The following is a 115,343-nucleotide window of genomic DNA, read 5'->3' on the forward strand; positions in this document are numbered from 1 at the left end:
GGGAAATAGCTAATGAAAAGCAATGACCTGGTCGACCAAATCATGGCGCAGGTGATAGCAAAAGTCAGTGAACACGCTCCGGCGTCTTCTGCACAACCATCTTATAAACAACCATCCTATAAACAACGAGATACGGCTATGGCTGAGAAAACTTGCAGTTTAACGGAATTTGTTGGAACCGCGATCGGTGACACGGTCGGACTTGTGATCGCCAACGTCGACAGCGCCCTGTTGGACGCAATGAAGCTGGAAAAACGCTATCGCTCCATTGGTATTTTGGGCGCTCGCACTGGTGCTGGTCCGCACATTATGGCCGCCGATGAAGCAGTAAAAGCCACCAATACCGAAGTGGTCAGCATTGAATTACCACGCGATACCAAAGGCGGTGCCGGTCATGGCTCGCTCATTATCTTCGGTGGTGATGATGTTTCCGACGTGAAACGTGCAGTTGAAGTGGCGCTGAAAGAGTTAGACCGCACATTTGGTGATGTTTACGCCAATGAAGCGGGTCATATCGAATTGCAATACAGCGCGCGTGCCAGCCATGCACTGGAAAAAGCATTCGGCGCACCGTTGGGCCGTTCTTGCGGCGTGATTGTCGGTGCACCGGCTTCCATTGGTGTTCTGATGGCCGATACCGCAGTGAAATCCGCCAATGTTGATGTGGTGGCTTACAGCTCTCCCGCACAGGGCACCAGCTTTAGTAACGAAGTGATTCTGGTTATCTCCGGCGATTCTGGCGCAGTCCGTCAGGCAGTGATTTCTGCTCGTGAGATCGGCAAAACGGTATTAGCAACTTTAGGTGCTGAACCGAAAAACGACCGCCCTTCTTATATCTGACGCCACAGTGAGGCTGTTTCATGAAATCGAAAAGATTTGAAGCGTTGGCGAAACGCCCGGTTAATCAGGACGGCTTTGTCAAAGAGTGGATCGAGGAAGGCTTTATTGCCATGGAAAGCCCTAACGATCCGAAACCTTCCATCAAGATTGTTAATGGTGTGGTGACTGAACTCGACGGTAAACCACAAAGCAGTTTCGACCTGATCGACCACTTTATCGCCCGCTACGGTATCAATCTGGCCCATGCGGAAGAAGTGATGAAGATGGATTCCATCAAGCTGGCCAATATGTTGTGTGATCCAAATGTGTCGCGCCGCACCATTGTTCCGCTGACGACCGCCATGACACCAGCCAAAATCGTCGAGGTGGTGTCGCACATGAACGTGGTGGAAATGATGATGTCGATGCAGAAAATGCGCGCTCGTCGGACACCATCACAACAAGCTCACGTCACCAACGTGAAAGATAACCCGGTGCAAATTGCCGCCGATGCGGCGGAAGGCGCATTCCGTGGTTTCGATGAGCAAGAAACTACGGTGGCGGTGGCTCGTTATGCGCCATTCAACGCCATTGCACTGTTGGTCGGTTCGCAAGTTGGCCGCCCAGGGGTGCTGACTCAATGTTCTCTGGAAGAAGCTACTGAACTGAAACTGGGGATGCTGGGCCACACCTGTTATGCCGAAACCATCTCGGTTTATGGCACTGAACCGGTGTTTACCGACGGTGATGACACGCCGTGGTCAAAAGGTTTTCTCGCTTCGTCTTATGCTTCACGCGGTTTGAAAATGCGCTTCACCTCCGGTTCTGGCTCCGAAGTGCAAATGGGCTATGCCGAAGGCAAATCCATGCTGTATCTCGAAGCGCGCTGTATTTATATCACCAAAGCCGCCGGGGTTCAGGGGCTGCAAAACGGCTCCGTCAGTTGTGTCGGTGTGCCGTCTGCGGTGCCATCGGGCATTCGCGCCATTTTGGCCGAAAACCTGATTTGCTCAGCGCTGGATTTGGAATGTGCATCCAGTAACGACCAGACCTTTACCCACTCGGATATGCGCCGTACCGCTCGCCTGCTGATGCAGTTCCTGCCGGGCACTGACTTTATCTCCTCGGGTTATTCCGCAGTGCCGAACTACGACAACATGTTCGCTGGCTCCAACGAAGATGCCGAAGACTTTGACGATTACAACGTGTTGCAGCGTGACCTGAAAGTCGATGGCGGCCTGCGTCCGGTGTTGGAAGCCGACGTCGTGGCTATCCGCAATAAAGCTGCGCGCGCTCTGCAAGCGGTATTCGCCGGAATGGGTTTACCGCCAATTACCGACGAAGAAGTGATTGCGGCGACCTACGCCCACGGCTCGAAAGATATGCCGGAACGCAACATCGTCGAAGACATCAAGTTCGCTCAGGAAATCATCAGCAAAAACCGCACCGGTCTGGAAGTGGTGAAAGCCTTGGCGCAAGGCGGCTTTGAAGATGTAGCGCAGGACATGCTCAACATCCAGAAAGCCAAAATTGCCGGCGACTACCTGCATACCTCGGCGATCATCAAAGGTAATAACCAGGTGCTGTCAGCGGTGAATGACGTCAATGACTACGCGGGGCCAGCTACCGGTTACCGGCTGGAAGGTGCACGTTGGGAAGAAATTAAAAATATTCCAAACGCGCTTGATCCGAATGAGCTTGGCTAAGGGGTTCACGAGATGGTGGATATTAACGAAAAACTGTTACGCCAAATTATTGAAGGCGTATTGCAGGAAATGCAGGGAGACAAAAATACCGTCTCCTTTAAGCAAGATACCCAACCTACGGCAACGGCTGCTGTGGCGTCAGGAGATTTTCTCACTGAAGTGGGTGAAGCCCGCCCCGGTACCCATCAAGATGAAGTGATTATTGCTGTCGGCCCGGCATTTGGCTTGTCGCAAACAGCCAATATCGTCGGCATTCCGCACAAGAATATTTTGCGCGAACTGATTGCTGGTATCGAAGAGGAAGGGATAAAAGCGCGGGTTATCCGCTGCTTTAAATCCTCCGATGTGGCTTTTGTTGCCGTCGAGGGCAACCGCCTGAGTGGCTCCGGGATCTCTATTGGCATCCAGTCAAAAGGTACCACGGTCATTCATCAGCAAGGTCTGCCGCCACTTTCTAACCTGGAGCTGTTCCCACAGGCCCCGCTGCTGACGCTGGAAACCTATCGTTTGATTGGTAAAAACGCCGCTCGCTACGCCAAACGGGAATCACCACAACCGGTTCCGACCCTGAATGACCAAATGGCACGGCCAAAATATCAGGCCAAATCCGCGATTCTGCACATTAAAGAAACCAAATATGTGGTGACCGGCAAGAATCCTCAGGAACTCCGGGTGGCGCTTTAACAAAGGAAAACACAATGAATTCCGAAGCTATTGAATCCATGGTTCGCGATGTGCTGAGCAAGATGAACAGCTTGCAAGGCCAAACGCCAACTGCCGCTTGTGCTCCAGCGGCCAGCTCGCGCAGTGATGCCAAAGTCTCTGATTATCCATTGGCGAATAAACACCCTGACTGGGTAAAAACCGCCACTAATAAAACACTGGATGATCTGACGCTGGCGAACGTTTTAAACGGCAGTGTTACTTCACAAGATTTACGTATTACCCCGGAAATCCTGCGTATTCAGGCATCCATTGCCAAAGACGCTGGCCGCCCGCTGCTGGCAATGAACTTCGAACGCGCAGCTGAACTGACCGCAGTGCCGGATGACAAGGTACTGGATATCTATAACGCCTTGCGCCCATTCCGCTCGAGTAAAGAAGAGTTGAATGCCATTGCTGATGATCTGGAACAGACCTACAAAGCGACCATTTGTGCCGCCTTCGTGCGCGAAGCCGCCGTTTTGTATGTCCAGCGCAAAAAGCTAAAAGGCGACGATTAATTTGGCGATATCAAACGAAGGGAAATAGGTCGTTGGGGTCGTAGCAGCGTGAGCCGCCGGAGCGCCCCTAAACATATAGGCCCTTCGCTCACCTCGGCTAAATCAGAGGGGTGTTACTGTCAGCAACTTAAGGTAAGAGATATGGATTACATCGTCGGGGTAGACATCGGCAACTCATCAACAGAAGTCGCATTGGCACAATGCATGACTGATGGTCAGTTGCACTTTGTTACCAGTACCCTAACCGAAACCACTGGTATCAAAGGGACGCAGCGCAACATTTTTGGCATCACTAAGGCGCTGAATATGTTGGTGGAAAAGGCCGGTATCGCACTAAGCGATATCAGTCTTATCCGCATCAACGAGGCGACCCCAGTCATTGGTGATGTGGCGATGGAAACCATAACTGAAACCATCATCACTGAATCCACCATGATCGGTCACAACCCTAAAACTCCCGGCGGACTGGGGTTAGGCGTTGGGCTGACCATCACGATTGATGAGTTGGTCACGCGAGGCCCTAACCAGCCTTACATTCTGGTGGTGCCCTCTGCGGTTGATTTTGCCGATGTGGCGGCCGTGGTCAATGCTGCTAACGGCGCTGGATACCGCATTACCGCGATTATCCTGCAACGGGATGATGGTGTACTGGTCAGCAACCGTCTCACACACACCCTGCCCATCGTGGATGAGGTGCTGCATATTGACCGTATCCCAATGGGGATGTTGGCGGCGGTTGAAGTCGCTATGCCGGGTCAGGTGATTGAAACCCTCTCTAACCCTTATGGCATTGCCACGGTGTTCGGATTGAGTGCTGAAGAAACCAAAAACATCGTTCCGGTGGCGCGGGCTTTGATTGGTACGCGCTCCGCAGTGGTGGTGAAAACCCCGGAGGGTGATGTTAAAGCCCGCGCCATTCCCGCTGGGCATCTGGAGCTATTTGCTAATGGCCGCACAGTACGGGTGGATGTCGCAACCGGTGCTGAAGCCATCATGACCGCCGTCAACAGCTTCCGACATGTGGATAACGTCAGTGGCGAAGCGGGCACTAATATCGGCGGCATGCTCGAACACGTCCGCCAAACTATGGCGGAACTGACCAACAAACCGACCAATGATATCTTTATTCAGGATCTGCTGGCAGTTGATACTGCGGTTCCGGTCAACGTCATTGGTGGTCTGGCGGGTGAATTCTCGCTCGAACAGGCGGTGGGTATTGCCTCTATGGTGAAATCTGACCGCTTACAAATGGCACATATCGCCAGTGAAATCGAAAAGACGCTGAATATTGATGTACAGGTCGGGGGGGCGGAAGCCGAAGCGGCGATACTCGGCGCGCTAACCACACCAGGGACGCGACGGCCACTCGCCATCCTCGATTTAGGGGCCGGATCTACCGATGCCTCAATCATCAATGCGCAAGGTCAAATTGTTGCCACCCATCTGGCGGGTGCTGGCGATATGGTCACGATGATAATCGCCTCTGAGCTGGATCTCCAAGACCGCTATTTGGCCGAAGACATCAAAAAATATCCCTTGGCAAAAGTGGAAAGTCTGTTCCACCTGCGCCACGAAGACGGCAGCGTTCAGTTCTTCCCACAACCGCTACCACCCGAAGTTTTTGCCCGATTAGTGGTGGTTAAACCGGAAGGATTGGTGCCACTGCCGGGAGATTACGCACTGGAAAAAGTACGCAATATCCGCCGCAGCGCTAAAGAGCGGGTGTTTGTCACCAATGCGCTTCGCGCGCTACGTCAAGTCAGTCCGACCGGCAATATCCGCGATATCCCCTTCGTGGTGCTGGTTGGCGGCTCGTCACTGGACTTCGAAATCCCGCAATTGGTCACCGACGCCCTTTCTCACTACAAGCTGGTGGCCGGTCGCGGCAATATCCGCGCCAGCGAAGGCCCGCGTAATGCGGTTGCCACCGGATTGATTCTGTCCTGGCAACGGGAGAATCACGCATGAACTTTACCCAAGATGCACCCGCAATTGTTATCAGCTTGACCTCGCCAACACCCGAGGCGGTCTGGCACCAAGTGTTACTAGGGATTGAGGAAGAAGGCATTCCCTGGCAGTGGCAGCAAGACGATGACACGGATGCCATTCTCCGCGCCTGGCAGGCGGCGACCCGCTCACCACTATTGGTGGGGCTGGCGTGTTCTGCCGACGAAGTTATCGTGCATTTTCGTCATTTACCCCCCGCCAGCCCGCTGTTCCGGCAGCCACTGGCACAAGACGAAGACCCATTACGGCGACTGGGTAACAACGCCGCCCGATTAGTCAAAGGTTTACCGTTTAAGTAATCACACTCAAATTAACAAGGAACTCATATCTATGAACAACGCACTGGGACTCATCGAAACCAAAGGGCTGGTCGCTGCCATCGAAGCGGCTGATGCCATGGTCAAATCTGCCAACGTACAGCTCGTGGGATACGAAAAAATCGGCTCCGGCTTGGTGACTGTCATGGTTCGCGGCGATGTCGGCGCAGTTAAAGCGGCGGTTGATGCCGGTTCTGCGGCGGCCAGCGCAGTGGGTGAAGTGAAATCTTGCCATGTGATCCCACGCCCACACAGCGATGTAGAAGCCATTTTACCGACCTCTGCCTAAGGGTAAGAAGAGGAGCACCGCGTGAAAACGTCACTGGGTTTACTTGAAGTTAGCGGTCTGGCGCTGGCGATTGGTGCAGCGGATGTCATGGCAAAAGCGGCATCCGTCACCCTGATTGGAATAGAAAAAACCAACGGCTCCGGCTGGATGTTAATCCGTCTGACCGGTGATGTGGCTTCCGTTCAGGCGGCAATCAGTACCGGAGCCGCCTTTGCCCAACTGCATCAAGGGCTGGTCTCAAGTGCGGTGCTGGCCCGTCCGGCAGATACCCTAATGGCGTATTGGCAAGCGCCACACATTGAGCCAGTCGCCACTGAAACCACCACCTTAAGCGAACCTACGCAACAGGTTGTCGCCGAAAGAGTTATGACAGAAAGCCCCACCATCGACGAGTGCGATGAAGCAGAAGCCCCACGACCTGCCGCTACCGCCACCGACGATGAACCAGAAATTGCCTTGGGTGTGGCAATAATGGATTTGGATGTAGCAAGACAAAGTGCAGAAAGTGAGGCCCCGCCAGCTCCTCGTGTGAGCTGCAATCTCTGCCTCGACCCGGCTTGCCGACGCCATAAAGGTGAGCCTCGCTTTCGCTGTATTCACTTGGGTAAACGAGGAAAAGTCTGATGGAAAAAGCGTTACTGGAACCCGTTGTCAGTAAGATCCTCGACGAAATGCGTCTTCGTCCGATCCCGCTTGGGGTTTCCAATCGACACCTGCACCTTTCGGTGCAGGATTACCAACAATTGTTCCCCGATCAGCCGCTGATTGAGAAAAAAGCACTGCTCCAGCCAGGCCAGTTCGCCGCTGCTCAGACGGTGACCTTGGTCGGGCCGAAAGGCAGCTTGAAGAATGTCCGTATTCTGGGGCCACTGCGCAGCTACAGTCAGGTTGAGATCTCTCGTACCGACGCCCGCACACTGGGTATCAATGCCCCTCTGCGGATGTCGGGCAATCTGGCTGACACGCCAGCTATCCGGCTGGTCAGCCCCTATGGCGAGCTGGAATTGCCACAGGGTGTGATTGTGGCTTTGCGCCATATCCATATGTCGCCACTGGATGCCCTTATCTATCGGGTCAAACACGGCGACCGGGTGCAAGTGGCCATCCACGGCAGTGGCCGCCGGTTGATTATGGATGATGTTGCTATCCGCGTTTCACCCCAAATGAAACTGGAAATGCACATTGATACCGACGAGGCCAATGCCGCCGGAGCCGATGACCCGGCAGCTTTTGCAACTTTGCTACCCCCAGCACGGACAATGCAACCATGAATCTGACTCAGGCGCAAACCGAACAGCTGGTCAGCCAGATTGTCACGCGGTTGGCTGAGCGCGAACGCCGGGTTCACGCCCTGCTATTGCCTCAGCTACGCGCCGGGCTGGATACATCGGTATTCCTGCACCATGCCACGCTGCATCTAATGTTGCCGGATTTGGCGTTTATCCATCAACTGGCGCAGTTCGATACCCACTGTCCTGCGGTGGTGGCCTTGAACGAGGCCTGGTCGTGGGGCATGAAAGTGCATATCAGCCTGCACCGTCAACTGTTACCCGCCCTGCCCATGACGGCACTGCGCCCGTTGCCGCTAACTTTCAGTGACAACCAAGGTCTGGCGGTACGGCTACATGCAAGCAAGGTATTGAGTTATCGCGATATTGCCACACTTGCCCCCGGCTGGTTGCTGATTGCCAGCTCTACGTTGGTTACACCGCTGGCGCAGGAAACACTGTCAGCCCGTCACATTCAACTGTTAAGGCAGGAGTAAATCATGCAACTGGCCCGAGTGGTAGGTTCGGTGGTTTCAACACAAAAGTCGCCGACGCTGATCGGTAAGAAACTACTGTTGGTGCGCCGTGTCGCCGGTGATGGCTCGCTGCCTCCGGATAGCAACACGCCGGATGAAGTGGCGGTCGACTCTGTTGGCGCAGGTCAAGGTGAACTGGTGCTACTGTCCGGTGGTTCCAGTGCCCGGCGCGTTTTTGCCGAACCGAATGATGCCATCGACCTGGCGATTGTCGCCATCGTCGATGAATGCTCTTACTGATTAAGCGGTGATTTTATGAGCATCTATACCAAAACAGGTGATGCGGGCACTACCGCCCTGTTCACCGGTCAACGCGTCAAAAAAAGTCATCCTCGGGTGGAAACCTACGGCACCTTGGATGAACTGAATGCGGCACTCAGCCTGTGTGCCCGCGTGACACAAGGTGAAGAAAACCTTCAGTTACTCGATGCCGTACAACATCAACTGTTTTATTTCAGCGCTGAACTAGCCAGTGAGGGCATCGAAGCCCCACCCAGCGGGCGAAAAAGTATTAGCGAACCCGATATTCAAGCGCTGGAACACGCGGTGGACCGCTGCATGGCGCAACTGCCACCGGTGCACGGTTTTATCCTGCCCGGTAACACCGAAGCTGGAAGCCGCTTACATTTTGCCCGCACCTTGGCGCGGCGCTGCGAGCGGCGGTTAATCGAACTGGCCGAGAAAGTACCGGTGCGTCCGGTGTTATTGCAGTATCTCAACCGGCTATCGGACTGCTTGTATGCCCTGGCCCGCGATGAAGACCAACGCCAGACATTGCAACAAACAGCACAAACCGTGCTGGCGCGCTATTTAGCCGCAACCACGGAAAAACCCGTTGCGACCACTCAAACCGTGGGCGCTGGACTCGGATTTTCTGATGTTCACCAACTGGTTAAGTTAGCGGTTGCAGCCGCCATGAAATTACAAATTGCCGTAGTTGTGGCACTGGCCGACCGCCACGGCAACATGATTATGACCTACCGCATGCCCGATACCTTGCTGGTCAGCAGCGAGCTGGCACCGAAAAAAGCCTGGACCGCTGTCGCCTTGAAAACCGCTACCCACCAACTCAGTGCTGCCATTCAACCGGGGGCCGATCTGTTCCAACTAGAAGCCAGCACTGGCGGCAAAGTGGTGAGTTTTGGCGGGGGCTACCCACTGTGGCGTGACGGCCAATTGGTGGGAGGTTTAGGGATAAGCGGCGGTAGCGTCGAACAAGATATGCACATAGCAGAAGCGGCCATATCGGCTTTACATCTGAGGAATGAATAATGAATACCAATGACCTTGAATCGCTCATTCGCACTATCCTCACCGAGCAACTGACGCAGGTCACGGCCCCAGCCTCCAGCGCCATTTTTGCCAGCGTGGATGAAGCCATTAATGCTGCTCACAGCGCATTTTTGCGCTATCAGCAAAGCCCGATGAAAACTCGCAGCGCCATTATCCGCGCTATCCGTGAGCAACTAAAGTCACAACTCGTCTCTCTGTCCGAACGCGGCGCCAGTGAAACCGGCATGGGGAATAAAGAAGATAAATTCCTGAAAAATAAAGCTGCACTGGAAAACACTCCGGGTATTGAAGACCTGTCTACCACCGCCCTGACCGGTGATGGCGGCATGGTGTTATTCGAGTATTCACCCTTCGGCGTTATTGGTTCAGTCGCCCCCAGCACTAACCCGACCGAAACCATTATTAATAACAGCATCAGTATGTTGGCAGCGGGTAATGCAGTCTATTTCAGCCCCCACCCTGGTGCTAAAGCCGTGTCATTGGATCTCATCGCCCAAATTGAAGAGATCATTTTCAACAGTTGCGGCATTCGCAATCTGGTGGTGACAGTAAAAGAACCGAGTTTCGAAGCCACCCAACAGATGATGGCACACGACAAAATTGCCTTGCTCGCTATTACTGGTGGCCCGGCCATTGTGGCGATGGGCATGAAAAGCGGCAAGAAAGTGATTGGTGCCGGTGCGGGTAACCCACCTTGTCTGGTGGATGAAACCGCTGAGTTAGTTAAAGCGGCGCAGGATATCGTGGCAGGCGCTTCATTTGACTACAACCTGCCGTGCATTGCAGAGAAAAGCCTGATCGTGGTGGAAAGTGTTGCCGACCGTTTATTGCAACAGATGCAGGCCTTCGATGCATTACTGATAAGCCATCCGCAAGAGGTCGACAGCTTACGCAAAGCCTGCCTGACGCCGCAAGGCCATGCCAATAAAAATCTGGTGGGTAAAAGTCCCATTGAACTGCTGAAAGCCGCCGGCATCACCTGCCCGGCTAAAGCCCCGCGTCTGTTATTGGTCGAAGTGGCTGGTGACGATCCACTGGTCACCACCGAACAATTGATGCCGCTGTTACCGGTGGTGCGGGTAAAGGATTTTGATGCGGCCCTGACATTGGCATTGCACGTCGAGGGCGGCCTGCATCATACCGCAACCATGCACTCGCAAAATGTCTCGCGCTTGAATCTGGCTGCACGTTTGTTGCAAACCTCCATTTTTGTCAAAAATGGCCCGTCCTATGCCGGGATAGGTGTCGGCGGTGAAGGCTTTACCACCTTTACTATTGCCACCCCGACTGGTGAGGGTACTACCTCGGCGCGTACCTTTGCACGTCAACGCCGCTGTGTACTGACTAATGGTTTCTCTATTCGCTGAGCGAGGATGTATGAAAACTTTTTTCCTGCAAACACGCATTTATAGCGGGGAAGGCAGCCTCAAGGTGCTGCAACGCTTTCATCAGCGCAAAATTTGGATAGTTTGCGATGGCTTTTTAGCCACCTCTCCGCTGCTGGATAAACTGAGACAAGCCTTGCCAGCCGACAACCAAATTACCCTGTTCAGCGATATCACGCCGGATCCGAATATCGCCACCGTGGTGAAGGGGATTGAGCAGATGCAAGCACTGCGCCCCGACATAGTGATCGGTTTTGGCGGTGGTTCGGCACTGGATGCCGCCAAAGCCATTGTCTGGTTTAGCCGTAAACAAGGGCTGGAGATAGAAACCTGTATCGCCATCCCGACCACCAGCGGGACAGGCTCTGAGGTCACCAGCGCTTGTGTGATAAGTGATCCGGAGAAAAGCATTAAATATCCCATCTTTGACGATGAAATTTATCCTGATATCGCCATTTTGGATGCCGCACTGGTGGCGAGCGTGCCCCCCGTCATTACTGCCAATACCGGATTGGATGTGTTGACTCATGCGCTGGAGGCCTATGTATCACCGCGCGCCAGTGATTTTACCGATGCACTGGCAGAAAAAGCGGTACAACTGGTATTTCGCCATCTGGCAACCGCCTGCCGTAAAGGTGACTGCCTGATAACCCGCGGCAAAATGCACAATGCCTCGACGCTGGCCGGCATAGCATTCAGTCAGGCGGGACTGGGTATCAATCATGCCATCGCCCACCAATTGGGGGGGCAATTCCACATTGCTCACGGCTTAGCGAATGCCCTGTTGCTGGTGCCGGTGATTCGCTTTAACGCCGCAGATGCGCGAGCGCGTAAGCGTTATGCAAGATTGGCGAAGCTGTGCCATTTCAGCCCGGCCAATGGCGATGATCGCAGTGCAGTCAATCAGCTGGTTCACCAAATTGAGCAGCTAAAACGCCAGTGCGGGCTACCTCAGCCGTTGGCGGCAATGAAAGTTAATGAGCGCCAATTGCAGCAACATCTCCCCGACATGATTGCAGCAGCCCTTGCCGACATCACATTGCGCACCAACCCGCGCCCAGCCAGCGACCAGGATATCCGTGGGATTATCGAGGCGCTTTATGAGTGATATGCAGATGCCTGAGGCCAACGTGCTGCACTCGCCACCCGCTTATGGTGAACTGACACCCTGTGATGCAGCGACTATCCAACAGCGGGTGCGTGACGCCGGTGTGGTCGGAGCCGGTGGTGCCGGGTTCCCCACAGCGGTGAAGTTACAGGCACAGGCCGAGATTTTCCTGGTCAATGCCGCTGAGTGTGAACCGATGTTGAAAGTGGATCAGCAATTGATCCCACGCCAGGCGGCACGGCTGGTGCGCGGCGTGCTGTATGGCATGAAAGCCACCGGCGCAGGCGAAGGCATCATTGCGCTGAAAGCTAAGTATAAGGAGGCCATCGCAGCGCTGACACCGCTGCTGCCACCACAGATTCGGTTGCATATTTTACCCGATGTTTACCCCGCCGGAGATGAAGTGATCACCATCTGGTTGGCAACTGGCCGTCGGGTTCCACCTGCGGCGCTGCCCATCAGCATTGGGGTGGTGGTGAATAACGTGCAAACCCTGCTCAACGTGGCCCGCGCCGTTGAACAGCAGTGGCCGGTCACCCGCCGAACCCTCACAGTGAATGGTGCCGTAGCTCGGCCATTGACCTTGACGGTGCCACTGGGCACGTCACTGCGGGAAGTGTTGGCTTTGGCGGGTGGCGCGACCATTAATAACCCCGCTTATATTAATGGTGGCCCGATGATGGGCCATGCCCTGCATGACCTTGATCAGCCCGTCACCAAAACCACTGGCGGCCTGCTGGTATTGCCTGCTGATCATTTGCTGATTACCCGCCGTGCCCGCAGTGATAAGGATGTGCTTGCCATCGCTCGCACCGTCTGCGAACAGTGCCGTATGTGTACCGAACTCTGCCCGCGCCACCTTATCGGCCATGAATTACCGCCGCACCTGTTGGTACGGGCGATTATCTACCAGCAAGTCGCCACGCCAGATATTTTACTCAGCGCCCTGACCTGCTCGGAATGCAGTCTGTGTGAAAGCTATGCCTGCCCGGTGGATATCTCGCCGATGCGCATTAACCGCCTGCTGAAAACTCAGTTACGTGCGCAGGGTGCCCGCTATCAAGGGGAGCTACGCGAAGCTGACCCGATGGCGAAATACCGCATGGTGCCAACAGCACGGTTGATCGCCCGCCTGGATTTAACCGACTGGTATCAGGCCGCACCGTTTAGTGAGGAGCCCTATCAGCCTCAACAGGTGATATTGCCATTACGCCAGCATATCGGTGCTACCGCAGAGGCCATCGTCGCAGTGGGGGAGCGGATAGAACAGGGCCAATTAATTGGGCAAATCCCGCATAACGCCTTGGGTGCACCACTGCACGCCAGTATCAGCGGCGTGGTTACTGCCATCGATGGCAGTGCCATCACGATAAGTCGCGGCTGATCGTGTTTTTTAAAGAGGAATCGGCATGTCACAAGCCATTGGAATTGTTGAATTAAGCAGTATTGCCAAAGGGATGGAAGTCTGCGACCTGATGCTAAAAAGTGCCAACGTCGACCTGTTGGTCAGCAAAACCCTGTGCCCCGGCAAGTATTTGCTGATGGTGGGAGGTGATATCGGGGCGGTGACTCAGTCGGTACAAAATGGTGAACGGCACAGCGGTCACTTATTGGTCGACAGCATCGTTTTGCCCAATCTTCATCCATCAGTATTACCCGCCATCAGCGGCCTGAACCCGGTGGAAAACCGTCAGGCGGCAGGTGTGGTGGAGACCTGGAGTGTTGTGGCCTGCATTACCGCCGCCGACCGCGCAGTGAAAGCCGCTAATGTCACTCTGGTACGTATTCATATGGCTTTTGGTATCGGTGGCAAATGTTATCAGGTGCTTAGCGGTGACATTGCCGATGTGCAAACCGCCGTCGAGGTCGCCAGCCAATGTGCGGGTGAAAAGGGATTATTGATATACAGCTCAGTTATCCCACGGCCCCATGAGGCGCTGTGGCGTCAGTTAGTTCAGGAGGCATGATGGAAGCAAATAGCACCCCCGAGCGCGTGATCCAGGAATATGTTCCCGGTAAACAGATAACCCTGGCGCACCTGATAGCTAACCCTAACAAGGCGCTTTATAAAAAACTGGGGCTAAACGATGTCAGCAGCGCCATTGGCATTTTGACCATTACCCCCAGTGAAGCCTCGATTATTGCCAGTGATATCGCCACCAAATCCGGCGCAGTCGAGATTGGTTTTATTGACCGATTTACGGGTGCCGTGGTGTTTACCGGTGATGTTTCCGCGGTGGAATACGCATTGAAACAGGTGATTCACACCTTGGGCGACATGATGAAATTCACTGCCTGCCCGATGACCCGGACCTGATGCCATGCAACGCATCATGTTGATTGGCCCCAGTCAGTGCGGCAAAACCTCGCTGATTCAGCGCTTACGCGGCGAGGCACTGAATTACCAGAAAACCCAGTCCATTATCTGGCAGGACAATGCCATAGATACGCCGGGTGAATATCTGGAAAACCGCTGTTTATACAGTGCGTTATTAGCCAGTGCTTGTGAAGCCGATGTGGTGGGGTTGGTACAAAATGCCGATGCCACGCAGAGCTGGTTTGCGCCAATGCTGGCGCAGGTTTTCAACAAACCGGTGATTGGCATCATCAGTAAAGCCGATACCGTCAGCCACACCGACCAACTGGGCTGGGCGGCGGATTGCCTGACCCAAGCGGGCGCACAACATATTTTTATCACCTCGGCGCAAACCGGCGAGGGGTTAACTGACCTTATGACTTATTTGAATCCCTTATGACTTATTTAAAACATTGTGGAGAGTCGCATGTCCGGTAAGATTATGGCGATTAACGCCGGCAGTTCTTCGTTGAAATTTCAGCTGTTTTCCATGCTAAATGAACAGACCGGCCAACATCACGAGCAGGTGTTATGTCAGGGATTAATTGAACGCATTGGGATGGATGATGCGATATTTAACCTGCGAGTCGGTGATGTGCAATGGCGAGAAACCTTACCCATCGCGGATTGCCGTCAAGGCGCTGAACACCTGCTTCGGGCGCTGATTGAGCACAATATTATTGACTCATTAGACGAAATCATTGGCGTCGGTCATCGTGTTGCCCACGGCGGTGAAACCTTTGCCGATTCGGTACTGATTACCCCGCAAATACTGGATAAAATTGAACAGCTTGGCACATTAGCGCCGCTGCATAACCCGGTGAATGCATTAGGTATTCGCGTGTTCCAGCTTGCCCTGCCCCATGCCAGCGCCGTGGCAGTATTTGATACCGCATTCCATCAAACATTGAGTCAGACCTCATACCTATACCCGCTGCCGTGGCGCTATTACGAAGAGTTGGGAATTCGTCGTTACGGCTTTCACGGCACCAGTCATAAATATGTCAGTGCGGTCTGTGCTGAGCGAATGGGCCAGCCATTGGCAGCGCTACGTATTGTCTCCTGCCATCTCGGTAATGGTTCCAGTATTTGCGCTATCGGCCACGGGAAGTCCGTCAATACCTCGATGGGATTTACCCCCCAGGCAGGAGTAATGATGGGCACCCGTAGCGGCGATATTGATCCATCAATCCTGCCTTTTATTCAGCAAACAGAAGGCAAAAGTGCGGTTGAAATTAACCATCTGATCAATAACCAATCCGGTTTGCTGGGTATCTCCGGCATTTCTCATGATTATCGTGATGTGGAACAAGCGGCCGATAACGGCAACCGCCGTGCAGCATTAGCTCTTGAACTGTTCGCTGAGCGGATCCGCGCCGTGATTGGCAGCTATATCGTGCAATTGGGGGGGATTGATGCGCTTATCTTTACCGGCGGCATTGGTGAAAACTCACGTAGCGCCCGCCAGCAGATATGCCGGGAGCTGGCATTCCTGGGGATTGAGTTGGATCAAGAAAAGAACATGAGAAATCAGTTCTTTATTCAGCAAGATGCCGCACCGGTACAAATTGCCATCGTCAATACTAATGAAGAATTAATGATAGCCCGTGATGTCCTGCGCGTGGCACTGAACCTGCCGGTACAACCGGCCCTCGCCACACAATGAGAGGCAATATGAAAAGTGGAAAAGTTTGGCTAGTCGGTGCGGGGCCGGGGGATGCAGCACTGATTACAGTGAAAGGCTTACATGCCATTCGTCGCGCTGAAGCGCTGGTCTATGACCGGTTAGTCTGTGCGGAATTATTAGCTGAAGCACCAGACGGTTGTGAAATGATTAATGTGGGCAAAACACCCAACCATCATTTGGTACCACAACCGCAAATCAATGAAATTCTAGTGGATTGTGCTCAACGCGGCTTGAATGTGGTGCGGCTAAAAGGCGGCGACCCTTATGTCTTCGGCCGTGGCGGAGAAGAAGCCGAAGCACTGGCTCTGGCGGATATTCCGTTTGAAGTGGTGCCGGGGATCAGCTCCGCCATCGGTGGATTGGCCTATGCGGGTATCCCGGTGACCCATCGTGATTATGCCTCAGGTTTTCATGTGGTTACCGGCCATCTACGTCAGGGCAATGAGCCACAGGATTGGGCAACACTGGCAAAACTGGAAGGTACATTGATTATCCTGATGGGCATGACGCAACTGGCCACCATTTGTCAGCAATTGATTGCTGGCGGCAAAGCGCCCACCACACCTGCGGCGGTGGTGATGTATGCCAGCCATCAGCAACAGCAAGTAGCCAGTGGCACTCTGACCACGTTAGCTGATCAAGTTGCGGCGCAAGGATTATCAGCCCCGGCACTGATTGTTATCGGTGATGTGGTGCGCTTGCGCGACCTACTGGCATTCACACCAGAAGTGTTGTCGCTAAACTCAATTCCCTCGCTTATGGTACTCTGAACACACATCCTAAATAGGGGAATAACGCAGCAATGAGCGAACATGGCGGGAATGTGCTGGAAATGGCACTGAAAATCGGGACAAACGCCGAGAACATTATTGATTTCAGTGCCAATATTAATCCGTTGGGAATGCCAGACTCCCTAAAAACCGCCATTGTTAAACAGTTAGCACGCGCGGAACACTACCCTGATGTTGAGTATCGCCAACTGCACAGTGCACTGGCCCGCGCTCACCATTGTTTGCCAGAAAATATCATGGCAGGCAATGGTGCAACCGAACTGATTTATGCAGTAGTGCATTACCTGCAACCTCGCACTGCCCTGCTGCTGACACCGGGTTTTGCTGAATACCGTCGCGCCCTGCAACGGGTCGGTTGCCAGATTGATGATTATCAGATGAGTGACGCTGATGGCTATCAGCCCGATGAACGGCTGCTGGCGGTATTAGAACAGCAGCGCCCTGACTGCCTGTTTCTGGCAACCCCCAATAACCCGACTGGATTAATGCCAGATACTAACCTGCTGCAAGCTATTGTACGCTGCTGCCATCAATACCAAATTGCGTTAATTGTTGATGAAGCCTTTATTGATTTCCTCCCTGATGCGCCGGGACTTATCCCACAATTAGCTGATTTCCCTCACCTTTATGTATTGCGCTCACTGACCAAGTTTTTCGCGATTCCAGGGTTGCGGTTGGGATACTTGCTTAGCGGTGATTTGCAGGGTATCGAGCAGATGAAACAGCAGCGCGAACCCTGGACCATCAATGCCTTCGCCGCATTGGCAGGTGAGATTATTCTCGATGACCAGCCTTATATTCAAGCCACTCATGAATGGTTGGCACAGCAGCAGCACTGGCTATATCAGCAATTGTGCGCTATTCCCGCATTGCAGGTGTGGCAAGGTTGCGCCAACTATCTTTTCCTACGCTGTTTAAGGCCGGAAATAGCGCTACAACCGGCATTATTACAGCACCATATTCTGATTCGCCATTGCGCCAATTACCCCGGATTGACCCGCGACCACTATCGTGTGGCCATCAAAAGTGCAACGGACAATCAACGACTGGTCACCGCGTTACAACAGGTTTTTAGCCATGGCTGAAGCCCGTTGCCCCGCCTCCTGTGGTGAGTTGATTCAGGGCTGGATACTGGGTGGGGAGAAGCTCATTTCTTGCCCGATAAACTGGTTTAGCACGGTATCAGTGACCGACGGTGTGCCGGGCAGCCACGAACGGCCACGGATGCGCCAAATGCTGAAGGCAGTATTGGCTTATTTTGACCAACCAGCAGAGATGGCCCGTGGCCTGCATATCAATTTTGATTCTACCATTCCGGTGGCAAAAGGGTTAGCCAGCAGCACCGCAGATATTGCCGCCACTGCTCTGGCAACCGCACGTCACTTGGGGGAAACTCTGGATGAAGCCGCACTGGCTGCCTTGTGTGTTAGCCTTGAACCCACTGACAGCACCTTGTTTCAACGGCTGACCCTGTTTGATCATCAAACCGCCGCCACACAGATTGCTTATGATTGGCAACCCTGCGTGGATATTTTGCTACTGGAAAGCCCACAATGCCTCAATACCGAGGATTATCATCGTCGACATCGCCAGACAGCCCTACTGGCAAGCGCCCCATCGTTAGAGCAAGCATGGCAATTGTTTACGCAGGCCGCTGAGCGCCATGATTGCGCCCTGCTAGGCCAGTCCACCACACTTAGTGCACAGGCCAGCCAGCACCTACTGGTTAAACCCGATTTCTGCGCTCTGCTGGAATTAGTCGAAGAGCTAGATTTATATGGACTGAATGTGGCACACAGCGGCAGTGTGGTGGGTTTATTATTAGACCGTCAACGCCATGATGTGGAACAGCTTTATTGGCAATTACAACAGCGCAATATCATGCAAAACTACCCGAGCCAGCACTTATTAACTATGGTGCCCGGCGGGGTGCGCTAGCGTAGAGCACGATATATTTTGAATATCTGCAATCGTTGGGCTTAATTCATGCCTCAATCTCTTAGCTGTATAAAATAGATTAATCCTTATAAAATAGTAAAAATAATTATTTTATTTTTAATTAATTTATTTTTTTCATTGCAAAACTATAAATAATGATCTAATTTTCAGTAAATATGACTCATGCAAAAACTTACTCAGGAATATTATTAGTTTAATTACTATTTTCATATGAATTAACAAAAATAAAATAATTTAGTGAAAAACTTAAAAATAGATTGATTTTCTTAAACATCATAACAGCTATAAACTTAATAACGGAGTGTTGGTTATATGAAGAGAAGAAAAAGTCAACTCACGCCGGAACTTAACACTATAAAAATAGTATTTGATTCTATGTTTATAACAAAAATACATAATAGCATATGCACCACGACGTTATTCGAAGACTTCTTAATTGCAATAATTGAAGAGACGTCATTTTCTAAAAACGAAATTTACTTAATAGATAGCTTAATGAATAAATGTAGTTATCTATCATACTTAGAAATATTAGAACTTTATTTTAATGTAGATATATCAAATAAAGATAAAGTGTATATTTTTGACAACGATTTTTTTCAGAATATTGGTGATATAGGTGAACTGGCAAAAAAGAAGAAAATAAACACTTGTATAGTTTTAAGTATTGCCCTAAATGAGAAAATAACTGCTGTTGTATCTCTATTTGGAAAAAAAAGTAATCTGGCAGACATTAATAATAAAAGCGTACAAATTGCATTAAGAGAAACATTGCTTAAATTAATAAATAACATTCTTAATTACATCAAATCCCACAAAAAACCGCACTGCGATGCCGATAATGACATATTACATCTCACTTCCGTAGAAATAGATATTTTAAGGTATTCTGCCGATGGGTTTACTTCCAAAGAAATAGCGCATAAAATATCTCTATCTAAGAGTGGGGTTGACTTTCATCTTGTGAGCCTTAAAAATAAATTGAAATGTAGGAATAAAACGCAAGTCATTGCAAAAGCAATATCACTCTGCTTAATTTGAAAATATAAATAAAAAATAGACTGATATTATTTTTTTGTAATCAATTTATCCGTTCGGGAAGCCTCATTATATTATCGACAGTTTGGTTAGCCAACGCCAACACCACAAAAAAAGCATTTACTATCCATAACCTAGTATGTGCTGGTATTCCAACAAACCAAATACTTTCTATTTCCTTAAAATAGGGATAACTTATCCCTAGCGAAGAGGATATTAGAATAGCGTCCTTCGCGTGTTCACTGTGGATATCAATCACAATATGCCCTTTACTATCAAAAAAGTAGTAGGGTAAACAATAACCAGTTGCGCAAACAATCGCATCAAAATGCTTATCACCCTCTCCCCAATCGATTCGCCACACATCAGGGCTGCGCGCCGAAATTGAGATATCACCGATCTCTCCTTTTTGTACAAAAAGAACACCATTATCTATATATTGCAGAATTTTCCGTGCATTAATTAATGGAATCGATGATAAGTATCGATGAATTATCTTCATAAAATCGGGATGAAAAGAACCCACAAAATAGGATGTGTTAGCTAGATGAATTTCATTCATTACATTCAAAAAGTTGACTGTAATATCTTGCCATTGGCACTTTCCTTTCTCAGCAATAGAGATTTCTTCATAAAGTCGATCGCGATAATTTCTGACAAAAGAGAACTGGTCTCGCCACGATTCATTTGTGTGTTTTTTGAGAAGCCCAACGAAGTATTTAATATAGCTATATTTTAATGAATCTACAGTAGGCATTGTACTTCTACGCTCTCTGAGCATCATTATTATTGACGCCAGACGATCTTGGTCAATAATAGCATCATCAGTACATCTCATCAAATAAGTTCGGACGGCAGGAATACTTCCTGAAGGCGATATCATGGTGACCTGATGACTTTCACGACAAAGTAATATTGCTGTATCTATTGCTGACAGCTTACTACCAATAACAAGTACCCGAGAGTGAGCGGGAATCCGGGCTAACATATGCATTTCTGGATAAGGGCTGCGAATAAAGGTCGGGTGAGATAAGCACAGACTAAACGCATCAGGAATGCGAGAACAGCCATAGCCCGTACAGAAAACGACATCTGTCACCACCAGTGATTGAGGTTTTAGAACATCGCCAAACATAACTGAATAACAACGAGGAGCATTTATCTTCAACGAAATAAATAAGTGAGGGATATGGATAACCACAATACCGTCTCTATGCGCGATAGCAAAATACTCACGAAAACGGTCCGCCAAATAATTGCCTACCCATTTCCTGGGAACAAAAGATTCAGTGGTAACAACGTGACCACTGGCGATTAGATAATCATAAAAATCAAGCGGTTTATCTGCCAATATTGACATGGTATCTACTGAGGTATTACACAGTACATCTTCATCTACATTGGAGAACGCCATGCCAGGGCCAATGGGTGAAGGTTCAATAATATAAATAAGTTGTGTAGCATGACGCAGCACCGCAGCAATAAATGTGGCGACTCCCGCAACACCACCGCCTATAATAGCAATACTTCTTTTTTTAGAGCTCATAATGTTATTCCGAAGATATACTTTAATATTATCACTCGATAGTTTAATTATATAATTACTTAATAATAATCATCGTATCATTTAACATATCTAAAGATAGTAAAAAATAAACATTCCATTTCTTATAAAATATGATACAAGTAAAAATAAAATTTAAAACTATCAAATTTAATAGTTATTAATTATATCTTATATAGTATAAGAAGTTACGCTAATAGTTATGTCAATAAATTATTAATAATAACCATATGAATTATCAGTGTGTTTATTTATATCGTAACCAGCATAATAGGTGTCAAGACTCGCCAAATAGCATCAACTGATAAACCATAATGTCCATGTAAAAAGCACTGTTATTACCCTTCCACCTACCATTTTTATGCAACTCTCTTTGTTCTCCCCCTCAGGATCATGATGCCAGTCACAAACTGGGAAAGCAGCTATTTCATCCATGTAAATAGCATTTATAGATATGGGGAAAATGGCTATCGAGGCAGTAGAGTCCACCTACAGGAAATGTAGTGCAGATGTAAAATCTGCTCCTGATAAATCTTCATTTTTTTAAAAACATAAATAAAACTTTAGTAATACAGAATATTGCGTCAACACCTAACTACGATAGCCTCAACCTACATTAGCTCCGGGAGCCTTAGATGAAAAAACTGAGTGTAAAAACGTTATTGGCGGCCAGTCTGTTTAGCATGATGGTGTGCTCAGGCAGTGCTTTGGCACAAGAAGTCGAAGTCGTCAATATTTCGAAAATCGCCGGAATGCCTTGGTTCAACCGCATGGGCGAAGGGGTGGAACGCGCCGGTAAAGATCTCGGCATCAAAGCCTATCAAGTCGGCCCATCCAGTACTGATGCCCCACAACAAGTGAAGATCATTGAAGATTTAATCGCCAAAAAAGTCAGCGCCATCAGTATCGTGCCAAACGATGCTGATGTGCTGGAACCGGTATTCAAGAAAGCGCGCGATGCTGGCATCGTGGTATTAACCAACGAATCTCCGGGGCAGCCTAGCGCTAACTGGGATATCGAAATCATTGATAACGCCAAATTCGCTGCCGATAACGTGGAAGAAATGGCAAAAGCTATGGGCGGTAAAGGCGGCTATGTGATTTATGTGGGTAGCCTGACCGTACCACAACATAACCTGTGGGCCGATTTGTTTGTTAAATACCAGAAAGAGCATTACCCGGAAATGTTTGAAGTGACCAGCCGTATGCCTGTCGCTGAGAGCATTGATGACTCACGCCGTACCACACTGGATTTGATGAAAGCGCATAGTGATTTGAAAGGTATTGTGGCTTTCGGTTCACAAGGCCCGATTGGTGCAGGCCGTGCAGTGAAAGAAAAACGGGCGAAAAACAATGTCCATGTGTTCGGCATGATGATCCCATCTCAGGCTGCATCGCTGGTTAAAAGTGGCGATATCGCCATGGGCGTGACTTATGACCCAGGTTCTGCTGGTTATGCCATGACAGCGGTAGCGGATAAAGTGCTGAAAGGTGAGAAAATCGAAACAGGCATGGAGATCCCAGGAGTAGGTAAAGCGGAAGTTGATCAAGCTAAACACCTGATTCAGTTCCACAATGTGTTGCGAGTTACCAAAGATAACGTGGATTCGCTGTATTGATTCACTGAGTTATTGCAGAGCCGGATGCCCTGTCCGGCTCTGATATTAATACCCGCTTGGATCAAGAGGATGTAGGATCTATGCAGCCATTTATTACCCTGGAAAATATCAGTAAAACCTTTTATGGCGTCAAAGCGCTGGATAAGGTGGCTATGACCCTGTTACCCGGTGAGGTACATTGCCTTGCAGGGCAAAACGGTTGCGGCAAATCCACACTGATCAAGATTATCTCCGGTGTTTATCAACCCGACACCGACGCCACGATGACTATTGATGGCAAAACCTATTCAACCCTGACTCCCATTGAATCTGTCCGACTGGGGATTCAGGTGATTTATCAAGATTTATCATTATTCCCCAACTTGACCGTGGCTGAGAATATCGCCATGAACCATTATCACCATCATCTGTGGGTGAACAAACGTCAGATGCGGGAAACCGCCGAGCGTGTCATCAAGAGCATTGATGCCCATCTTAATCTGGATGAATTGGTTGAAAACCTCCCCATTGCCCAGAAACAGTTAGTCGCCATCTGCCGTGCGCTGGCGCAGGATGCCCGGCTAATTGTGATGGATGAACCGACCGCATCGCTGACCCGGCAAGAGGTTAACGGCTTGCTGCGGGTGGTGCATGAACTGAAATCACGCAATATCTGCGTGGTATTTGTCAGCCACCGGTTGAGCGAAGTGCTGGAAATTTCAGACCGTATTACCGTGCTCAAAGATGGTAACTGGGTCGGAACCTACCCTGCCGCTGAAGTTGATAATGCACGGCTGGCCTGGCTGATGACCGGTATGAAATTTGATTTTCAGGTGCTGCCACCCTATAGCGCTTCGCTTGCGCCAGTGCTGGCAGTGGAAGAGCTTTCCCGTGGCAACGAATATCACGATATCTCACTGACATTGCATCCAGGTGAAATTGTCTCACTGGTCGGCTTATTGGGTTCTGGCCGCACAGAATTGTGCCTCAGTCTATTTGGTTTAACTGCACCAGAGTCAGGCACCATTCGTATCAATGATAAGCCGATGTATTTTACCAGTAACCGCGATGCTATTGCCGCTGGCGTGGGTTATGTCTCAGAAGATCGCATGAGTACCGGACTGATCATGGAACAATCAATTCGCGACAATATCAGCGCCACCGTTTTACACCGGCTTAAAAACACTTTCCACCTGATGCGTACCGAGCGAGTCGATACATTGGTCGAAGACATGGTTAAGCACCTATCTATCAAAATTGGTAATAGCGATTTACCGGTCAATACCTTATCTGGCGGTAATGCACAGCGTATTGCCATTGCCAAATGGCTGGCAACCGACCCACAAATATTGATTCTCGACTCACCAACCGTTGGGGTAGATATCGCCAATAAAGCCGGTATTTATAATATTATCAATGCACTGGCAGCTCGGGGGATTGCGGTATTAATGGTTTGTGATGAGATTGATGAAGCCTACTTTAATAGCCACCGTATTTTAGTGATGCGGTCTGGGCGGCTGGTGCAGGAGTTCTTGCCAGGTAACAGCAGCGAAGCAGCCATTGCGGAGGTAGTAAATGGCTAATCCCCATGCGCTTAATAAACCTGATGTTGGTAAAACAGGTCTATTTAATAAAGAACATCTGAAACGCCATGAAGTGATGTTGGCTTTCACCATATTGATTATTTCGACTTATCTTGCTTTCACCAGTCCAGATTTTCTGACGCTCGCCAATATTTATGACTTGATAAATAACTATGCCATGTTGACCATCTTGGCCTGTGGCTTATTTATCGTATTGATTTCTGGCGGTATTGATATTTCATTCCCGGCGATGACCATTATCTCGCAATATGTCATGGTGACATTAATTGTGAAGTTTGGTGGCAACTTCCCGGTGGCTTTCGCACTAGCCGGTGGTATCGGCTTATTATTGGGGTTAATTAATGCGCTGTTAGTTAATCGCCTGCGCGTGCCGTCTATCATTATCACCATTTCCACGCTGAATATATTCTACGGATTGCTGCTGTATCTCAGTCGTGGTGTTTGGCTATATACCTATCCGGAATGGTTCGAACATGGGCCAATGCTGTTCTCCTTCACCGCCGCCGATGGCTATGACTATGGTCTTTCGTTACCCATATTGACATTGCTGGCGACTATTATTGTCACAGCTCTGCTGATGACACGCACCAGTATTGGTCGGCAAATTTATGCATTGGGCGGTAATCAGGAAGCAGCCTCCCGCATGGGATTCAGCATCCTCAAGCTGCAACTGTTTGTTTATGGCTATATGGGCTTTCTATCCGGCATCGCCGGTGTAGTGCAGTCCTATACCGTCTTGACGGTAGCGCCCGACTCATTGCTCGGTTATGAACTCACCGTGCTGGCAGCCGTGGTGCTGGGTGGCACCAGTATTGTTGGCGGGCGCGGCACCCTAACCGGCACTCTGCTGGGGGTAATTTTGTTGGCAATATTACAAAATGGTTTGAATTTACTGGGTATTTCGTCGTACTGGCATACCGTGGTTATCGGTTTGGTGATTGTCATCAGTATCAGTGTGACCGCCTGGGGCCAACGTCATAAGGTAGGGATATAACCATGTCGAAAACAACTCAACGTGATCATACCGAGCGCTGGTTACTGGCTTTACTGCTGCTGGTTTCTATCGGGTTTAGCCTGTTTATTCCTTACGTGTTCTGGTCGACGGCTAACTTTCAATCTATCGCTTCACAAATCCCGGTCGCCGGAGTATTAACACTAGCGATGGCGATTACCATGCTGACCGGCGGTATCAACCTGTCAATTATTGCTACTGCGAATGCCAGTGCACTGGTAATGGCCTGGGTGTGTACCCATCTGGAGCCCACATTCAGCTCAATGGTATTGATGTTGCTGGCAGGAGCTTCGGTCGCTTTGGTGGTGGGGCTTATCAATGGGGTGCTTATCTCGGTGGTGCGTGTCTCCCCTATTTTGGCGACACTGGGCATCATGACCTTGCTCAAAGGCGTGAATGTGCTTATCTCTAAAGGATCGGCGATTTCTAATTTTCCTAACTATGTGCTGGCGTTAGATCGCAGCTATTTTCTCGGGGTTCCGGTACCACTTTATCTGTTTGCTGCGGTGGCGTTGGTTATTTGGCTTATTTTGGCCAAGACCCCGCTTGGCCGCCAGATATACCTGTCCGGTTCCAATGAAAAAGCCACTTTCTTCTCCGGAATTAATACTCGCCGCACGTTGATTTGGGTGTACGTGATTTCATCGTTACTGTGTGCCGTCGCGGCCTTGTTGATGATGTCCAAGCTAAACTCGGCCAAAGCCTCCTATGGCGAATCACTGTTACTTATCACTATCCTGGCGACGGTGTTAGGCGGGGTTAATCCTGATGGCGGGTTTGGTAAGATTGTCGGCATTGTGCTAGCACTGTTCCTGCTACAAATGCTGGAGAGCGGGCTGAATATCATGGGCGTGAGTAGTTATATCACCATGGCCCTGTGGGGTTCATTACTGTTGGCATTTATCTTTGTCAAAGGTGCGAAGATCCCAGCGTTTCGTTTCTTACGGCAAAATAAACCGTCAAACTAAACACAATTTAGCCAAAAGAAAAGGCTGGCGATTCATACCAGCCTTTCTATTAATAGCGGTAAAATAAGCTATTTCACGTTACGCTAAAGTTACTTAACTTCGCCCATCGCTTTCAGTTTTTTCGACAATTCACGGCGTTCTTTAGACAGATCTGCGTTTTTGATGATGTATTCATCGACACGATCTTCGTAGTCAACACGCATGTTAGCGATAATGGCTTGGACCTCTTCGATGCTCATCCCTGGCTTGATGTATTCACTCAGGTTATCGAGCAACAGAACGCGTTTTTGGTTATCACGAATTTTCTTTTCGTTATCAACGATTTCACGCTGCAACTTGTTTTTGCGACGGAACATACGCACAAACTCCAAAACGTCCTGGAAAGTTGGCTTACTTGCATTATCCATTTTCACACCTTCACTTAAGTTTTACACAAATTCAATTGCTGGTGACCAGGCTATGTGAACCATACCGCTTTGTTATGCCTGATGACAAGATTCATTGGCTAGACTTATCTTACCCGCTTTACCCGTCAGACAGAAATATCATCTGCCTGAATCCAACAATAGATCACCTGCGTAAAGTCATATTAATCAGATCGTCCAATTCCTCAAGCTGTTTGGTTAACTCCATACTCAGCCAAACATAGCCATAAATCGGTGTTTCTATCTGCTGCTCTTGCGTCACGGCCAACATCAATGATTTCAACTCAGTAGAGATTTCACTCAGCTCACCGGCAACTTCCCGCTCACGAGCAGGAGATCCATCGCGCAGGCTGTCACTTAATGTATTCAAAGTGCGGATTGTCATCAACTGAGTACTGCGCAAGCCTTTGGCATTGAGCATAATAAAATGGCTTTCCCGCGACGACCAATAAGCATCCACCAGCAATTCTAGCGTGCAAATCAGGTTGCGGCTCAGTGTCTGAATAGCCTCAAAAACGTCTTTATTAATATGAGATTCTTTACTGGCAGGCGCAATAAAAGTACGCATTTTAACCGACTGACTGAGTGCAGCTTTTAATTTAGGCTCTAACCGCGGGCGCTCGATAACATTGGGCGATAAATAAGCCGCATAGATTTGGCTGATGGCCCGCAGATTATCACTCATCTGCATACGCCAATGGGTGAAAGCGCGTTGTGGATAGACACTGGTAAAGACCAATGCCAATAATGAACCAAAAATAACATCGCCGCTGCGCCACAGAGCGGTAGTCATATCTCCTGGGGCAGATCCACACACCACCGCCAGAGTGATGCCGATGAGCAAAGCCATGTAGGGGCGCTTGCCCAACGTCAGGTAGCCGCACAAGAACATCACAACCCCACACCAGGTCAGCATAAGTGTTAAGGAATAAGACTCCAGATACAGAGCAATCAAGCCGGATATCGCACCAAAAACAGTCCCGCCAATACGTTGCATCGCTCTGGTCAGCACATTGCCCCAATAGGATATCGGCCCCATCACCACCACTAATGTGATCAGCGGCCAGGTACCTTCCGGAATAGCCAGTAAGCGAATAATCAGAAATGTTAAGATAAACGCTAACGTAATACGTAAAGCGTGCGTAATGCGGTAATGGGTGTAGATCAGGTTATCCAATGGCGATATTTTTTTATTCAGGCGCACACATACCTACTTCTAAGAAGATACCAAAACCTAAGTTTAGCTGAGTTATTACGCGCTGGCATCGGATTAACCGTTACCAAAAGCAGCAGGGATAAATGGGGGGAATAAGTATTCCCCGTCAGGTATTGCCAGCCGGGAAATAAGCTTATTTAAAGTCAACCGCCATTTGTTGCACAATAGACACGCCAACGCTGGACTCGACACAACAAGCAATATAATCAGTGAAGCGTGGCGACCGCGGCATTCCCAAGCTGAGCAAACGTTCATTACTAAACCGCACGTTAAGCAGGGCAAATGCGCCATATAAGCGCATGGCTTTTAGCATTAGGCGCTCATTGCAGGGGCCAAAAATCCCTTTCAGTTGGTTACGCATTTGTACCAATGCACCGTATTCTACCTGGCAATAATCTGCCCCCATAGGTTTCTGTCGGGAAGCGGCTGACATCGCCTGATCAATCTGGGCAAAACTAACGCTATCTTTCTCGCCGGCTGAAATATGATAGATATTATCGGGTAAATTTGGATGCAGTAAAATACACACTAAAGCGTCTGCGCAATAATCGACTGGAATAACATCGATATAGTCATCCAGCGAGCACATGAACTTGCGTAGCATTAATGCCATGCGAAATACCCAAAAGATGCTGCTGGATGGCTGACAGCCCAGCCGGGTATGACCTACCACAATCGATGGTCGGGCAAATACCAAGGGTAGCCCTGGACATTCTTCAGCCAATAAGCACTCAATTGCTGATTTAGATTTAGTGTATTCCACCAAATGCGCGTCATCCTCTGCGGATAAAACCTGCTCGCTCACCACAGTATCGGCGTCGGGTGTGCAAGACATAGCTGTTCCCACATGGATGAATCTTTGTAAACCAGCAACCTGCGACATTCTTTTGCCAAAGGCTAATGTGCCATCGACATTCACTTTCCAGATTAGCGGGTTATTCCCGAATGATGCGACAGCAGCACAATTAATAACATGCGTCACCCCATCAATACGCGGGTCATTAATAAAACTGTCCGGTTCAGCTAAATCCCCTAATAAAATATGGCTAACATCAATTTTATTCAGTTGCCCATTAGGGAGATAAAATTTCGCCATATTCTCGCGAATACGTGTTAATCCCTGTTCCGGTGTATTAGCCCGGACTAATAATAAATAATTAAAATCTGAGTTTTCCAACAATAGCTTTTCGAGCATAGCTCCGCCCAGAAAACCTGTGGCACCGGTTAACAGAAGTGTTTTCACTTTGAGTCCTACTTATTATATTCAGTAGGCGGATTGTATGAATAGCTAAGTAAACGGCAGGTAAATATTAGTTGGATCGACACATTTTGACTGAAACATAATTATTTCAAAATAAATCCTGACGTCCCGACCCGCCTGAAATGATATTCTAGCGCTAATGTCGTGGGGCACTGCGGCTTACTGCGGGCAGTGCCTCATCATAAAGAATGACCATAGTAAAAAGGGTTAAACCGCATAATGTCAGATAAAAACAAGCAACCAACATTCTACATTCATGATTATGAGACTTTCGGTCAGCGCCCCGCGTTAGACAGGCCAGCACAGTTTGCCGGGGTTCGTACCGATTTGGATTTCAATATCATCGAAGAACCGCTGGTGGTTTACTGCGCCCCCGCAGATGACTACCTGCCGCAGCCGGAAGCCGTGATGATAACCGGCATCACCCCGCAACATGCCTTAGCCAATGGGGTGAATGAAGCCGAGTTTGCCCGTCAAATCCATCAAGCTTTCAATGTGCCCGGTACCTGTATTCTTGGTTACAACAATATTCGTTTTGATGATGAAGTTAGTCGCAATATTTTCTATCGTAATTTTTATGACCCTTATGCCTACAGCTGGCAAGGGGGGAACTCTCGCTGGGACTTACTCGATGTGATGCGCGCCTGCTACGCCCTGCGCCCCGAGGGTATTGTCTGGCCGGAAAACGAAGAGGGTTTACCCAGTTTCAAATTGGAGCATTTGACCAAAGCCAACGGCGTTGAACACTTGCATGCCCATGATGCGATGTCTGATGTGTATGCCACTATCGCTATGGCAAAGCTGGTAAAACAAGCACAACCGCGGCTGTTTGATTACCTCTATCAGCACCGTAGTAAACACAAAATCAACGCATTGATTGATATTGCAGATATGACACCGCTGGTTCATGTATCTGGCATGTTTGGTGCGGCACGGGGCAACACCAGTTGGGTTGCCCCGTTGGCATGGCACCCTGAGAATAAAAATGCGGTGATTATGTGCGATCTGGCGGGTGATATGTCACCCCTGTTAGAGTTGGATAGCGATACACTGCGTGAGCGGCTTTATACCCGCCGCGACAAACTCAGTGCCCAAGATGCCGCCGTGCCACTGAAGCTGGTGCATATCAATAAATGCCCGGTACTCGCCCCCGCGAAAACTCTACTACCGGAAAATGCCGATCGTTTGGGCATTGATCGCCAACGCTGCCTGCAGAATTTGCAATTATTGCGGCAAAATTCGCAAGTCCGTGAAAAAGTGGTCGCCCTATTTGCAGAGGCCGAGCCTTTTGCTGTTTCTGATGATGTGGATGCTCAGTTGTATAACGGTTTTTTCAGTGATGCTGACCGCGCTACCATGAAAATCATTTTACAAACTGAACCGCAAAATCTGCCAGCACTCGATCTGACCTTCCAAGACCCACGGTTGGAAGCATTGTTATTCCGTTTCCGCGCACGTAATTATCCAAATACGTTGACTGACAGTGAGCAGCAGCGCTGGTTAGAGCATCGTCGCGAAGCGCTTAATCCAGAAAAAGTGCAAGACTATGTGCTGCAACTGGAGGCGTTATATAACCAGCATGAGGATGATAAAGAGAAGCTGGCACTGCTGAAAGCCCTGTTTGACTATGCCAGAGATCTGGTGAGCTAACCCCACCAGTGATAAATAGCCAATAAAAAATGGAGCCATTTTCAGGCTCCGTTTGAGGTTAATGACAAAGTGCCTGTAGTGGTGAAAACAGGCAGATCGTAAAGACGCCGTAAACCCTTCCGTGGGGGCTCGACCCGCGCCTTCCCTGGCGCGGACGCTTTACTCTTCTACCTGCCTTCACCTTGCAAGATCGAGTCCTCAGGGTTTGTCAGCAGTCTGAACGGAGCTATTTTCAGGCTCCGTTCTAGTCAACTATCACTTAATAGCAACACAGTTACTGTGCCAGTTCACCATTAAACTGTGGCAGTGCCTGACGGAATGCACGGGTTTTCCAGACCATATAAAGCAGGCCAATTGCGCCCCACACCAAGCCCAGCGTCATTGAGCTACTTTCCAGGTTCATCCACAGCACACCAACCGTTCCTGCGCCAATCATTGGCAGAACCAGGTAGCTGAAATGATCCCTGAACGACTTGTTACGGCGTTCACGGATATAGAACTGTGAAATCACCGACAGGTTAACGAAGGTAAAGGCCACCAGCGCGCCGAAGTTAATCAATGCCGTTGCTGTCACCAAGTCAAACGAGATAGCAGACAATGCTACGCCGCCAACCAGCAGTACGTTGATTGCCGGGGTACGCCATTTCGGATGCACGTAACCAAACACTTTCTCCGGGAATACTCCGTCTCGCCCCATCACATACAGTAGACGCGAAACACCGGCGTGTGCGGCCATACCTGATGCCAGTACGGTGACACAGGAGAAGCACAGAATAACTGACTGGAAGAATTTACCCGCAACAAACAACATGATTTCCGGCTGCGACGCATCAGGATCAGTGAAGCGTGAAATGTCTGGGAAATAGAGTTGCAGGAAATAAGACACCACAATAAAGATCACGCCGCCAATCAATGCCGTCAGGAAAATCGCTTTCGGGATCACTTTGCCCGCATTCGGGGTTTCTTCAGACAGCGAACTGATGCCATCGAAACCAAGGAATGAGAAGCACAGTATCGTGGCCCCGGTTATCATCGGTACCAAATGGGCATTTTCAGAATAGAACGGACGTGGGCTCACCAATGTGCCCGCACCTTCCCCCTGATAAACACCATGAATCAGCAGCCCCATGAAGACCACCATGATTGCCACCTGAACCACAACAATAACCGAGTTCAAGTTGGCTACCACGTTGATGCCACGCAGGTTGAACAGCGTCATTAGGCTGACCAGCGCGCCAACAAAAATCCACGATGGCACACCAGGGAAAATCGCTTCGAGATAAATTTTTGCCAACAGAATGTTAATCATCGGCATGAACAGATAGTCCAGCAATGATGACCAACCCACCATAAAGCCAACATTGGGGCTAATGGATTTCTGGGCATAGGTATAGGCCGAACCCGCGGACGGGAAGCGCTTAACCAATTTGCCATAGCTGATGGCAGTGAACAGCACCGCTATCAACGCAATGGCGTAAGAAGTCGCGACGTGACCATCGGTCAAGCCGGAAACAATGCCAAAAGTATCGAAAATGGTCATTGGCTGTAAATAAGCCAACCCCATCATCACAACTTGTACCAACGTCAGTGTTTTTCTAAGTTGAACGCGGTTATTGGTGCCAGTTTGATTGGTACCGACTGCAACAGTAGCGTTATGCGTCATGATTCAGCCTCCCCATACCTTTAACCCAATTTGCAAGTGTAGCTCGCAGGTCAGAGGTGACGGGGAAACTTCGTATCTGCCTGGGATACGTAAGTGGGGAAACGAGAGCGGTGAAACGGGTATGTGCCATACCTGTTGCGCCATAATCGCTGCATGTGCAGCGCATACCGGTGGGCACCGGTGCCAGTGTGAATAATTGCCCCATCTTTCTTTCCTCATAACGGCGATTTTCGTATGTGAATAATCGCTCGCGGACCTGTTTATCTATCCGGATCGTTGTCCGGCCTCTTGATTTGTGAAAACACGAATGCAAAAAAATAACCGACGCGTTTAAACGTCGGTTATTGCATGGCGCGTATTTTGCCCTAACTTGGGAGCAAAAAACAAGATGTTAAACCGCTTGAAACAATATTCTTATGGCGGTTTGATCTAAACGGCTATTCCCGCATGCTATCAGCGTGAGCGGCAGTTTCTACCCGCTCAATCGCTGCCCACATTTTGTCTGAATTCAGCTCAACAGGCAGATAATGAATTGACTCACTCGGCTTCAGAATTCGGTTAATCACCAGCTCAATGGCAGCGCGGTCATTGATATCAACATCTAGTGCCGCCAGATGTGTCGGTAAGCCCAATTGATTAAATGCCACAATCAGTGATTGTAAGGCTTCATCCTGTTCCAACAAGGCGGTCTGAACCAATATTCCATAGGCGACTTTAGTGCCATGCAGGAAATGTTCAGTTTGTGGCAATAGTGTCAAACCGTTATGTACCGCATGCGCAGCCGCCACTCGGGTATAGCGCTCACCCAGCCCACCGACCATACCACCACCGGCAATAATGGCATCGACCACATCCAGGAAATCTTGTGTCAACTCACCCTGTTTCACCGCTTGCAATGCGGCTTCACTCTGTTTGAGCAACACATTGCGAATCTCCAAGGCAGCCTGTAGCCCCAAACGAACCGTCAAAGATAAAGTTTCTGGTTGTGGGCTAAGAACCACCGCCTCGTACCATTTCGCCAGGGTATCGCCAATCCCAGCCAGCAGATATTCCACTGGCGCTTGCAAAATAATGCGCGGCTCGACTAATACTAAGTGATTGGCATCTTTGAAAATTTCGAAATTCAGTGCTTGTCCGGCATCGTTATACCAAACTGAAAGCGGTGTCCAGGCCGCACAGGTCGCGGCAATAGTGGGGATTGCCACCAATGGCAAGCCAAGTTTACGTGCCACCACTTTTGCCGTATCTAATACCGCCCCGCCCCCAATGCCTATCACGACTTGGCGATCACTGCCCGCCGCACTCACCAAATCAGCCACAGTAGATTCACTGCAATGGGTCGAAAATGAAGCGCGCACCGCCTGAGGGCTGTTAAATTCTGCTGGCAGATAATCAATGGCCGCGGCTAAAGCGCGCGCTCCATAGATCCACAGCGCATTTTCCAGTGCCACCTGAGGATAAAACTCACTCAGTTTGCCGATAGCGCCTGGAAAAGAAAAATAGTTGGCAGGCCCCACCTGCACTCGGATTGCGTTCGTGCTCATGCCCCTGTTCCTTTTAAATCATTATTTATTTTAAGTTGTGATGTCATCTGCGTTTTCCCATCTTAAGGGCATACTTATCATTGTTTAATAATTTTTTGATATACCTTAACTATTTTAGTTTGTTGCGAATAATAGAAACTGTGTTAAAAAAGAATGATATCAGCAGCATTATTGACTGCCTGTTTCGTTACAATCTTTTATAGGGCAGTCATTGAAATTATGTCTACCATCACTCCCGCCCGCCTTGAGATGCGAAATATCTCTATCTCGTTTTCTGGATTTCATGCCCTGCAACAAGTTGATTTCACACTGGAAGGTGGTTCGACTCATGCATTAGTCGGTGCTAATGGTGCGGGTAAATCGACCTTGATGGCGATCCTTTCCGGGGCTCACAATCACTATCGCGGTGAGATCTTCATTGATGGTCAGCAGGTAGATATTCACTCACCACGTCAGGCAAAACAGCATGGTATTCATGTGGTTCAGCAAGAAGTTGATGTTGCGCTGGTGCCAACTCTGTCGGTAGCAGAAAATATTATGCTGGATACGCTGGCTGAACAGGGTCACCTGTTTAACTGGCCGCAACTGTACCGTCAGGCAGAAGCACTACTCGAGCAACTCGATCTCAAATTGAATGTGCGCCAGCGCCTGGAATCCTGCACATTAGCCGAAAAGCAGCAGGTGCTGTTGGCCCGTGCCCTTTCCCATCAATGCCGTTTTCTGATTCTGGATGAGCCCACTGCGCCACTGGATCAAGAAGAGAGTGCGCGTTTGTTTAGAGTGGTTCGCCGCCTGCAATCCGAAGGGATAGCCATCGTTTTCATTTCGCACCGCATTCATGAATTACGGGAAGTTTGTGATCAATTGACCGTATTACGCGATGGCCGCAAGGTCAGCCATGATGCAATGGGTGACCTGAGTGGTGAACAAATTGTCGAAAAAATGCTCGGCCATACCTTGGATGATATTTACCCCCCTCGACGAACCGCTTTCAGTGACAAAACCTTATTGTCCGTTAAGGGGTTACATGACCAACACAAGTTACGCGATATCTCCCTGACATTGCGTGAAGGGGAAATATTGGGGATTGCCGGGTTAGCTGGCGCGGGTAAAACCGAATTATGCAAAGCCTTGTTTGGCGCCACGCCGAGCCGGGTTGATCAGGGTGAATTACAGGGTAGACCGTGGAAACCACGTTCGCCAGACCGCTCTGTCGCGCAGGGGTTGGCTTTGGTGCCAGAAGAGCGACGTAAAGAAGGCATTTTTATCCACGAAGGTATCCCGATGAACCTGAGTGTGGCCGCTGATGACAGCTTTTCGCGCTGGAGTATTTTTAGCCGTCGCCAGGAGTTGAATTGGGCCAAAGAGCTCATTCAGAGACTGGGAGTCCGCACCTCATCGCCGCAACAAAAACTGGCCCGTTTATCGGGGGGAAATCAGCAAAAAGTGGCGATAGGTAAGTGGCTGCGCGGGAATGCCCAAGTGCTGATTTTTGATGAGCCAACCAAAGGGGTGGATATCAAAGCCAAACAGGATCTATTCAATCTGATTGATGGGTTAGCGCAGCAGGGAAAAGGTATTATTTATGCTTCCGGTGAATTCTCTGAATTAGTCGGTTTATGTGATCGTATCTGTGTGTTGTGGGATGGGCGTATTGTGGCGGAACTGAATGCCGCCGATGTCGATGAAGAAACATTATTACTATTTTCAACCGGAGGAACCCCTCAGTGAGTAAAGAAATACCCCTGCCAGACGCGCAGCCGTGGCGTCACCAGTTGTTTGATTTTCTCTACAAATGGGGGATGTTACTCACCGTTGTGGCGCTAATCGCGTTATTTGGGCTAGCCTCAGACAATTTTCTTGATCCCAACAATATTATCAACATATTACGCTCCATTGCCATTGTGACGGTGATTGCCATCGGCGTGTCGATTTCCCTGTCGATTGGCGGCTTTGACTTATCGGTCGGTTCCACCGCGTCGCTGGCGAATGCCATCGTCGTATCACTGTTTGTCTGGTACGGGTTTGGCACTACCGGAGCCATCATCCTGACCTTGCTTATTTGTACTCTGGTGGGGCTGTTTAATGCCTTTCTGATTGTGGTGCTGAAAATCCCCGATATGCTGGCAACCCTGGCCAGCCTGTTTGTGATTCAGGGCGTGGCCATGACGTACAGCTATGGCGGCTCTATCACGCAGAATATGCTGCTACCCAGCGGCGATATGGCGGAAGGCGTCATTCCTGAGATGTTTTCAGCGCTGGGTCAAGTGCCGGTGATAGTGCTTATTATGTTGGCGGTAACGATTGTAGTGCAGTTGTATTTGTCGCTGACCAAACATGGCCGACGGATGTATGCCATCGGTGGGAATCCGGAAGCGGCACGTTTGGCAGGCATTCGAACCGTGCGTTATCGGGTGCTGGCTTATGTATTGTCATCTCTGCTAGCGGCACTGGGTGGAATTTTGCTGGCATCCAGGATTGGCTCATCACAAGTCAATGCCGGCGGCGGCTATCTGATGGATGCCGTAGCAGCAGCCTATATTGGTTTTTCACTCGCAGGTTCCGGTAAACCCAATGCCTTCGGCACCTTAATTGGTGCGGTTATCCTTGGTGTGCTGCAAAACGGGCTGGTGATGCTGTCAGTGCCTTACTACGCGATGGATATTATCAAAGGATTGGTTCTCGCGATGGCGCTGGCACTGACCTATATTCATCAGAAGCGGTGATATACAGATAAGTGAAAGGCTGTACGTAGTATGCAGCCCTTTCATTTGATTAATTCAAAGGCATCCGGTTGGGGTCGGGATACTGATATTCAAACCCCAACTCACTGCAAATCTTACTGCCATCAATCTCGCGTGGTGCTTCCTCTGCCTCTTCTGGTGCAAACTCAGGTGGTGTCAGTTGTAACCCACGTGCGCACTCAGGGTAAAAATCGCGTTTGCGCGGATGGGCTGGCGCGCACAGGTTGTAAATATGGCCGCCTCTAGGCAGATTGAGCAGTAATTCGATGGCGGAGATGACATCTTCCTGATGTACCAAATTAACGCCCTGCGAACCGCCTTTCACATTGGTTTTACCCGCAAGGAAACGGCCCGGATGGCGATCTGTCCCCACCAGCCCCGCCAGGCGTAAAATATCCACCGAGGTATTGGGTAATTTGTGCAACCAGAGTTCGAGCTCTGCCAGAGTTTTACCTGCAGTAGTCACCGGTTGTAGAGGGGAGTTTTCTTTTATTCGGCCACGGGTTTCGCCATAAACCGAAGTAGAGCTGGTAAAAATAATGCGTGGTACACCGAACGCTAACGCACTGTCGACCACCATCTGCACCGCTTGAAAATACTGTTCGCCCCCATCAGCTGTACGGCTAGCTGGCAAAGTGATAACCAGTGCATCTACCGTCATTAACTGTTCTAAATCATCTGGGTCGCAAATCAGCTCCGGCGTCAGTTGCAGTTGATAGCAATTAATTCCGCTCATTCTGGCAGCTTCAACACCATCTGGCGTGGTTTTACTTCCGACAACCTGCACGCCACGACGGACCAGTGATTGCGCCAGTGGCATGCCCAGCCAGCCCAAACCAATAATGGCTACTTTTTTCATCTCAATTACCCTCGACCGGTTCATACCGACAACCCACTCCATACTAATAACCTACGCCAACCAATGTCACCTAACAATTACTCGATATTATGCGCGTGTTTTTATTTGTCGGCGTAATGACTATACGTAACAATTTCCTGCTTAAACTGACAGAAAAATGAGAGATAACCGCTAAAAAGAAAACGATTACTGGCCGATAAACCGCAACTTACCATTATGAAATAAAGCCGTCAGGTGAAAAAAAGGTTGCGCGCTACCCGCAGGATGGTTTACGTTGATTGACAGAAATTATGGCACGTCGCAAATATGGCTATTCTGATTATGTCAGGAAGCCCACACAGAGAAGCTACTATGAATCGCGTTCAATTTAATCACCATCATCACCATCATCCTGACTAGTCTTGCAGGCCGATGTGTGCTGGAAGACGGTTAACGAATCTTCCAGGTGGCGGTAGAACGCAATAGAGAAAGCCCTCGGAAGATTATCTTCCGAGGGCTTTTTTGTTGCTCACCATTTTATAAAGTTAAAAGAGAAGAGGATTTACCATGCTGGATAAAACACGTTTACGCATTGCGATGCAGAAATCAGGTCGCCTCAGTGACGATTGCCATGAGCTGTTGTCGCGCTGCGGGATTAAAATCAATTTACAACAACAACGCCTGATCGCCTTTGCTGAAAATATGCCAATCGATATCCTGCGTGTACGTGATGACGATATCCCAGGGCTGGTGATGGATGGAGTAGTTGATTTAGGGATCATTGGCGAAAACGTACTGGAAGAAGAGTTGCTGAGCCGCCGTGCTCAAGGCGAAGATCCGCGTTACTTCACCTTACGCCGTCTGGATTTTGGTGGTTGTCGCCTGTCACTGGCTGCATCGCTGGATACCGAATATACCGGCCCACAATGTTTACAAAATAAGCGTATCGCCACCTCTTACCCACACATTTTAAAGCAATACCTTGATAAACAAGGTGTGACTTTTAAATCCTGTTTGCTGAACGGTTCAGTTGAAGTGGCACCACGTGCCGGTTTGGCCGACGTCATCTGTGATCTGGTATCAACCGGTGCCACCCTCGAAGCTAACGGCCTGCGCGAAGTCGAAGTGATTTACCGCTCTAAAGCTTGCCTGATTCAGCGCGATGGCGAAATGCCAGCGGACAAACAACAGCTGATTGACCGCCTGATGACCCGAATTCAGGGTGTGATTCAAGCACGCGAATCCAAATACATCATGATGCACGCGCCAAGTGAACGTCTGGACGAAATCATCACGCTGCTGCCGGGTGCCGAGCGCCCTACCATTCTGCCATTGGCCGGTGACAAGAGCCGCGTAGCGATGCACATGGTGAGTAGCGAAACCCTGTTCTGGGAAACCATGGAAAAACTGAAGGCGCTGGGTGCCAGCTCTATTCTGGTATTACCGATTGAAAAGATGATGGAGTAAAGAATGCAGCCGACGAATTTCAATACCCTAATCGACTGGCAGCAATGCAGCGAAGAGCAGCAAAAAGCGCTGTTGAGCCGCCCGGCTATTAATGCTTCTGAGCGAATCACCGCAACAGTCAGTGAAATCCTTGACCGGGTGAAAGCCGAGGGCGACAGCGCCTTGCGTGATTTTAGCCAACGCTTTGATACCGTGCAGGTGGCTGATATTCGCATCAGTAGCGATGAAATAGCCGCTGCTGCCGGGCGCTTAAATGACGACATCAAGCAAGCTATGGCGCAAGCGGTACGTAATATTGAAATCTTCCATAACGCGCAAAAAATGCCAGTGGTGGATGTTGAAACTCAACCGGGCGTGCGTTGCCAGCAAATCACCCGCCCGATTGCTTCCGTCGGCCTGTATATTCCCGGCGGTTCTGCTCCGCTACTGTCTACCGTGTTGATGCTTGGCACCCCAGCGCGCATTGCCGGTTGCCAGCGCGTTATTTTATGTTCTCCTCCGCCTATTGCTGATGAAATTCTGTATGCCGCGCAATTGTGCGGTATTCAGGAAGTGTTCCAAATTGGCGGAGCGCAGGCGATTGCTGCCATGGCATTTGGCAGCGAATCAGTGCCGAAAGTGAATAAAATCTTTGGGCCGGGCAATGCTTACGTCACAGAAGCAAAACGTCAGGTCAGCCAGCGTTTGGACGGTGCCGCAATAGATATGCCAGCGGGCCCATCTGAAGTATTGGTTATCGCTGACAGCGGTGCGACACCGGCGTTTATCGCCTCAGACTTGCTGTCTCAGGCCGAGCACGGCCCAGACTCACAAGTGGTGTTACTGACACCAGATGCCGCGATTGCTCAGGCCGTTGCGGTCGAAGTTGAACAACAACTTCAGCAGTTGTCGCGCGCCGACATTGCCCGTCAGGCACTGGAAAGTAGCCGTTTGATCATCACCAAAGACTTGCAGCAATGTATTGATATCAGTAATCAATACGGGCCAGAGCACTTGATTCTGCAAATACGCCAGCCGGAAGATATTATCGATAAGATTGATAATGCCGGCTCAGTGTTTATGGGTGACTGGTCGCCAGAATCCGCGGGTGACTATGCCTCTGGCACCAATCACGTATTACCGACTTATGGTTACACCTCAACCTATTCCAGCCTGGGACTGGCTGATTTTGTTAAGCGCATGACCGTGCAGCAATTAACCCCGCAAGGCTTGCTGGGTCTGGCATCAACCATTGAAACGCTGGCTCAGGCTGAACAACTGACCGCCCATAAAAACGCCGTTACCCTACGCGTCGCTGCCCTGACAGCCGCCCAAAAGGAGCAAGCATGAGCCAATCTTACAATGTCACTGAGCTGGCCCGCGCCAACGTCCGTGCCCTGACCCCTTATATGTCTGCCCGCCGCCTGGGCGGTAATGGCGATGTATGGCTCAATGCCAATGAATACCCATTAGCGACGGAATATCAACTAACGGCGCAGACCTTCAACCGCTACCCTGAATGCCAACCTAAACTGGTTATCGAGCGTTACTCTGCTTATGCCGGTTTAGCAACGGAGCAAGTCTTGGTCAGCCGAGGGGCTGATGAAGGGATTGAGCTGCTAATCCGCGCCTTCTGCGAGCCGGGTCAGGATGCCATTCTGTTCTGCCCACCGACCTATGGTATGTATGCCGTCAGCGCCGAAACTTTTGGTGTTGAATTGCGCACCGTACAAACGAAAGCGGATTGGCAGTTAGATTTACCGGCGATTAAAGCCAGTCTGGATCGGGTGAAACTTATCTATATTTGCAGCCCGAATAACCCAACCGGTAATTTGATCAACCCGGCTGATTTGCGCGAAGTGCTGGAGTTGGCACAAGGCCGCGCTATTGTGGCTATTGACGAAGCCTATATTGAATTTTGTCCACAAGCTTCGGTGAGCGGTTGGCTAAAAGATTATCCGAATTTAGTCATTTTGCGCACCTTATCGAAAGCCTTTGCATTAGCTGGGTTACGTTGTGGCTTTACCCTGGCGAACAGCGATATCATCCAATTGCTGCTTAAAGTGATTGCGCCATACCCACTATCCACACCGGTGGCGGATATCGCCGCGCAGGCACTCAGCCCGCAGGGCCTGGAGCAAATGCGCCAAAGAGTCAGCGAAGTAACAGCCAATCGTGCATGGCTGCAAAATGCGCTGCAAGAGTGCGCCTGTGTTGAGCAAGTATTTACCAGTGAGAGTAACTATTTACTAGCGCGCTTCACCGCCTCCAGCAGCGTATTCAAAACACTGTGGGATCAGGGCATTATTTTGCGCGATCAGAACAAGCAACCCAGTTTGTCCAATTGCCTGCGTATCACAATAGGTACCCGTCAGGAATGTGAGCGTGTGATTGCCGCCCTTGCTCCTCTGCCTGGCGTTGATAGCCCGAATAACACCAATACCGCCAGCCTCCGTAAGGAAACGATATGAGCCAGAAATTTCTTTTTATTGACAGAGACGGTACCCTGATTGCCGAGCCACCGGAAGACTATCAGGTTGACCGGCTGGATAAACTGGCACTGGAGCCAGATGTAATCCCGGCATTATTAGCGCTGCAAAAAGCGGATTACCGTTTGGTCATGATCACTAATCAGGATGGCTTGGGTACCGCCAGTTTCCCGCAAGAAACCTTTGATCCACCACACAACCTGATGATGCAGATTTTTAGCTCTCAGGGGATCAATTTTGAGCAGGTTTTGATTTGCCCACACTTACCGGCGGACAACTGCGCTTGCCGTAAACCCAAAACCGCCTTAGTTGAAAGCTATTTGGCCGAAGGCGTAATGAATAGTGCCAACAGCTATGTTATCGGCGACCGCGAGACTGACCTACAACTGGCGCAAAATATGGGCATCAGTGGCTTGCGTTATCAGCGCGATGGCTTGAATTGGTCACAAATTGCCAAGCAACTGACCCAGCGTGATCGCCATGCTCACGTTAACCGCGTCACGAAAGAAACTGCCATTGATGTCGATGTCTGGCTGGATCGCGAAGGCGGTAGCAAAATAAAAACCGGCGTCGGTTTCTTCGACCATATGTTGGACCAAATCGCGACTCACGGTGGCTTCCGCATGGATATCCAGGTCAGTGGCGACCTCTATATCGATGATCACCACACCGTAGAAGATACCGCACTGGCCCTAGGCGAGGCGATTAACAATGCCTTGGGTGACAAACGCGGTATTGGCCGTTTTGGTTTTGTACTGCCAATGGATGAATGCCTGGCTCGCTGCGCACTGGATATTTCCGGTCGACCACATTTGGAATACAAAGCGGAGTTTAACTATCAGCGCGTCGGCGACCTGAGCACTGAGATGGTCGAGCATTTCTTCCGCTCCCTCTCCTATGCTATGGCCTGCACCCTGCACCTGAAAACCAAAGGCCGCAACGATCACCACCGGGTAGAAAGTCTGTTTAAAGTGTTTGGCCGTACCTTACGCCAGGCAATCCGTGTTGAGGGTAATACCCTGCCAAGTTCCAAAGGGGTGCTTTGATGAATGTGGTGATTCTGGATACGGGTTGCGCCAACCTCTCCTCTGTCACCTACGCGGTGCAGCGTTTAGGTTATGCACCGGTTATCAGCCGTGACCCGGAAATCGTTCTGCGCGCCGATAAGCTGTTTTTACCCGGTGTGGGCACAGCTCACGCGGCGATGGATCAGTTGAAGCAACGCGATCTTATTGAGCTTATCAAGAGCTGCACTCAACCGGTGCTAGGTATCTGCCTCGGAATGCAATTACTGGCAACCAGCAGTGAAGAGAGCGGCGGTATTGAAACGCTTGGTATTATTGATACGCCGGTAAAACAGATGATGGACTTTGGTTTGCCACTGCCGCATATGGGTTGGAATCAGATTACGCCTCAGGCGGGCAATCATCTGTTCCGTGGTATCCCAGACGGAACTTATTTCTACTTTGTGCACGGATATGCAATGCCAATATGCCCAAATACCATCGCCCAAGCCAATTACGGCGAGCCGTTTACCGCCGCAGTCGAAAAAGACAACTTCTTTGGCGTGCAGTTTCATCCGGAACGCTCCGGAGCGGCTGGAGCCCAATTGCTGAAAAACTTTCTGGAGATGTAAGCACCATGATTATTCCCGCTTTGGATTTGATCGAAGGCAAGGTGGTGCGTTTGCATCAGGGCGATTACGGCCAACAGCGCGATTATGGCAATCACCCTTTGCCGCGCTTGCAGGATTATCAGCAGCAAGGTGCTCAAGTATTACATCTGGTCGATTTGACCGGCGCTAAAGATCCCGCCGCCCGCCAGATCCCGCTATTGCGTGAGCTACTGGCCGGTGTTGATGTCCCGGTGCAAGTTGGCGGTGGCATCCGTAATGAGCAAGATGTTGTCGCACTGCTGGAAGCTGGCGCAACACGTGTTGTCGTTGGCTCAACCGCCGTTAAACAGCCGGAAATGGTGCAACAATGGTTTGAGCGCTACGGTGCTGAAGCCATTGTATTGGCACTGGATGTGCGCATTAATGATGCGGGCCGCAAAGAAGTGGCGATCAGTGGCTGGCAGGAAAACTCCGATACCACACTGGAACAAATTGTCGAACAATATCTGCCTTTCGGCCTAAAGCATGTGCTATGCACGGATATCTCCCGCGATGGCACCTTGAGTGGCTCGAATGTCGAGCTGTATCAGGAAGTGTGCCAGCGCTACCCACAAGTGGCATTCCAGGCCTCTGGCGGCATTGGTTGTCTGGATGATATTGCCCGTTTACGCAGCAGCGGTGTGCAAGGTGTGATTGTCGGCCGTGCACTCTTGGACGGCAAATTTAACGTGAAGGAGGCGATTGCATGCTGGCAAAACGTATAATTCCTTGTCTGGATGTAAAAGACGGCCAAGTGGTTAAAGGCGTCCAGTTCCGCAATCATGAAATAATTGGTGATATCGTGCCGTTGGCACAGCGCTACGCACAGGAAGGTGCTGATGAGCTGGTATTTTACGATATCACTGCCTCCTCTGATGGGCGGGTTGTTGATAAAAGTTGGGTATCACGAGTTGCGGAAGTGATTGATATTCCGTTCTGCGTCGCAGGTGGCATTAAGAGTGTGGAAGATGCCGGTCAAATCCTGACTTTTGGTGCAGACAAAATCTCTATCAACTCACCCGCACTGGCTGATCCTACGTTAATTACCCGCCTGGCCGATCGCTATGGCGTACAATGCATCGTGGTGGGTATTGATACCTGGTATGACGAGGAAAGTGACAGTTATCAAGTTTATCAATTTACCGGCGATGAAAAACGGACCAAAGCCACCACCTGGCAGACTGAAGATTGGATAAAAGAAGTCCAGTTACGCGGAGCCGGTGAGATTGTGCTAAATATGATGAACCAAGATGGCGTGCGTAACGGCTATGATTTGCGCCAATTGAAACAGATGCGCGCCATCTGCCATGTTCCGCTTATCGCCTCTGGCGGTGCCGGAACACCAGAGCACTTCCTGGAAGCATTCCGTGATGCGGATGTCGATGGCGCGCTAGCCGCTTCTGTATTCCATAAGCAAATCATTAATATCGGCGAATTGAAAAAGTATTTGTCTGAACAAGGCGTGGAGATAAGAGTGTGTTAAGCGAACAACAAATTAACCAACTGGATTGGGAAAAAGTCGACAATTTGATGCCAGCCATCGTTCAGCATGCCGTATCTGGCGAAGTTCTGATGATGGGGTACATGAACAAAGAAGCGCTGGCAGTGACAGAAGAAACCGGCAAAGTCACTTTTTTCTCTCGCACTAAACAGCGTTTATGGACCAAAGGCGAAAGCTCTGGCCATTTCCTCAATGTCGTTAATATCTACCCAGACTGCGACAATGATACCCTGCTGATTCTGGTCAATCCTATCGGCCCAACCTGTCATTTAGGCAATAATAGTTGCTTTGCACCGGCTGCCAGCGACTGGGGCTTCTTGTATCAACTAGAACAGTTGTTAGCCTCACGTAAATCAGTAGATCCAGCCAGTTCCTACACCGCAAAACTGTATGCCAGCGGAACTAAACGTATCGCGCAGAAAGTGGGCGAAGAAGGGGTAGAAACTGCCCTCGCCGCGACAGTGAATGACCGCGAAGAGCTAACAAATGAAGCATCAGATCTGATGTATCACTTGCTGGTGTTATTGCAGGATCAGGACTTGGATCTGAGTAAAGTGATAGGTCGCCTGCGCGAACGTCACGAGAAGTAATTACCTGATTACCTTTCTTATCAGCAAAAAAACGCCCTCGACTCAGCATCGAGGGCGTTTTTATTAAGGCAAACTTTTAAAATCAGCGACTGTCTGTTCTTTCTAAGTTTGTCTTAATAGCAAACCTATTCAAGGCGTAGCGAGTAAAGGCAGTCTGGGGACGCCCAGCGCGGAGTGACCCGGAGCGTACACGAAGTACGTGAGGAGTCCGAGCACTGCGCAATCCCAGAATGGCAAAGCGCAGTAGCCGTTAAATGGATTATTCCATCCACTCGGTATGGAACACACCGTCTTTATCAGTACGTTTGTAAGTATGCGCACCAAAATAATCGCGCTGTGCCTGAATCAGGTTGGCTGGCAGCACGGCTGAACGGTAGCTGTCGTAGTAGTTAATCGCCGCAGAGAACGTCGGTGTTGGGATACCGTTTTGAACAGCGTAAGACACCACATCACGTAATGCTTGTTGGTATTCATCAGCGATTTGCTTGAAGTAAGGTGCTAACAGCAGGTTCGCAATATCAGCATTTTCGGCATACGCATCTGTGATTTTTTGCAGGAACTGAGCGCGGATAATGCAACCAGCACGGAAAATCTTAGCGATTTCACCGTAATGCAGATCCCAGTTATTTTCTTCAGAAGCGGCTTTCAACTGAGAGAAACCTTGCGCATAGGACACGATTTTACCCAAGTACAATGCACGACGGATTTTCTCGATAAATTCAGCTTTATCACCCTCGAAAGGTTTCACTGTAGGGCCAGTCAACACTTTAGAGGCCGCAACGCGTTGATCTTTCAGGGAGGACAAGTAACGGGCAAACACAGATTCAGTGATCAGTGTTAATGGCTCGCCTAAGTCCAGAGAACTTTGGCTAGTCCATTTACCGGTACCTTTGTTCGCGGCTTCATCCAAAATAACGTCAACCAGATATTTACCGGCTTCGTCTTTTTTGGTGAAGATATCTTTAGTGATATCAATTAGGTAGCTATTCAGCTCGCCTTTATTCCACTCAGCAAAGGTGCTTGCCAGCTCTTCGTTGCTCAAGCCCAAAGACTGTTTCAACAGAGAATACGCTTCTGCGATCAACTGCATGTCGCCGTATTCGATGCCGTTGTGAACCATTTTAACGTAATGGCCAGCACCATCTGCACCGATATAAGCAACACAAGCATCGCCATCATCAGCGCGGGCAGCAATTTTTTCAAGAATGGGGGCAACCAGCTCGTAGGCTTCTTTCTGCCCACCAGGCATGATGGATGGGCCTTTCAATGCACCCTCTTCGCCACCGGAAACACCAGTACCGATAAAGTTGAAGCCTTGCGCAGAAAGTTCGCGGTTGCGGCGAATGGTGTCTTTGTAATAAGTATTACCACCATCAATCAGAATGTCACCTTTATCAAGGTGTGGCGTTAGTGAAGCGATGGTCTTATCAGTAGCTTCACCCGCTTTCACCATCAGCAGGATACGACGCGGCTTTTCCAGTGAATCAACAAATTCTTCCACGGTATAGCTCGGCACCAGATTTTTACCTGGATTTTCGGCAACGACTTCGTCAGTTTTGTCTGATGAACGGTTAAAAATAGAAACGGAATAACCACGGCTTTCGATGTTGAGCGCCAGGTTACGGCCCATCACCGCCATACCGACAACGCCAATCTGTTGTTTGGACATTAAAAAACTCCTGTCTGAGAGATGACACCTGTTACCGGCCTTGAGGCCAACAGGTTTTTGATGTGGGAAACATGTTAACTCAGGATTATGTCAGCTGGGTAGTGATTGGTGCGATAGATAGCACAACTGACCAGTTGCTGTTCGCACACGTTTGCTTTATCAGAGATAACAGCCGACCTGATTTATTTATCGTGTCAATTTATACAAAAAAAAAGCAACCACATGGATTGCTTTTCATTTATCTAACCATTGGTTACGACATAAATTCTTTCAGCCAGGTTTTAAACTCTGCACCTTGCTGCGGATGGCGCAGGCCATAAGCGACATATGCCTGCATATAACCGAGTTTCTCACCACAGTTATAGGATTGCCCGGTCAAGGCTACAGCTTCCACTGGCGCTTTCTCCGTCAATGCATCAATGGCGTCAGTCAATTGAATTCGGCCCCAGGCACCTGGCTTGGTTTGTTCCAACAGTGGCCAAATATCAGCAGACAGAACATAGCGCCCAACGGCAGACAGGTTTGACTGTAGGTCAACTGGGCTTTGTGGTTTCTCGACCATGGCTTTGATACGGCTACTTTCACCCGGTGCCAAATCGGATTTTTCGCAGGAAATCACTGAGTAGTTAGATAATGCCTCTGGCTCAACCGAGTGAACTAATACCTGACTGATACCGGTTTCATCAAAGCGTTTAACCAATTGAGCCAAATTATCTTTAGTCAGATCTGATTTGGCATCATCAATCAATACATCCGGCAACAACACCGCAAATGGCTCATTACCCACCAGCGGTTTGGCGCATAGCACAGCATGGCCCAATCCTTCAGCATGGCCCTGGCGAATATGCATAATAGTCACACCCGGAGGGCAGATAGATTGCACTTCATCCAATAGCTGGCGCTTAACTCGCGCCTCCAACATGGCTTCCAGTTCATAAGAAGTGTCGAAATGGTTTTCTACCGCATTCTTGGATGAGTGGGTTATCAAAATGATTTCTTTGATGCCAGCAGCAACACATTCGTTAACCACATATTGGATTAATGGTTTATCAACAATTGGCAGCATTTCTTTCGGAATGGCTTTCGTCGCTGGCAGCATTCTCATGCCTAAACCTGCCACTGGAATGACTGCTTTCAATTTGGTCATAATTAACCTACTGATTATATAAAGCGAAATAAAAATCTATTCATATCCCGTCGATGACAACAGAATTAGTCAATTTGCTGTTTCAGCCAAGCTGTAAAATTTTCACCTTCAGTATTATGACGAACACCATAAGTCACAAAGGCTTTCATATAGCCTAATTTATCGCCGCAATCATGAGATTTACCCGTCATATGGAAAGCTTCAACCGGCTCTTGCTCCATTAACATCGCGATAGCATCAGTTAGTTGAATTTCATCACCAGCACCGCGCGGAGTTTTCTTCAGCAACGGCCAAATATCTTTAGACAAAACGTAGCGCCCAACCACAGCAAGATTAGACGGCGCGTCCGCCACAGAAGGCTTCTCTACCACCGCAGTCATAAGAGTACTTTCACCCGGCGCTAAATCGACATGGCCGCAATCAGCAATACCGTATTTAGAAACATCTGCTTGAGGTACCGGTTCCACCATGATCTGGCTACGCCCGGTTTCCTCAAAACGTTTGATCATGCTGGCAAGGTTCTCTTTCGACAAATCAGCCGTTGAATCATCGAGTAACACATCTGGCAGCAATACAATAAAAGGATTATCACCCACCATCGGTTGAGCACACAGTACCGCATGCCCTAGCCCTTTGGCATGACCTTGACGCACTTGCATGATAGTGACATCTGGTGGGCAAATACTCTTAATCTCTTTTAATAACTGCCGCTTAACCCGAGATTCCAAGGCCGCTTCAAGTTCAAATGAAGTATCAAAATGGTTTTCTATTGCGTTCTTCGAAGAGTGGCTCACCAGTACGATCTCTTTGACCCCGGCAGCAACACATTCATTAACAATATATTGAATCAGGGGCTTATCGACTACTGGCAGCATTTCTTTCGGAATCGCCTTGGTCGCTGGCAACATGCGGGTGCCAAGCCCGGCAACAGGAATGACTGCTTTCAATTTCTTATCCATCTACCATACCTTTTCTGGGGTAGTCACTGAGCAGGGCTTCAAATATCTACAAATACCAACTCACAGTACCAATAGTGTAGACTGTAATTCAAATCACAGAATCCCTATATTTATATATTATTTCAATGTATTACGTTGATTGAAGTTCAATAGTCTGACTCCGAAACATTGACGTTCTCGTCATTTATTATATTCCACCTTAACACTTTGTTAAATTAACCTTACGCAATTTGCTTACTAATAAAACTTTTTTAAGAATAAACTGAATCAATGCATTAAACAGAAATACCCTCCTACATAATTGATTACTTTTCATCCCACTCTGATGAGAATTGCACTTCATTTCATTGCCAGTTGTCTAACGAAAGTTCATCGTTTTTAGTTATTGCAGGGCTGGATATTGAATTTTACGCTCTCAGCGCCCATTATTCGCTTTAGTGGCATAAGCCGTAGAAATAAAAGGTGAAGTTAGATATATGGAATGGATCGCAGATCCTACTATTTGGGCGGGGCTGGCAACGCTGGTTGTGCTCGAAATTGTGTTAGGTATTGATAACCTAATATTTATTGCCATTTTGGCGGAGAAGCTGCCACGTCATCTACGAGATAAGGCCAGAGTTACGGGGTTGCTATGCGCACTCGTGATGCGTCTGGTGTTATTGGCAAGTATCTCATGGTTGGCAACACTCACCGCGCCATTAGTCACGATCTCTAACCATCCGTTCAGTGCGCGTGACTTAATCATGTTGATCGGCGGGGTATTCCTGCTCTTCAAAGCCACTATGGAGCTTAATGAGCGACTTGAAGGCAAGGATCACCAACAAAATCAGCAACGTAAAGGCGCGCGATTCTGGCCGGTTGTCGCACAGATTGTGGTGTTGGATGCTATTTTCTCTCTCGACTCGGTGATTACCGCCGTTGGCATGGTCGATCACCTCGCTGTAATGATGGCGGCTGTTTGTATTGCTATCGGTCTGATGCTGTTAGCCAGTAAATCATTAACTCGCTTTGTAAACGCACACCCCACGATTGTCATTCTGTGCTTGAGTTTCTTACTGATGATCGGCTTTAGTTTAGTGGCTGAAGGCTTTGGCTACCGTATTCCGAAAGGTTATCTATATGCTGCGATTGGTTTCTCAGTAATTATTGAGTCGCTGAATCAGTTTGCACAATTCAACCGCCGCCGCTTCTTGTCGACCGTCCGCCCATTACGGGAGAGGACAGCAGAAGCAGTGCTGCGCATGCTCAGTGGCAAACACGAAGAAGCTGAATTGGATAACCATACCGCCAGTTTAATTGCTGATAATACCAGTGTGGGCCAAGAGGTCTTCAACGAGCAAGAGCGCCGGATGATTGAGCGAGTATTGGGGCTGGCGCAACGGACAGTCAGCAGCATCATGACTTCTCGCCATGATGTAGAGTATCTCGATTTGAATGATCCGCCCGAGAAACTGACTCAGTTACTGACGAAAAATCTGCATACCCGAATTGTGGTTACTGAAGATAGTTCAACAGATGAGCCTCTGGGTGTCATTCACGTCATTGATTTATTGAAGCAGCAATTAGCGAACGAAAAACTCGATTTGCGGGCCCTGATTCGTCAGCCATTAATCTTCCCAGAACAGGTTTCACTGTTGATGGCCTTGGAGCAATTCCGTCAGGCGCAAACCCATTTTGCCTTTGTGGTGGATGAATTTGGTTCTATTGAAGGAGTCGTGACCCTGACTGATGTGATGGAAACTATCGCAGGTAACCTGCCTGTAGCAGGTGAAGAACTAGATGCCCGTCATGACATTCAGCAAACTGATGATGGCTGTTGGGTAGCGAATGGCTATATGCCGTTGGAAGATTTGGTGCTCTATCTGCCACTGCCGATTGATGATAAACGTGAATATCATACATTAGCCGGATTGTTGATGGAGTATACCCAGCGGATACCTAAAGTCGGTGAACAGCTGAAAATTGGTGACTATCTGTTTGAGCCAATTGAAGTGAGCAGCCACCGTATCTTAAAAGTTAAGATAACGCCGCTGAAGGTGCCAGACCCTGATTATGAGGTGTAATGCACTGACAGTATAAAATATCAAGCGGAGTGAATGATGAAGAGTAGAGCCGGGTCGCTTATTGAATTGCCACCCGGCTTTTTTATTGCTGTCAGAGATTATAAATGCACAGGAACCAGGATTTCCGTGGCAACAATGACCACTACCAACCCAACCAGCACCGGTACTGAGGTTCGTTTTACCACTTCAAAAGGTGAAATTTTTGCCATGCCTGCCACAGCAACCACCACGCCCGACACCGGGGATAGTGTGCGGCCCAGATTTGAAGCTTGTAGCATTGGGATCACCAGATAGGCTGGATTAATCCCCATTTGCGCAGCAAGTTTCGGAATCAATTCAACAAACGCATAGAATGGGGCGTTACCTGAGCCCGTCGTCATGGCTGCCAGCATGGTGATAGTGACTAATACCAACATCATAATAATGCCGCCGGTACCAAATGATTGCGCTAATCCAATCAAGCCGCTGATAAAACCAACAGTACTCAATCCCTGCGCAAATACCCCAGCGGCAACTAACAGCATCACCACAGTGGCAAATGCATCTGCCATCCCTCGGTAAGCCACTTCGAGCCCGGTAAATACCGTCTTCGCATTGAAGCTACGCAAGAACTCAATCACTGCGGCAATAAGCATACAGATAACCAATACCGTGATGATGTGTAGTTCTGGTCCCCATTTACCGTCAAAGATCAGCACACCGATAATGGGTGTAAAGGGCAAAATAGCGTAAAAACTCGGGGCATTAGTTGTAATGTCATTAACATCCATCATTTCATGCTTTTCCTGGCTTTTATTATCCAGATAGCGCTGCCAGAAAAAGTGTGCGATGGCCATGCAGACAATCGCAGCAATGGAGATCGGTAATGTGGTTTTAAAGGCAAAATCGACCAGTGGCATTTCAGAGGCTTTTGCTGCTAACACGACATCGCCAGAAGTTGGTGCCAGAATGATAGCCGCAGGTGATGCACAGATTGCAGCCGCAGCCCCCCGACTGATGCCAACGTTAACCATCACTGGGAACAATGTCGCCATCAACAATACGCCTAACCCAGTTGCCGATGACACAGCCAAAGACATCAAACAAGCCACAATATAAGCGGCAACCATCAATAAATAGGGTGAGTTGATCATTTGCAGTGGTTTGGATGCAATCTTGACCACCACATCATTCGCGCCAATGTGGGTCATATAGGCAGCAAAACCACATAACATCATGATCATCATGCCAAGATCGCCACCACGGCTCATCAGCAAGATTTTGACGTACTCGACAATATCCGTCGCCCGCCAACCTGTTGATGTTGCACTGGCAGGTAAGACGTTTTTGCCCATCAGGGCGCTGATAATTAATAGCAGTAAACCGCCGACCATCAGTACGCCGGTGGCTGAGTAGCCTTTAATAATATAACGGCCGACACCGATGGCCACTACAACCCCAATCAAAAGATCTAACATATACCCTCTCTCGCCGAATACCATTTGTCGCTAAATACCCTTTGCTTTCGGCACAACATCGCAAGCAGCGGCATGCCGATGACTTTAGGTATCAGTCATTATTATTGTTAAAACGCAGAAATCGCTCTGCACTCTGCCCAAAGTCCACCGGCGAGTTTATGACATCTATCAATAATTCACAGAGATTTTAGAAACAAATATTAGTTTGTGAGCAGGAGAGAGGATTTTATATTTAGACAGGCGATATTGGCGAACAATTCAACAACAGGAAAATAACAAAGAGAAACTATCACCCCCTATAGCCTTATTACTATCGGGGGTGATGCGGAATTAAAGCTTATCAATAAGCTTTTTAAGATCCTGACGAGCCCGATTATCCTCATTACGTAAGGACCAGTCGCGCAGTGCTTCTTTAGCGCGCTGTTGTAATTCATTCCGCAACAGCTGCTCAACATTCAATTGATAGCTCAGTTGAGTCCAGGAGCCATAGATACGTAATGGAATATTGGTGTTTTGTAAAAACTTAACCAAGCGATCTTCCCCACTCCAGCCCTGCATCACTCGCACCGACAAATTCATATCACATTGCTGTGCCGGTAAGTTGAGCTCTCCTTTACCATTAATCGCAATTAATTCAGAATCGGCACTGAGGTTACTGATATTCATCTTCCCTCTGTTCAGGGCCAGATTCGCTTGCAGTTGTTTAACCGCTGTATAACGTTCATAGCGGTCTTGGCCTTTAACATCGTTGGAACTACGCGTGACTGCTTGCTGAATAAGTTGCTGAATGTTCAGCCCCTCTAACCTCGCATTATTCATACTGAACTGCGCGTTACCTTTCCAGCGATGGTTGAATGCATCCACATCAAGGCCATCACCCGACAGTTGTGCTTTCATGGAGAATTTACCGGTCATCGTCTGTGGTAAACCCACAGCTACCAATACCGGGCCTAATTCCATATGATTTATCACTGGGTTAATAGCGGCAAGCACCTTCTTACCGGTCACATCCAGCGAACCCGGTAGCGAAAAATCACCGCCCAATGCATTGCCAGTCAAACGGCTAATCTGGACATCACCTTGCTGGTTTGATGCCTGTAGATTGAGGTGTGAGACTTTTATTGCGCGATAAACCAAATTATTCGCGGTGAGTGTAACTTGCGCGGTAAAATCACGTAATGCTTGTAAGTCCTGCCCGACATCATCATCAGCTTGAATAGCAATTACCGGTGCGGTCACCGTCGCCGCTTTGGCGGTGTCTTCAGTGCTGACGGTATTTTGGGGTTTCCAACCGAAGATAGCATCCAGGTTGAGATTATCAGCCGCCAGATTAATAACATATTCAGGAATTGGGCCAAAAGTCGCTTTGGCACTCCCGGTCAACTGGTTATTATTTGCCGTGAAACTGAGTTCATTGAGCAGCAATTGCTGGATATCGTGTTGATAACTGGCTTGTAATAACCCCTCTCCGCTCACGCCACCAACAGGAATATCCGCCCCTTCCAATTTATAGCTGAACTGGCTGATATTCGCGCCGAACTGCTGCGGATAATGACTCATATCTACATCAGCAACCATAGAGAAAGTGACATCTCGCTGATTACGATTAATACGGCTGGCAAGCGTGACATGTATTTGGCGCTGAGCATCTTGCTGAAGTTCAAGATTAATATCGCGAACATTCACTTGATCATTATCTGTCCGTTGCCAAATAAGCAGACTGTCGGCAACCTGAACTTTATTGATATCAAGCTTCCAGGCGCGTTGCTCATCAACCGGCGCATTACCCGTCGGCGCAACCGGCGCTCCAGGTTGCTGTTGTGCTTCGCTGTCAGGGGTTAAGCGAATAACAGCGCCTTTTAGCATCACCTGTTTAACATCCAGTTGATGCGACAACAGTGGCCAAAGCTTAACATCAAGGCGCATATTTTCGGCACTAACTACAGGTGTAGCAGCACCGGGAGCGGTTAAGGCCATTCGGCCGGCGATAATGCTCAGTTGCGGCCAAACATGCCAACGCAAATCACCTTCCAGTTGCAGGTGATAACCACTTTTTCTTTCGACCTGTTTGACCATGTAAGCACGGAAGTCATTAGGATTTACTAGCAATACCAATGCGCTCATCCCAGCTATCAATACCACCAGCAGGATAATTAACGTCGTTAGTAATCGTCTCATGACATCCTCTTGTCTAATCAGGCTAAAACGTCCAAACAGGCTAAAGTATCAGCAAGAAAAATGGCTAGTCTTTATCAATACGACTGGCTACAGCACCTTGTTGACCACGATACTTGGCATCCTGACGACTATTATAAGGGCGAGCTGCCGGGCCAGAAAGTGGCTCAAAACTCAGCGCGCCAATCAGCATGCCTGGGCGCAGTGCCAACGGCAACTTACCTGAATTATAGAACTCCAGTACAATTCTGCCTTGCCAACCGGGATCGATTCGGTGGGCAGTCACATGCACCATCAAACCAAGACGGGCCAATGAAGAACGGCCATCAAGCCAGCCAACCAAATCATCGGGGATAGTCACCGACTCAAGGGTTACTGCCAGCGCCAACTCACCGGGATGCAGGAAGAACGCCTCCCCTTCCGGTAAATTGATCTCTTCACTCATCACCCGCTCCAGCGCTGCGCTGACTTCATCTTTCGGGCCACTTAAATCGATAAATGCAGCCGTGTGACCATTGAAGACACGGAATTGATTCCCTAAGCGGACATCGACTGTGGCACCATTAATACGTTCTACTGGCGGGCGAGGATCTATCCCCAGTTTACCGCTATCCAGCCAGGCTTCTATGTCACGATCGCACAGTCTCATTGCTAAAATCTCCATCAAAATTCGTATGTTACAGCTCACATTTTATGAAAGCTGCCATATTAAGAAGCAAAGGTCCAGACGAACATCACTCAAAGAACTGGCTAATTTTTGCTTTAAGGATATCGATCGCAATGCGGTTCTTACCGCCGCGTGGGACGATAATGTCAGCATATTGCTTAGAAGGCTCGATAAATTGCAGGAACATTGGGCGCACAGTTTTCTGGTATTGAGCCATCACCGAATCCATTGAACGGCCACGCTCATTGACATCACGCTTCATTCGGCGCATCAAACAGATGTCCAGCGGTGTATCGACAAAGATCGAGAAGTTCATCTCCTGACGCAGACGAATATCAGTCAACAATAAGATCCCTTCCAAAATAATCACTTTTTTCGGTTCTAAATGGACGGTTTCTTTTTTACGTGTGTGCTCGGTGTAACTGTATAGCGGCAATTCAATCGGCTTGCCCGCTTTCAGCGATTGCAGATGTTCGAGCAATAAATTGTGATCCATGGCGCTGGGATGGTCATAGTTAGTTTTGACCCGCTCTTCCATTGATAGGTGACTCTGGTCTTTGTAATAACCATCCTCAGGGATGACGCCAATATGTTGGTCACCTACCTGTTCACGCAATTCACGATACAGCGTACTAGCGATAAGACTTTTCCCGGAGGCTGAGGCACCCGCTATCCCGATAATGACGCACTGGTGTGCTTTGTCAGTCATAAAATTAAAGACCTGATTACGAAGTGTGAAGGGAGACAAAGCACACAAGGTGCTTTGAGCGCGCCAATTATAAGGAGTTAACGGGTTTGATGCCAGTATAATACCCTGCGTCTTTGACGCCGCAGGGGTGTTAGCGGCACTCACTCACCCGAATCACTGACCTGTGTCAGCTCATCGGGACTCATTCGTTTGCTGCCTACCTGCAACGCCAATGACTTTGGGTTATATCCTCTGCGTTTGACGCCGCAGAGTGGTATAGGGTTTATTACACCGCGCGGAATGATATTTCCGTCGGAATTGCTTCACCCTGCCAATACATCTCTGCCGCAACGTTGGAGGCTAGTTGACGATAGATATCAGCAAATTCACTGTCAGGATGGCTAACTACCGTTGGCTCGCCGCGATCGAGGTCTTCGCGTAGTGAAATATGCAACGGAATTTGCCCCAGCAGTTTGCAATGATATTTCTGAGCCAGTTTTTCTGCCCCGCCGGTACCAAAAATAGGCTCCAGATGGCCGCAATTACTGCAAATATGCATGCTCATATTTTCAATAATGCCCAATACTGGCACGTGCACCTTCTCAAACATCACGATGCCTTTCATGGCATCAATCAAGGCAATATCCTGTGGCGTGGTCACCACCAACGCACCAGTGACCGGAATATTCTGTGACAGTGTCAATTGGATATCACCGGTACCCGGCGGCATATCGATGACCAGATAATCCAAATCCGGCCATAAGGTGTCTTGCAACATCTGCATTAAGGCCTTGCTGGCCATCGGGCCGCGCCACACCATGGCATTCTCGTCGGTGACCAAATAGCCAATCGAGTTGGTGGCGATACCGTGGGCCATGATCGGTGCCATATGCTTACCATCAGGGGAGGTTGGCCGCTGATTTGTGGTGCCCAGCATGTTTGGAATGGAAGGACCATAGATATCAGCATCCAGAATACCAACTTTTGCGCCTTCTTCAGCCAAGGCCAGTGCCAGGTTCACGGCGGTGCTGGATTTCCCCCCCCCCCCTTTACCGGAGCTGACCGCCACAATATTACGCACCCCTTTGACTCCGGGTTGATCATTGGCGCGTTTCAATGTGGTGATATTATGAGACAGCTTCCAGTCAATGGCCTTGGCACCCGTCACTGCCAGCAATTCTCCGCTGACGGATTCTTTTAATAGGTCAAAACCGAACTGCCAGGCAAAAGGCATCACCAGCTCGATATGTAGCACATTGTCCAATAAGGCACAGTGATGAATAGCTCGCAGCTCAGTCAGGCTTTTTTGCAAAGTTGGGTGTGTAAAGGCAGCAAGAACCTTTGAAATTTGTGATTGCAGCAGGTCAGGGGTGGTCTGCTCGGGGGATTTTGGGCTCATCCCGGCTCCTTGAATTTATCGTTATTAACCAACAGAACTTATCGTTATTAGACAATAATAGTGTACCAGAACTCCGTCACACCTGTGTGAGCCTAATAAAGAGAAAACGGGCTCAGCCCACATAACCGAATTGTTAATAACCAAATATGCTGAAAACAGTCTAAAACAACATTGTTATGACTTAAGGCCATTCGCAGGCCGCCTTACCCTAGCGACAAGCCAGTATATCGGTTAACATCAAAGACCCTTTAATCGACATAAAGAAAGCAATTTCCCACTATGGCTCAAGTCGCGAAAAAAATATTGGTGACGTGCGCGCTACCATACGCTAACGGTTCTATTCATCTCGGTCACATGCTCGAGCACATCCAGGCAGACATCTGGGTCCGTTTCCAGCGAATGCGCGGCAACCAGGTTCATTTTATCTGTGCAGATGATGCCCACGGCACCCCAATAATGCTGAAAGCTCAGCAACTGGGTATCGAACCGGAGCAGATGATTGCCGAGATGAGCCAGGAGCACCAACAAGATTTCGCCGGTTTTGCTATCAGTTATGATAACTATCACTCTACCCACAGTGATGAAAACCGTGAACTGTCGAGCCTGATATACAGCCGCCTAAAAGCGAATGGCTATATCAAGAATCGGACTATTTCTCAGCTCTATGATCCTGAGAAAGGGATGTTCCTGCCCGATCGTTTTGTCAAAGGCACTTGTCCCAAATGTAAATCACCGGATCAATATGGCGATAACTGTGAAGTTTGTGGCGCTACCTACAGCCCGACTGAACTTATCGATCCAAAATCTGCGGTTTCTGGCGCGACGCCGGTCATGCGCGAATCTGAGCACTTCTTCTTCGATTTACCTGCGTTTAGCGATATGTTGCAAGCCTGGACACGTTCCGGCGCACTGCAAGAGCAAGTTGCGAATAAAATGCAGGAATGGTTTGAATCGGGCCTGCAACAGTGGGATATCTCCCGTGATGCCCCTTACTTTGGTTTCGAAATACCGGATGCGCCAGGTAAATATTTCTACGTCTGGCTTGATGCCCCTATCGGCTATATGGGCGCATTCAAAAACCTGTGCGATAAGCGTGGCGATTTAGATTTTGATGAGTTCTGGCGTAAAGATTCTGAAGCCGATCTGTATCATTTCATTGGTAAGGACATTGTTTACTTCCATAGTCTGTTCTGGCCAGCGATGTTGGAAGGCAGTAACTTCCGTAAGCCAACCAACCTATTCGTTCATGGTTATGTCACGGTAAACGGCGCAAAAATGTCGAAATCTCGAGGCACATTCATTAAAGCGGGCACTTACCTGAAACATCTGGATGCCGATTGTCTGCGTTATTACTACGCCGCCAAGCTGTCCTCTCGCATCGATGATATTGATTTGAATCTGGAAGATTTCGTCCAGCGCGTCAATGCCGATATCGTCAACAAAGTGGTTAATCTGGCCTCGCGTAATGCAGGTTTTATCAATAAGCGTTTTGCTGGCAAGTTAGCCGATCACCTTGCTGACCCTGCGTTATATAAAACCTTCACCGATGCAGCAACCAGTATTGCCGATGCGTATAGCAGCCGTGAATCAAGCAAAGCAATTCGTGAAATTATGGCTCTGGCCGATATCGCTAACCGCTATGTTGATGAACAGGCACCTTGGGTAGTGGCAAAAGAAGAAGGCCGTGATGCCGACTTGCAAGCTATTTGCTCTATGGGTATCAACCTGTTCCGAGTGCTGATGACTTATCTCAAGCCGGTACTGCCCGCACTGACTGAACGCACTGAAGCTTTCCTCAATACTGAATTAACTTGGGATAGCATCGAACAACCCCTGTTAGGTCATCAGATTAATACCTTTAAAGCACTGTTTAACCGCATTGATGTGGATAAGGTGAACGAAATGGTTGCTTCTTCTAAAGAAGATATGGCGGCAACTGTCGCGGTAACCGGCCCATTAGCCGATGACCCAATTCAGGAAACCATCAGTTTTGATGACTTTGCTAAAGTTGATATGCGCATCGCGCTGATTCAACAAGCAGATTTTGTCGAAGGCTCAGATAAACTATTAAAACTGAAATTGGATCTCGGCGGTGAAACCCGTCAGGTCTTCTCTGGTATCCGCTCAGCTTACCCTGATCCTAAAGTATTGGAAGGTCGACTCACTGTCATGGTGGCAAATCTGGCTCCGCGCAAAATGCGCTTCGGTATTTCTGAAGGCATGGTGATGGCTGCTGGCCCTGGCGGTAAGGACATCTTCCTGCTCAGCCCTGACAATGGTGCTCAGCCAGGTATGCAAGTGAAGTAATCATGCTCTAACACGTAAAAAGCCGGTCATAAGGTAATCTGACCGGCTTTTTATTACCTATTAATGAACTAAAAAAGATTTTTACTCACTTTTAGCTATAGGTTGCCTCTCTCGTTGCCAAGTCTCCAACCAAAACAGCATATTAATAAATAAACTTAATGAGAAGATCAGGAATAAAATATTATCCAGCAAGGAAATTTTAATGAGGGCATTAATAATAATATTCTTATGATGCTTTACTTCCACGAAACCTGACGAAAAAAACCAGAACACACCGACAGAACCCACTATATTTAATACCACAACCGGCCAATGCCATTTAGCCAGTAGAAAGAAAATCCACGACAGCATCATCAGAGAGATAATGGCATCATCAAATTCGAAAAACAGAAAGAAGCTTATGTATAATAAGCCAAAAAAAACCAGCGTCAACCCAAATGGGTACTCATTAGGTAAGGCTGAAGCCAGTTGTTTTCTACGTTCACATGTCGGTGGTTTTATGTCATAAATATTCATAGCAATAAAATAGAGCAAAAATAAACCCGATAAACATAATGCTAATAAGCTGTGCGAAAAATAAAAAACGAATGGAAGAAGGTGAAACATTAATAAATATGGGCTTAACCTTTGGCTAGCCAAGCGGTATGAACAAGGTAGCAACAGCACCAATGAAAGTACCGCTAGAAAAGATGAAACAGAAAAATCCAGAATCTCATCAATCAAGTCTGGAAATAAAATAGTGACAAGAAAGATAATTGTTATTAGTACCAGCACGTAGCGGAAAAATAAAAACAGACATTCACTACGAGACATATAACGACATATGAGATTATTAATGCAATAACTCAAATTCAGCTGTGCTATATCAGCGCTATCCTTTCTTGATTTATATAGGCTGCTAATTTTAACCATGGTGACTTTAATCCTTTAAATATCATTAAACTTAAAATGGTGATAATTCATTTTTGTTATGGTAGTTAACCTCTATTATTTTATTCTTATGACTCAACCCTATTTAGAATATCAGGACTGAGTAAGCAGCGGAATAAAATATTATCGCTAATATTTGTCTCAGAAAATATAAGGTTATAAAGTTCCTCCGAAACAAAACCACTAAGAGCAAAAGGTTATTAGCTTTATTTGCACTCATTATACTCACCTTCCCCCGGCACTTTGCTGCTTATTTAAGCTGTCCAAACTAAAAGATATAACGCGATCCAAAAATTCATAACAAAGTTAATTCCTTATCAAAATAGTTATGGTTATGATGCTACACAGAGACAGATAGACGTCTAGACACAAAGATAGCCATAACAATGAATGATAGCACCGTACACATTGCATAACTTATCAACACCATGACGGAGTTCCGGATGAAAAAAATTGCTTCCCCATTACTGGCCCTAAGCCTGTTGACGGCACTGCCAGTATTCGCTGCGGACACCGCCACGGTAGCCCCTATTCCTGATGCCATTGCCAAGCATCAAGGGCAAATTAAAATTGCGGTGATCCGTAATTTAGGTTCCGATGACAACACCACTCAATTCCTATCAGGTGTATTGAAAGAAGGCAAAAAACTGGGTTTCAAAGTCGATACTTTCTTAAGTAATGGCGATGATGCGCGTTTTCAGGACTTTGTTAATCAGGCTATCAGCCAGAAATACGACGGGATTATTCTTTCCCAGGGCCGAGACCCCTACTCGACTGAACTGGTAAAACGCATTGCAGCGAACGGCATTGCCGTGTCTGTATTTGATACTGCCATTCAGGGTGATATCCCCGGTCTGACTGTCACTCAGCAAGATGATGCTTCACTGACTAATGAATCCTTCGGTCAGTTGGTCAAAGACTTCAACGGCAAAGCGAATATTATCAAACTCTGGGTAGCCGGATTCCCACCGATGGAGCGTCGCCAGGCCGCTTATCAAGCACTGCTGAAACAAAATCCGGGCATTACCGAACTCGAATCTATTGGTGCTGTTTCATCCGATGTTCAAGGCGATACCGCGAATAAAGTGGGGGCCGTCTTGGCGAAATACCCGAAAGGGAAAATAGATGCAATTTGGGGAACCTGGGATGCCTTTACTCAAGGTGCTTATAAAGCCTTGCAAGAAAACGGCCGTACCGAGATCAAATTGTACAGCATTGATATCTCGAATCAGGATTTGCAGTTGATGCGCGAAGCGAATAGCCCTTGGAAAGTCAGCGTTGCCGTCGATCCTAAACTTATTGGTGCCGTTAACTTACGCCTGGTCGCTAAGAAAATTGCCGGTGAAGAGACCCCTGCCAGTTATGAATTCCGCGCAGCCTCTATTCCACAAGCACTGCTGGCGAGCCAACCTGGCCCAGTTAACGTTTCCGGTTTGAGTAAAATCATCCCAGGCTGGGGTCAGTCAGATGATTTCAACTCACCTTGGTTTGCTACCCTTGCAGCCAAAAATGGTCAGTAATGTGTCATTAAAGACCCATGTGAAAAATTGATTTGGAGTGAAATAAATGGCAGCGCAAGGAGTCTTGCCAACACCTGAATACAGCCGCAATATGCGGCTGATTGGTCATAGTGATCAGGGTGGAAAACCCGATGGCGTGCAGGTGATGGTGCATCGTGGTTTCGCTTATGTCGGCCATATGGTGTCCCAGGGCGTTTCGATTATTGATGTACGAGACGCAAAAAACCCACGTCCGGCTGGTTTTATCGCCGCGCCACCCAATACGTGGAATGTACACTTACAAGCTCATGATGACCTGCTACTGGTCATTAATGCCCGTGACTTGTTTGCTGACGCTAGTTTTGCCGAAGAGAAAGTGTATTACACCCGCTCGGTAGCCCAAACGGTCAGTACCCGGCAAGAAGGCCGTAGTTGGAGTGCCGGTTTACGTATTTTTGATATTTCGATACCGGACAAGCCCCGCGAGATAAGTTTCCTGCCACTTGATGGCATAGGTATCCACCGTATCTGGTATGTCGGTGGGCGCTGGGCCTATGTTTCTGCACTGCTCGACGGCTACAGTGATTATATTTTTCTAATCATTGATTTGGCTGATCCGCAAAAACCACAGGTTGCCGGGCGTTATGCGTTACCCGGTATGCATACCGCTGCGGGTGAACAAGCCAGCTGGCCTGAAGGTAAGCGCTATGCATTGCACCATGCCATTATCAGCGGTGATACAGCTTACGGCAGTTGGCGTGATGGTGGCCTGACACTATTAGATGTTAGCGACCGCACTGAGCCAAAACTGATCAGCCACCGTAACTGGAGCCCACCGTTTGGTGGCGGGACTCATACTGCGCTTCCCCTGCCAGATCGCGACTTACTGGTGGTGCTGGATGAAGCAGTACTGGATAACCAAGAGGATGGCGAGAAACATATTTGGGTATTTGATATTCGTGAGCCGAGCAATCCAGTGAGTATCTCAACCTTCCCCGTGCCTGATGAGCGAGATTATGTAAAAAAAGGCGCACATTTTGGCCCACATAATCTGCATGAAAACCGGCCTGGCAGTTTTATCAGTTCATCGCTGATTTTTGCCACTTATCAGAATGCGGGGGTTCGGGCCTATGACATCAGCAATCCCTATCAGCCGAAAGAAACTGGTGCTCTGGTGCCCGCTGCACCGGAAAAAATGATGGATAGACGACCTGGCCGCCCACAAGTGATTCAATCATGTGATGTGTTTGTTGATGCTCAAGGGATTATCTACAGCACTGATTATAATGGCGGGCTATCTATCATCGAATATTTAGGTTAATAGTCTATAAATGGCAGGTCGATTCAGGTCGATCTGCTATTTGCAAAAAAATTTCCTCCCTCCCCTCTCTTTCGTTCCTGCAATAGTCTACTGTAATTGGCTGAGTCGCGTCGTAATGCTGTGCGTGTCATTCTTTTTATTGGCAATAATCCGCATAGAAACAACTTATTACCCATAATTAAAAATAAGAAAATACCATGAAAGGATTTCCATCGCGTGTCACTAACCTGCTGATTGCCTCGTTGGTGTTGACCATTGGCCGAGCGGTAACGCTGCCGTTTATCACTATCTATTTGGCCGAACATTTTCAGCTAGCGCCAGACAAGGTTGGGCTGGTCTTGGGAGCAAGTTTGACCTTGGGGATTTTCACCAGTCTATATGGCGGTTATCTGGTGGATAAATTCAATAAAAAGCGCTTGATTTTGCTGGCAATCACCCTGTTCTCTGCCACTTTTTTCACCTTGCCGTGGATTGAACATCCGGCGTGGATTATCCTGATTTTGGCATTGCTGCATTCGGCATACTCAGTTTATAGCATCGCTATTAAAGCCTGTTTTGCCGACTGGTTGCCCGTCAATGAGCGCATCAAAGCCTTCTCGGCCAACTACACACTGGTCAATGTTGGCTGGGCGGTTGGGCCAGGATTGGGTGTTTTGGTCGTCAGTATGGGGCCGCAAGTCCCCTTTATCATTTCGGGCATACTGGCGTTGTTGGTTGCCATCACACTGAAATTTAGAATCGACAGTACAGATATGTCGGTCACGGAGCATACGCAGACTGAATCTGTACCAGATTTCCGCCAAACGTTTCGTATTTTGCGCCATGACAAACGGCTGATCTATTTCACCGTCGGCAGCATGCTCAGTGCCATTGTCTTTGGTCAGTTCTCCGGCTATTTATCTCAATACCTGATTACTGTTTCTGATGCCAAATTTGCCTATCAGGTGATTGGCGCGGTGATGACGGTCAATGCGGCCATTGTCATTACCTTGCAATACCTATTAAGTCGCCGTATGAATCAACAGAACTTAATGCGCTGGCTAATGCTAGGGACGCTGTTCTTTATTATTGGTTTGTTCGGATTTATGGCCGCGCAACAGTCAATCCCCGTGTGGATGCTAGCGATGGCGATTTTCTCATTGGGTGAGATTATTGTTATCCCGGTCGAATATCTGTTTATCGATTTTATTGCACCCGCGAATCTCAAAGGCAGTTACTATGGCGTACAGAACCTCGGTCAATTAGGTGGCGCTGCGAATCCGGTACTCTGCGGTTTTCTGTTAGCCTATGCCGCACCGGAGATGATGTTCTACATGTTGATTGTGGCGGCTATTTTGGGGCTGGTATTTTTCTATCGTGGCTACCAATTAGCCAAATCGCCAGCCCAGCAACCCTCTCAGTTGCAAGACGAGTCGTAATTGGCATAATTCCATAAAAATTATTCATAGTGTGATACCTGGCACAGTGTTAACGTTAATTGTATGATGAATGCATTCCGTCACTCAGGACTCTTTTTATGCGCAATGTGACTTCACTTGGCTGGCAGTATCTGCGGGCTTTCGCCATTATTTATCTGTGTTTGTGGGCGGGTAAAGCGGTGGCCTTGCTGCTGCCCATCAGCATCCCCGGCAGCATCCTCGGGATGCTGATTCTGTTTGCCCTGCTTTCCTCACAGATTTTGCCTTCGACATGGGTAAAACCCGGTTGTCACCTGCTAATTCGTTACATGGCGCTGCTGTTTGTGCCGATCGGTGTTGGCGTTATGCAATATTATGACCAGCTCACCAAGCAGTTCGGCCCGATCGTGGTTTCCTGCTTTGTCAGTACCTTGATTGTGATGTTGGTCGTCGGTTACAGCTCGCATTATGTCCATCGTGAGCGCAAGGTGATTGGTTCTCCCACTCACACCGAGGAGGACAAATGATCAGTAACTTATGGTGGTCGCTGCCACTCACGTTAATGGTGTTCTTCAGTGCACGCCGTTTGGCGCGCTGGTTGAAAATGCCTTTACTGAACCCTTTGCTGATATCAATGGTTGTTATCATTCCATTGTTGTTGGTGACACATATGCCTTATGCCAATTATTTTGCAGGCAGCAAAGTACTAAACGACCTGTTGCAGCCGGCGGTGGTGGCGTTGGCTTTCCCGCTGTATGAGCAATTGCATCAAATTCGCGCGCGCTGGAAATCAATCATAAGCATCTGTTTTATCGGTAGTATAACCGCTATGGTCAGTGGCACTGCTGTGGCCCTGTGGATGGGTGCAACCCCTGAGATTGCCGCCTCGGTACTGCCTAAATCTGTCACCACACCTATTGCTATGGCGGTGGCCGAATCTATTCATGGTTTACCTGCTATCAGCGCAGTGTGCGTTATTTTTGTCGGGATTCTGGGAGCGGTGTTTGGTCACAGCTTGTTGAATTTGTTGAAAATCACCACTAAAGCTTCACGCGGTCTGGCAATGGGGACTGCATCACACGCCTTGGGTACCGCCCGTTGTGCTGAGTTGGATTTTCAGGAAGGGGCATTCAGCTCACTGGCCTTGGTAATCTGTGGGATTATCACCTCACTGCTAGCGCCCTTTTTGTTTCCGGTACTGCTACATTTATTTGGCTAACATCGCAGTATAAATTTGAGATACATCTCTCATTTGAGATTTTACTTGCATGAATTTCATATATAACGGGATCTATATCACACCAAGAAAGCCCCAAGCTGCCTAAAATAGTTTCCCGTAACTATTGGAGAGAACCTTATGCAAGCACGTTTTCATGACGCTTGGGCTAAGTTGCCCGCCTCGCTGCAATCCGCACTTGAACCTATCATGAGCGCAAACGATTTCCCTGCAATGCTGACAGCAGATCAAGTGAAAGTGGTGAAGACTATCAGCGGGTTAGATGATGATGCGCTAGCATTTGCGTTGCTACCCCTGGCCGCCGCTTGTGCATTGACACCCGTCTCTAATTTCAAGGTCGGGGCTATTGCTCGCTGTATCAGCGGTAATCTCTATTTCGGTGCCAATATGGAGTTTAGTGGTGCCCCATTGCAACAAACCATCCACGCCGAACAGTGTGCCGTAACACACGCCTGGTTGCGCAATGAGGCCAGTCTGGTCTCTATTACCGTCAATTACACGCCGTGTGGCCATTGTCGCCAGTTTATGAATGAACTAAATAGCGGAACCGGTCTGCATATTCATTTGCCAAACCGCCCAACATCGACTCTGGGGCAATATTTGCCCGACTCTTTCGGCCCGAAAGATTTGAATATCACCACTCTGCTGATGGACCCTGTCGATCACGGCTATAAAATTGCTGAAACTGATGTCCTGACTCAGGCAGCACTTGATGGCGCAAATCACAGCCATGCACCTTACAGCAACTCCCATAGTGGTGTGGCATTGGAAGCCGCTGACGGTACTATTTATACTGGGCGCTATGCTGAAAACGCAGCTTTTAATCCAAGCCTGCCACCGCTGCAAGCCGCGTTGATTCTGACCAACCTTGCTGGCAAAGATTGTGGTGCTATCCGCCGCGCAGTGCTGGTTGAAGGCAGTAAACCGGTGCTGACTCAGTGGAATGCCACCCAAGCAACGCTGGCCGCATTAGGCTGTAGCGATGTAAAACGTGTGACATTTTAAACAGATAAAACCGCAACGGGGTTACCTGCTAACCCCGATAAACACCAACTGTGCAACGCCATTTGTTGGTTAACTATTCCCCATTACGTAATAAAAGCGCATCTCTCAGTTGAGGGGTAATACATTGGGGATCCAGTCCACAGTATGAAGTGGGTGGTTGATAAGGTGTGACTTTGAACTCTTGTTTACTTTTTTGTATGGCCATTGAAGAGGCGATATAACATCGCTCTTGATTAATTACACCCCCTCTACTATCAATCTCTTTTGTGATGCGAATAACCATCGGCCCATTGTCATTGCGCTCACCCAAAGCGATGCACAAATCATCATTCGAAAGACCAGATAAATCGTCTACTGGTATTGTATAGCTTGAGCAACCTGATAGCAGAAGCATCAGAGTAATAACACTGCATTTATCCATTTTTATTTCCATCGATTATTTTAACACTACAGGGTGCGTATTTAGCCCGACAGAAATTTAATTTATATAAATCATCTAACATAGTCTTACTTTGGTAATACTCGATTGTTATTTAATAAAATTTTTTAATTTAATTAATTCTTACAGTAGTTATCCGGGGGTAAAAATCGCATTTCTCCCTTCAAATTAAAAGAGCTATTGAATAACTGTTATAGTTTCATTTATATAAACAGTGTCGGCTTATCGCCAATAATCAGGTGGGAACACGCTCCAACACTACGATTTAAATCATTTCGATACGTAAAAAATTTTTTAGCCAAAATACAGCTTTACGGACTTACTCCATGAATGTGATACAGCCCACATTTACTGATAGCCGACATATTTAACTAACAAAAGCTGTACATTTTTTTCTTATCTTTTAGGATCAGGGTAACGACTTGATAACGTTTAAGAGTGAAACTCATGGAACTGGAATACGAAAGTAAACGCCCCCTGTACATCCCCTACGCTGGCCCGATCCTATTAGAATTCCCTTTATTGAACAAAGGTAGCGCCTTCACCAATGATGAGCGCAGCCACTTCAATTTACACGGCTTATTGCCAGAAGCGGTTGAAACCATCGAAGAACAGGCTGAACGTGCTTATCGTCAGTATCAGGATTTCAAAAACGACGACGATAAACATATTTATCTGCGTAATATTCAAGATACTAATGAGACCCTGTTTTACCGCCTGCTGGAAGCGCATCTTAGCGAGATGATGCCCATTATTTACACCCCAACGGTCGGCGAAGCTTGTGAACACTTCTCCGACATCTATCGCCGCGCGCGCGGGTTATTTATCTCTTACCCAAATCGCGAACATATTGATGACATGCTGCAAAATGCCACCAAGCAAAATGTGAAAGTTATCGTGGTTACTGACGGCGAACGCATTCTCGGCCTTGGCGACCAAGGTATCGGCGGCATGGGTATTCCTATTGGCAAACTGTCACTGTATACCGCCTGCGGTGGTATTAGTCCGGCTTATACCTTGCCAGTGGTATTAGATGTGGGCACCAACAACCCGCAACGTCTGAACGACCCGCTGTATATGGGCTGGCGTCATCCACGTATTTCCGGCGACGAATATTATGCCTTTGTTGATGAATTCATTCAGGCCGTCAAACGCCGCTGGCCGAATGTATTGTTGCAGTTTGAAGATTTTGCGCAGAACAATGCGACGCCGCTGCTCAACCGCTACCGTGATGAGCTGTGCTGTTTCAATGATGATATTCAGGGCACAGCAGCGGTCACATTGGGCAGCCTTATTGCAGCAAGTCATGCCGCTGGCAGCCAGTTGCGCGACCAAACTGTGACCTTCCTCGGCGCAGGTTCAGCCGGTTGTGGCATTGCTGAGCAGATCATTGCGCAGATGATTTCGGAAGGTCTGAGTGAAGAACAAGCTCGGGCGCGTGTCTTTATGGTCGATCGTTTCGGACTGTTGACTGACAAACTGCCTAATTTGTTGGATTTCCAAAGTAAGTTGGTACAAAAAAGTGATGCATTGCAAAGCTGGAATCTGACCAGTGACTCAATCTCATTGCAGGATGTGGTTCGTAATGCCAAACCTACCGTACTGATTGGGGTTTCTGGCCAGCCGGGGTTATTTACCGAAGAGTTGATCCGCGAGATGCACAAGCACTGTGCGCGCCCGATAGTGATGCCACTGTCGAACCCAACTTCACGGGTAGAAGCACGGCCAGAAGATATTATTAACTGGACAGATGGCGCAGCACTGGTCGCAACAGGTAGCCCCTTCTCACCGGTCAGCTATAAAGAGAAACTGTATCCAATTGCACAATGCAATAACTCTTATATCTTCCCCGGCATTGGTTTGGGGGTGCTGGCATCCGGTGCCAAGCGTGTCACCGACGGCATGCTGATGGCCGCCAGCCGTGCATTGGCGGAGTGTTCACCGCTGGCGCAAAACGGCGAAGGAGCATTACTGCCCAATATCGATGATATTCAGGCAGTGTCAAAAACCATCGCTATGCAAGTAGGGAAAGCTGCGCAGTTGCAAGGGGTCGCTATTGTCACTTCTGAGGAAGCATTAGCTAAAGCCATTGAGCACAACTATTGGCAGCCTCAGTATCGGACTTACAAACGAACCTCGTTCTAGTCATTATCCGGCCTGCGCTGCTGCTCAGGCCGGTTATAGACTCACTCTTCTGTTATCAGTTCCCCCTCAATCATTAATATAATAAGAAGAAACTATTGGCATGATATCGGTGGGTACAGTAGCCTTGCAGTATCACCAGTGAATTGAATGCATCAAAGGCCAGAGAATGTGGAAACGCCTGATTATTAGCTTAATTATCATCGCAGGGTTGCTGATGGTGACAGCTATTGCGCTCGATCGCTGGATCAGCTGGAAAACAGCCCCTTTTATCTACGATGAACTGCAAGACTTACCGCACCGGCAGGTTGGTGTGGTATTAGGCACGGCTAAGTATTATAAAACCGGTGGTATAAATCAGTTTTATCAATACCGCATCCAAGGGGCGCTAAACGCCTATAACAGTGGCAAAGTCAGTTACTTACTGCTGAGTGGTGACAATGCGCTACACAGTTATAATGAGCCGATGACCATGCGCCGCGATTTGATGGCCGCTGGTGTACCCGCCTCTGACATTGTGTTGGATTATGCCGGTTTCCGCACACTAGATTCTATTGTGCGTACTCGAAAAGTATTTGATACCAATGATTTTATTATTATTACTCAGCGTTTCCATTGCGAGCGGGCGTTGTTTATCGCGATGCATATGGGGATTCAAGCGCAGTGTTTTGCTGTGCCGTCACCCAAAGATATGCTCAATGTTCGAGTACGTGAGATCTTTGCCCGCCTCGGCGCGCTGTCAGATCTCTATATTATGAAACGCGAGCCACGCTTCCTGGGGCCATTAATCCCTATTCCAGCAGTACACGTGATACCGGATGATGCGCAAGGTTACCCCGCTGTATCCCCTGAGCAACTGGTTGAACTGGAACACCGGCTAGCAGAAGAAAAAGCGAAAAAACCAGCTCCAGCTCCATGATTTTGAATGCGCTTTTGTTTTGACGTCAATAACGATCAAAAGCGCTTACCATTATCCTCTTTGCCCTAAAAACGCCCCGACATCACTTTCAACCTCCCCCATCTCTTGCAATAACTGTAAGGTTTCCAGCGCTTCATCCTCATCCAGTCGACTCATGGCGAATCCCACATGCACCAAAACCCAATGACCGATTAATGCTGTACTAGCCTGCTCGTCCGCCGCCACCAGCATAATATTGACCGAGCGGCGCACGCCACAGACATCCACCCATGCCGTGCCTGGTTGAGTGTCATCCAACGCGACAATTTGCCCAGGGATCCCTATACACATAATCCGGCTCCCGCAGTGCCACGGCATAAAAAAAGTAACTTCATTCCACCTCCAACCGCTTAATTATCACGCCATCATCAGCCGCCCCAATACGTAAGTGGCTGCCCGCACATAACGGGCAACGAGTCACTTTGCTGCTAAGCAAATTAACCGCTTGCTGGCAGTCATGGCACCACACCTGTGATTGCTGCTGGCTAAGATGCAAAACACAGCCTTCCGCCAAAGTGCCACGACACACTAATTCAAAACAGAACTCCAGTGCCTGCGGCTCGACACAGGAAAAGGCACCGGTTTCCAGCCACACGCCGGTAATTCTCTGCGCGCCGTGCAATCGTGCCTGCTGTTCCATCATGGCAATAGCATTTTGGCATAAGGTAATCTCATGCATGACTGTCTCCCAGTATGGATTTCTCTGGCAAAATCAATGCAAAGACGATGCCAGTAATACCGGCCATATCATGGAATCGAAAACAAACATAACCAATTGATAAGTAATATTATTTTATAATATTGTCTGGGTATAAATTCACGATATGAATAATCACTGTCGAAGTGTCATCCGACAGTGAGGATTTCGTCACTATTGTCGACACTTCGCAGCGGCAATCCCTCTGTTTTTACTACCTTTTAAATTCCTGCCCTTTGTCTGCAATCAGCTTAATGCCCTGCTGGCGCGGCTTCACCACTCTTTTGCATTGGCGGTCACCGTGCTGGCACAGAATATGCTTTGGAGCTGGGAAATGATTGCTATCAGCCTGACTGTCACCAGATTTTTGTCCCGGAGGGTATGGCCATGAACCGCTTTGTGATTGCGGAACCGAGGCTTTGTATTGGATGCAATACCTGCATGGCTGCTTGCAGCCAGGTGCATAAAGCCAAGGGTTTACAACAGCATCCCAGATTGACTGTTATGCGTAACGCCACGGTTACGGCACCGATTCTCTGTCGTCACTGTGAAGATGCATGGTGCGCGCGGGTTTGCCCGGTCAATGCCATCACCCTGACAAATAACGCCGTCGAATTGGATGAAACCACCTGTATCGGCTGCAAGCTCTGCGGTATCGCCTGCCCGTTTGGCGCAATCACACCGGCTGGCAGTAAGCCCTTGGCAGTGCCAGAAAATTTCCCTGAATACATTCCGATGACCCTGCTATCTGATGTGCCATTCAGCCCAACCAACATGAATCCGTTCCTTGCCTGGAATGCCGGAGTACGCACTGTTGCCGTGAAATGCGACTTATGCAGCTTCCAATCTCAGGGGCCGGAATGTGTGCGGGTCTGCCCGACTAACGCCTTAATGCTAGTGGATGAGCACAGCATTGAACAAGCAAATCACGCCAAGCGCCTGGCCGCCGCCAGTGGGTTTGCCAACGAGCTGCCCTTTATGGTCGTGGACACCTCGTCAGCTATCTCTCACGAGGAGCAGAAAAGATGATGAATTCGCTTGAGCTATTGTGGCTCTCCTTACTGCTTTATCTGGCTGGCGCACTGCTTTCTCTGCTGCTGGCACGACGAGAAACACTGGCGATTTATGCCTCCGGATTGGCGTCATTGTTAGGTGGCCTTGCGGGCTTGTTTGCTGCGGCCCCCACTCTACTTGGCGGCGGGATTATCACCTTCACCACCGCTGGGCCATTCCCGTTTGTGGCATTTAGTTTGCGTCTTGATCCATTAGCCGCATTTATGCTGATGGTCATCTCACTATTAGTGGTGATAACCGCGCTCTATTCACTGGCCTATGTGCAGGAATACAAAGGGCGCGGGGCGTGGGGAATGGGGGTCTTTATGAACCTGTTCATCGCCTCAATGGTGGCGTTGGTGGTAGTGGATAATGCTTTCTACTTTATTATTTTCTTCGAAATGATGTCGCTGGCGTCTTACTTCCTGGTGATTTCCGATCAGGATGACGATGCCATCAGCGCGGGTTTACTCTATTTTCTGATTGCCCACGCCGGTTCCGTGCTGATTATGATTGCGTTCTTCCTGCTGTACCGCCTGAGCGGCAGCCTGGAGTTTGCCGCCTTCCGGCAGGCTAATCCGCAACCTATTATGGCCTCGGTTATCTTCTTATTGGCTTTCTTCGGTTTTGGTGCCAAAGCAGGGATGCTGCCACTGCATGGCTGGTTACCCCGTGCGCACCCTGCGGCCCCTTCCCATGCTTCTGCCCTGATGTCCGGCGTCATGGTGAAAATAGGCATCTTCGGCATCATCAAAGTCGGCATTGATTTGCTCGGTGCCAGCCAACTGTGGTGGGGCGTGGTGGTGTTGGGCTTTGGTGCAGTATCCTCAGTGCTGGGCGTGCTGTATGCATTGGCCGAACACGACATCAAACGGCTACTGGCGTATCACACGGTTGAGAATATCGGCATCATCCTGATGGGGGTCGGTGTCGGTATGATTGGTATTGCCAGCCATCAGCCGGTACTCGCCGCGCTGGGTTTACTGGGTGCGCTCTACCACCTGCTTAACCACGCCGTCTTCAAAGGGCTGCTGTTCCTCGGGGCCGGTGCGGTCATTTATCGCTTACACACCAAAGACATGGAAAAGATGGGCGGGCTGGCCCGAATGATGCCTTATACCGCACTGGCCTTTCTGGTGGGATGTATGGCGATTTCAGCCCTGCCGCCATTCAATGGTTTTGTCAGTGAATGGTTCACCTACCAATCACTGTTTACCATGACCAAAGACGGCGGTTTTATTATTCGCCTCGCCGGGCCAATCGCCATTGTGATGCTGGCAATCACTGGTGCATTGGCGGCTATGTGTTTTGTGAAAGTTTATGGCATCAGCTTCTGCGGTCTGCCGCGTACAGAAAAAGCCGCCCTTGCGCGCGAAGTCCCCTGGCCGATGACCACCGCCATGCTGTTGTTGGCGCTGCTTTGCCTGGCTTTGGGAATAGGTGCCACCCATGTCGCTCCGGTGATTGGCCGCATTGCCTCCAGCTTGATAACTGCGCCTCCGGTGCCTTCTTTACAGGTAGCGCAAGGCGCGGTGTTATTCCCACAACACAGCTCTCAGGCCATGCTGTCCACCTTATATATCTTCTTTGGTTTATTGATTTTGCCGCTGGTGATTTTACTGGTCGCCAGTTTCTACAGAGGCAGTCGTCTGGCATTTCGTCATGGTGGCGACCCGTGGGCTTGCGGTTATGCCTATGAGCAGGCCATGACTGTCTCGGCCGGTGGCTTTACTCAACCCCTGCGAGCCATGTTTGCTCCGCTCTATCGATTGCGTAAAACACTCGATCCCGCCCCGATGATGCAGCGTGCGCTGGAATATTCCGTCAGTGGTGCGGGCCGGGTGGAACCGGTCTGGGATGAGAAAATAGTGGCCCCGCTTATCCGTTCTATCCAATGGCTCAGCCAACGAATTCAATGGCTGCAACAGGGTGATTTCCGCCTCTACTGTCTGTATGTGGTCGCCGCGCTGGTAACCCTGCTGATTATTGCGGCTATTTAAGGAGACGAGCAATGCCAACTACTGATATGCCTGCGCTCTCTATGATTGCTTTCGCCATCGGGCAGGCGCTGGTGATGCTGGCGCTGGCACCGCTGATGGCGGGGATTTCGCGCATGGTAAGAGCCAGAATGCACTCGCGCCGTGGGCCGGGCATCCTGCAAGAGTATCGAGATTTAGCCAAGCTACTGAAACGTCAGGATGTGGCACCGGCCAATGCCGGGATTATTTTCCGGCTGATGCCCTATGTACTGCTGGGCAGCATGTTATTGATTGCCATGACGTTACCCATTTTCACGCTGGCCTCCCCCTTTGGCGTGGCAGGCGACCTGATAGCTCTGCTGTATCTGTTCGCGCTGTTCCGCTTCTTCTTCTCACTGGCAGGTCTGGATAGCGGCAGTATCTTCGCCGGTATCGGTGCCAGCCGCGAGTTGACGCTGGGGGTGTTGGTTGAACCGACATTAATCCTGTCACTGCTAGTGGTTGGGCTGATTGCTGGCTCAACCAATATCGGCACCATCAGTACTACCTTATCTCAAGGGCACTGGCAGTCACCAACCGCAACGGCTCTGGCGCTGTTGGCCTGCGGTTTTGCCGTGTTTATCGAAATGGGCAAAATTCCGTTTGATGTCGCTGAAGCGGAACAAGAGCTACAGGAAGGGCCACTGACCGAATACTCCGGTGCCTCACTGGGCTTGGTCAAATGGGGCATAAGCCTGAAACAGGTAGTGGTGGCGCAGCTTTTCCTCGGCGTGTTTATCCCTTTTGGCAAGCTGGCGGTACTGAGTGGGCCGGGCTTGCTGTGGGCGCTGGTGGCCTGCGTTATCAAATTGGTGGTGGTGTTTGTACTGGCCTCCATCGTGGAAAACAGTATTGCCCGTGGGCGCTTCCTGTTGACCTCCCGTGTTACCTGGCTGGGGTTTGGCGTCGCTGCCTTGTCTCTGGTTTTCTATCTCACCGGCCTTTAAGGAGCTAATAAACCCATCATGGATAACCTGGCTCTTATAAATTCAGTCCTTATAAACATAGCCCTTGCGACCATTCTGGTTCCGTTTGCCGGAGCCATTCTCACTGCCTGTTTACCACAGCAATGGGCGAAATGGTCTTGTACCTTCTTCTCACTGCTGGCCACCCTCGGCACCGTTCTGCTGGCTTATGCCTACCTGAGTGGCGGCAAGGTGGATGTCACTTTTGATCTAATTCATTACGGTGATATGGCACTGTTCGGTCTGACCATCGACCGCATCAGCACCTTAATTGCTTTCGCCGTGGTATTCCTCGGCTTGCTGGTCAGTATCTATTCCACCGGCTATCTGACATTAGGTAATCGCGAGCACCCTCACGAAGGCACCAACCGCTACTATGCGCTGCTATTGGTATTCATTGGCGCTATGGCAGGGCTGGTCTTATCATCCACCCTGCTAGGACAGCTGTTCTTCTTTGAAATTACCGGCGGCTGTTCGTGGGGTTTGATTGGTTACTACCAGAGCCAGAAGTCACTACGCTCGGCGCTAAAAGCCTTGCTGGTCACCCATGTGGCGGCCATCGGCCTGTATTTGGCGGCGGCAGTGCTACTGGTCAATACCGGTACCTTTGCTTTAACGGCACTGGCGCAACTGGACCACACCACCAAAGTCATGGTATTCGGAGGCATCCTGTTTGCCGCCTGGGGGAAATCGGCCCAGTTACCACTGCATATTTGGTTGCCGGATGCGATGGAGGCCCCGACCCCAGTCAGTTCCTATCTGCACGCCGCGTCAATGGTCAAAGTCGGCGTCTATATCTTCGCTCGCGCCATCTACTCTGCCGGTGATGTGCCGCAGATTATCGGTACTGTTGGTATGGTGATGGCGGTTATTACCTTGATTTACGGCTTCTTTATGTATCTGCCGCAAAAAGATATGAAGCGGCTACTGGCCTACTCCACCATCACCCAGCTGTCTTATATTTTCTTCGCTCTGTCTTTGGCTATCTACGGATCGAAACTGGCCTTTGATGGCGGCATTGCCTACATCTTCAACCACGCATTTGCCAAGAGCCTGTTCTTCCTGGTCGCCGGGGCGCTGAGTTACAGCTGCGGCACCCGTATGTTGCCCAAACTTAAGGGCATCATGGGAAAAATGCCACTGCTGGGCGTCGGATTCTGTGTGGCGGCACTGGCTATCACCGGGGTACCGCCATTTAACGGTTTCTTCAGTAAATTCCCCATTTTCGCTGCTGGTTTCTCACTTTCTCATGAACATTGGCTGCTGATACCGCTGCTGGTACTGGCGTTGATTGAATCGGTTGCCAGCTTTGGCTGGTTCCTCTACTGGTTCGGACAAACTGTACCCGGCAAGCCATCAGAAGAAGTCGCCAGTGCCAAGCCGCTGCCATTAGCCATGCAGGGTGTGCTGGTCGTGCTAGTGGTGATGTCGGTGTGTTCAAGTTTTATTGCCGTCGCCTGGCTCGGATAAGGGAGTAAAAAATGACCGGAACACTTCTTGTCAACAATTTGGCTGGCCTGCTGATCATTACCTCGCTGCTGGTGATTATCGTGAAAAAACCCGCCACATCAGCGCTGTTTTATGCTTTGCAGTCACTGGTCTTGGTGCTGATTTTCCTGGTATTAGCCGAAACCTTGCACGCCCACGAGCTGTATATGTGGTCGCTGACCGCCTTTATCACCAAAGTGATATTGGTGCCGTGGATTATGTATCGCGCATTTCGCCAGATGGAAGACCCTAAAGCCAACGGCGGCGTGGTAGGTACCGCTGGCCTGATATTTATCGCCGCCATCATCATTTTATTGAGCTACTTCGTGGTCGAGCCGGTGCAATTGCCGATGGTCAGTGCGCTGAAACCGGCATTGGCAGTGTCACTTGGGCACTTCCTGATTGGTCTGCTGTGTATCGTCACCCAACGCAATATCCTGAAAAACATCTTCGGTTACTGCCTGATGGAAAACGGCGCGCACCTAATGTTGGCATTGTTGGCTTTCCGCGCGCCGGAGTTGGTCGAGGTAGGTATTGCCACTGATGCCATCTTTGCCGTGATTGTGATGACGCTAATGGCGCGCAAAATTTACCGCACGCTGCATACGCTGGATGTTAAACAACTGACAGCGCTAAAGGGGTAATAAAATGAGCAATACTGACCTGCTGCTGTTACTGCTGGCGATACCTCTGATAGCCTCACTGCTGGCATTTGCTTGCCGTGCCCTGGGGAGTGCCGCCCGCATGGCAACCACTTGGGTACATTTTGCAGGCATCAGTTTACTGCTGATAGTGGCATTGACGGTAGTGTGCCGAGTGGCAGTGGGCGGGGAAATTCTGGCGGTTCACCATTGGCTGCATATCGACAGCCTCAGTGCGCTGTTCCTCGCTATTTTAGGTGTTATCGGCTTTATCACTGGCCTTTACTCCCTTGGCTATATGCGCCATGAAGTGAATAACGGTGAAATTACTGTCAGCACCTTGTGTAATTACTACGGCTTTTTCCATCTGTTCCTATTCACCATGCTGTTGGTGGTGACCAGTAATAACCTGATTCTGATGTGGGTTGGCATTGAAGCCACCACCCTCAGTTCGGCCTTTTTGGTGGGATTATACGGCCAGCGCTCCTCACTGGAGGCGGCGTGGAAGTACATTATCATCTGTACCGTTGGTGTGGCGTTCGGGCTATATGGCACAGTGTTGGTATATGCCAATGCTGCCAATGTGCTGGCCGACCCCGGCAGCGCTATCTTCTGGACGGTGGTCGCCGAGCATGCCAAAGAGCTGGATCCTAGCCTGATGCATCTGGCATTTGTCTTTATCCTGATTGGCTTTGGTACCAAAACCGGCCTGTTCCCAATGCACTCCTGGCTGCCGGATGCTCACAGCGAAGCCCCCAGCCCCACCAGCGCCTTGTTATCCGCGGTCTTACTCAACTGCGCCCTGCTAGTGATCATTCGCTATTACATTATTATCAGTGCCGCCATCGGGCCACATTTCCCACAAATGTTGCTGTTGGTCTTCGGCATGATGTCGGTTGCCGTCTCTGCATTCTTCATTCTGGCACAGCGCGATATGAAACGTTTGTTGGCTTACTCCAGTGTAGAGAACATGGGTTTAATCGCCGTGGCCTTAGGCATTGGTGGCCCACTGGGGGTATTAGCCGCACTGTTTCACACCATGAATCACAGCCTGGCAAAAACCTTACTATTCTGCGGTTCTGGCAATGTGCTGCTGAAATATGGCACGCGGGATATGGGGGCTATCAAAGGCATTATCCGTGTGGCTCCGCTCACTGCGGTGATGCTGGCCGGTGGCGCATTGGCGCTGGCGGGAATGCCGCCATTTAACGTGTTTATCAGTGAATTTATGGTGGTCGCCGCAGCGATCAAAGCCGGCCATATTACCTTAGTTATTGTGTTGCTATTGCTACTCACTTTGGTACTGGCGGGGTTGGTACGTATGATAGCCAGCACGGTGCTGGGTACCCCACCGACGGCGGTGAGCAAAGGTGAACTGGGTATTCTGACTACCGCACCGATGGCGATTCTATTACTGCTGATGCTATTGCTCGGAGTGCATATTCCCACGCCAGTGACCCGCTTGCTGACTGATGCGGCGCAAATTGTCCTCAATAACGATAGCCGTGACCCTATCCAACAACCCTTTATGTTGCCGTGGCAATTGCCCAGCCCAATACCAGACATTTCTCCGGCCCTATTGACCCCATCCATCGCAGATACGCACGCCGCTCTGCCATTCACCCCGACTCGTCAGGAGATGTAACGTGACTCACGAAACGCCTTTTTCAGCTCATTTGGTTTCAGGGCAGCCACACAGCGGTGAAAAACTGGGAGCCGCCTATGTGGCCCGGCTGCGGGAACAATTTCCAACAGCAATTCTTGATGAAGAGTGGCAAACCCCTGATCAACTGACGATAACCATCAAACTGAACAGTCTGCCGGATGTGGTTGAACACCTTTATTATCAGCAAGGCGGTTGGTTATCAGTGCTATTTGGTAATGACGAACGCAGTTTGAATGGCTATTTTGCCATCTACTATGTGCTGTCAATGGAAGGCCGCGAACAATACGGCATTGATACGGGTAAAAAGTATGGCGATAAGTGCTGGGTGATTGTCAAAGCGCTGGTTAGCCCCGAACGACCCGAGTTCCCTTCCGTGACACCACGAGTTCCGGCAGCCGTCTGGGGTGAGCGCGAAGTGCGCGATATGTATGGTCTGCAACCTGTTGGCTTGCCTGATGAGCGCCGTTTAGTATTGCCCGATGATTGGCCAGACGACCTCTATCCGCTGCGCAAAGACACCATGGATTACCGCCAGCGCCCGACCCCCACCAGCAACACTGAAACCTATCAGTTTGAAAATGAAGCGGGCAGTAGCAGCCGAGTGGTACCCATCGGCCCGATGCATATCACTTCTGATGAGCCAGGTCACTTTCGGCTGTTCGTCGACGGCGAAGACATTATCGACGCCGATTACCGCCTGTTTTATGTCCATCGCGGCATGGAAAAACTGGCTGAAACCCGCATGGGCTATAACGACGTCACTTTCCTCTCAGATCGCATCTGTGGCATTTGCGGCTTCACCCACAGCGTGGCTTACACCTCGTCAATTGAGAATGCGCTCGGCATTATTGTGCCACCGCGAGCGCAGATGATCCGCACCATTTTGCTGGAAGTGGAACGGCTACACAGCCATCTACTCAATATCGGTTTGTCCTGCCACTTTGTCGGGTTTGATACCGGTTTTATGCAGTTCTTCCGAGTACGCGAAAAAGCCATGACTATCGCCGAGATGCTCACCGGCGCGCGAAAAACCTACGGCCTGAATCTCACTGGTGGGGTGCGGCGCGATATTCTGAAAGCCGACCGTATTAAAACGCTGCAATTAGTCTCAGAGATGCACGCTGATATCAGCGAGCTGGTGGATATGCTGATGAGTACCGCCAATATCGAGCAGCGCACAGTGGGCGTTGGCATGTTGGATCGCAAAATAGCTCGTGATTTCAGCCCCGTTGGCCCGATGATCCGCGCCAGTGGCTATGCACGCGATATGCGCCACGACCACCCTTACGCCAACTACGCCAATATCCCGAAAGAGCTGTTTAGCCTTGATGGCTGTGACGTGCATTCGCGCCTGTTGGTGCGGGTACGAGAGTTCTTCGACTCGCTGGTAATGATTGAGTACGGGCTAAACCATATGCCGGGCGGGCCGTTGCTGGAGGAGAAAGTCCACTATCAGCCGTATAAGTTTGCCCTTGGCTTCTCGGAAGCACCGCGTGGCGAAGATGTCCACTGGAGCATGACCGGCGACAATCAGAAGCTGTTCCGCTGGCGCTGCCGCGCCGCCACTTACGCCAATTGGCCGGTGCTGCGCTACATGCTGCGCGGCAATACGGTTTCTGATGCGCCATTGATTATCGGCAGCCTCGATCCCTGCTATTCCTGCACCGACCGGGTGACATTGGTGGATGTACGCAAGCAGAAATCCGTCACCGTGCCGTACAAAGAGATCGAACGCTATGGCATTGAGCGCACCCATTCGCCGCTCAAATAGAGGGATGAATAATGTTAAAACTGTTTAAAACCATCCTGAAAGTCGGCGATACCACGGTGAAATATCCGTTTAAGCCACTTGAGGTCAGTCACGGATTCCGTGGCAAACCACAATATGATGCCGATCAATGCATTGCCTGCGGCGCCTGCACTATGGCCTGCCCCGCCAATGCGCTGACGATGGAAACCGACCTTGCTAAGGGCACTCGCCAGTGGCAGCTGTTCCTGGGACGTTGCATTTTTTGTGGCCGCTGTGAAGAAGTTTGCCCGACCCGCGCCATTGTGTTGTCACAAGAGTTTGAATTGGCGGTATTCAATAAAGCCGATTTATACCAGCGCGCCACCTTTACTCTCGCCCATTGCCAGCAGTGCCAGCAGCCTTTTGCGCCGAAAAAAGAGGTGGATTACGTTATGGCACTGTTGATTCATTCCGGGATGAGTATTGATGATGTCGAGCAACAACGGCCTCATTTTGAAACCTGCCCGGAGTGCAAGCGGAAACAGAATATTGTTAGTCATCACAATGTGATGCTCAATCAGCACCGCAATGAGGGGAGCAACTCATGAGCCAACCACATTCATTGAAACCAACTTGGGGCCATCACGTTAGCCAACCCATAGCACTTGATCCTGCTATCGCCCAGTTAAAAAGCAAATTACTGAAAGATATCAAACGCTCGGCCTATGTGTATCGAGTAGACTGCGGCGGCTGTAATGGCTGTGAAATCGAGATTTTCTCGTCAATTACACCGCTGTTCGACACCGAGCGATTTGGCATCAAAGTGGTGGCCTCACCACGCCATGCGGATATTTTACTGTTCACCGGTGCCGTCACTCGCGCCATGCGCACACCGGCCTTACGTGCTTATAAATCTGCTCCTGACCCCAAAATTTGTGTCTCTTATGGCGCTTGTGGTTGCGGCGGCGGCATCTTCCACGACCTGTATTGTGTCTGGGGCGGCAGCGATACCATTGTGCCCATTGATGTTTATATCCCCGGTTGCCCTCCCACTCCGGCAGCGACCATTTATGGCTTTGCGGTCGCTTTGGGCTTGTTGGAACAGAAGCTAAAAGGTGAGGATCACCAGGAAGCCGCCGATGAACGCGTGGCGCTTATTCACCCTGATGCACCGCTAACTCTGCGGGTATTACTAGAACGTGAGGCCCGCCGTATGGCTGGGTATCGTCACGGGCGTGAAATCACTGACCGCTTTTTGTCATTACTGGTCAATCAACCGTTGCAAGGGCTGGAACAGCGCTGCCAGAGCTACCTCCAACAACAAGATGATCCGCGTTTAAGTGAGATATTTGCCAACCTGCAACAGATAACCCTGATGCAACTGGCGGGAGGGCATGTTGATGCCTAAAGTGATCTTTTATGCCCTGAACCAGAAGTTCCTCGACAGTGATGAAGACATGCCCGAGCAGGCGCAGCAAGTGATGTATTACTCACTGGCTATCGGCCACCATGTCGGCGTCATTGATTGTTTAAAAGCCATTATGGAATGTCCACTGGCTGAGTATGAGCAGTGGTTCAGTCAATTACCCGAAGGTGAAGCTCGTCGCAAAATGGCGGGTTTGCTGAAATTTGGCGAAATCACCATCGACAGCACCCATACCCAATTGCTGGCCCAAGCCTTTGCACCACTGGCACAGAATGCAGATTCATTGCATCAGCCCTGGAGCCAACAACTGCTGCAAACCCTGTACGATATTGAGCAGGAACCGGCAATTTATTTAATGGTGAAGCGCCGCCCATGAAACATCAATATCCAGTCACAAATGTCGTGTTAACCGTCGGCAATAGCATGATGGGCGATGATGGCGCTGGCCCGTTACTGGCTGAGCGCATGACAGAGCAACCCTTAGCTGACTGGCAAGTTATCGACGGCGGCTCGGCACCGGAAAATGTGGTGCATCGCATTCGTGCTTTGCAGCCCACCCGCCTGATTATTGTTGATGCCGCCGATATGGAACTGTCTCCGGGAGAGATTCGTATTATTGATCCGGAGAAAATTGCCGAGATGTTCATCATGAGCACGCATAATTTACCGCTCAATTTTCTGATTGATCAGTTAAAGGAAGATATCAGCGAAGTTATCTTCGTTGGCATTCAACCTACCCTGGTGGCGTTCTACTTCCCGATGACCGATGTTGTCAAACAGGCCGTCGAAACACTGTATCAGCAATTACCGCACTGGCACGGTGACGGTGGGTTTAGCCACCTCTAATTGAGTGACGGTGTGGCGTCGTCAAATTTGCCGACGTCACACCTGACGACAGTTTCCCTTCAGCCAGATTTCTCAGAACAACTCATTATTCCCTTATAAAACAATCATATTAATCAACTTTAGTCTAGCTACTTCAACTTGGCATAAACCATGCAATATGTAAGGTAATGAGCCAGATTGACTGATCAAAACGTGAATCTGCCAGAACCACTCAATTTATGCCCAATAGCTTTCAAGTTGCAGGAAGGCGGCAAGGGAGTGAATCCCGATGAGCTGACTCAAGTCAGTGATTCGGGTGATTGAGCATAGCCAACACATCTGCAACTTGAAAGATGAAGGGGAAGGAGAGGAAACAATGAACCGGTTCATAATCGCAGACCCAAAAAAGTGTATTGGCTGCCGTACCTGTGAGGTTGCCTGCGTGCTGGCACACAACGGCGGCAAGCTGGATACCATGACCAAAGCCAATTTCGCCCCGCGCTTGAAAGTGGTCAAAGGAATGAATGTCAGTACCACCATTATGTGCCGTCACTGTGAGGATGCGCCTTGTGCCAATGTTTGCCCGAACGGCGCGATTGTGCGGGCGGCAGATAGTATTCAGGTGTTGCAGGAAAAATGCATTGGCTGCAAAACCTGCGTCGTTGCCTGCCCCTACGGTGCCATGAACGTGGTGACCAAACAGGTTGAAGTGATGTTCAACGGCCTCTCGCAGGGCTTTTGCCTGAAAGCTGAAGCGCAAAAGTGTGATTTATGTGAAGGGCGTGCCGCCGGGCCAGCCTGCATCTCAGTTTGCCCCACTCAGGCACTACACCTGATTGGTCGTGACACCATGCAAGCCATGCTACGCAAGAAACAGCTGCGCGCCGCACTGGACGAAGCCAACGAGATGAACTTTTGAACAAAGGATAATTAATATGCACAAGGCACTCACTGTCTGTCCTTACTGCGGCTCCGGCTGCAAAATCAATTTACTGGTCGAAAACGGCAAAGTTGTTGGCGCTGAAGGGGCAAATGGCGTCACCAATCAGGGTGAACTTTGTCTGAAAGGCTATTATGGCTGGGATTTTCTCAATGATACCAAGCTGCTGACGCCACGCTTAAAACAGCCGATGATCCGTCGCCAAAAAGGCGGCAAGCTGGAAGCGGTTTCCTGGGACGAAGCTATCGAGTTCGCCAGCAGTAAATTACGCGCAATTAAAGAAAAATATGGCCCGGAAGCCATTATGCATACTGGTTCGTCCCGTGGGCCGGGCAATGAAACCAACTATGTGATGCAAAAATTTGCCCGTGCAGTCACTGGCAGCAACAACATTGACTGCTGTGCTCGCGTGTGTCACGGCCCGTCAGTCGCGGGTTTGCAGGTGACCCTGGGCAACGGCGCGATGAGTAACTCTATCTGCGAAATTGAAGATACCAAGTGTATTTTGGTGTTTGGTTATAACGCAGCTGATTCACACCCAATCGTGGCCCGCCGCATTCTCAAAGCCAAAGAAAAAGGCGCTAAAGTTATTGTTTGCGATCCACGCCATATCGAAACCGCGCGTATTGCCGATCTGTGGTTACCATTGAAAAATGGCTCCAATATGGCGCTGGTGAATGCATTCGCCAACGTGCTTATTACTGAAGAACTCTACGATAAAGACTATGTTTCGCGTTATACCGAAGGTTTTGACGAATATCGCGCAATGGTTGCCAAATACACGCCGGAGTATGTCGAAAGCATCACCGGCCTGCCAGCACACACTATTCGTGAAGCGATGCGCATCTATGCTGCCGCACCTTCTGCCACCATTTTGTGGGGCATGGGTGTTACCCAGTGGGGTCAGGGCGTGGATGTGGTTAAAGGATTGTCAGGGTTGGCACTACTGACCGGCAATTTAGGCCGCCCAAATGTCGGCGTCGGCCCAGTTCGTGGGCAGAATAACGTACAAGGTGCCTGCGACATGGGGGCATTACCTAATATGTACCCTGGCTATCAAGCCGTGACTGACCCCGCGACACTGGAGAAGTTCGCCAAAGCCTGGGGGGTTCCTTCTCTCTCTGGCAAAATTGGTTACTCGCTGACCGACGTTCCGCACAAGGTCAAAGAAGGCAAAATCAAAGCCAACTATGTGATGGGCGAGGACCCGCTGCAAACCGAACCGGACCTTTCGATGATGCGCGAAGCATTCAGCGAATTGGAATTGCTGATTGTACAAGACATCTTTATGACCAAAACCGCTGCCGAAGCCGACGTTATTTTCCCAGCAACGTCGTGGGGCGAACATGAAGGCGTTTATTCTGCCGCCGACCGGGGTTTCCAACGGTTTGAGAAAGCAGTAGAACCCCAAGGTGACGTCAAACCGGATTGGGAAATTATCAGCCTAATGGCGACAGCCCTCGGCTATCCGATGAAATACCACAATACTAAAGAGATTTGGGACGAACTACGCGAGCTATGTCCGCTGTATTACGGCGCAACTTACGAAAAAATGGCCGGTTTGGGCTATGTTCCGTGGCCTTGTACTACTGAAGACAGCCCCGGCACACCGTGGTTATATGCGGGTAATAAGTTTGACCGCCCCGGCGGCAAAGGGCTGTTGTTTGCCAGCGAATGGCGTGCGCCAATGGAACAGGTGGATGAAGAATACCCGCTGGTGCTGTGTACCGTGCGTGAAGTCGGCCACTATTCCTGCCGCTCCATGACCGGCAACTGCTCAGCATTACAAACACTCGCCGATGAACCGGGTTACGTGCAAATCAGCCCGCAGGATGCAGATAAAATGCGCTTGCAGGACCAACAATTGGTATGGGTTGCATCGCGGCGCGGTAAGGTTATTACTCGGGTGTCAGTCAGTGAACGCATCAATGTCGGCGCGGTATATATGACTTATCAGTGGTGGATCGGCGCGTGTAATGAGCTGACACTGGACCATCTGGACCCTATCTCCAAGACGCCAGAATATAAGTATTGTGCGGTGAAATTGGAGGCCATTGCCGATCAAACTTGGGCAGAAAATTACGTGCAGCAAGAGTATAGCCAGCTGAAGGCGCGGTTACGTAGGGAAGCCGAAGTGAGTTGATCGGTTAACGGCTACTGCGCTTTGCCATTCTGGGTTTACGCAGTGCTCGCCATCGTCATGTACTTATGTACACTCCGGTGGCTGTGCGCTGGGCGCGCCCAGACTGGCTTTGCTCGCGACGCCTCGTCCGAGTAGAAAGATTTATCACGCCTTGGTTCAACTTTGCTGCTTACGAATATAGAATCTAAATCAGAACAAAAAAGACAATTACGTAAGTTATTCCATCCCATCTTCGTCTTCGATACTTTTTACTGAGATTCCTAACCGCTGCATGCGAGATAACAGTGTGGTGCGTTTCAACCCTAACTTAATTGCGGCTCCTTTCGGCCCGGCGACTACACCATTGGTTTCTCGTAATACCCGAATAATTCGCGCACGTTCAGATTCTGAAAACTCTGGCTCTTCACTCTCAGGTAATAATGGTTTGTGAACCGCTCGCTCCAATACAGGTTTCGCCACTTCTAATGGCGATAAATGATATTCCAGTTCTTGTAACTGTAAATTTAGCGTGGTGCCACGGCTGAGGATCACCGCCCGCTCAATAACATTTTCCAGTTCGCGAATATTACCCGGCCAAGGTAGGCGGCTGAGTAAACGCAATGTCTCACCCGGAATGGTATCAATAGTGCGGTTCATGCGTTTGGCTATTTTCTGAGTGAAAAATTTCACTAACAAAGGGATATCTTCAGGACGTTCACGCAACGGTGGGATCACAATTGGAAAAACATTAAGCCGATAATAGAGATCACTGCGATATTCCCGATTTACCATCATCAGTTTTAAATCTCGGTTAGTCGCGGCAATCAACCTAACATCAACTGGGATAATTTTACTGCCCCCCAGCCGCTCTATTTCTCGCTCTTGTAGAACCCGCAGGAGCTTAGGTTGCAATTCAAGAGGGATATCCCCAACTTCATCGAGAAATAACGTACCGCCATCCGCCATTTCAAAACGACCAATACGCTGTGAGGCGGCACCGGTATAAGCCCCCTTTTCATGACCAAACAGATCACTCTCCATTAAACCGGAGGGAATGGCCGCACAGTTCATTTTCACCATACGTTTATTCTTACGGGTACTTAAATTATGGATGGCACGGGCAATTAACTCTTTACCGGTGCCAGTTTCCCCCAGAATCAATACTGTACAGTCACTGGATGCCACCATTTCAACCTGTTCCAGCACTGCTTTAATAGCTGCGCTGTGACCCACTATCTCACCAAACTCTTCATTATGAATAATCTGGTCAGTCAAATAGAGATTTTCATTAACCAATGAATCTTTCAAGCGGGTAATTTCGTTGTAAGCCAAGGCATTATCGACTGCAATAGCAATTCGCGCGGCTATTTGTCGTAACAGTTTAAGGTTACTGTCAGTGAAAATATCACTCTGACATTGTGCTAATTTCAATACGCCCAGCATCTTATGACCGAAAAATAGTGGCAATAGGCAAACTGCTTGTAAGCCAGCATCCAGCATATTTGCCAGTTGTTTATCATCCGGAGCCAAAAGAGCAATATCAGCCAGATTGACGAGTAATAATTCCCGGCTGCGTAAAACCTGCCCGGCTAATGTGCCCGTCATATCTACCCAGGCTTGTTGATGCTGTACCGCTTTACCAGACTGATAGCGAGTAGAAAAAACATTCAGTTTATTTTTGTCATTGTGCGTACCGCATATTGCCAAACTGATGTAATCAATATTGAAAAAGCGGTGTATCTCTTTTGAGACCTCCGCAGCTAATACATCCAACTCCAGTTTAGAAATAACCGTATTGGTGACATCCACTAATATACGGAAATGATCCCGTTCAAAGCGCAACCGTTCGCGCTCGGAGAATGCCCGGTTTATCTCCGTAATATTGTCGACAGCGATGGCCACTACTTCTGCCAATAACCCCAGAAAGGTAATAGCTTGCTCATCAAACTGGCTATTATCGGTTTTAATAAACTCAACACAGCCTGACCAATGGTTATCATGGCCCAAAGGGAAATGGCAGCCAGCATGTAATTTCTGATACGGTGCTAAATCACCAACAGCAGAAAACTCCCTTTGCATACGGTGACTATCAGTTTGCAAAGGCGTCTGTTGCTGCCAGGCCAGTCCACCGGGGCCTTCGGCAAATAAAATATTCTGCGACGCCACAACAGTGTCAGACACATCGTCATGGGTATAGAGCGTCATTTGGTTATACAGGGGGTTAAGCAGTAATAAATTGACCCGCTGGAAACGAACGACAGAAAAAGAGAGTTTCCTGAGTTCGTTAACTAAATCGGTTATATCCCGCAGCAATAATAACTTTTTCGATACCGTGAACAATGTGTCTTGCCAGACTTGAGCCAATGTGGGGCGGAGTAGTTTTTTTGCGCTATCCATATATACCCAAAGTAATTAAGCTCAAAAAGTGGATGATAGCTACTTTAAGGTATTGAAATGAACAAATATATATTAACCCGCGGTAAGCTTGATCTGGATTAACAAACTATTTTAGCACATTTACCTGTAAAGACTTATTATTGAAATTACGTCTCATTTACATAAAAAGAGTAATAAAACAGATAGTTATATACCCTGTACCTTTTTATTTGGTATTCACTATAAGCACATCGATGTATAAATAAATACATAGCGAAATGGTTATATATTCACTGAAAACCACGCATAAAATACCTAATTTCGCTCATCACCTCACCGACACATTGTAAAGATGCCGTCAACTTCATGGTATGAAAAATGCATGAAATCCCTGTCATTAAAATAAATATTTAATTATTCCTTACCCTTCTCTTAACAAAAAAATATGCAACAAGGAGTTATCAATGAGTATTGAAAATCCCTTTGATCTGCGACTTCCGGTTGATATGGCAAAGCTTGCAGAGCAAGTTGGTATATATAAAGCCACTAAAAATCCAGCAACAACTTTTTATTTAGCGATGACCGCTGGTGTGTTTATCTCCATTGCTTTTGTCTTCTACATAACAGCAACCACCGGTACCGCAGGTGTAGCATACGGGTTGGCAAAATTAGTCGGCGGTTTATGTTTCTCCCTTGGCCTGATTCTGGTGATTATCTGTGGTGCTGATTTGTTCACCTCCACGGTGTTGATTGTGGTAGCTAAAGCCAGTGGCAAGATCAGTTGGCGACAATTAATTATTAATTGGATCAATGTCTATTTCGGTAATCTGATTGGTGCATTGTTTTTTGTTGCCCTGATTTGGTATGCCGGTCAGCATACTGCGGCGAATGGTTTATGGGGACTAAATGTGCTGCAAACAGCGGACCATAAATTACACCATACCTTTATAGAAGCGGTGTGTTTGGGAATACTGGCTAACTTGATGGTCTGTCTGGCTGTATGGATGAGTTATTCTGGCCATACTTTGACAGACAAAATTGTGGTGATGCTACTCCCCATTGGTATGTTTGTTGCCAGTGGATTTGAGCACAGCATTGCCAATATGTTTTTGATCCCATTAGCTATTGTGATCCGTGATTTTGCATCACCTGAATTCTGGCATTCGATTAATTCAGGACCAGAGCAATTCCCTTCCCTCACCATGTCCAATTTTATTATTGATAATCTTATTCCGGTGACGATCGGTAATATTATTGGTGGAGGATTATTAGTAGGGCTGACCTATTGGATTATTTATCTGCGTAATCCGGCCCATTGAACTGTGCTGGATATGATGATGTCTTTCGACAATTTTGACGAAGAATATGACAGGTAAAAAAGCCAGCCGAGTTTGACTCTGGCTGGCTTTCTTGTCTTGCTAATAGCTGATTATTTTTTCTTGGCGTATTTCAGTGAATCCAGCGCTACCGCAAAGATAATGATCGCACCTTTAATAATGTACTGCCAGTACGGGTTCACGCCGATATAAGTCAACCCGTAGTTAATCACGGTAAAGATGATAACCCCGGTCACAACACCGATAACAGTACCAACACCACCACTGAAGGATACCCCGCCCACTACGCAAGCAGCGATCGCATCTAACTCATACATAAAGCCCAGGTTATTGGTTGCACTACCGATACGACCGGCTTCTAACATCCCGCCAAATGCGTAGAACACACCAGACAGCGCATAAATCATGATTAAGTTTAGTGGCACATTAACACCAGAAACTTTTGCGGCCTCTGGGTTGCCGCCGATGGCGAAAATATTTTTACCAAAGCGCGTTTTGTTCCACAGAACCCAAACAAAACCGATAGCAATCAATGCATAGAAAGTAATGTAAGAGAGTTTGAAATCACCAAATCGCAAGAACCCTTGTGCAAAGGTTGAGAATGCAGGGTCAAAACCAGCAATCGGTGAAGCACCCACGAAGTCGTAATACAGGGAGTTAATCCCGTAAACAATAATCATGGTGCCCAATGTGGTAATAAATGGTGTCACATTCAGATAAGCAATGATAATACCGTTGACCAAACCGATAATCGCGCCAATCAAACACACGGTTAAAATAACGATTGGGATAGGTACAGTCTGCAAATCTGGGAAAACTTTATTAACGTTATCCATGGCTTGCAGCATCGTTGCCGCAACCACCGCCGCTAACCCCACCTGACGACCCGCTGACAGGTCGGTACCTTGAGTCACAATCAGCCCCGCAACACCGAGCGCGATAATAATACGCACAGAAGATTGGGTCAGAATATTACTTAAGTTCATCAGGCTTAAAAATGTCGGGTCCTTGACAATAATTATTGCCAGTAATACGAATAATACGACGTAAATCCCGCTCTCTTTAAGGTAAGTGAGCATGCTTTTCTTATTTAACGCATTCATAATAAGAACCTTCGACTAGATTAGAGATGCAAGGATGCAAGACGTAATATTTCATTTTGCGTGGTTTGTTTGGTTTCAACAATTCCCGCAACTTGACCATTACTCATTACCAAAATTCTGTCAGTGATCCCTAATAGCTCAGGCATTTCAGAGGAAATAATAATAATTCCTTTGTCTTTCTTCGCTAGTTCAGTCATTAACTGATAGATTTCAAACTTAGCACCGACATCAATTCCTCGAGTCGGTTCATCCAACATTAATATTTCTGGTTGAGTTAATAGCCAGCGGCCAATAATGACTTTCTGCTGATTCCCACCAGATAAAGAACCAATACTGGTGCGATGACCCGGCGTTTTGACTCGCATAGCATCGATAACCCATTGGGTATCGCTCTTCATGCGGGTATTATCCAGCAACCCAAATTTGTTTTTATAGTTACGAATATTAGAAATCAGGGAATTAAAACCTACATCGAGATAAGCATAAATCCCGGTTGAGCGGCGCTCTTCCGTTACTAATGCAAAACCGTGATTAATGGCTTCATTGGCGCTGTGGTTATTAATACTCTTACCATGCAATTTAATCGTACCAGCTACTTTTTCGCGGATACCAAATAATGTTTCAACAATATCGGTGCGCTTAGCTCCGACCAATCCAGCAATTCCCAGAATCTCGCCTTTATGTAGATCAAAGGAGATATCACGGATTGAAGGCTGACGTAGTGAGGTCAAATTTTTTACTTCCAGAATCACTTCACCCGGCTTGTTGAGGCGATCAGGAAAACGCTGACTCAGTGAGCGCCCAACCATCATCGAGATTATTTGATCCATGGTCAGCCCTTCCAGCGGCTGGGTGGCAATCCACTGACCATCACGCAAAATAGTGATTTCATCACACAGCTGGAATATCTCTTCCATCTTGTGGGAGATATAAACAATTCCACAACCGCGTTCTTTCAATTTGCGGATAATAGTAAATAGATGATTAACTTCTTTCTCTGTTAATGAAGAAGTTGGCTCATCCATAATAACGATTTTTGCATTGTAAGAAAAAGCTTTAGCAATCTCGATCATTTGCATTTGGGATACCGATAAAGTGGCAACTTTATCGCGTGGATCAATATCAATATCCAATTCATCGAAGATAGCTTTGGTGTCTTTGTACATTTTATCTTGATCGACAAAGAAACCTTTGGTTGGGTAACGCCCCAGCCACATGTTATCCATTACGGTGCGTTGTAATACCAGGTTTAACTCCTGATGTACCATCGACACACCATGTTCTAATGCTTCTTTAGAACTTTTAAATTCTATTTCTTGCCCCTGGAAGATAATACTCCCGGAGTCTTTTTTATAGATACCAAACAGACATTTTAATAGCGTTGACTTACCTGCACCATTCTCTCCCATTAACGCATGGATAGAATTTGGCCGCACTTTAAGATTTACGTTATCTAACGCCTTTACGCCCGGAAATGATTTATTAATATTACTCATTTCCAGCAACCACTCGCGAGGTTGTGCTGTATTAATATCGGCCATAGTTATACCTGGCTAAGAATCGCCACTGAATTGTTGGGTGTTAAACTCCCGCCAGTCAGCGCGCACTCTAAAATAAGGATCAATGCAACAGAAAACCTTCAGCCCCGACACTCGACGCCCGCTAAAGTACCGGGGCCAGAAGGTTAATATTTCTTTCCTACCCGTTGTTATTGGGTCTCTAACAAATATCGACTGTTATTTAGTAAATTCAGCCAGGTTATCTTTATCAACACCTACATACGGAATACGTACAATTTTGTTGTCAATTTTCCATTTAGTGCCTTCAGCGGCAGGTTTGCCATCGGCCAGATTTTTAGCCAGATCGAAGGTCGCTTTAGCCTGATTATTCGCATCATTCAGAACAGTACCGGCCATTTGACCTGATTTAACCAAAGCTAACGCTTCAGGTAAGGCATCAACACCAAAGACTGGAATGCTGGTTTTGTTATGCGCTTTCAATGCTTCTACTGCACCCATAGCCATCGCATCGTTATTAGCGATAACCACTTCAATTTTGTTGGCGTTAGGGCCAGATAACCAGGCATCCATCTTATCTTTAGCCTGTGCGGTATCCCACATTGCAGTATCTAGCTGCAACTGCTGCGTTGGAATGCCTTTCTCATTAAGGGTTTTAATGACATAAGTGGTACGGGCTTCAGCATCTGGATGGCCCGGCTCGCCTTTCAACAGTACAAACTGAATTTTGCCATCTTTGTTCAAATCCCAATTTGGATTAGCTTTCCAATGTTTGGCGATCAACTCACCCTGGATAACACCAGATTCTTTGGAGTCAGTACCGACATAGTAAGCTTTGTCGTAACTATCAAGCGCTTTGCGTGAAGGTTCTTTGTTATAGAACACGATTGGAACATCGTTTGCGCGAGCTTTATCAATAACCACTGGCGCTGCTGCTGGGTCAACCAGGTTGATTGCCAACGCTTTTACGCCTTTAGCCAGCAACACGTCAATTTGATCGTTTTGCTTGGATTGGTCATTCTGCGAGTCATTCATCAGTAAGGTAACGTCAGGAGATGCTTTAGCATCTTTCTCGATAGCTTTACGGACCACGGACATAAAGTTGTCATCATATTTATAAATAGTGACACCAATACGGGTATCAGCTTGAGCCGCCGCGCCGAACATCATGCTGGCAACCAGAGTCGCTAATGTGAAAACCTTCTTATTCATTTGTATCTCCGGGTTTATGTAGGGTAGTACAGGGTGATAACACCATCGCCTTAACGTGAGAAAGACCCATCGTTCAAAGCAGCTGACACAAATATCTTTCGTCCTTGAGCGCACTCCACTCCGAAAAGCTGCCTGAGTCGTCAAAAACCATGTCATTTACAAACTCGTTGTTTGCGGAACTTGTGTTTGTAAATCGCTATTCTAAAACCCGCTACCGTGTGTTTTTTTATCCGGTAACCGATGACATATTGATACATTCAGGTAGAAAACAACTAGAGCATAGACGGGCCGTTGTTAAGAATCTGTGAATTTTCTCACAGATTGAAAACGGTTACACAAGAATAAATACCGAACTAGTGAGCGACACCACAAATTGCGACCGAGTGCCGAGGCACCAGTGTCGGATTAAAACAATAGGTCGCATGGGGGTCTGGCGCACGAGTCGCGCCTTCAAGTGCCAGTTCAGTGGCTAAAGTTGCCATATAAACAATAGGATAACGGATTGTGGTTAATTTAGGGCTGGTGTAACGCGCGATCGGGATATCATCAAAGCCCACCAGTGAAAACTGCTCAGGAACATTGATACCGTTTTCTTTTAGCACCGCCAGTGCTCCAGCAGCCATTGAGTCGTTATAAGCAAATACTGCACTAAGTTGCAAATTGCGCCCCAGCAGGTCAATCATGGCGCGCTCTCCCCCAGCCAAGTCCGGGGTGCCATAGGCGCGCCAGGTATCAGGTACAGTGATACCCGCCCCCTCAAGTGCATTGAGGTAGCCAGTCTGGCGCTGCATTACATCATCTATAGGATGATTGGAACCGAGGAAACCAATGCGCTGATGGCCTTGTTTGAGCAACAGGCGGCATGCCATTTGCGCACCGCTAACATTGTCTAATCCAACACAACGATGCTCAAATCCGGGAATAATCCGATTAATCAGAACCATACCCGGAACTTGCTCTAAAAAGGCGATTAACTCACCGTCACTCAAGGCTTTAGCATGAACGACCAAAGCATTACATCGCTGACGCAGCAACACTTCAATAGCGTGCCGCTCTTTATCTGCCTGATGATAGCTATTGCCAATTAACAAATATTTTTGATGTCGTTGAGCAACAGTGTCGACCGCTTTCACCAATGCACCAAAAAAGGGATCTGACACATCCATCACCACCACACCGACCGTATCACTACTTTGAGTTGCCAGCGCCTGCGCATTGGCATTTGGGCGGTAGCCCAGCTCTGACACAGCCTTCAGCACCGCAGCTCGAGTTTCTGGTCGGATAGAGGCACTGTTATTAAGCACTCTTGATACTGTGGCCAGCGAAACGCCCGCCCGTGAGGCCACATCGCGAATAGTTATACTGTTTCCAGCTGAATGCAAAGCGGCCATGACCTTATCCTGTGTCTTATTTTGTCAATAAGTCGCCATGCATACGTTGAGCACAACCTGTCATGGCAGGTGGCCTATCCTACCCAGTTTGTTGAGATTGCCACGTGAAATACGTCACAAGAAAGAAAACGTTTACATACAAATTTGCAACTGCTCAATCATTATTCTGTTTTAGATATATTCAGGATCGGGTGTTGCGAGGTTGTAACGATTGTCCACAAGCATAAGCAGTCAACTTGCGCCACAGCCATTCAACCGGCCCTTGGGCAAAATAATGCAGCCATAACAAGGAGAAAAGAATATTACACAGCCAGACGAATGGAACGACAGCTAACAATTGCAGACGATCTAGTTGCTGATATAGGCCAAAGTGATAGAAGATCAGAGTACATAGCAATGTCTGTAATAAATAATTGCTCAATGCCATGCGGCCAACCTGTGCCAGCCAATGGCTGACTCGCCAGCTCGATAATGTTGGCCAGAAACCATACAGTAAGGCGAGATAGCCTACCGCCTGCAAGGGCGCGCCAAGCTCACGCGGCACTTGTAGCAAAAAACCGGTCCAACGGAAATCCCATCCGACCATCCATTGCAGTGCCACTCCCGGTATTTGAATAACTAATGAAAGCGGTATCAAACAGGCGGCCAGCAAACGGTAATGACGCAGACTGAATTCGCCACGTAACCAACCACAACGCATCAGCCCGGCACCAAATAGCATAGAACCCGCCAATTCCCAACCATATTGCGCGCCGATAGCAATCAAATTGGATGACAACAGATCGAGCCGGTTTTTCCAGGCTTCAATCCCGCCCTGTAATTTCCAGAATTGCTCATATTGCAAATCTGCCGGCCCCGGTTGCCAGAAACGGCCCGGTTCCCCGCTGGTGACAAACCCTAGCAGTAATAATACCGCCACGCCGAGTAAATAAAGCACGCCACCGGTGCGTAATAAGCTGGCGGCATCTTTAGCATCACCAATCATTCGCCAGCACACCAGGCCAATCAAACCATAGGCAAAAAGAATATCGCCATCCCAGAAGAAAATGCCATGAATCAATCCCAGTAATAATAAGAGGGAAAGCCGTGCCCGTATCCAGCCTTTACCGCGTTTAAGCAACAGTTCCAGACCCGCACCAAATAAGATAGCAAAAATAGACAGAAACTTGGCTTGCGCGACAATATCAAGCATGGCCCATGTCCAGCTATCAGACACAGAGGGAAGACCAAGATAAGCGGGATTAAGATAAGCAGCCTTAGGAAGGCCGAAAGCACTAATATTGAGCAGAAGAATGCCAAGAATGGCCAGACCTCGCGCGCTGTCTAACGTTGCGATGCGTTGACGCATACCCGACATCCTGTATAGGGGCACCCATTGGTGCCCGCTCTGGCAAAAGGCTAATTAGCCGTTGTGACGAACAGCACGCAGAAATTCCTGGCGAGTATTCTGGCTGGATTTGAACAACCCGCCCAATGATGTCGTGGTGGTCGCACTGGTCGCATCGCGGATCCCGCGTGCTTTCACACAATAATGTACTGCATCGATGGAGACCGCGACATTATTTGTCCCTAACAAGGTCTGCAGCGCCAACAGGATTTGCTGTGTGAGTCGCTCTTGTACTTGTGGGCGTTGGGCGAAAAACTGCACGATACGGTTAATTTTGGATAAACCAATCACACTGTCTTTCGGAATATAGGCCACCGTCGCTTTGCCATCAATCGTCACAAAATGATGTTCGCAGGTACTGGTCAGGGTGATATCTCGCACCGTTACCATTTCATCGACCTTCATTTTATTTTCGATCAGGGTAATCTTGGGGAAATTCTCATAATCCAATCCAGAGAAAATCTCATCAACATACATCTTGGCAATGCGTCTTGGTGTATCAGCCAGGCTATCGTCAGATAAATCAAGATTCAACAATTGCATGACTTGCGTCATATGTTCCTGAATCCGGGTCTTGCGCGTTTCGGCATCTAATTCTTGTTTGCGCAATGGGGTTTCAAGGCCACGGGCCAGCAGTGCTTCATGAACCAGCTCAGCTTCTTTACTCAGCGATGACATTCTTTTCTCCAACAGGCGTGCGTATCTGAGCGGAATAAACATGATGCAGATCACGTTCAGATTTTGCTCCCCACTTTAGTTGAGAGCAAAATGATTATCCAGTGATTGTTCTTAATCTTCGATGATTGTTTTTATATTCAATAGTGTTATTCATTTCCCGTGGTTCTTTTTATCATCATGAAACAGTTGCATCTGGCTCGACGACAGCTTCCCGCGCCCGGGCTGGCGTTTTAATCACCAAAGCGCCGGCAATAATCAGCGCCACTATTGCAACATATAACGCCGGCTCCAACCGGTGAGTTAATGCGGTCGAAATTGCGGATAATATCGGGCCAACCAACTGCCCAATGGCATAACCCGTAGTCAATAGACCGGCCATGTAACGGGTGTGTTCTGGTGCCAACTCACGGCCATGTTGCAAAGAAAGCTGGACGACACTCAGGAACCCGCCGCCGGTGAGTAAAGCACCTAATACCAGCCCGCTGACTCCCGGCACCACCTCGGCACACAATACTCCCAAGGCCTGCACCCATAGGGTTAATGCCAGTCGAGTTTGTGATGTCAGACAATGGCGCGTCAGAATACCAAGGGTAATCCCTATCACCGCAGCGCCGCCAAAAACAGGCCAGACAAACTGGGCAAACAAGCTTTCAGGGAAGCGAGCGGTTGCCATCTGCGATAAAAATGTGGCGGGTAAAATATAGCCAAATCCCGCGAGGCTATAGCTCCACACCAACCGTTTGAGTGCTGGCGTTAAAGTCAATGGTAGCGCTGCAACATGGGGGCGGTGCAACTCGCCACTGCGCGGTAAATTGATACTAATGGCAGCAATAATAACCAACGCCAATACCCCATACACCAGCCAGGCCTCACTTGCCGATAAGCCATAACTATGGATAAGTACAGCCAACATACCGCTGATGAATATGCCAGCCCCCGGCCCGGCAAAAACCGCCGCGCTCAGTGCAGGGCGGCCAAAATGAGCTAATCGTTCATTGGTCCAGGCCGCAACCAGTACCATCGACCAGCCGCTAGCCCAACCAATAGCAAAACGCACCACACCATGCCACCACGGCCCGTCGATAACAGCAGATAGCAAAGTTAACGCCACCGCCCCCCAAACCCCTAACCACAAACGGCGTTCGACATGGCGACTGGCCCGCATGGCATCAAAAGCACCAAACAGATATCCCAGATAATTAAACGCCGCAACCAGCCCTGCCCCGGTCAGGCTGAATTGATGCTCTGCAATCATCAGTGGCACTTGGGGGGTGAAAGCAAAGCGACCAATCCCCATCGCCACCACTAATGCCAGAAAACCACTTAATGCAATTCTTAATGCCATCTGCCCAATCCATCTATTGCTGCCAGCTCATTACGCGGACAGTCGGTTAAAAGAAAGTTGCGAATATCATGCCTGAGCATTAGAATCACAAAAAATGAATAATACACACTAAGTTCATCACAAAAAGAGAACACCTATGGATCTGACCCAGTTGCGCATGTTTTGTTGCGTAGCGGAAACCGGCTCCGTTGCCCGAGCAGCGGAGCAGATGCACCGCGTCCCCTCAAATTTAACGACACGCCTGCGCCAACTTGAAATCGAGTTGGGGGCAGACCTGTTTATTCGTGAAAAGCAGCGCCTACGCCTGTCACCCATGGGTCATAATTTTCTTTGCTATGCCAACCGTATTTTGGCGCTGAGCGAAGAGGCCATGAGCATTACTCATGCGGGTGAACCTGCTGGTAATTTCCCACTCGGTTCAATGGAAAGCACTGCTGCCACTCGCCTGCCTAACCTGCTCGCGGCTTATCACCAGCGCTATCCCAAAGTCTCTTTGTCACTGACTACAGGAACGTCGGGCGAAATTATTGAACAAGTTCGAGCCGGAACACTGGCGACGGCATTGGTCGATGGCCCGGTACAGCATGATGAACTGCACGGCTGCCGCTCTTTTGAGGAGCGGTTAGTTATCATTTCCTGTCTGGATCACCTACCGATTAATCAAGCTCGTGATGCCGTGGATGAAACTCTGTTTGCCTTCCGCCCCAGTTGTTCATACCGATTACGACTGGAAAGCTGGTTCCGGCAGGCAGGCTGTTTACCTGGGCATATCATGGAAATCCAGTCTTACCACGCCATGCTAGCTTGTGTGGCAAGTGGCGCGGGGTTGGCGCTGATCCCGCATTCGGTATTGGCTCTACTCCCTGGTCACGAGCGGGTAAAAGTGCATCACCTGCCACCCGATATTGCCGAGACGGCAACCTGGCTCATTTGGCGCAAAGATGCCTTTAGCCCCAACGTACGCGCCCTCAAAGAGTTGATCATTGAACAAATTGAAACTCAGTAACTGAGCGGGCAGATCCACGGTTTCCGACCATAATTCATACAAGTATCATTTACTGGTACCGAGAACGACCAGCAGCAACATATATGATACATAAAGAATATATTTATATAACACTCATTACGCAGAAGCTATAGGAGCAACACCATGGAGATGATTAAAACCCGCGCAGCAGTCGCATGGGGGCCAAACCAGCCATTATCCGTTGAAGAAGTTGATTTGATGCCACCACAAAAAGGTGAAGTACTGGTACGGATCGTCGCCAGTGGGGTTTGCCACACCGACGCCTACACCTTATCGGGCAAAGATCCTGAAGGTGTATTCCCGGCAATTCTTGGCCACGAAGGTGGCGGGATTGTTGAAGCGATTGGCGAAGGCGTGACCAGTGTCGCGGTGGGTGATCACGTGATTCCACTGTACACACCTGAATGCGGTGAATGTAAATTCTGTCGCTCCGGCAAAACTAACCTGTGTCAGGCAATTCGCAGTACTCAAGGTAAAGGCTTGATGCCCGATGGCACCACTCGCTTCTCGAAGAATGGCCAGCCTATTTTCCATTACATGGGCACTTCAACTTTTTCTGAATTGACCGTCGTACCAGAAATATCACTGGCAAAAATCAATAAAGAAGCACCATTAGAAGAAGTTTGTTTGTTAGGTTGTGGTGTGACCACTGGCATGGGGGCAGTTATCAATACTGCCAAAGTGAAACCGGGCGACACAGTGGCTATCTTCGGCTTGGGTGGCATTGGTTTATCTGCGGTTATTGGCGCACAAATGGCCGGTGCCAGCCGGATTATCGGGATCGATCTCAATACCAGCAAATTCGAGCTGGCCCGCAAACTGGGTGCGACTGACCTGATTAACCCGAAAGATTATGATAAACCTATTCAGGATGTGATTGTCGAGCTGACTGATGGCGGCGTTGATTTCTCATTTGAATGTATTGGTAACGTCAATGTCATGCGTTCAGCTTTAGAGTGCTGCCATAAAGGTTGGGGCGAATCAGTTATTATTGGTGTCGCTGGTGCAGGTGAAGAAATTTCAACTCGCCCATTCCAACTAGTGACAGGCCGAGTCTGGCGTGGTTCTGCTTTTGGCGGAGTCAAAGGTCGCTCAGAATTACCGGGTATTGTGCAGCAATATCTGGATGGAAAATTTGCCCTAAATGATTTCATCACTCATACCATGGGTTTGGATCAAATCAATGAAGCCTTTGATTTAATGCATGAAGGCAAATCTATCCGTACCGTGATTCATTTTGATCAGTCAGCAAAAAAACCTACTTTACAAAATAAATAGCGCAGGGAGGCAGACAACGCATGAACACGTCACTTGAACTTCTCGAAGAGCACCGGATGTTTGGTGGATGGCAGCAACGCTATCGCCACGCCGCCAGCAGCCTGAATTGCAATATGACCTTCAGCATCTATCTGCCACCACCGCGGGATGATAACCCGCCGCCGGTACTTTACTGGCTATCAGGGCTCACCTGTAATGATGAAAACTTCACGTTGAAAGCAGGCGCACAGCGGATCGCGGCTGAGCTCGGGTTGGTACTGGTGATGCCAGATACCAGCCCGCGTGGCGATGACGTGCCGAATGATGACGGCTATGATTTAGGCCAAGGGGCTGGGTTCTACCTGAATGCGACACAAGCGCCCTGGTCCAAGCATTTTCATATGTACGACTATGTCAGCAAAGAGTTACCTGCGTTGATCCGCCAGCATTTCAGTGTGAGTGATCGTCAATCTATCTGTGGTCACTCAATGGGCGGCCACGGTGCGTTGATGTTGGCATTGCGTAATCCTCGGCAATATCAATCCGCGTCTGCTTTTGCACCGATAGTCAATCCGTGTCAGGTTCCGTGGGGACGCAAGGCTTTTAGTGCTTATCTGGGTGCTGATGAAAGTCAATGGTTGCAATATGATAGCTGCCATTTACTCACGCATGCACAAACCCAGTTGCCAATATTGGTCGATCAGGGAGATGGAGATCAATTCCTTGCCGATCAATTACAGCCGGCAAAATTAGCTGAATTGGCACGTCAGCGTGATTGGCCTCTGACCTTGCGTATTCAGCCGGGCTATGATCACAGCTATTTCACCATAGCGACATTTATTGAAGATCATCTGCGTTTCCATGCGGAATACTTACATCGCTAACGGATATAACTCAGCCGGTCAACAATAATAGAAACCTTAAAGCCCCTTCGGGGGCTTTTTATTTTATAGTAAATATAGAGCTTACTCTCGTTACGCTAATAACTAATAATCCTTTAGTTTAATAACATAATTAATGAATTATTATAAAAAGCATGATGAAAAAAACATTGATAAAATCGGAGAAAAGAATTACAAATAAATGGCTCAATACTCACCGAGGCTGAGCAACACAAAAAAGGAATAAACTTAAAAGGAGATTTATATGTTTACTTCGAATCAATCAAATGAAAGAATGAATAACGCTCATTTAATGGCGTTAAAAACTAAGTTAGAGTCGTTAGAACAATCATTTAAAAATAATTTATTTTCTATAAATGATCATGAAATAGAAAATTTAAGACGCAGCAACTCTAACAACCAAATAACCGCATGGAATTGGTCAAAAAGCTTTACACAACAATAGACTAAATAATGATAGTTTTAATTAGACAGATTAAGATGCCATTACTGGCATCTTAATTATAATAATTAGTATCATTTGATAGATTGCAGAAATAAAATAATACTATCACTCTATTTTATTAAAATCAGTGAGATATTCCCCATGCTAACAAGTGAATTTTTCAATTATCTGAAGCTAAGTCCAGTATCAAGCCTGTTAGCAATACTAATAACAGCCATAGGATTGATCTCACTATTTTTTGTATTAGTTCTTTATTTAACAGACTCTCGTATTGAGAAACATAATAATAACTATAAAGATATATATCGGATAGAAACATCATTTAATCTGCCTAACGGCGATGAAGTGAAATCAGCACAAATCCCCTTCCCACTTATTTCCGTATTAAAAAATGATAAAGATATCAAGAGTATTGATTATATCGTGCGTATTTTCACCAACCTACATGTCAATGATAAGACGTATTCAAATATTGATATCTATGCAATTAGCACCGATTTTTTTAATACATTAAATCCCTATCAACAAAAAAATCTCTATCTGACGCAGAATGAAATTATCATTACCCCAGAGTTTAACCAACAATATCTTCATCTGGATAACCCTCAAGGGCATGTCATAACATTAGGTGATAAAGGCCAATTTCTCATTAAAGATGTTGTTGAATTTAATCCATCCAGCCGTTTTAAAACGGCTGCAGTTATCGCATTCGCTCCTGAAATATTAGATGGTTACCACGATAAAAGACATGATTGGTATGATACCCATGCCTACGCTTTTATCACGATGAAATCTGGGATGAGCCCCACCCCAGAGCAACTAAATTCTCACGTTATTCAACACGCACCACAACTTGCAGGAGCCCCTTTTAGTCCAGAAGAATTCATTCAGCTTTCAGCACGTAATATTGCTGATATCCATTACGACAATGCATTGCCTGATGAAATTAGCACTGTAGTTTCAAGCTCATACTTAAATATTTTATACGCATCGGGTATATTTATTTTTTTTGCTACAACAATGAATTTTTTTAATATTAACAATGTGATAAACACAAAGAAGAGAAACAGTTTCTATATAAAAAAAGCCGTTGGCGCGTCCAATTTCCAGCTAATCACAGAAGAATTTTTTATTGCTACATTCCAAACTGGATTTGTGCTGTTAGTTGCTCTTTTTATTTTGATGTCACTCGTGCAATTTTCCGATAGCGCCAGAGAGCTTATCTTTACTCATGGCAGTTATGACTTCTCAACCGCGTTGTCTATTACTACGGTGCTAACTTACGCAGCTATTTTACTCGCCCACTACCTCTTTTTGCTGACGCTTACTTTGCCTAATAATACCTATAGCCACAACATTGCTATTGCTGCACAATCATCTCAGTCACTCTATATGACTCGCATTATGTTCTGCATGCAGATCATTATTGCAGGTATCATCATATACCTGTGGGCGGGTATAATGACACAGATGCATTTTATGAAAAATTACAATTTTGGTTATGAAAAAGAAAATATAATAACATTTATACTAAGTGATAAGTTAAAATCAAAAACTGCAATAAACAATTTACAAGATGAATTGAGAAATGCAGTTGGCATTAATAACATCTCTTTGAGTAGTTGGCGGCCATTTGATATGTCACGACATAATATTTCCGTATTCCATAACGATCAGCAAGAAAAAGACAAACTACTCACAGTTAATATCCTTAAAGTAAACAAAAACTTTATTAACACTTGGGGGGTGAATATTCTGGCGGGAGAAAAAAACCTATTATTACCCAGCGATAACAGTAATGTTTACCATGCTGTTGCCACAAAATCGTTTATGACATTAATGGGACAACAGTCCTATGACCATATACTGAATACTGTTTTTTATATTAATGAGAATAACTCGCAGCAATCAGTTAGGGTACTGAATGTGATCGATGATTTTTATCTGGCAGATAGAGAGGACACACCACCTCCCTTGCTTATTCTCATTCAAAACAGCCCTCAACGCTATGGCGCAGTCAAACTTGAAAACATTCAAGATTTCGGGAAAGTAGAGAAAATATTAAAACACCATCACGTTAATACTGAACACATAAAATCGATCAACAAATTACATAAAGAATATTTCAGCAATAATATACTTATGTATAATACGATTAACACGGTAACATTATTTACCGTCATATTGGTCTTAATAAGCACGATAATAATCAGCACCTCAGAGACCAAACGGCTCGAAAAAACACTAGCAATAATGGAGTCTATTGGCGGATCAATTTATACACATATTATTTTCTTTATACAGCAGAGCATTATACCTATCGTCATAGCAGTAATAATATCATTACCTGTCAGTTTTCTGTTATTGCATAATTGGCTGTCACAATACAGTGTGATTAAAGGGTTATCTTATGTCTATGCGGCAGGTTCATTTATTAGTTTTATTTTATGCGTAATTATCGTTATGACTATTACACTTATTTTCAATAGTCATATCCTAAATAGCCAGAAGAAGAAATAACACCATGGATATAAATATTGAGCAGAGAAAAAATAAAAATACAACTGCGAAGATAATTATTTTTTTCGTATTATTGATTGTTATTGCTTGTTTTTATTATATTTATTATTTATCTACCGCTCAGCATTCTTTACTCATATCACGAGAGAATGCAGTTTTCCATACTATGGAATCAGAAGTGTATCAGGAAGTGCTGACGACCCGAGCTATCGCGGTACCTAAAGAAAGCATAATTGTATCAAGTGAACGAGGAGGAAAAGTCACTGAAGTCACCAAACAGGCTTTCGACACTGTCGCGAAAGGCGATGTTATTATTCGTTTATCTAACTACGATTTTATGCTGGAAGCGACATCCAGAATAGCAAATATTACCGAGCAAATAAACAATCTGCGCAATATGAAAATACAGTTAGAACAAGATAATCGAGAGACAAAACTTAATTTACAAGAGGCTCAGCATCAGATAACGACTATTTCGAAAGATTTGGCAAGGCATCAAGTTCTCGACATGAAATCAATGATTGCAAAATCCGAACTGGAAAACCAAGTTGGCATGTTAAAAAACTGGCAAATAAAAAGTGAAATTTTAAAAGATCATGATAATAAAAATAAAGAGTCATTACCCTTACAATTCAAAAGTATAGATGATTCTATATTATTACTGGAGAGAATGATGGATATTATAGAAAACGGAATGGAACAATTAGTTATAACAGCACCCATTGATGGAACTTTATCTATCCTTGATGTAGAACTGGGTCAGCAAATAAAACCCGGCGAAAAAATTGCAATTATCGATAACCTTCAATCATATTATTTTAATGTTTATTTCAGTGAATATTATCTCGATAAAATTAAGCCGCAAAGACAAATATCGGCAACAATAAATGGTCAAGAAACACCACTGCTTATTGAGTCAGTATCAACTATTGTTGAAAATGGTAAATTCAAAGCAAAACTGATCCCACTGCATGGCTCTACCTCCCTACTTAAAAGAGGACAATCTATTGAAATACAAATTCCATTACAAGAAGAAAGTAACACTGTGCTGATGGCACCTACTGATAGCATCATTTTCGATGATAATGGAAGTAATTTTATCTATATTTATCAGCCAGAAAACGATCTTGCCATTAAATCTAAAATAGACATAAAGCGTCGAAATCCGATGAAAACAGAAATAACATCAGGAATAAAGGTAGGGGAAATCATTGTCATCCCCCCAGAGACTAATAATAGTGAATACGATATCATTGGGTTCAAATAACATGCTAAACATACAAAATGCTGAAAAATGTTATACCACTAAAATAATTAAAACTAAGGTTCTTAATCATCTAAGCTTCAGCGTTGAAAAAGGTGATTTTGTTTCTATTATGGGGCCATCGGGTTCAGGCAAATCTACATTACTTAATATCATCGGTCTGTTTGACTCTCTTGATAATGGTTCATTCACACTGGCGGAAAAAAACATTATTGGTATGAGCTACTCACAAAAAATAATATTAAGACGATTATTAATAGGTTATATATTTCAATCATTCAATCTCATTTCACACTTATCTATTTTTGATAATGTTGCTTTACCACTTAAGTATCGGGGCATTGGCAAAAAGGAACGTACCGAACAAGTTAACCAAGTTTTAAACCTGTTCGATATTGATAACCGGAAGCATCATAAACCAATGCAACTATCAGGAGGTCAACAACAACGAGTCGCCATCGCCAGAGCGATGGTATCTAACCCTGCATTGCTCTTGGCTGATGAGCCTACTGGTAATTTAGACAGTAAAAATTCCCGTTCTGTATTACAGCAATTAAAATATATAAACCAAAAAGGTACAACAATTATTATGGTTACACATTCAGATGAAGCCTCTGCATATGGCAACAGAATAATAAACATGAGAGATGGAAAACTAACATGAATAAATAGGAATATACCATGGATAATATGATTCCGGTAAAATACATTGATTGTATTAAGATAAGTAAAATAGATCTCAAAGAACTGGAAAAACTCGAGACATGTGAATACAGAATACTATCATCTTATCTTATTGGTAAGATACCAGCAAAAAAATTACTCGATAGTGATGAGTTAGATATATTCAACGAAGAGATAAAAAAAAGTATTTCAGTGAAAACGATTAAAGCAAAAAAACTAGTTGTTGTATTAAAGGCAACCCGTTTATGTAATCTTCGTTGTACCTACTGCCACTCATGGGCAGAAGGCCCCAATCAGACGGTATCATTTCATACCCTAGTCCGAACAGTACGGCAGATCCTTGCCATTCCTAATGTAAATAGATTTGAGTTTGTCTGGCATGGCGGTGAAATCACACTGCTAAAGCCAGCATTTTTTAAAAAACTTATTTGGTTGCAGCAACAATTTAAGCGGCCAGAGCAATATATAACCAACACCATGCAATCAAATGTCGTCAATATTTCAGATGAGTGGTTAATATTTATTAAAGGTATTGGCATGAATGTCGGAATTAGTCTTGATGGTGTACCAGCGGTAAATGATAAACGGCGGGTAGACTATCGAGGCAGAAAGACATCTGATCGCATAGCCAAAGGAATAAAAAAACTTCGCGAGTATAACATTCCATATGGTGCTCTTATTGTTGTTGACCGAGAAGTTTATCAAACTGACATGAAAGAAATGTTGGACTATTTTATCTCAATAGAATTAACCCACATTGAGTTTCTTAATATCGTTCCTGATAATAGACTCGTTAAAGGGCAGTATGTTGGCGAAGGATTTATCAGTTATGCTGAATTTATCCATTTTCTATCAATGCTGTTTACTATTTGGGTAAACGGTTATCAGGGAAAAATACATATTGCTGTTTTTGATGATTTTATTCGTGTATTGAAAGATGCTAAAAATAAACCTGCCGCCTGTTATTGGTCTGGCAATTGCTCGCAAGAAATTATCACCTTAGAACCCAATGGCGATATTTCTCCCTGCGACAAATATGTGGGTGATAAAGATAGCATCTATGGTTCTTTGTTAAATACTGACCTGGCGGATCTTTTAGCTCATTCATCGCATAATCAACAAGCCATCAATGAGGAAAAAACCGCGACTAAAAAAATGCAACATTGCGAGTGGTTTTCTATTTGCCATGGCGGCTGCCCCCATGACCGGGTTATTAACCGTCGACATACCGAAGGATATAATGATGCATGTTGTGGAACAGGGAAATTACTGGCGACCATTCAACGTTATTTAGCCAATACTTACTGAAACGACATTATAATGGTTTGAATTGTAACATGATAACTCAGTATTCTGCCCTTCAATAAGCAGACAGAATACTGACAATGTGGGGTTTATTAGGAAGGAGTTTTAGACTAAAAAGCAGATCCGGGTTGTAACAGAAAAGCCTGCTCCTCAGCACTGGATACTCGCCCAAGGATATGATTGCGGTGTGGGTAGCGACCGAAGCGATCAATAATTGCTTTATGGCGCAATTCATAATCTAGCTGAGTCTCATTACCTAGTTCGGTATATAGCTTCAATGCTTGCTGATGGATTAATGCGGATTCAGAATGCATAAAAGGTAAATAGAGGAACCCCCGCTGTGTATCTGATAACAGCCCAGCTTTGCCACTGCTGACCGCCTCCTGTGCCAACACCAAGGCCATGCCATCACAGGAAAATGAAGTCGGTAAATCGCGGAATAGATTTCGGCTGAATTGATCTAATATCAGAATTTCTGCCAGGCGCCCCTCAATATTCAGCCGCCAGTGAGCCAGTTCTCCCTTAGAGGCAGCCTGCCAAATGGCACCAAAATGCTGACGTAAATGGGCGTCAAAATCCTCATCTTTTTTGAACCACAATGCAGGGTCCATCTCACTAAACCAGAATTTCAGAATTTTTTGATAATCCATATTACCTCCAGTTTCACCCGACAAAGAAAATGCCAATAAAAAAGAATGATACAACTCAAGACAATATCAGACTGTGACCTCTTTGCCCCCCATCAATTCACCCGCATAGTAATCTCTGCCATAATGGCGCTCTCAATTGATTATTGCCGCGCACCCGTTATAGCTTCTGGCGACGGTGCCATCAGACCACGGAGTCCCGCATGGATCACTGTAATACCTCGGATTTACTCTCTCTGGAACAAGCTCTGGCCAAAATGCTGTCACAGGTCACGCCATTACAGGCCACCGAAACCATTGCACTCACTGATGCGGCGGGGCGTATCACAGCCAGCGCAATCACATCCCCGATTGCCGTCCCCCCTTTCGCTAACTCCGCTATGGACGGTTATGCGGTGCGCTGTAATGAGCTTAGCAGCACGATACCGTTACCGGTGGCGGGTAAAGCTTTTGCTGGTGCACCGTTTAAAGAAGAATGGCCGGCAAATAGTTGTATTCGAATTATGACGGGCGCACCCATCCCCGAAGGTGCCGATGCAGTCATCATGCAAGAACAAGCCGTGGTGAGTGAACAAGGTGTCACCTTCAGTGGCAATGCGCGGATTGGGCAGAACATTCGACTGGCAGGCGAAGATATCCAGCAAGGGGCGGCTGTTTTTCCCGCTGGCGTCAAACTCGGTGCGGCGCAACTTCCCCTCTTGGCATCATTAGGAATTGCCGAACTGACTGTTTTCCGCACATTGAAAGTGGCTATTTTCTCTACCGGCGATGAGTTGCAGCCAGTTGGGCAACCCTTGGGAGAAGGGCAAATTTACGATACCAACCGCTTTGCGGTTCGTTTGATGTTGCAACAGTTAGGTTGCCAAATTATTGATCTGGGTGTTATCCGTGATGACCAACAGGCATTACGCAAAGCATTTGAGCAAGCTGATGCCGTCGCCGATTTGGTTATTAGTAGTGGTGGCGTTTCTGTCGGTGAAGCCGATTACACCAAACAGATGCTGGAGGAACTGGGTGATATTGGTTTCTGGAAGTTAGCCATAAAACCCGGCAAACCTTTTGCTTTCGGTAAATTGGATCATGCCTGGTTCTGCGGCCTACCTGGTAATCCCGTCTCTGCTGCACTGACATTTTATCAATTGGTACAACCTCTTATTGCTAAAATCTCCGGCCACTCGACATGGCATCCACCATTACGTCTGAAAGCAAAAACGATCACAAAGCTGAAAAAATCGCCGGGTCGTTTGGATTTCCAGCGTGGGATTTTCTCAACTAATTCTCGTGGCGAACTGGAAGTAAGTACTACTGGTCATCAAGGTTCACATGTATTCAGCTCATTCAGCCAAGGTAACTGTTTTATCGTGCTTGAGCGGGAACGTGGTTCGGTAGAAGTCGGTGAAGTTGTTGAAATAGAGTTGTTTAATGAACTATTACGCTAGTTGATTATTGGCGTAATAAATTACTGAGAGCCTGATATGTTGCCTGAACTTTCCGATGCACAAGCCCTGCGTTATAACCGGCAGATTGTCTTACGTGGTTTTGATTTTGACGGTCAGGAAAAACTGAATACCGCTAAGGTATTAATTGTTGGATTAGGTGGCCTCGGGTGTGCCGCTGCACAGTATCTTGCAGTGGCAGGTATAGGTCATCTCACACTGCTGGATTTTGACAAGGTGTCTCTTTCCAATCTACAAAGGCAGGTTCTGCACCGCGATGACCGTATCGGTGTATCTAAGGTGGTGTCTGCGGCACTAACTTTGTCTGAGATGAATCCCAACCTGATAATCAAAACCATTGATGCCCAGTTAGATGATGAACAACTTGCCGTTGCCATAGCTGAACATCAATTGGTGTTAGATTGTACCGATAATGTCGCCAGCCGTGAGCAACTTAACCGCCTATGCCATGCACAGCGTAAACCACTGGTTTCAGGTGCGGCAATCCGCATGGAGGGGCAAGTCAGTGTCTTTACCTATCAAGAGGCTCAGCCGTGCTATCGCTGTCTGAGCCGGTTATTTGGCGATAACGCCCTAACCTGCGTTGAAGCCGGAGTCATGGCTCCATTAGTGGGTATTATTGGCAATCTACAAGCGATGGAAGCGATAAAACTACTGACTCAGTATGGGCAGGTGATATCAGGCCGCATATTAATGTATGACGCCATGACGGCGGAGTTTCGGAGTTTAAAACTGGCAAAAGACGCTAACTGCGAGGTTTGCGGTAAGGATTAGCGGAATATCGGGCAAAAAAAAAGCTGATGCATGGCATCAGCTCTTATTAACACGCGGTCAAATAATCAGGACTGAATACCCTGACTACGCAGATAATCTTCGTAGTTACCGGTAAAGTCGATCAGTTTTTTCGGTGTCATTTCAATCACTCGGGTCGCCAGTGAACTGACGAACTCACGGTCATGGGAAACGAAGATTAGCGTACCTTCGTACATTTCCAACGCCATGTTAAGAGCTTCAATCGATTCCATATCCAAATGGTTGGTTGGCTCATCCATTACCAGAATGTTAGGCCGCTGCATCATCAGCTTGCCAAACAGCATGCGCCCTTTCTCACCACCAGATAGAACTTTAACTTTCTTCTTGATATCGTCCTGGCTAAACAGCAAACGACCCAACACACTGCGAACAGCCTGCTCATCGTCCTTTTCCTGTTTCCACTGACTCATCCAGTCAAATACCGTGAGATCAATTTCAAAATCACTGGCGTGATCCTGCGCGTAATAGCCAATTCTACTGTTTTCAGACCATTTCACGGAACCAGCGTCCGCTTCATAATCCCCGACCAGGGTTTTCAGTAAAGTTGATTTACCAATACCGTTCGGCCCAAGAATAGCGACTTTTTCACCCACTTCCAGGCGCAGATTGAGGTTTTTAAACAGTGGGCCGTTATCAAAACCTTTAGTCAGCATTTCAACTTCCAGCCCATTTCTGAACAACTTTTTATCCTGATCAAAGCGGATAAATGGGTTCTGGCGGCTTGAAGCTTTCACTTCATCAAGCTGAATTTTATCAATTTGACGGGCACGTGAAGTGGCCTGTTTAGATTTAGAGGCGTTGGCACTAAAGCGGCTGACGAAAGATTGCAGCTCAGAGATCTGGGCCTTTTTCTTAGCGTTATCAGAGAGCAAACGATCGCGAGCTTGAGTCGCCGCAGTCATATATTCGTCATAGTTACCCGGATAAACACGCAGTTCGCCGTAATCCAAATCCGCCATGTGGGTACAGACCATATTCAGGAAGTGACGGTCATGGGAAATAATGATCATGGTACTGCTACGTTCGTTCAGAACTTGTTCCAACCAGCGGATAGTATCGATATCCAGGTTGTTGGTCGGTTCGTCGAGTAACAAAATTTCTGGATCTGAGAACAGAGCCTGGGCCAACAATACACGCAATTTAAAGCCGGGCGCGATTTCACTCATCAAACCATAATGCTGTTCAACTGGAATACCAACACCCAGCAGCAATTCACCGGCACGGGCTTCTGCGCTATAACCATCCATTTCACCGTAGGCAACTTCCAGATCAGCCACTTTATAGCCGTCTGCTTCGCTCATTTCAGCCATAGCGTAAATGCGGTCGCGCTCTTCTTTCACTTCCCACAACTCGCCGTGACCCATAATAACGGTGTCCAGCACTGTGTTGTTTTCAAAGGCGAATTGATCCTGACGCAACTTGCCCAGACGCTCATTAGGGTCAAGGAATACGTTACCGCCACTCGGCACCAGATCACCACCAAGGATTTTCATGAATGTGGATTTACCACAACCATTAGCACCGATCAGGCCATAGCGATTACCGCCACCGAATTTTACTGAAATGTTCTCAAACAGCGGCTTGCTGCCGAATTGCATGGTGATATTGTTAGTACTTAGCACAGAGCTCGCTCTCGATTGGATTACTGAATAGGGGTATTCAAGAATACTAGAAAATGTGATTCGGCGCGCATTATGCCACAAGATGGCAAGAGTATCGCCTCCAGTTTGCATGAAATCTCAGCAGGGGTGGAAAGTGAGCAAGATTTGGGGCCGAACAGCCCCATTAAATAAATGAGATATTAGCCTTGAGCTTCATTGGTACATTGCAGTGCGCTGTATTTATCCAACAAGAAAGGTCGCAGATACCCCACGGTGTTAGACATCGGTAACACCTCTTCGCTGAGATGAATATTCAGTATATTACTCAGGTAATCACGCCGTTTTTGTATTCTTTGCCAAACATCGGGGTAATGGGCGGCCAGTTCATCACGTAAATGTTGATCAGCTAATGCAATACCGTCTTCCGCACTGACTCCTGCATAGCCTTTCACTACGGGGATGATATCGATTTGGAATAACATTCCACTACGAATTTTTTCTTCCGAGTCCTTATAAATAGGTGAACACAACCATTCTTCATCCGCGACCAAATGCCCAGGATTTAACGACCAATGGTATTGCGACTTCGGTAAAACAGCTTCAATTGCCGCATACATCTCTTTGCCGGACATACCAATACGGATATTTTCCAGCCAGGTTACGACCGCGGCGTAATAAGGAATAGCAACTCTCTCGAGATAATCCCTTTGTGCCAAAGGCAGCTCATCGCTGTGATGTACGGCATAACCCGTTCTACTGCTTAAGCCACCTTTATACCCGGTGGTTAAAGATATTTTATCGCCAAGTTGCACAATTTTATCACCAGGATACAAATTAGCGTTCTCAAAACGATCACCAGTTGCAGCAATCATCACAACAGTATTCGGCTGCCCTTCATCTGCCAGATAAGAACCAAGTTGCTTTTCGGTTACACCGATATCTACCGCAGTCAATGCATTAAGAATACAATTAGAGGCCAAATTTGCACCGTATTCATAATGAGCTAATTCGTTGGCATTGTTAGTCACTCTGGCTGCTGTATCACTACCAATAAATAGGTTTGTCGCATTAACCACCGGTGTTGACGATGAAACGGTCTGTTTTATTGCAGATAAAATAAAATGTGGGATATCAAACAATTGACTATTATCATCCAACTTGCTGGTAAATAATTTCCACCCGGCAATGCCGACTTTTTTAGCCTGCTGAATGCCAGTGTCCGCCAATAAATCAGCTAGCGTTTTGCTGTTATTCATGGGTTGATTCGGTAGCGAAAAATAGGGAATATGGATCGCTGTATTGCTCACCCGCGCATATTGAGACAGTTTTAAATTCTCGTTGCCTAGCAATAAAAAAATTTTCCCGGAGGCATGTAATACCAAAGCCGCTTCTTCAAATCGGGGGATAAAGCCAGTCAGATACTCAAAATTACCCCCATGTTCTTTATCGGCATAAACCAGCAAATAATCAATATTAGCCCGAGCCATATTGGCGATAACTTTAGCTTTTCGAGCAGTGATTGTACTATCGCTAATTGCTACCTTAGTAACAGCATTGCATCTTGGTGGAGCATCGATAGGGCTAAGTTTAATATGGCGTTGAACACTCATCATCTTTATTACCCCAGAGTTAGTTAATATAAACCACCTGACTCATGACTGTTTACGCTACAACCATTTAGGATTGCGCGTGAACGAAATAGTTAACCAGCGATGTGGGCCTGACTCACCAATCGCGTGAGAAATTTCATCGCGTATCTTATCAAAATAAGACACGCCGCTGTTTTCCATTTCTGGTGGAATAACCACATGAATCTCAACAAATAAGCCACGGCCAATGCGGGTAGCGTAATGCGAATAATCGATAAATTGATATTTCGCCATCAGTTTATCCATCAAACTTTCCATCGAGGCGTCTAGTGTATCCGGTGTCATTTGTAATACTTCACGGACAGCCGCGATGACGGTCTTTATCGGAACAGATATCAATATCAGCGTTAACAGCGCCAGTACCGCAGGGTCAGTATAAACAATCAAATGTTCATAACGCGTGCCTTCCATACTCCAGGAAAGTAAAAAAGCCACTAATAAAGCAGAGCTGATACACGCCGACATCAGCCAACTTTTGGTATCCAATGCGATTAGTTCGGACTTAACACGTTTATTCAAACGGCGTTGCTTTAAAAAGATAGTAAAACAGAAAATGCTCACAACCAATGCATACACAATAGCCCAACCTAGTTCTAATTCACGTCCGCCATCAATAATACCTTTAATCGCGTTAACAAAAGCATACAGACAAAGGAAGGCCAGTAGACTGCCATTGAAAGCTAATACCAGAGGTTCTACATGCCAGAAACCATATTGAAAACGGCGGCTATTGGGTTGGCCAAGCAATCGGGAAACTAATAGAGATAAACTGCACATACCTGCATCTAAAGCAGAGAACATTCCATCGAAAATTATCGACATCGACCCGCATACAATACCGAAAATAA

106 protein-coding genes and 1 other annotated feature (2 of these 107 cut by a window edge) are annotated in these 115,343 nt (G+C 47.8%); of the genes, 75 read left to right on the top strand and 31 right to left on the bottom strand.

Annotated elements, in window-relative coordinates; translation table 11 throughout:
* The 24 genes from pduA to QSV56_RS08910 all read left to right on the top strand — a co-directional run.
* Positions 1 to 13 carry the end of a propanediol utilization microcompartment protein PduA gene (gene pduA / locus QSV56_RS08795; RefSeq protein ID WP_005157689.1) on the top strand. It extends 284 nt beyond the left edge of the window, so only the last 13 of its 297 coding nucleotides appear in the window; its start codon lies off the left edge, out of view; its stop codon occupies positions 11 to 13.
* Positions 13 to 840 (top strand): propanediol utilization microcompartment protein PduB, encoded by an 828-nt coding sequence (pduB, locus tag QSV56_RS08800; protein ID WP_019080985.1) that lies wholly within the window; start codon positions 13 to 15, stop codon positions 838 to 840. The genes pduA and pduB overlap by 1 nt, the downstream gene beginning before the upstream one ends.
* 20 nt (positions 841 to 860) lie before the next feature.
* The gene (gene pduC / locus QSV56_RS08805; RefSeq protein WP_050131434.1) at positions 861 to 2,525 is read left to right on the top strand and encodes a propanediol dehydratase large subunit PduC; all 1,665 of its coding nucleotides are present in this window, start codon (positions 861 to 863) and stop codon (positions 2,523 to 2,525) included.
* Between the two features lie 15 nt (positions 2,526 to 2,540).
* Positions 2,541 to 3,209 carry a propanediol/glycerol family dehydratase medium subunit gene (locus QSV56_RS08810; protein WP_161803521.1) on the top strand — a complete coding sequence of 223 codons (669 nt, stop codon included), beginning with the start codon at positions 2,541 to 2,543 and terminating at the stop codon, positions 3,207 to 3,209.
* A 14-nt stretch (positions 3,210 to 3,223) separates the two neighbouring features.
* Positions 3,224 to 3,748: a propanediol dehydratase small subunit PduE gene (gene pduE / locus QSV56_RS08815; protein ID WP_005157693.1), complete on the top strand. Its 525-nt coding sequence runs from the start codon at positions 3,224 to 3,226 to the stop codon at positions 3,746 to 3,748.
* Positions 3,749 to 3,889: 141 nt separating this feature from the next.
* Positions 3,890 to 5,716 (top strand): diol dehydratase reactivase subunit alpha, encoded by a 1,827-nt coding sequence (locus tag QSV56_RS08820; protein ID WP_301212004.1) that lies wholly within the window; start codon positions 3,890 to 3,892, stop codon positions 5,714 to 5,716.
* Positions 5,713 to 6,054, top strand: a complete 342-nt coding sequence (locus tag QSV56_RS08825) for a glycerol dehydratase reactivase beta/small subunit family protein (RefSeq protein WP_019080989.1) — start codon at positions 5,713 to 5,715, stop codon at positions 6,052 to 6,054. The genes QSV56_RS08820 and QSV56_RS08825 overlap by 4 nt, the downstream gene beginning before the upstream one ends.
* 31 nt (positions 6,055 to 6,085) lie before the next feature.
* On the top strand, positions 6,086 to 6,361 hold the full coding sequence (gene pduJ, locus QSV56_RS08830; protein WP_004388818.1) for a propanediol utilization microcompartment protein PduJ: 276 nt from the start codon (positions 6,086 to 6,088) through the stop codon (positions 6,359 to 6,361).
* A gap of 21 nt (positions 6,362 to 6,382) precedes the next feature.
* Entirely contained in the window at positions 6,383 to 6,985 is a 603-nt protein-coding gene (locus QSV56_RS08835) for a BMC domain-containing protein (RefSeq protein WP_019080990.1), read from the top strand.
* Positions 6,985 to 7,632 carry a phosphate propanoyltransferase gene (locus QSV56_RS08840; protein WP_019080991.1) on the top strand — a complete coding sequence of 216 codons (648 nt, stop codon included), beginning with the start codon at positions 6,985 to 6,987 and terminating at the stop codon, positions 7,630 to 7,632. The genes QSV56_RS08835 and QSV56_RS08840 overlap by 1 nt, the downstream gene beginning before the upstream one ends.
* A complete protein-coding gene (gene pduM / locus QSV56_RS08845; RefSeq protein ID WP_301212009.1) occupies positions 7,629 to 8,126 on the top strand; it encodes a microcompartment protein PduM in 498 nt (165 codons plus the stop codon). Before QSV56_RS08840 ends, pduM begins: the two co-directional genes overlap by 4 nt.
* 3 nt (positions 8,127 to 8,129) lie before the next feature.
* Complete coding sequence (locus tag QSV56_RS08850; protein WP_004699362.1) at positions 8,130 to 8,405, top strand: EutN/CcmL family microcompartment protein; 276 nt, start codon at positions 8,130 to 8,132, stop codon at positions 8,403 to 8,405.
* A 15-nt stretch (positions 8,406 to 8,420) separates the two neighbouring features.
* Entirely contained in the window at positions 8,421 to 9,437 is a 1,017-nt protein-coding gene (locus QSV56_RS08855) for a cob(I)yrinic acid a,c-diamide adenosyltransferase (RefSeq protein WP_301212011.1), read from the top strand.
* Entirely contained in the window at positions 9,437 to 10,825 is a 1,389-nt protein-coding gene (locus tag QSV56_RS08860; RefSeq protein ID WP_301212013.1) for an aldehyde dehydrogenase family protein, read from the top strand. Before QSV56_RS08855 ends, QSV56_RS08860 begins: the two co-directional genes overlap by 1 nt.
* A gap of 10 nt (positions 10,826 to 10,835) precedes the next feature.
* Positions 10,836 to 11,951, top strand: coding sequence for a 1-propanol dehydrogenase PduQ (locus QSV56_RS08865; protein WP_004699365.1), 1,116 nt, complete (start codon positions 10,836 to 10,838; stop codon positions 11,949 to 11,951).
* On the top strand, positions 11,944 to 13,335 hold the full coding sequence (locus QSV56_RS08870) for a 4Fe-4S dicluster domain-containing protein (protein ID WP_301212016.1): 1,392 nt from the start codon (positions 11,944 to 11,946) through the stop codon (positions 13,333 to 13,335). Before QSV56_RS08865 ends, QSV56_RS08870 begins: the two co-directional genes overlap by 8 nt.
* A gap of 25 nt (positions 13,336 to 13,360) precedes the next feature.
* Positions 13,361 to 13,918, top strand: a complete 558-nt coding sequence (locus tag QSV56_RS08875) for a BMC domain-containing protein (RefSeq protein ID WP_004699367.1) — start codon at positions 13,361 to 13,363, stop codon at positions 13,916 to 13,918.
* Positions 13,918 to 14,268 (top strand): propanediol utilization microcompartment protein PduU, encoded by a 351-nt coding sequence (gene pduU, locus QSV56_RS08880; protein ID WP_005157716.1) that lies wholly within the window; start codon positions 13,918 to 13,920, stop codon positions 14,266 to 14,268. Before QSV56_RS08875 ends, pduU begins: the two co-directional genes overlap by 1 nt.
* Before the next feature lie 4 nt (positions 14,269 to 14,272).
* Positions 14,273 to 14,707 carry a EutP/PduV family microcompartment system protein gene (locus QSV56_RS08885; RefSeq protein ID WP_004699368.1) on the top strand — a complete coding sequence of 145 codons (435 nt, stop codon included), beginning with the start codon at positions 14,273 to 14,275 and terminating at the stop codon, positions 14,705 to 14,707.
* Positions 14,708 to 14,734: 27 nt separating this feature from the next.
* The gene (locus QSV56_RS08890) at positions 14,735 to 15,973 is read left to right on the top strand and encodes an acetate/propionate family kinase (RefSeq protein WP_046051247.1); all 1,239 of its coding nucleotides are present in this window, start codon (positions 14,735 to 14,737) and stop codon (positions 15,971 to 15,973) included.
* A gap of 8 nt (positions 15,974 to 15,981) precedes the next feature.
* Positions 15,982 to 16,764 carry a uroporphyrinogen-III C-methyltransferase gene (gene cobA, locus QSV56_RS08895; RefSeq protein WP_301212020.1) on the top strand — a complete coding sequence of 261 codons (783 nt, stop codon included), beginning with the start codon at positions 15,982 to 15,984 and terminating at the stop codon, positions 16,762 to 16,764.
* A gap of 32 nt (positions 16,765 to 16,796) precedes the next feature.
* Positions 16,797 to 17,870 carry a threonine-phosphate decarboxylase CobD gene (gene cobD, locus QSV56_RS08900; protein ID WP_046695244.1) on the top strand — a complete coding sequence of 358 codons (1,074 nt, stop codon included), beginning with the start codon at positions 16,797 to 16,799 and terminating at the stop codon, positions 17,868 to 17,870.
* Complete coding sequence (locus tag QSV56_RS08905) at positions 17,863 to 18,723, top strand: GHMP kinase (RefSeq protein WP_019080999.1); 861 nt, start codon at positions 17,863 to 17,865, stop codon at positions 18,721 to 18,723. Before cobD ends, QSV56_RS08905 begins: the two co-directional genes overlap by 8 nt.
* A 333-nt stretch (positions 18,724 to 19,056) precedes the next feature.
* Positions 19,057 to 19,785, top strand: coding sequence for a LuxR C-terminal-related transcriptional regulator (locus QSV56_RS08910; RefSeq protein WP_050131451.1), 729 nt, complete (start codon positions 19,057 to 19,059; stop codon positions 19,783 to 19,785).
* A gap of 40 nt (positions 19,786 to 19,825) precedes the next feature.
* Here QSV56_RS08910 and QSV56_RS08915 read toward each other — a convergent pair whose 3' ends face one another.
* The gene (locus tag QSV56_RS08915) at positions 19,826 to 21,328 is read right to left on the bottom strand and encodes an FAD/NAD(P)-binding protein (protein WP_050122634.1); all 1,503 of its coding nucleotides are present in this window, start codon (positions 21,326 to 21,328) and stop codon (positions 19,826 to 19,828) included.
* A gap of 701 nt (positions 21,329 to 22,029) precedes the next feature.
* On the opposite strand from QSV56_RS08915, the gene QSV56_RS08920 reads away from it, so the two are divergent.
* The 4 genes from QSV56_RS08920 (at position 22,030) to QSV56_RS08935 (ending at position 26,528) form a co-directional block, all read left to right on the top strand.
* Positions 22,030 to 22,965: an autoinducer 2 ABC transporter substrate-binding protein gene (locus QSV56_RS08920; protein WP_223300574.1), complete on the top strand. Its 936-nt coding sequence runs from the start codon at positions 22,030 to 22,032 to the stop codon at positions 22,963 to 22,965.
* 80 nt (positions 22,966 to 23,045) lie between these two features.
* Complete coding sequence (locus tag QSV56_RS08925) at positions 23,046 to 24,527, top strand: sugar ABC transporter ATP-binding protein (protein WP_046695246.1); 1,482 nt, start codon at positions 23,046 to 23,048, stop codon at positions 24,525 to 24,527.
* A 76-nt stretch (positions 24,528 to 24,603) separates the two neighbouring features.
* Complete coding sequence (locus QSV56_RS08930) at positions 24,604 to 25,542, top strand: ABC transporter permease (RefSeq protein WP_026018016.1); 939 nt, start codon at positions 24,604 to 24,606, stop codon at positions 25,540 to 25,542.
* Positions 25,543 to 25,544: 2 nt separating this feature from the next.
* Positions 25,545 to 26,528, top strand: a complete 984-nt coding sequence (locus QSV56_RS08935; protein ID WP_005157737.1) for an ABC transporter permease — start codon at positions 25,545 to 25,547, stop codon at positions 26,526 to 26,528.
* Between the two features lie 89 nt (positions 26,529 to 26,617).
* On the opposite strand, the gene tmaR is transcribed toward QSV56_RS08935, so the two are convergent.
* The 3 genes from tmaR to QSV56_RS08950 form a co-directional block, all read right to left on the bottom strand.
* Positions 26,618 to 26,935 (bottom strand): PTS system regulator TmaR, encoded by a 318-nt coding sequence (gene tmaR / locus QSV56_RS08940; protein WP_005157740.1) that lies wholly within the window; start codon positions 26,933 to 26,935, stop codon positions 26,618 to 26,620.
* Between the two features lie 163 nt (positions 26,936 to 27,098).
* Positions 27,099 to 28,157 (bottom strand): FUSC family protein, encoded by a 1,059-nt coding sequence (locus QSV56_RS08945; protein ID WP_050122631.1) that lies wholly within the window; start codon positions 28,155 to 28,157, stop codon positions 27,099 to 27,101.
* Positions 28,158 to 28,302: 145 nt separating this feature from the next.
* A complete protein-coding gene (locus QSV56_RS08950) occupies positions 28,303 to 29,412 on the bottom strand; it encodes an SDR family oxidoreductase (RefSeq protein WP_050122628.1) in 1,110 nt (369 codons plus the stop codon).
* 237 nt (positions 29,413 to 29,649) lie between these two features.
* Between QSV56_RS08950 and sbcB the strand changes: the two genes are divergently transcribed.
* Complete coding sequence (gene sbcB, locus QSV56_RS08955; protein ID WP_050122624.1) at positions 29,650 to 31,080, top strand: exodeoxyribonuclease I; 1,431 nt, start codon at positions 29,650 to 29,652, stop codon at positions 31,078 to 31,080.
* A gap of 274 nt (positions 31,081 to 31,354) precedes the next feature.
* Here the strand turns inward: sbcB and QSV56_RS08960 are convergent, their stop codons facing one another.
* Positions 31,355 to 32,743, bottom strand: a complete 1,389-nt coding sequence (locus QSV56_RS08960; RefSeq protein ID WP_019081005.1) for an APC family permease — start codon at positions 32,741 to 32,743, stop codon at positions 31,355 to 31,357.
* Positions 32,744 to 33,180: 437 nt separating this feature from the next.
* The gene (locus tag QSV56_RS08965; protein WP_050162627.1) at positions 33,181 to 34,287 is read right to left on the bottom strand and encodes an oxidoreductase; all 1,107 of its coding nucleotides are present in this window, start codon (positions 34,285 to 34,287) and stop codon (positions 33,181 to 33,183) included.
* 219 nt (positions 34,288 to 34,506) lie between these two features.
* On the opposite strand from QSV56_RS08965, the gene QSV56_RS08970 reads away from it, so the two are divergent.
* The gene (locus QSV56_RS08970; protein ID WP_026018017.1) at positions 34,507 to 36,018 is read left to right on the top strand and encodes a sugar ABC transporter ATP-binding protein; all 1,512 of its coding nucleotides are present in this window, start codon (positions 34,507 to 34,509) and stop codon (positions 36,016 to 36,018) included.
* On the top strand, positions 36,015 to 37,013 hold the full coding sequence (locus QSV56_RS08975; protein ID WP_019081008.1) for an ABC transporter permease: 999 nt from the start codon (positions 36,015 to 36,017) through the stop codon (positions 37,011 to 37,013). Before QSV56_RS08970 ends, QSV56_RS08975 begins: the two co-directional genes overlap by 4 nt.
* Positions 37,014 to 37,062: 49 nt before the next feature.
* On the opposite strand, the gene QSV56_RS08980 is transcribed toward QSV56_RS08975, so the two are convergent.
* Complete coding sequence (locus QSV56_RS08980; protein ID WP_050122620.1) at positions 37,063 to 37,890, bottom strand: SDR family oxidoreductase; 828 nt, start codon at positions 37,888 to 37,890, stop codon at positions 37,063 to 37,065.
* 351 nt (positions 37,891 to 38,241) lie between these two features.
* Between QSV56_RS08980 and hisL the strand changes: the two genes are divergently transcribed.
* The 9 genes from hisL (at position 38,242) to hisIE (ending at position 45,549) form a co-directional block, all read left to right on the top strand.
* The gene (gene hisL / locus QSV56_RS08985; RefSeq protein ID WP_002231208.1) at positions 38,242 to 38,289 is read left to right on the top strand and encodes a his operon leader peptide; all 48 of its coding nucleotides are present in this window, start codon (positions 38,242 to 38,244) and stop codon (positions 38,287 to 38,289) included.
* Positions 38,265 to 38,395 (top strand) — a sequence feature (His leader region). (Overlaps the previous gene by 25 nt.)
* Positions 38,396 to 38,436: 41 nt before the next feature.
* The gene (hisG, locus tag QSV56_RS08990; RefSeq protein WP_004388789.1) at positions 38,437 to 39,336 is read left to right on the top strand and encodes an ATP phosphoribosyltransferase; all 900 of its coding nucleotides are present in this window, start codon (positions 38,437 to 38,439) and stop codon (positions 39,334 to 39,336) included.
* Between the two features lie 3 nt (positions 39,337 to 39,339).
* Entirely contained in the window at positions 39,340 to 40,665 is a 1,326-nt protein-coding gene (gene hisD, locus QSV56_RS08995; protein ID WP_019082771.1) for a histidinol dehydrogenase, read from the top strand.
* A complete protein-coding gene (gene hisC / locus QSV56_RS09000) occupies positions 40,662 to 41,786 on the top strand; it encodes a histidinol-phosphate transaminase (protein WP_221876675.1) in 1,125 nt (374 codons plus the stop codon). Before hisD ends, hisC begins: the two co-directional genes overlap by 4 nt.
* On the top strand, positions 41,783 to 42,850 hold the full coding sequence (gene hisB / locus QSV56_RS09005; protein ID WP_019081011.1) for a bifunctional histidinol-phosphatase/imidazoleglycerol-phosphate dehydratase HisB: 1,068 nt from the start codon (positions 41,783 to 41,785) through the stop codon (positions 42,848 to 42,850). Before hisC ends, hisB begins: the two co-directional genes overlap by 4 nt.
* Positions 42,850 to 43,440: an imidazole glycerol phosphate synthase subunit HisH gene (gene hisH / locus QSV56_RS09010; protein WP_005157770.1), complete on the top strand. Its 591-nt coding sequence runs from the start codon at positions 42,850 to 42,852 to the stop codon at positions 43,438 to 43,440. The genes hisB and hisH overlap by 1 nt, the downstream gene beginning before the upstream one ends.
* A 5-nt stretch (positions 43,441 to 43,445) precedes the next feature.
* Entirely contained in the window at positions 43,446 to 44,183 is a 738-nt protein-coding gene (gene hisA, locus QSV56_RS09015) for a 1-(5-phosphoribosyl)-5-[(5-phosphoribosylamino)methylideneamino]imidazole-4-carboxamide isomerase (RefSeq protein WP_050122611.1), read from the top strand.
* Positions 44,165 to 44,941 (top strand): imidazole glycerol phosphate synthase subunit HisF, encoded by a 777-nt coding sequence (hisF, locus tag QSV56_RS09020; protein ID WP_046051258.1) that lies wholly within the window; start codon positions 44,165 to 44,167, stop codon positions 44,939 to 44,941. The genes hisA and hisF overlap by 19 nt, the downstream gene beginning before the upstream one ends.
* Positions 44,935 to 45,549, top strand: coding sequence for a bifunctional phosphoribosyl-AMP cyclohydrolase/phosphoribosyl-ATP diphosphatase HisIE (gene hisIE / locus QSV56_RS09025; RefSeq protein ID WP_301212037.1), 615 nt, complete (start codon positions 44,935 to 44,937; stop codon positions 45,547 to 45,549). Before hisF ends, hisIE begins: the two co-directional genes overlap by 7 nt.
* 259 nt (positions 45,550 to 45,808) lie before the next feature.
* On the opposite strand, the gene gndA is transcribed toward hisIE, so the two are convergent.
* From gndA to galU (QSV56_RS09040), 3 genes are all read right to left on the bottom strand, one after another.
* On the bottom strand, positions 45,809 to 47,218 hold the full coding sequence (gene gndA, locus QSV56_RS09030; RefSeq protein ID WP_019081015.1) for an NADP-dependent phosphogluconate dehydrogenase: 1,410 nt from the start codon (positions 47,216 to 47,218) through the stop codon (positions 45,809 to 45,811).
* Positions 47,219 to 47,471: 253 nt separating this feature from the next.
* Positions 47,472 to 48,365 (bottom strand): UTP--glucose-1-phosphate uridylyltransferase GalU, encoded by an 894-nt coding sequence (gene galU, locus QSV56_RS09035; protein ID WP_050131461.1) that lies wholly within the window; start codon positions 48,363 to 48,365, stop codon positions 47,472 to 47,474.
* A gap of 65 nt (positions 48,366 to 48,430) precedes the next feature.
* The gene (galU, locus tag QSV56_RS09040) at positions 48,431 to 49,324 is read right to left on the bottom strand and encodes a UTP--glucose-1-phosphate uridylyltransferase GalU (RefSeq protein ID WP_005168324.1); all 894 of its coding nucleotides are present in this window, start codon (positions 49,322 to 49,324) and stop codon (positions 48,431 to 48,433) included.
* Positions 49,325 to 49,800: 476 nt separating this feature from the next.
* Here galU (QSV56_RS09040) and QSV56_RS09045 point away from each other — a divergent pair, with 476 nt between their 5' ends.
* On the top strand, positions 49,801 to 51,387 hold the full coding sequence (locus QSV56_RS09045; protein ID WP_046695253.1) for a TerC family protein: 1,587 nt from the start codon (positions 49,801 to 49,803) through the stop codon (positions 51,385 to 51,387).
* 98 nt (positions 51,388 to 51,485) lie between these two features.
* Here the strand turns inward: QSV56_RS09045 and dcuC are convergent, their stop codons facing one another.
* From dcuC to apbC, 5 genes are all read right to left on the bottom strand, one after another.
* Positions 51,486 to 52,844, bottom strand: a complete 1,359-nt coding sequence (gene dcuC / locus QSV56_RS09050; RefSeq protein ID WP_005162366.1) for an anaerobic C4-dicarboxylate transporter DcuC — start codon at positions 52,842 to 52,844, stop codon at positions 51,486 to 51,488.
* Between the two features lie 330 nt (positions 52,845 to 53,174).
* Positions 53,175 to 55,022, bottom strand: coding sequence for an outer membrane assembly protein AsmA (gene asmA / locus QSV56_RS09055; protein ID WP_050870237.1), 1,848 nt, complete (start codon positions 55,020 to 55,022; stop codon positions 53,175 to 53,177).
* 64 nt (positions 55,023 to 55,086) lie between these two features.
* Positions 55,087 to 55,668 carry a dCTP deaminase gene (dcd, locus tag QSV56_RS09060; RefSeq protein ID WP_005162354.1) on the bottom strand — a complete coding sequence of 194 codons (582 nt, stop codon included), beginning with the start codon at positions 55,666 to 55,668 and terminating at the stop codon, positions 55,087 to 55,089.
* An 85-nt stretch (positions 55,669 to 55,753) separates the two neighbouring features.
* Positions 55,754 to 56,395, bottom strand: coding sequence for a uridine kinase (gene udk / locus QSV56_RS09065; protein ID WP_005162352.1), 642 nt, complete (start codon positions 56,393 to 56,395; stop codon positions 55,754 to 55,756).
* 265 nt (positions 56,396 to 56,660) lie between these two features.
* Positions 56,661 to 57,773: an iron-sulfur cluster carrier protein ApbC gene (apbC, locus tag QSV56_RS09070; protein ID WP_301212042.1), complete on the bottom strand. Its 1,113-nt coding sequence runs from the start codon at positions 57,771 to 57,773 to the stop codon at positions 56,661 to 56,663.
* A gap of 279 nt (positions 57,774 to 58,052) precedes the next feature.
* Here apbC and metG point away from each other — a divergent pair, with 279 nt between their 5' ends.
* Positions 58,053 to 60,080 carry a methionine--tRNA ligase gene (gene metG, locus QSV56_RS09075; protein ID WP_019081021.1) on the top strand — a complete coding sequence of 676 codons (2,028 nt, stop codon included), beginning with the start codon at positions 58,053 to 58,055 and terminating at the stop codon, positions 60,078 to 60,080.
* Positions 60,081 to 60,161: 81 nt separating this feature from the next.
* Here the strand turns inward: metG and QSV56_RS09080 are convergent, their stop codons facing one another.
* Entirely contained in the window at positions 60,162 to 60,992 is an 831-nt protein-coding gene (locus tag QSV56_RS09080; RefSeq protein ID WP_072082923.1) for a hypothetical protein, read from the bottom strand.
* 461 nt (positions 60,993 to 61,453) lie between these two features.
* Here QSV56_RS09080 and QSV56_RS09085 point away from each other — a divergent pair, with 461 nt between their 5' ends.
* From QSV56_RS09085 to cdd, 6 genes are all read left to right on the top strand, one after another.
* The gene (locus QSV56_RS09085) at positions 61,454 to 62,530 is read left to right on the top strand and encodes a sugar ABC transporter substrate-binding protein (protein WP_019082760.1); all 1,077 of its coding nucleotides are present in this window, start codon (positions 61,454 to 61,456) and stop codon (positions 62,528 to 62,530) included.
* A gap of 46 nt (positions 62,531 to 62,576) precedes the next feature.
* Positions 62,577 to 63,830 carry an LVIVD repeat-containing protein gene (locus QSV56_RS09090; protein ID WP_046695256.1) on the top strand — a complete coding sequence of 418 codons (1,254 nt, stop codon included), beginning with the start codon at positions 62,577 to 62,579 and terminating at the stop codon, positions 63,828 to 63,830.
* Positions 63,831 to 64,027: 197 nt separating this feature from the next.
* Positions 64,028 to 65,248: an MFS transporter gene (locus tag QSV56_RS09095; protein WP_046051263.1), complete on the top strand. Its 1,221-nt coding sequence runs from the start codon at positions 64,028 to 64,030 to the stop codon at positions 65,246 to 65,248.
* 98 nt (positions 65,249 to 65,346) lie between these two features.
* Complete coding sequence (locus tag QSV56_RS09100) at positions 65,347 to 65,754, top strand: CidA/LrgA family protein (protein WP_019081026.1); 408 nt, start codon at positions 65,347 to 65,349, stop codon at positions 65,752 to 65,754.
* Positions 65,751 to 66,446, top strand: coding sequence for a CidB/LrgB family autolysis modulator (locus QSV56_RS09105; protein ID WP_046051264.1), 696 nt, complete (start codon positions 65,751 to 65,753; stop codon positions 66,444 to 66,446). Before QSV56_RS09100 ends, QSV56_RS09105 begins: the two co-directional genes overlap by 4 nt.
* Before the next feature lie 138 nt (positions 66,447 to 66,584).
* Positions 66,585 to 67,469 (top strand): cytidine deaminase, encoded by an 885-nt coding sequence (gene cdd / locus QSV56_RS09110; protein ID WP_301212049.1) that lies wholly within the window; start codon positions 66,585 to 66,587, stop codon positions 67,467 to 67,469.
* 73 nt (positions 67,470 to 67,542) lie between these two features.
* Here the strand turns inward: cdd and QSV56_RS09115 are convergent, their stop codons facing one another.
* Positions 67,543 to 67,890: a hypothetical protein gene (locus QSV56_RS09115; RefSeq protein ID WP_046051266.1), complete on the bottom strand. Its 348-nt coding sequence runs from the start codon at positions 67,888 to 67,890 to the stop codon at positions 67,543 to 67,545.
* Between the two features lie 465 nt (positions 67,891 to 68,355).
* Here QSV56_RS09115 and QSV56_RS09120 point away from each other — a divergent pair, with 465 nt between their 5' ends.
* Together QSV56_RS09120 and sanA are read left to right on the top strand one after the other, a co-directional pair.
* Complete coding sequence (locus tag QSV56_RS09120; protein ID WP_019082756.1) at positions 68,356 to 70,053, top strand: NAD-dependent malic enzyme; 1,698 nt, start codon at positions 68,356 to 68,358, stop codon at positions 70,051 to 70,053.
* 166 nt (positions 70,054 to 70,219) lie between these two features.
* Positions 70,220 to 70,969 carry an outer membrane permeability protein SanA gene (sanA, locus tag QSV56_RS09125; protein ID WP_050333676.1) on the top strand — a complete coding sequence of 250 codons (750 nt, stop codon included), beginning with the start codon at positions 70,220 to 70,222 and terminating at the stop codon, positions 70,967 to 70,969.
* A 51-nt stretch (positions 70,970 to 71,020) separates the two neighbouring features.
* Here the strand turns inward: sanA and QSV56_RS09130 are convergent, their stop codons facing one another.
* Both QSV56_RS09130 and hypA read right to left on the bottom strand, forming a co-directional pair.
* Entirely contained in the window at positions 71,021 to 71,299 is a 279-nt protein-coding gene (locus tag QSV56_RS09130; RefSeq protein ID WP_019082755.1) for a HypC/HybG/HupF family hydrogenase formation chaperone, read from the bottom strand.
* 40 nt (positions 71,300 to 71,339) lie between these two features.
* Positions 71,340 to 71,687, bottom strand: a complete 348-nt coding sequence (gene hypA / locus QSV56_RS09135; protein ID WP_004699418.1) for a hydrogenase maturation nickel metallochaperone HypA — start codon at positions 71,685 to 71,687, stop codon at positions 71,340 to 71,342.
* A 405-nt stretch (positions 71,688 to 72,092) separates the two neighbouring features.
* Here hypA and QSV56_RS09140 point away from each other — a divergent pair, with 405 nt between their 5' ends.
* From QSV56_RS09140 to fdhF, 14 genes are all read left to right on the top strand, one after another.
* A complete protein-coding gene (locus QSV56_RS09140; RefSeq protein ID WP_026018022.1) occupies positions 72,093 to 72,734 on the top strand; it encodes a 4Fe-4S dicluster domain-containing protein in 642 nt (213 codons plus the stop codon).
* Positions 72,731 to 74,758 carry a hydrogenase 4 subunit B gene (hyfB, locus tag QSV56_RS09145; protein WP_050327469.1) on the top strand — a complete coding sequence of 676 codons (2,028 nt, stop codon included), beginning with the start codon at positions 72,731 to 72,733 and terminating at the stop codon, positions 74,756 to 74,758. The genes QSV56_RS09140 and hyfB overlap by 4 nt, the downstream gene beginning before the upstream one ends.
* 11 nt (positions 74,759 to 74,769) lie before the next feature.
* Positions 74,770 to 75,723: a respiratory chain complex I subunit 1 family protein gene (locus QSV56_RS09150; protein ID WP_005168282.1), complete on the top strand. Its 954-nt coding sequence runs from the start codon at positions 74,770 to 74,772 to the stop codon at positions 75,721 to 75,723.
* An 18-nt stretch (positions 75,724 to 75,741) separates the two neighbouring features.
* Positions 75,742 to 77,211: a hydrogenase 4 subunit D gene (locus tag QSV56_RS09155; protein ID WP_019082752.1), complete on the top strand. Its 1,470-nt coding sequence runs from the start codon at positions 75,742 to 75,744 to the stop codon at positions 77,209 to 77,211.
* Between the two features lie 11 nt (positions 77,212 to 77,222).
* A complete protein-coding gene (gene hyfE / locus QSV56_RS09160; protein ID WP_019081033.1) occupies positions 77,223 to 77,873 on the top strand; it encodes a hydrogenase 4 membrane subunit in 651 nt (216 codons plus the stop codon).
* Positions 77,874 to 77,877: 4 nt separating this feature from the next.
* A complete protein-coding gene (locus tag QSV56_RS09165) occupies positions 77,878 to 79,515 on the top strand; it encodes a hydrogenase 4 subunit F (protein ID WP_046051271.1) in 1,638 nt (545 codons plus the stop codon).
* A 1-nt stretch (position 79,516) separates the two neighbouring features.
* Positions 79,517 to 81,307: an NADH-quinone oxidoreductase subunit C gene (locus tag QSV56_RS09170; RefSeq protein WP_301212059.1), complete on the top strand. Its 1,791-nt coding sequence runs from the start codon at positions 79,517 to 79,519 to the stop codon at positions 81,305 to 81,307.
* A gap of 11 nt (positions 81,308 to 81,318) precedes the next feature.
* Entirely contained in the window at positions 81,319 to 81,873 is a 555-nt protein-coding gene (hyfH, locus tag QSV56_RS09175; RefSeq protein WP_046695262.1) for a hydrogenase 4 subunit H, read from the top strand.
* On the top strand, positions 81,870 to 82,673 hold the full coding sequence (gene nuoB, locus QSV56_RS09180; RefSeq protein ID WP_050162620.1) for an NADH-quinone oxidoreductase subunit B family protein: 804 nt from the start codon (positions 81,870 to 81,872) through the stop codon (positions 82,671 to 82,673). Before hyfH ends, nuoB begins: the two co-directional genes overlap by 4 nt.
* On the top strand, positions 82,666 to 83,067 hold the full coding sequence (locus QSV56_RS09185) for a formate hydrogenlyase maturation HycH family protein (protein WP_026018023.1): 402 nt from the start codon (positions 82,666 to 82,668) through the stop codon (positions 83,065 to 83,067). The genes nuoB and QSV56_RS09185 overlap by 8 nt, the downstream gene beginning before the upstream one ends.
* Complete coding sequence (gene hycI, locus QSV56_RS09190; RefSeq protein ID WP_050298700.1) at positions 83,064 to 83,537, top strand: hydrogenase maturation peptidase HycI; 474 nt, start codon at positions 83,064 to 83,066, stop codon at positions 83,535 to 83,537. The genes QSV56_RS09185 and hycI overlap by 4 nt, the downstream gene beginning before the upstream one ends.
* 177 nt (positions 83,538 to 83,714) lie before the next feature.
* Positions 83,715 to 83,840 carry a hypothetical protein gene (locus QSV56_RS09195; RefSeq protein ID WP_004388737.1) on the top strand — a complete coding sequence of 42 codons (126 nt, stop codon included), beginning with the start codon at positions 83,715 to 83,717 and terminating at the stop codon, positions 83,838 to 83,840.
* 52 nt (positions 83,841 to 83,892) lie between these two features.
* Positions 83,893 to 84,435 carry a 4Fe-4S binding protein gene (locus QSV56_RS09200; protein ID WP_019081040.1) on the top strand — a complete coding sequence of 181 codons (543 nt, stop codon included), beginning with the start codon at positions 83,893 to 83,895 and terminating at the stop codon, positions 84,433 to 84,435.
* Positions 84,436 to 84,451: 16 nt separating this feature from the next.
* The gene (gene fdhF, locus QSV56_RS09205; protein ID WP_019081041.1) at positions 84,452 to 86,599 is read left to right on the top strand and encodes a formate dehydrogenase subunit alpha; all 2,148 of its coding nucleotides are present in this window, start codon (positions 84,452 to 84,454) and stop codon (positions 86,597 to 86,599) included.
* A 216-nt stretch (positions 86,600 to 86,815) separates the two neighbouring features.
* Here the strand turns inward: fdhF and flhA are convergent, their stop codons facing one another.
* The gene (gene flhA, locus QSV56_RS09210; RefSeq protein ID WP_050157711.1) at positions 86,816 to 88,975 is read right to left on the bottom strand and encodes a formate hydrogenlyase transcriptional activator FlhA; all 2,160 of its coding nucleotides are present in this window, start codon (positions 88,973 to 88,975) and stop codon (positions 86,816 to 86,818) included.
* A gap of 443 nt (positions 88,976 to 89,418) precedes the next feature.
* Between flhA and focA the strand changes: the two genes are divergently transcribed.
* Complete coding sequence (gene focA, locus QSV56_RS09215) at positions 89,419 to 90,273, top strand: formate transporter FocA (RefSeq protein WP_046051278.1); 855 nt, start codon at positions 89,419 to 89,421, stop codon at positions 90,271 to 90,273.
* Positions 90,274 to 90,383: 110 nt separating this feature from the next.
* Here focA and mglC read toward each other — a convergent pair whose 3' ends face one another.
* The 7 genes from mglC to QSV56_RS09250 form a co-directional block, all read right to left on the bottom strand.
* Positions 90,384 to 91,394: a galactose/methyl galactoside ABC transporter permease MglC gene (mglC, locus tag QSV56_RS09220; RefSeq protein WP_004388732.1), complete on the bottom strand. Its 1,011-nt coding sequence runs from the start codon at positions 91,392 to 91,394 to the stop codon at positions 90,384 to 90,386.
* Positions 91,395 to 91,414: 20 nt separating this feature from the next.
* Complete coding sequence (gene mglA, locus QSV56_RS09225) at positions 91,415 to 92,935, bottom strand: galactose/methyl galactoside ABC transporter ATP-binding protein MglA (protein ID WP_005162291.1); 1,521 nt, start codon at positions 92,933 to 92,935, stop codon at positions 91,415 to 91,417.
* A gap of 195 nt (positions 92,936 to 93,130) precedes the next feature.
* Positions 93,131 to 94,123, bottom strand: a complete 993-nt coding sequence (mglB, locus tag QSV56_RS09230; protein ID WP_019081044.1) for a galactose/glucose ABC transporter substrate-binding protein MglB — start codon at positions 94,121 to 94,123, stop codon at positions 93,131 to 93,133.
* 353 nt (positions 94,124 to 94,476) lie between these two features.
* Positions 94,477 to 95,514, bottom strand: a complete 1,038-nt coding sequence (gene galS, locus QSV56_RS09235) for an HTH-type transcriptional regulator GalS (RefSeq protein ID WP_301212070.1) — start codon at positions 95,512 to 95,514, stop codon at positions 94,477 to 94,479.
* Between the two features lie 181 nt (positions 95,515 to 95,695).
* Positions 95,696 to 96,862, bottom strand: coding sequence for a DUF418 domain-containing protein YeiB (yeiB, locus tag QSV56_RS09240; RefSeq protein ID WP_019082744.1), 1,167 nt, complete (start codon positions 96,860 to 96,862; stop codon positions 95,696 to 95,698).
* 54 nt (positions 96,863 to 96,916) lie between these two features.
* Positions 96,917 to 97,579 carry a GTP cyclohydrolase I FolE gene (gene folE, locus QSV56_RS09245; protein ID WP_004709152.1) on the bottom strand — a complete coding sequence of 221 codons (663 nt, stop codon included), beginning with the start codon at positions 97,577 to 97,579 and terminating at the stop codon, positions 96,917 to 96,919.
* A gap of 175 nt (positions 97,580 to 97,754) precedes the next feature.
* Positions 97,755 to 98,924 carry a YbfB/YjiJ family MFS transporter gene (locus QSV56_RS09250; protein ID WP_046051279.1) on the bottom strand — a complete coding sequence of 390 codons (1,170 nt, stop codon included), beginning with the start codon at positions 98,922 to 98,924 and terminating at the stop codon, positions 97,755 to 97,757.
* Positions 98,925 to 99,060: 136 nt separating this feature from the next.
* Between QSV56_RS09250 and QSV56_RS09255 the strand changes: the two genes are divergently transcribed.
* The 8 genes from QSV56_RS09255 to darE all read left to right on the top strand — a co-directional run bounded on the left by QSV56_RS09255 (position 99,061) and on the right by darE (position 108,331).
* On the top strand, positions 99,061 to 99,930 hold the full coding sequence (locus QSV56_RS09255; RefSeq protein ID WP_019081048.1) for a LysR family transcriptional regulator: 870 nt from the start codon (positions 99,061 to 99,063) through the stop codon (positions 99,928 to 99,930).
* Between the two features lie 144 nt (positions 99,931 to 100,074).
* Entirely contained in the window at positions 100,075 to 101,229 is a 1,155-nt protein-coding gene (locus tag QSV56_RS09260; protein ID WP_019081049.1) for an S-(hydroxymethyl)glutathione dehydrogenase/class III alcohol dehydrogenase, read from the top strand.
* Between the two features lie 20 nt (positions 101,230 to 101,249).
* Positions 101,250 to 102,092, top strand: coding sequence for an S-formylglutathione hydrolase (gene fghA / locus QSV56_RS09265; protein ID WP_019082742.1), 843 nt, complete (start codon positions 101,250 to 101,252; stop codon positions 102,090 to 102,092).
* A 262-nt stretch (positions 102,093 to 102,354) separates the two neighbouring features.
* Positions 102,355 to 102,555 (top strand): darobactin family peptide antibiotic, encoded by a 201-nt coding sequence (darA, locus tag QSV56_RS09270; RefSeq protein WP_046695268.1) that lies wholly within the window; start codon positions 102,355 to 102,357, stop codon positions 102,553 to 102,555.
* Positions 102,556 to 102,696: 141 nt separating this feature from the next.
* Positions 102,697 to 105,075 (top strand): darobactin export ABC transporter permease subunit, encoded by a 2,379-nt coding sequence (gene darB, locus QSV56_RS09275; protein WP_301212078.1) that lies wholly within the window; start codon positions 102,697 to 102,699, stop codon positions 105,073 to 105,075.
* Positions 105,076 to 105,079: 4 nt separating this feature from the next.
* Entirely contained in the window at positions 105,080 to 106,342 is a 1,263-nt protein-coding gene (gene darC, locus QSV56_RS09280) for a darobactin export ABC transporter periplasmic adaptor subunit (protein ID WP_050298702.1), read from the top strand.
* Between the two features lies 1 nt (position 106,343).
* A complete protein-coding gene (gene darD, locus QSV56_RS09285; RefSeq protein WP_019082739.1) occupies positions 106,344 to 107,003 on the top strand; it encodes a darobactin export ABC transporter ATP-binding protein in 660 nt (219 codons plus the stop codon).
* Positions 107,004 to 107,020: 17 nt separating this feature from the next.
* Positions 107,021 to 108,331: a darobactin maturation radical SAM/SPASM protein DarE gene (darE, locus tag QSV56_RS09290; RefSeq protein ID WP_301212082.1), complete on the top strand. Its 1,311-nt coding sequence runs from the start codon at positions 107,021 to 107,023 to the stop codon at positions 108,329 to 108,331.
* A 107-nt stretch (positions 108,332 to 108,438) separates the two neighbouring features.
* Here the strand turns inward: darE and QSV56_RS09295 are convergent, their stop codons facing one another.
* Entirely contained in the window at positions 108,439 to 108,978 is a 540-nt protein-coding gene (locus QSV56_RS09295; protein ID WP_019081054.1) for a DUF924 family protein, read from the bottom strand.
* Between the two features lie 200 nt (positions 108,979 to 109,178).
* Between QSV56_RS09295 and moeA the strand changes: the two genes are divergently transcribed.
* Together moeA and moeB are read left to right on the top strand one after the other, a co-directional pair.
* A complete protein-coding gene (moeA, locus tag QSV56_RS09300) occupies positions 109,179 to 110,414 on the top strand; it encodes a molybdopterin molybdotransferase MoeA (protein WP_050131486.1) in 1,236 nt (411 codons plus the stop codon).
* Positions 110,415 to 110,450: 36 nt separating this feature from the next.
* Positions 110,451 to 111,206 (top strand): molybdopterin-synthase adenylyltransferase MoeB, encoded by a 756-nt coding sequence (moeB, locus tag QSV56_RS09305; protein ID WP_050160046.1) that lies wholly within the window; start codon positions 110,451 to 110,453, stop codon positions 111,204 to 111,206.
* Positions 111,207 to 111,271: 65 nt separating this feature from the next.
* Here moeB and QSV56_RS09310 read toward each other — a convergent pair whose 3' ends face one another.
* The 3 genes from QSV56_RS09310 to QSV56_RS09320 form a co-directional block, all read right to left on the bottom strand.
* Complete coding sequence (locus QSV56_RS09310; RefSeq protein WP_301212087.1) at positions 111,272 to 112,867, bottom strand: ABC-F family ATPase; 1,596 nt, start codon at positions 112,865 to 112,867, stop codon at positions 111,272 to 111,274.
* A gap of 179 nt (positions 112,868 to 113,046) precedes the next feature.
* Complete coding sequence (locus QSV56_RS09315) at positions 113,047 to 114,459, bottom strand: aminopeptidase P family protein (RefSeq protein ID WP_019081059.1); 1,413 nt, start codon at positions 114,457 to 114,459, stop codon at positions 113,047 to 113,049.
* A 54-nt stretch (positions 114,460 to 114,513) separates the two neighbouring features.
* Positions 114,514 to 115,343, bottom strand: partial view of a cation diffusion facilitator family transporter gene (locus tag QSV56_RS09320; RefSeq protein WP_011816754.1) — the 3' portion only. It continues 109 nt past the right edge of the window; only the last 830 of its 939 coding nucleotides appear in the window; the start codon falls outside the window, past its right edge; the stop codon is at positions 114,514 to 114,516.

Source organism: Yersinia sp. 22-579 (assembly GCF_030433455.1).
In the GTDB taxonomy this organism is placed as follows: domain Bacteria; phylum Pseudomonadota; class Gammaproteobacteria; order Enterobacterales; family Enterobacteriaceae; genus Yersinia; species Yersinia enterocolitica.

Bases quoted from the DNA above. Each gene is read 5' to 3' on its own strand.
- pduB (WP_019080985.1), top strand. From the start codon at position 13: ATGAAAAGCAATGACCTGGTCGACCAAATCATGGCGCAGGTGATAGCA.
- pduC (WP_050131434.1), top strand. From the start codon at position 861: ATGAAATCGAAAAGATTTGAAGCGTTGGCGAAACGCCCGGTTAATCAG.
- pduE (WP_005157693.1), top strand. From the start codon at position 3,224: ATGAATTCCGAAGCTATTGAATCCATGGTTCGCGATGTGCTGAGCAAG.
- QSV56_RS08820 (WP_301212004.1), top strand. From the start codon at position 3,890: ATGGATTACATCGTCGGGGTAGACATCGGCAACTCATCAACAGAAGTC.
- QSV56_RS08825 (WP_019080989.1), top strand. From the start codon at position 5,713: ATGAACTTTACCCAAGATGCACCCGCAATTGTTATCAGCTTGACCTCG.
- pduJ (WP_004388818.1), top strand. From the start codon at position 6,086: ATGAACAACGCACTGGGACTCATCGAAACCAAAGGGCTGGTCGCTGCC.
- QSV56_RS08840 (WP_019080991.1), top strand. From the start codon at position 6,985: ATGGAAAAAGCGTTACTGGAACCCGTTGTCAGTAAGATCCTCGACGAA.
- pduM (WP_301212009.1), top strand. From the start codon at position 7,629: ATGAATCTGACTCAGGCGCAAACCGAACAGCTGGTCAGCCAGATTGTC.
- QSV56_RS08850 (WP_004699362.1), top strand. From the start codon at position 8,130: ATGCAACTGGCCCGAGTGGTAGGTTCGGTGGTTTCAACACAAAAGTCG.
- QSV56_RS08855 (WP_301212011.1), top strand. From the start codon at position 8,421: ATGAGCATCTATACCAAAACAGGTGATGCGGGCACTACCGCCCTGTTC.
- QSV56_RS08860 (WP_301212013.1), top strand. From the start codon at position 9,437: ATGAATACCAATGACCTTGAATCGCTCATTCGCACTATCCTCACCGAG.
- QSV56_RS08865 (WP_004699365.1), top strand. From the start codon at position 10,836: ATGAAAACTTTTTTCCTGCAAACACGCATTTATAGCGGGGAAGGCAGC.
- QSV56_RS08870 (WP_301212016.1), top strand. From the start codon at position 11,944: ATGAGTGATATGCAGATGCCTGAGGCCAACGTGCTGCACTCGCCACCC.
- QSV56_RS08875 (WP_004699367.1), top strand. From the start codon at position 13,361: ATGTCACAAGCCATTGGAATTGTTGAATTAAGCAGTATTGCCAAAGGG.
- pduU (WP_005157716.1), top strand. From the start codon at position 13,918: ATGGAAGCAAATAGCACCCCCGAGCGCGTGATCCAGGAATATGTTCCC.
- QSV56_RS08885 (WP_004699368.1), top strand. From the start codon at position 14,273: ATGCAACGCATCATGTTGATTGGCCCCAGTCAGTGCGGCAAAACCTCG.
- QSV56_RS08890 (WP_046051247.1), top strand. From the start codon at position 14,735: ATGTCCGGTAAGATTATGGCGATTAACGCCGGCAGTTCTTCGTTGAAA.
- cobA (WP_301212020.1), top strand. From the start codon at position 15,982: ATGAAAAGTGGAAAAGTTTGGCTAGTCGGTGCGGGGCCGGGGGATGCA.
- cobD (WP_046695244.1), top strand. From the start codon at position 16,797: ATGAGCGAACATGGCGGGAATGTGCTGGAAATGGCACTGAAAATCGGG.
- QSV56_RS08905 (WP_019080999.1), top strand. From the start codon at position 17,863: ATGGCTGAAGCCCGTTGCCCCGCCTCCTGTGGTGAGTTGATTCAGGGC.
- QSV56_RS08910 (WP_050131451.1), top strand. From the start codon at position 19,057: ATGAAGAGAAGAAAAAGTCAACTCACGCCGGAACTTAACACTATAAAA.
- QSV56_RS08915 (WP_050122634.1), bottom strand. From the start codon at position 21,328: ATGAGCTCTAAAAAAAGAAGTATTGCTATTATAGGCGGTGGTGTTGCG.
- QSV56_RS08920 (WP_223300574.1), top strand. From the start codon at position 22,030: ATGATGGTGTGCTCAGGCAGTGCTTTGGCACAAGAAGTCGAAGTCGTC.
- QSV56_RS08925 (WP_046695246.1), top strand. From the start codon at position 23,046: ATGCAGCCATTTATTACCCTGGAAAATATCAGTAAAACCTTTTATGGC.
- QSV56_RS08930 (WP_026018016.1), top strand. From the start codon at position 24,604: ATGTTGGCTTTCACCATATTGATTATTTCGACTTATCTTGCTTTCACC.
- QSV56_RS08935 (WP_005157737.1), top strand. From the start codon at position 25,545: ATGTCGAAAACAACTCAACGTGATCATACCGAGCGCTGGTTACTGGCT.
- tmaR (WP_005157740.1), bottom strand. From the start codon at position 26,935: ATGGATAATGCAAGTAAGCCAACTTTCCAGGACGTTTTGGAGTTTGTG.
- sbcB (WP_050122624.1), top strand. From the start codon at position 29,650: ATGTCAGATAAAAACAAGCAACCAACATTCTACATTCATGATTATGAG.
- QSV56_RS08960 (WP_019081005.1), bottom strand. From the start codon at position 32,743: ATGACGCATAACGCTACTGTTGCAGTCGGTACCAATCAAACTGGCACC.
- QSV56_RS08965 (WP_050162627.1), bottom strand. From the start codon at position 34,287: ATGAGCACGAACGCAATCCGAGTGCAGGTGGGGCCTGCCAACTATTTT.
- QSV56_RS08970 (WP_026018017.1), top strand. From the start codon at position 34,507: ATGTCTACCATCACTCCCGCCCGCCTTGAGATGCGAAATATCTCTATC.
- QSV56_RS08980 (WP_050122620.1), bottom strand. From the start codon at position 37,890: ATGAAAAAAGTAGCCATTATTGGTTTGGGCTGGCTGGGCATGCCACTG.
- hisG (WP_004388789.1), top strand. From the start codon at position 38,437: ATGCTGGATAAAACACGTTTACGCATTGCGATGCAGAAATCAGGTCGC.
- hisD (WP_019082771.1), top strand. From the start codon at position 39,340: ATGCAGCCGACGAATTTCAATACCCTAATCGACTGGCAGCAATGCAGC.
- hisC (WP_221876675.1), top strand. From the start codon at position 40,662: ATGAGCCAATCTTACAATGTCACTGAGCTGGCCCGCGCCAACGTCCGT.
- hisB (WP_019081011.1), top strand. From the start codon at position 41,783: ATGAGCCAGAAATTTCTTTTTATTGACAGAGACGGTACCCTGATTGCC.
- hisH (WP_005157770.1), top strand. From the start codon at position 42,850: ATGAATGTGGTGATTCTGGATACGGGTTGCGCCAACCTCTCCTCTGTC.
- hisA (WP_050122611.1), top strand. From the start codon at position 43,446: ATGATTATTCCCGCTTTGGATTTGATCGAAGGCAAGGTGGTGCGTTTG.
- hisF (WP_046051258.1), top strand. From the start codon at position 44,165: ATGCTGGCAAAACGTATAATTCCTTGTCTGGATGTAAAAGACGGCCAA.
- gndA (WP_019081015.1), bottom strand. From the start codon at position 47,218: ATGTCCAAACAACAGATTGGCGTTGTCGGTATGGCGGTGATGGGCCGT.
- galU (WP_050131461.1), bottom strand. From the start codon at position 48,365: ATGACCAAATTGAAAGCAGTCATTCCAGTGGCAGGTTTAGGCATGAGA.
- galU (WP_005168324.1), bottom strand. From the start codon at position 49,324: ATGGATAAGAAATTGAAAGCAGTCATTCCTGTTGCCGGGCTTGGCACC.
- QSV56_RS09045 (WP_046695253.1), top strand. From the start codon at position 49,801: ATGGAATGGATCGCAGATCCTACTATTTGGGCGGGGCTGGCAACGCTG.
- dcuC (WP_005162366.1), bottom strand. From the start codon at position 52,844: ATGTTAGATCTTTTGATTGGGGTTGTAGTGGCCATCGGTGTCGGCCGT.
- asmA (WP_050870237.1), bottom strand. From the start codon at position 55,022: ATGAGACGATTACTAACGACGTTAATTATCCTGCTGGTGGTATTGATA.
- dcd (WP_005162354.1), bottom strand. From the start codon at position 55,668: ATGAGACTGTGCGATCGTGACATAGAAGCCTGGCTGGATAGCGGTAAA.
- udk (WP_005162352.1), bottom strand. From the start codon at position 56,395: ATGACTGACAAAGCACACCAGTGCGTCATTATCGGGATAGCGGGTGCC.
- apbC (WP_301212042.1), bottom strand. From the start codon at position 57,773: ATGAGCCCAAAATCCCCCGAGCAGACCACCCCTGACCTGCTGCAATCA.
- metG (WP_019081021.1), top strand. From the start codon at position 58,053: ATGGCTCAAGTCGCGAAAAAAATATTGGTGACGTGCGCGCTACCATAC.
- QSV56_RS09080 (WP_072082923.1), bottom strand. From the start codon at position 60,992: ATGGTTAAAATTAGCAGCCTATATAAATCAAGAAAGGATAGCGCTGAT.
- QSV56_RS09085 (WP_019082760.1), top strand. From the start codon at position 61,454: ATGAAAAAAATTGCTTCCCCATTACTGGCCCTAAGCCTGTTGACGGCA.
- QSV56_RS09090 (WP_046695256.1), top strand. From the start codon at position 62,577: ATGGCAGCGCAAGGAGTCTTGCCAACACCTGAATACAGCCGCAATATG.
- QSV56_RS09095 (WP_046051263.1), top strand. From the start codon at position 64,028: ATGAAAGGATTTCCATCGCGTGTCACTAACCTGCTGATTGCCTCGTTG.
- QSV56_RS09100 (WP_019081026.1), top strand. From the start codon at position 65,347: ATGCGCAATGTGACTTCACTTGGCTGGCAGTATCTGCGGGCTTTCGCC.
- QSV56_RS09105 (WP_046051264.1), top strand. From the start codon at position 65,751: ATGATCAGTAACTTATGGTGGTCGCTGCCACTCACGTTAATGGTGTTC.
- cdd (WP_301212049.1), top strand. From the start codon at position 66,585: ATGCAAGCACGTTTTCATGACGCTTGGGCTAAGTTGCCCGCCTCGCTG.
- QSV56_RS09115 (WP_046051266.1), bottom strand. From the start codon at position 67,890: ATGGATAAATGCAGTGTTATTACTCTGATGCTTCTGCTATCAGGTTGC.
- QSV56_RS09120 (WP_019082756.1), top strand. From the start codon at position 68,356: ATGGAACTGGAATACGAAAGTAAACGCCCCCTGTACATCCCCTACGCT.
- sanA (WP_050333676.1), top strand. From the start codon at position 70,220: ATGTGGAAACGCCTGATTATTAGCTTAATTATCATCGCAGGGTTGCTG.
- QSV56_RS09130 (WP_019082755.1), bottom strand. From the start codon at position 71,299: ATGTGTATAGGGATCCCTGGGCAAATTGTCGCGTTGGATGACACTCAA.
- hypA (WP_004699418.1), bottom strand. From the start codon at position 71,687: ATGCATGAGATTACCTTATGCCAAAATGCTATTGCCATGATGGAACAG.
- QSV56_RS09140 (WP_026018022.1), top strand. From the start codon at position 72,093: ATGAACCGCTTTGTGATTGCGGAACCGAGGCTTTGTATTGGATGCAAT.
- hyfB (WP_050327469.1), top strand. From the start codon at position 72,731: ATGATGAATTCGCTTGAGCTATTGTGGCTCTCCTTACTGCTTTATCTG.
- QSV56_RS09150 (WP_005168282.1), top strand. From the start codon at position 74,770: ATGCCAACTACTGATATGCCTGCGCTCTCTATGATTGCTTTCGCCATC.
- QSV56_RS09155 (WP_019082752.1), top strand. From the start codon at position 75,742: ATGGATAACCTGGCTCTTATAAATTCAGTCCTTATAAACATAGCCCTT.
- hyfE (WP_019081033.1), top strand. From the start codon at position 77,223: ATGACCGGAACACTTCTTGTCAACAATTTGGCTGGCCTGCTGATCATT.
- QSV56_RS09165 (WP_046051271.1), top strand. From the start codon at position 77,878: ATGAGCAATACTGACCTGCTGCTGTTACTGCTGGCGATACCTCTGATA.
- hyfH (WP_046695262.1), top strand. From the start codon at position 81,319: ATGTTAAAACTGTTTAAAACCATCCTGAAAGTCGGCGATACCACGGTG.
- nuoB (WP_050162620.1), top strand. From the start codon at position 81,870: ATGAGCCAACCACATTCATTGAAACCAACTTGGGGCCATCACGTTAGC.
- QSV56_RS09185 (WP_026018023.1), top strand. From the start codon at position 82,666: ATGCCTAAAGTGATCTTTTATGCCCTGAACCAGAAGTTCCTCGACAGT.
- hycI (WP_050298700.1), top strand. From the start codon at position 83,064: ATGAAACATCAATATCCAGTCACAAATGTCGTGTTAACCGTCGGCAAT.
- QSV56_RS09200 (WP_019081040.1), top strand. From the start codon at position 83,893: ATGAACCGGTTCATAATCGCAGACCCAAAAAAGTGTATTGGCTGCCGT.
- fdhF (WP_019081041.1), top strand. From the start codon at position 84,452: ATGCACAAGGCACTCACTGTCTGTCCTTACTGCGGCTCCGGCTGCAAA.
- flhA (WP_050157711.1), bottom strand. From the start codon at position 88,975: ATGGATAGCGCAAAAAAACTACTCCGCCCCACATTGGCTCAAGTCTGG.
- focA (WP_046051278.1), top strand. From the start codon at position 89,419: ATGAGTATTGAAAATCCCTTTGATCTGCGACTTCCGGTTGATATGGCA.
- mglC (WP_004388732.1), bottom strand. From the start codon at position 91,394: ATGAATGCGTTAAATAAGAAAAGCATGCTCACTTACCTTAAAGAGAGC.
- mglA (WP_005162291.1), bottom strand. From the start codon at position 92,935: ATGGCCGATATTAATACAGCACAACCTCGCGAGTGGTTGCTGGAAATG.
- mglB (WP_019081044.1), bottom strand. From the start codon at position 94,123: ATGAATAAGAAGGTTTTCACATTAGCGACTCTGGTTGCCAGCATGATG.
- galS (WP_301212070.1), bottom strand. From the start codon at position 95,514: ATGGCCGCTTTGCATTCAGCTGGAAACAGTATAACTATTCGCGATGTG.
- yeiB (WP_019082744.1), bottom strand. From the start codon at position 96,862: ATGCGTCAACGCATCGCAACGTTAGACAGCGCGCGAGGTCTGGCCATT.
- folE (WP_004709152.1), bottom strand. From the start codon at position 97,579: ATGTCATCGCTGAGTAAAGAAGCTGAGCTGGTTCATGAAGCACTGCTG.
- QSV56_RS09250 (WP_046051279.1), bottom strand. From the start codon at position 98,924: ATGGCATTAAGAATTGCATTAAGTGGTTTTCTGGCATTAGTGGTGGCG.
- QSV56_RS09255 (WP_019081048.1), top strand. From the start codon at position 99,061: ATGGATCTGACCCAGTTGCGCATGTTTTGTTGCGTAGCGGAAACCGGC.
- QSV56_RS09260 (WP_019081049.1), top strand. From the start codon at position 100,075: ATGGAGATGATTAAAACCCGCGCAGCAGTCGCATGGGGGCCAAACCAG.
- fghA (WP_019082742.1), top strand. From the start codon at position 101,250: ATGAACACGTCACTTGAACTTCTCGAAGAGCACCGGATGTTTGGTGGA.
- darA (WP_046695268.1), top strand. From the start codon at position 102,355: ATGTTTACTTCGAATCAATCAAATGAAAGAATGAATAACGCTCATTTA.
- darB (WP_301212078.1), top strand. From the start codon at position 102,697: ATGCTAACAAGTGAATTTTTCAATTATCTGAAGCTAAGTCCAGTATCA.
- darC (WP_050298702.1), top strand. From the start codon at position 105,080: ATGGATATAAATATTGAGCAGAGAAAAAATAAAAATACAACTGCGAAG.
- darD (WP_019082739.1), top strand. From the start codon at position 106,344: ATGCTAAACATACAAAATGCTGAAAAATGTTATACCACTAAAATAATT.
- darE (WP_301212082.1), top strand. From the start codon at position 107,021: ATGGATAATATGATTCCGGTAAAATACATTGATTGTATTAAGATAAGT.
- QSV56_RS09295 (WP_019081054.1), bottom strand. From the start codon at position 108,978: ATGGATTATCAAAAAATTCTGAAATTCTGGTTTAGTGAGATGGACCCT.
- moeA (WP_050131486.1), top strand. From the start codon at position 109,179: ATGGATCACTGTAATACCTCGGATTTACTCTCTCTGGAACAAGCTCTG.
- moeB (WP_050160046.1), top strand. From the start codon at position 110,451: ATGTTGCCTGAACTTTCCGATGCACAAGCCCTGCGTTATAACCGGCAG.
- QSV56_RS09315 (WP_019081059.1), bottom strand. From the start codon at position 114,459: ATGATGAGTGTTCAACGCCATATTAAACTTAGCCCTATCGATGCTCCA.